Origin of the sequence: Gilliamella sp. B2923, assembly GCF_026536565.1 — a bacterium.
Taxonomy (GTDB): Bacteria; Pseudomonadota; Gammaproteobacteria; order Enterobacterales; family Orbaceae; genus Gilliamella.
Window position 1 is genome coordinate 57,672 of the sequence record NZ_JAFNNZ010000008.1, and the last position, 96,129, is coordinate 153,800.

Annotated in this window: 82 protein-coding genes, 2 pseudogenes and 1 CRISPR repeat array (1 of these 85 cut by a window edge); of the genes and pseudogenes, 47 read left to right on the forward strand and 37 right to left on the reverse strand. The window is 37.7% G+C overall.

The genetic code is table 11. From position 1 onward, the window contains the following. Positions 1–1,260 carry the 5' portion of a TonB-dependent receptor gene (locus J3U42_RS09325; protein WP_267336292.1) on the reverse strand. The gene continues 888 nt to the left of window position 1, outside the view, so the window shows 1,260 of its 2,148 coding nt (coding positions 1–1,260); the start codon lies at positions 1,258–1,260; its stop codon lies beyond the left edge, outside the window. A 281-nt stretch (positions 1,261–1,541) separates the two neighbouring features. Between J3U42_RS09325 and alr the strand changes: the two genes are divergently transcribed. Further along, on the forward strand, positions 1,542–2,627 hold the full coding sequence (alr, locus tag J3U42_RS09330) for an alanine racemase (RefSeq protein WP_267336293.1): 1,086 nt from the start codon (positions 1,542–1,544) through the stop codon (positions 2,625–2,627). 8 nt (positions 2,628–2,635) lie between these two features. Continuing rightward, entirely contained in the window at positions 2,636–3,646 is a 1,011-nt protein-coding gene (gene mltG / locus J3U42_RS09335) for an endolytic transglycosylase MltG (RefSeq protein WP_370634061.1), read from the forward strand. A gap of 139 nt (positions 3,647–3,785) precedes the next feature. Here the strand turns inward: mltG and J3U42_RS12435 are convergent, their stop codons facing one another. Both J3U42_RS12435 and ampD read right to left on the reverse strand, forming a co-directional pair. After that, positions 3,786–4,094: a YqcC family protein gene (locus J3U42_RS12435; RefSeq protein ID WP_416380455.1), complete on the reverse strand. Its 309-nt coding sequence runs from the start codon at positions 4,092–4,094 to the stop codon at positions 3,786–3,788. 12 nt (positions 4,095–4,106) lie between these two features. Then, positions 4,107–4,655: pseudogene (gene ampD / locus J3U42_RS12440) on the reverse strand (1,6-anhydro-N-acetylmuramyl-L-alanine amidase AmpD); the annotation flags it as partial. A gap of 192 nt (positions 4,656–4,847) precedes the next feature. On the opposite strand from ampD, the gene ppdD reads away from it, so the two are divergent. The 5 genes from ppdD to J3U42_RS09365 all read left to right on the forward strand — a co-directional run bounded on the left by ppdD (position 4,848) and on the right by J3U42_RS09365 (position 9,658). Next, positions 4,848–5,279, forward strand: coding sequence for a prepilin peptidase-dependent pilin (gene ppdD, locus J3U42_RS09345; RefSeq protein WP_220217594.1), 432 nt, complete (start codon positions 4,848–4,850; stop codon positions 5,277–5,279). A 30-nt stretch (positions 5,280–5,309) separates the two neighbouring features. After that, positions 5,310–6,419 carry an ATPase, T2SS/T4P/T4SS family gene (locus J3U42_RS09350; protein ID WP_267336295.1) on the forward strand — a complete coding sequence of 370 codons (1,110 nt, stop codon included), beginning with the start codon at positions 5,310–5,312 and terminating at the stop codon, positions 6,417–6,419. After that, positions 6,416–7,591, forward strand: coding sequence for a protein transport protein HofC (gene hofC / locus J3U42_RS09355; protein ID WP_267336296.1), 1,176 nt, complete (start codon positions 6,416–6,418; stop codon positions 7,589–7,591). Before J3U42_RS09350 ends, hofC begins: the two co-directional genes overlap by 4 nt. After that, complete coding sequence (locus J3U42_RS09360) at positions 7,591–8,370, forward strand: prepilin peptidase (RefSeq protein ID WP_267336297.1); 780 nt, start codon at positions 7,591–7,593, stop codon at positions 8,368–8,370. The genes hofC and J3U42_RS09360 overlap by 1 nt, the downstream gene beginning before the upstream one ends. A gap of 136 nt (positions 8,371–8,506) precedes the next feature. After that, positions 8,507–9,658: a M20 aminoacylase family protein gene (locus J3U42_RS09365; RefSeq protein WP_267336298.1), complete on the forward strand. Its 1,152-nt coding sequence runs from the start codon at positions 8,507–8,509 to the stop codon at positions 9,656–9,658. Between the two features lie 133 nt (positions 9,659–9,791). Here the strand turns inward: J3U42_RS09365 and ygfZ are convergent, their stop codons facing one another. Further along, positions 9,792–10,685, reverse strand: coding sequence for a tRNA-modifying protein YgfZ (gene ygfZ / locus J3U42_RS09370; RefSeq protein WP_267336299.1), 894 nt, complete (start codon positions 10,683–10,685; stop codon positions 9,792–9,794). A 286-nt stretch (positions 10,686–10,971) separates the two neighbouring features. Here ygfZ and ilvI point away from each other — a divergent pair, with 286 nt between their 5' ends. The 11 genes and pseudogenes from ilvI to J3U42_RS09425 all read left to right on the forward strand — a co-directional run bounded on the left by ilvI (position 10,972) and on the right by J3U42_RS09425 (position 26,689). Continuing rightward, a complete protein-coding gene (gene ilvI, locus J3U42_RS09375; protein WP_267336300.1) occupies positions 10,972–12,690 on the forward strand; it encodes an acetolactate synthase 3 large subunit in 1,719 nt (572 codons plus the stop codon). Then, entirely contained in the window at positions 12,690–13,187 is a 498-nt protein-coding gene (gene ilvN / locus J3U42_RS09380; protein WP_220217587.1) for an acetolactate synthase small subunit, read from the forward strand. The genes ilvI and ilvN overlap by 1 nt, the downstream gene beginning before the upstream one ends. A 70-nt stretch (positions 13,188–13,257) precedes the next feature. Continuing rightward, positions 13,258–14,982 (forward strand): IgaA/UmoB family intracellular growth attenuator, encoded by a 1,725-nt coding sequence (locus J3U42_RS09385; RefSeq protein WP_267336301.1) that lies wholly within the window; start codon positions 13,258–13,260, stop codon positions 14,980–14,982. A gap of 329 nt (positions 14,983–15,311) precedes the next feature. After that, complete coding sequence (locus J3U42_RS09390) at positions 15,312–17,513, forward strand: IgaA/UmoB family intracellular growth attenuator (protein ID WP_267336302.1); 2,202 nt, start codon at positions 15,312–15,314, stop codon at positions 17,511–17,513. A 230-nt stretch (positions 17,514–17,743) separates the two neighbouring features. Beyond that, a pseudogene (gene deoD / locus J3U42_RS09395) lies at positions 17,744–17,878 on the forward strand (purine-nucleoside phosphorylase); the annotation flags it as partial. Between the two features lie 354 nt (positions 17,879–18,232). Then, complete coding sequence (locus J3U42_RS09400; RefSeq protein WP_416380456.1) at positions 18,233–18,925, forward strand: Crp/Fnr family transcriptional regulator; 693 nt, start codon at positions 18,233–18,235, stop codon at positions 18,923–18,925. A gap of 78 nt (positions 18,926–19,003) precedes the next feature. Beyond that, positions 19,004–21,298 carry an IgaA/UmoB family intracellular growth attenuator gene (locus J3U42_RS09405; RefSeq protein ID WP_267336304.1) on the forward strand — a complete coding sequence of 765 codons (2,295 nt, stop codon included), beginning with the start codon at positions 19,004–19,006 and terminating at the stop codon, positions 21,296–21,298. A gap of 165 nt (positions 21,299–21,463) precedes the next feature. Continuing rightward, positions 21,464–23,101 (forward strand): glutamine hydrolyzing CTP synthase, encoded by a 1,638-nt coding sequence (pyrG, locus tag J3U42_RS09410; protein WP_267336305.1) that lies wholly within the window; start codon positions 21,464–21,466, stop codon positions 23,099–23,101. A gap of 47 nt (positions 23,102–23,148) precedes the next feature. Then, positions 23,149–24,450 carry a phosphopyruvate hydratase gene (gene eno / locus J3U42_RS09415; RefSeq protein ID WP_220217580.1) on the forward strand — a complete coding sequence of 434 codons (1,302 nt, stop codon included), beginning with the start codon at positions 23,149–23,151 and terminating at the stop codon, positions 24,448–24,450. Positions 24,451–24,697: 247 nt separating this feature from the next. Further along, positions 24,698–25,624: a VirK/YbjX family protein gene (locus J3U42_RS09420; RefSeq protein ID WP_267336306.1), complete on the forward strand. Its 927-nt coding sequence runs from the start codon at positions 24,698–24,700 to the stop codon at positions 25,622–25,624. A 159-nt stretch (positions 25,625–25,783) separates the two neighbouring features. Beyond that, on the forward strand, positions 25,784–26,689 hold the full coding sequence (locus J3U42_RS09425; protein ID WP_267329107.1) for a lysine exporter LysO family protein: 906 nt from the start codon (positions 25,784–25,786) through the stop codon (positions 26,687–26,689). Between the two features lie 2,532 nt (positions 26,690–29,221). On the opposite strand, the gene J3U42_RS09430 is transcribed toward J3U42_RS09425, so the two are convergent. From J3U42_RS09430 to J3U42_RS09475, 10 genes are all read right to left on the reverse strand, one after another. Then, on the reverse strand, positions 29,222–29,761 hold the full coding sequence (locus J3U42_RS09430) for a methylated-DNA--[protein]-cysteine S-methyltransferase (RefSeq protein WP_267336307.1): 540 nt from the start codon (positions 29,759–29,761) through the stop codon (positions 29,222–29,224). 312 nt (positions 29,762–30,073) lie between these two features. Continuing rightward, positions 30,074–30,838 (reverse strand): histidine phosphatase family protein, encoded by a 765-nt coding sequence (locus J3U42_RS09435; protein ID WP_220217576.1) that lies wholly within the window; start codon positions 30,836–30,838, stop codon positions 30,074–30,076. 15 nt (positions 30,839–30,853) lie between these two features. Further along, positions 30,854–32,191: an OprD family outer membrane porin gene (locus J3U42_RS09440; RefSeq protein WP_267336308.1), complete on the reverse strand. Its 1,338-nt coding sequence runs from the start codon at positions 32,189–32,191 to the stop codon at positions 30,854–30,856. A gap of 189 nt (positions 32,192–32,380) precedes the next feature. Continuing rightward, complete coding sequence (locus J3U42_RS09445; RefSeq protein ID WP_267336309.1) at positions 32,381–32,575, reverse strand: hypothetical protein; 195 nt, start codon at positions 32,573–32,575, stop codon at positions 32,381–32,383. A gap of 98 nt (positions 32,576–32,673) precedes the next feature. Beyond that, on the reverse strand, positions 32,674–34,065 hold the full coding sequence (locus tag J3U42_RS09450) for a glycoside hydrolase family 1 protein (protein ID WP_267328998.1): 1,392 nt from the start codon (positions 34,063–34,065) through the stop codon (positions 32,674–32,676). A 3-nt stretch (positions 34,066–34,068) separates the two neighbouring features. Then, positions 34,069–35,994 (reverse strand): beta-glucoside-specific PTS transporter subunit IIABC, encoded by a 1,926-nt coding sequence (locus J3U42_RS09455; protein WP_267336310.1) that lies wholly within the window; start codon positions 35,992–35,994, stop codon positions 34,069–34,071. Positions 35,995–36,186: 192 nt separating this feature from the next. Further along, complete coding sequence (licT, locus tag J3U42_RS09460; protein WP_267336311.1) at positions 36,187–37,029, reverse strand: BglG family transcription antiterminator LicT; 843 nt, start codon at positions 37,027–37,029, stop codon at positions 36,187–36,189. Positions 37,030–37,207: 178 nt separating this feature from the next. Then, the gene (htpG, locus tag J3U42_RS09465) at positions 37,208–39,082 is read right to left on the reverse strand and encodes a molecular chaperone HtpG (protein WP_267336312.1); all 1,875 of its coding nucleotides are present in this window, start codon (positions 39,080–39,082) and stop codon (positions 37,208–37,210) included. A gap of 278 nt (positions 39,083–39,360) precedes the next feature. Next, a complete protein-coding gene (locus tag J3U42_RS09470; RefSeq protein ID WP_267329001.1) occupies positions 39,361–40,725 on the reverse strand; it encodes a sodium-dependent transporter in 1,365 nt (454 codons plus the stop codon). A gap of 181 nt (positions 40,726–40,906) precedes the next feature. Then, positions 40,907–41,206, reverse strand: a complete 300-nt coding sequence (locus J3U42_RS09475) for a hypothetical protein (RefSeq protein WP_267336313.1) — start codon at positions 41,204–41,206, stop codon at positions 40,907–40,909. 196 nt (positions 41,207–41,402) lie between these two features. On the opposite strand from J3U42_RS09475, the gene ubiG reads away from it, so the two are divergent. From ubiG to guaB, 3 genes are all read left to right on the forward strand, one after another. After that, positions 41,403–42,107 carry a bifunctional 2-polyprenyl-6-hydroxyphenol methylase/3-demethylubiquinol 3-O-methyltransferase UbiG gene (gene ubiG / locus J3U42_RS09480; RefSeq protein WP_267336314.1) on the forward strand — a complete coding sequence of 235 codons (705 nt, stop codon included), beginning with the start codon at positions 41,403–41,405 and terminating at the stop codon, positions 42,105–42,107. A gap of 247 nt (positions 42,108–42,354) precedes the next feature. Next, complete coding sequence (gene gntT / locus J3U42_RS09485) at positions 42,355–43,677, forward strand: gluconate transporter (protein WP_267329003.1); 1,323 nt, start codon at positions 42,355–42,357, stop codon at positions 43,675–43,677. 500 nt (positions 43,678–44,177) lie between these two features. Beyond that, a CRISPR array of direct repeats spans positions 44,178–44,686; the repeat unit is 28 nt; unit sequence CTTCACGGCTGCATAAGCTGTTTAGAAA. 1,252 nt (positions 44,687–45,938) lie between these two features. Continuing rightward, positions 45,939–47,405, forward strand: a complete 1,467-nt coding sequence (gene guaB / locus J3U42_RS09490; protein ID WP_267336315.1) for an IMP dehydrogenase — start codon at positions 45,939–45,941, stop codon at positions 47,403–47,405. Between the two features lie 413 nt (positions 47,406–47,818). Here guaB and pgm read toward each other — a convergent pair whose 3' ends face one another. From pgm to J3U42_RS09505, 3 genes are all read right to left on the reverse strand, one after another. Continuing rightward, positions 47,819–49,456, reverse strand: a complete 1,638-nt coding sequence (pgm, locus tag J3U42_RS09495; RefSeq protein WP_267336316.1) for a phosphoglucomutase (alpha-D-glucose-1,6-bisphosphate-dependent) — start codon at positions 49,454–49,456, stop codon at positions 47,819–47,821. A 91-nt stretch (positions 49,457–49,547) separates the two neighbouring features. Further along, a complete protein-coding gene (locus tag J3U42_RS09500) occupies positions 49,548–50,051 on the reverse strand; it encodes a hypothetical protein (protein WP_220217564.1) in 504 nt (167 codons plus the stop codon). A 21-nt stretch (positions 50,052–50,072) separates the two neighbouring features. Beyond that, positions 50,073–50,258: a hypothetical protein gene (locus J3U42_RS09505; protein ID WP_220217563.1), complete on the reverse strand. Its 186-nt coding sequence runs from the start codon at positions 50,256–50,258 to the stop codon at positions 50,073–50,075. A gap of 167 nt (positions 50,259–50,425) precedes the next feature. Between J3U42_RS09505 and J3U42_RS09510 the strand changes: the two genes are divergently transcribed. Together J3U42_RS09510 and gloA are read left to right on the forward strand one after the other, a co-directional pair. Next, complete coding sequence (locus J3U42_RS09510; protein ID WP_220217562.1) at positions 50,426–50,908, forward strand: glycine zipper 2TM domain-containing protein; 483 nt, start codon at positions 50,426–50,428, stop codon at positions 50,906–50,908. Between the two features lie 1,323 nt (positions 50,909–52,231). Then, positions 52,232–52,639: a lactoylglutathione lyase gene (gene gloA / locus J3U42_RS09515; RefSeq protein WP_255556104.1), complete on the forward strand. Its 408-nt coding sequence runs from the start codon at positions 52,232–52,234 to the stop codon at positions 52,637–52,639. A 104-nt stretch (positions 52,640–52,743) separates the two neighbouring features. On the opposite strand, the gene gmk is transcribed toward gloA, so the two are convergent. Continuing rightward, positions 52,744–53,373: a guanylate kinase gene (gene gmk, locus J3U42_RS09520; RefSeq protein WP_267336317.1), complete on the reverse strand. Its 630-nt coding sequence runs from the start codon at positions 53,371–53,373 to the stop codon at positions 52,744–52,746. Positions 53,374–53,677: 304 nt separating this feature from the next. Between gmk and J3U42_RS09525 the strand changes: the two genes are divergently transcribed. Both J3U42_RS09525 and J3U42_RS09530 read left to right on the forward strand, forming a co-directional pair. Beyond that, entirely contained in the window at positions 53,678–54,373 is a 696-nt protein-coding gene (locus tag J3U42_RS09525) for an AzlC family ABC transporter permease (protein ID WP_220217559.1), read from the forward strand. Continuing rightward, complete coding sequence (locus J3U42_RS09530; protein WP_267336318.1) at positions 54,370–54,693, forward strand: AzlD domain-containing protein; 324 nt, start codon at positions 54,370–54,372, stop codon at positions 54,691–54,693. The genes J3U42_RS09525 and J3U42_RS09530 overlap by 4 nt, the downstream gene beginning before the upstream one ends. Before the next feature lie 54 nt (positions 54,694–54,747). Here the strand turns inward: J3U42_RS09530 and J3U42_RS09535 are convergent, their stop codons facing one another. From J3U42_RS09535 to J3U42_RS09570, 8 genes are all read right to left on the reverse strand, one after another. Further along, complete coding sequence (locus J3U42_RS09535; protein ID WP_267336319.1) at positions 54,748–55,647, reverse strand: heme biosynthesis HemY N-terminal domain-containing protein; 900 nt, start codon at positions 55,645–55,647, stop codon at positions 54,748–54,750. 10 nt (positions 55,648–55,657) lie between these two features. Then, on the reverse strand, positions 55,658–57,103 hold the full coding sequence (locus J3U42_RS09540; RefSeq protein ID WP_267336320.1) for a uroporphyrinogen-III C-methyltransferase: 1,446 nt from the start codon (positions 57,101–57,103) through the stop codon (positions 55,658–55,660). Positions 57,104–57,111: 8 nt separating this feature from the next. After that, the gene (locus tag J3U42_RS09545) at positions 57,112–57,861 is read right to left on the reverse strand and encodes a uroporphyrinogen-III synthase (protein WP_267336321.1); all 750 of its coding nucleotides are present in this window, start codon (positions 57,859–57,861) and stop codon (positions 57,112–57,114) included. Further along, positions 57,858–58,778, reverse strand: a complete 921-nt coding sequence (hemC, locus tag J3U42_RS09550) for a hydroxymethylbilane synthase (protein ID WP_267336322.1) — start codon at positions 58,776–58,778, stop codon at positions 57,858–57,860. The genes J3U42_RS09545 and hemC overlap by 4 nt, the downstream gene beginning before the upstream one ends. Before the next feature lie 136 nt (positions 58,779–58,914). Then, entirely contained in the window at positions 58,915–60,285 is a 1,371-nt protein-coding gene (gene purB, locus J3U42_RS09555) for an adenylosuccinate lyase (protein ID WP_220217553.1), read from the reverse strand. Between the two features lie 51 nt (positions 60,286–60,336). Then, positions 60,337–60,987, reverse strand: coding sequence for a high frequency lysogenization protein HflD (gene hflD / locus J3U42_RS09560; RefSeq protein ID WP_220217552.1), 651 nt, complete (start codon positions 60,985–60,987; stop codon positions 60,337–60,339). A gap of 1 nt (position 60,988) precedes the next feature. After that, entirely contained in the window at positions 60,989–62,107 is a 1,119-nt protein-coding gene (gene mnmA, locus J3U42_RS09565; protein WP_267336323.1) for a tRNA 2-thiouridine(34) synthase MnmA, read from the reverse strand. A gap of 245 nt (positions 62,108–62,352) precedes the next feature. Further along, complete coding sequence (locus tag J3U42_RS09570) at positions 62,353–63,039, reverse strand: LexA family transcriptional regulator (RefSeq protein ID WP_220217550.1); 687 nt, start codon at positions 63,037–63,039, stop codon at positions 62,353–62,355. 156 nt (positions 63,040–63,195) lie between these two features. Between J3U42_RS09570 and J3U42_RS09575 the strand changes: the two genes are divergently transcribed. After that, positions 63,196–63,423, forward strand: coding sequence for a helix-turn-helix domain-containing protein (locus tag J3U42_RS09575; RefSeq protein ID WP_220217549.1), 228 nt, complete (start codon positions 63,196–63,198; stop codon positions 63,421–63,423). 94 nt (positions 63,424–63,517) lie between these two features. On the opposite strand, the gene tpiA is transcribed toward J3U42_RS09575, so the two are convergent. Beyond that, on the reverse strand, positions 63,518–64,282 hold the full coding sequence (gene tpiA, locus J3U42_RS09580; RefSeq protein WP_267336324.1) for a triose-phosphate isomerase: 765 nt from the start codon (positions 64,280–64,282) through the stop codon (positions 63,518–63,520). 100 nt (positions 64,283–64,382) lie between these two features. Between tpiA and zapB the strand changes: the two genes are divergently transcribed. From zapB to J3U42_RS09600, 4 genes are all read left to right on the forward strand, one after another. Continuing rightward, positions 64,383–64,628 carry a cell division protein ZapB gene (gene zapB / locus J3U42_RS09585; protein ID WP_220217547.1) on the forward strand — a complete coding sequence of 82 codons (246 nt, stop codon included), beginning with the start codon at positions 64,383–64,385 and terminating at the stop codon, positions 64,626–64,628. A gap of 76 nt (positions 64,629–64,704) precedes the next feature. Next, entirely contained in the window at positions 64,705–66,003 is a 1,299-nt protein-coding gene (locus tag J3U42_RS09590; RefSeq protein WP_267336325.1) for a DUF2868 domain-containing protein, read from the forward strand. Positions 66,004–66,007: 4 nt separating this feature from the next. Beyond that, positions 66,008–67,366 (forward strand): DUF3482 domain-containing protein, encoded by a 1,359-nt coding sequence (locus J3U42_RS09595; protein WP_220217545.1) that lies wholly within the window; start codon positions 66,008–66,010, stop codon positions 67,364–67,366. 1 nt (position 67,367) lies between these two features. Continuing rightward, the gene (locus J3U42_RS09600; protein ID WP_220217544.1) at positions 67,368–67,847 is read left to right on the forward strand and encodes a C40 family peptidase; all 480 of its coding nucleotides are present in this window, start codon (positions 67,368–67,370) and stop codon (positions 67,845–67,847) included. Between the two features lie 511 nt (positions 67,848–68,358). On the opposite strand, the gene nifJ is transcribed toward J3U42_RS09600, so the two are convergent. From nifJ to rsmE, 7 genes are all read right to left on the reverse strand, one after another. Beyond that, entirely contained in the window at positions 68,359–71,901 is a 3,543-nt protein-coding gene (gene nifJ / locus J3U42_RS09605; RefSeq protein ID WP_267336326.1) for a pyruvate:ferredoxin (flavodoxin) oxidoreductase, read from the reverse strand. A 334-nt stretch (positions 71,902–72,235) separates the two neighbouring features. Beyond that, the gene (gene purM / locus J3U42_RS09610; protein ID WP_267336327.1) at positions 72,236–73,273 is read right to left on the reverse strand and encodes a phosphoribosylformylglycinamidine cyclo-ligase; all 1,038 of its coding nucleotides are present in this window, start codon (positions 73,271–73,273) and stop codon (positions 72,236–72,238) included. Positions 73,274–73,373: 100 nt separating this feature from the next. Further along, a complete protein-coding gene (gene ruvX / locus J3U42_RS09615) occupies positions 73,374–73,784 on the reverse strand; it encodes a Holliday junction resolvase RuvX (protein ID WP_267329074.1) in 411 nt (136 codons plus the stop codon). A 3-nt stretch (positions 73,785–73,787) separates the two neighbouring features. Continuing rightward, the gene (locus J3U42_RS09620; RefSeq protein WP_220217540.1) at positions 73,788–74,345 is read right to left on the reverse strand and encodes a YqgE/AlgH family protein; all 558 of its coding nucleotides are present in this window, start codon (positions 74,343–74,345) and stop codon (positions 73,788–73,790) included. A 19-nt stretch (positions 74,346–74,364) separates the two neighbouring features. Beyond that, positions 74,365–74,817 carry a GNAT family N-acetyltransferase gene (locus J3U42_RS09625; RefSeq protein WP_267336328.1) on the reverse strand — a complete coding sequence of 151 codons (453 nt, stop codon included), beginning with the start codon at positions 74,815–74,817 and terminating at the stop codon, positions 74,365–74,367. A 3-nt stretch (positions 74,818–74,820) separates the two neighbouring features. Beyond that, positions 74,821–75,777, reverse strand: a complete 957-nt coding sequence (gene gshB, locus J3U42_RS09630) for a glutathione synthase (protein ID WP_267329076.1) — start codon at positions 75,775–75,777, stop codon at positions 74,821–74,823. A gap of 203 nt (positions 75,778–75,980) precedes the next feature. Next, entirely contained in the window at positions 75,981–76,706 is a 726-nt protein-coding gene (gene rsmE / locus J3U42_RS09635) for a 16S rRNA (uracil(1498)-N(3))-methyltransferase (RefSeq protein ID WP_267336329.1), read from the reverse strand. 96 nt (positions 76,707–76,802) lie between these two features. Between rsmE and folB the strand changes: the two genes are divergently transcribed. From folB to J3U42_RS09655, 4 genes are read left to right on the forward strand one after another with little or no spacing between them, the layout of a single operon-like run. Continuing rightward, positions 76,803–77,171: a dihydroneopterin aldolase gene (gene folB / locus J3U42_RS09640; RefSeq protein WP_267336330.1), complete on the forward strand. Its 369-nt coding sequence runs from the start codon at positions 76,803–76,805 to the stop codon at positions 77,169–77,171. 30 nt (positions 77,172–77,201) lie between these two features. Continuing rightward, entirely contained in the window at positions 77,202–78,194 is a 993-nt protein-coding gene (locus J3U42_RS09645; protein WP_267336331.1) for an MBL fold metallo-hydrolase, read from the forward strand. Positions 78,195–78,253: 59 nt separating this feature from the next. Beyond that, positions 78,254–78,460 (forward strand): hypothetical protein, encoded by a 207-nt coding sequence (locus J3U42_RS09650; protein ID WP_220217534.1) that lies wholly within the window; start codon positions 78,254–78,256, stop codon positions 78,458–78,460. Position 78,461: 1 nt separating this feature from the next. Further along, on the forward strand, positions 78,462–78,890 hold the full coding sequence (locus tag J3U42_RS09655) for an EamA family transporter (RefSeq protein WP_267336332.1): 429 nt from the start codon (positions 78,462–78,464) through the stop codon (positions 78,888–78,890). Here J3U42_RS09655 and moeA read toward each other — a convergent pair. The 3 genes from moeA to rsmI form a co-directional block, all read right to left on the reverse strand. Next, the gene (gene moeA / locus J3U42_RS09660) at positions 78,882–80,108 is read right to left on the reverse strand and encodes a molybdopterin molybdotransferase MoeA (RefSeq protein ID WP_267336333.1); all 1,227 of its coding nucleotides are present in this window, start codon (positions 80,106–80,108) and stop codon (positions 78,882–78,884) included. The two genes, J3U42_RS09655 and moeA, sit on opposite strands and share 9 nt — an antisense overlap. Positions 80,109–80,264: 156 nt before the next feature. Continuing rightward, positions 80,265–81,356, reverse strand: a complete 1,092-nt coding sequence (gene ychF, locus J3U42_RS09665; RefSeq protein WP_220217531.1) for a redox-regulated ATPase YchF — start codon at positions 81,354–81,356, stop codon at positions 80,265–80,267. 140 nt (positions 81,357–81,496) lie between these two features. Further along, positions 81,497–82,330 (reverse strand): 16S rRNA (cytidine(1402)-2'-O)-methyltransferase, encoded by an 834-nt coding sequence (gene rsmI / locus J3U42_RS09670; RefSeq protein WP_267336334.1) that lies wholly within the window; start codon positions 82,328–82,330, stop codon positions 81,497–81,499. Positions 82,331–82,699: 369 nt separating this feature from the next. On the opposite strand from rsmI, the gene nlpD reads away from it, so the two are divergent. From nlpD to J3U42_RS09735, 13 genes are all read left to right on the forward strand, one after another. Further along, positions 82,700–83,740, forward strand: a complete 1,041-nt coding sequence (gene nlpD / locus J3U42_RS09675) for a murein hydrolase activator NlpD (RefSeq protein ID WP_267336335.1) — start codon at positions 82,700–82,702, stop codon at positions 83,738–83,740. Positions 83,741–83,857: 117 nt separating this feature from the next. Then, positions 83,858–84,610: a 2,3-diphosphoglycerate-dependent phosphoglycerate mutase gene (gene gpmA / locus J3U42_RS09680; protein WP_267336336.1), complete on the forward strand. Its 753-nt coding sequence runs from the start codon at positions 83,858–83,860 to the stop codon at positions 84,608–84,610. Positions 84,611–84,711: 101 nt separating this feature from the next. Beyond that, positions 84,712–85,290 (forward strand): thymidine kinase, encoded by a 579-nt coding sequence (locus J3U42_RS09685; protein WP_220217527.1) that lies wholly within the window; start codon positions 84,712–84,714, stop codon positions 85,288–85,290. 121 nt (positions 85,291–85,411) lie between these two features. After that, the gene (locus J3U42_RS09690) at positions 85,412–86,620 is read left to right on the forward strand and encodes an aldose 1-epimerase family protein (RefSeq protein ID WP_220217526.1); all 1,209 of its coding nucleotides are present in this window, start codon (positions 85,412–85,414) and stop codon (positions 86,618–86,620) included. 295 nt (positions 86,621–86,915) lie between these two features. Continuing rightward, positions 86,916–87,509 (forward strand): UbiX family flavin prenyltransferase, encoded by a 594-nt coding sequence (locus J3U42_RS09695; RefSeq protein WP_220217525.1) that lies wholly within the window; start codon positions 86,916–86,918, stop codon positions 87,507–87,509. Between the two features lie 21 nt (positions 87,510–87,530). Further along, the gene (locus J3U42_RS09700; RefSeq protein WP_267336337.1) at positions 87,531–87,965 is read left to right on the forward strand and encodes a pyridoxamine 5'-phosphate oxidase family protein; all 435 of its coding nucleotides are present in this window, start codon (positions 87,531–87,533) and stop codon (positions 87,963–87,965) included. Between the two features lie 572 nt (positions 87,966–88,537). Continuing rightward, positions 88,538–89,263, forward strand: a complete 726-nt coding sequence (locus tag J3U42_RS09705; RefSeq protein ID WP_267336338.1) for a PoNe immunity protein domain-containing protein — start codon at positions 88,538–88,540, stop codon at positions 89,261–89,263. A gap of 4 nt (positions 89,264–89,267) precedes the next feature. Further along, the gene (locus J3U42_RS09710; RefSeq protein WP_267336339.1) at positions 89,268–90,062 is read left to right on the forward strand and encodes a PoNi-like cognate immunity protein; all 795 of its coding nucleotides are present in this window, start codon (positions 89,268–89,270) and stop codon (positions 90,060–90,062) included. Between the two features lie 302 nt (positions 90,063–90,364). After that, a complete protein-coding gene (locus tag J3U42_RS09715; protein WP_267336340.1) occupies positions 90,365–90,613 on the forward strand; it encodes a hypothetical protein in 249 nt (82 codons plus the stop codon). Beyond that, a complete protein-coding gene (locus tag J3U42_RS09720) occupies positions 90,613–90,939 on the forward strand; it encodes a DUF6156 family protein (protein WP_267336341.1) in 327 nt (108 codons plus the stop codon). Before J3U42_RS09715 ends, J3U42_RS09720 begins: the two co-directional genes overlap by 1 nt. Before the next feature lie 806 nt (positions 90,940–91,745). Continuing rightward, positions 91,746–94,583, forward strand: a complete 2,838-nt coding sequence (locus tag J3U42_RS09725; RefSeq protein WP_267336343.1) for a type VI secretion system Vgr family protein — start codon at positions 91,746–91,748, stop codon at positions 94,581–94,583. Continuing rightward, entirely contained in the window at positions 94,555–95,337 is a 783-nt protein-coding gene (locus J3U42_RS09730; protein WP_267329254.1) for a hypothetical protein, read from the forward strand. The genes J3U42_RS09725 and J3U42_RS09730 overlap by 29 nt, the downstream gene beginning before the upstream one ends. After that, positions 95,300–95,905: a hypothetical protein gene (locus J3U42_RS09735; protein ID WP_267336342.1), complete on the forward strand. Its 606-nt coding sequence runs from the start codon at positions 95,300–95,302 to the stop codon at positions 95,903–95,905. Before J3U42_RS09730 ends, J3U42_RS09735 begins: the two co-directional genes overlap by 38 nt. The last annotated feature ends 224 nt before the right edge of the window (positions 95,906–96,129 follow it).

Consider the following 96,129-nt stretch of genomic DNA (forward strand, 5'->3'; position numbering starts at 1 on the left):
TAAATTCCATGAAATATCCTCGGTGATATCCCAATCATTTTGCCCAAATAAAGCAATGCTCGATTGTTGCCATTTGTTCGAGGAGAATTTATTTTGAGTATAGCTTTTAATTGGTACCGGCATTTTTGACACAACGACATTATGCGAATTTTGATCGACATTATCTTGCTGATATTGAAGCCCGGCAATCAAATTCATGTTTTTAGCCGGCACAAAGTCAGCTTGAAACGTCATACCATAAGTTTTTTGTTCATCATCGGTTGCCGTGCGGGTATCAACGTTTATTCTGGCATTCGGCGCTACGTTAATATGGTTACGAAATTGTCGATTTAGTTTTTGCGCATAGGCATCATAATGCAGTTTTTTAAGAAAAGAGCCGTCAGCTTGATAGTCATAAAACAGGCCGATTTTTTCACGTTGTAATTTAGGAATTTCAACCGAGAACTCTTTAATAGCAGGATTATTTTTTGATTTATCATAGTAGGTTTTGGTATCTAATTGATAACGATCTAAAGATAGCCCCAATTTATGTTGATCAAGATTAAAACCAAACCATGAACTTAAACTATTATTACCAAAGTCGGTGTTGTGAAGTTTGCCTTGATACGCTTTACGGTCATTGTTTTTCGCATTGCTACCACTGATGCGATAATCAAAAATATTGTCGATTGAACCATTAATAGTGCCCATTTCGGTAAAGCCGTCGGTTGCGCCATTGTAGATCACTTTAGCGTCACCGCTTAACGGCGAACCGTCTTGGCTACCTTTACGCGTAATAAAATTAACTACGCCACCAATCGCTTGCGAGCCATAAAGCACAGAGTGAGGACCTTTAATCACTTCGATGCGTTCCACCGATTCCATATCAATTAATACTCCAGCGCTTGAGCCATGCCCGGAACGATGATAGGTGACTTCTTGCCCGTCAATTAACATCAAAATACGTGAGGGCGCTTCACCTCGTATCATAATTTGTTTTCGGCCTGCTAAGGCATTATCCATAATTTCAACGCCGGGAATATCGCGTAATGCTTCAACAACTGAATCGCCATTTTGATTTTCAATTTCATCTCGATTAACTGCCGTCACCGAAACCGAACTATCCCAGACGGTTTTTTCGTTTCGATCAGCGGTCACAACAATGGTATCTTGCGGGGTGGATTTTTTGGTATCGGCAAAAGTTTGATCAATGAAAAGCAAATTGGTTAATGAAATGCAAATCGCTGTTGCGATATGAGTTTTGGTAATGTTTAAATCCATTATTAACTTAATCCTATTCTTCTCTTTTTTTATAGGTTTTGAATAAAGATTGAATGATAACCATTATCATTTAAGCTGTAAATAGCATTATGCAAATTAATCGATATTGATCACACTCTTTGCCTCAATTTTGCTCACAAATACTGCTCTAAAAAGGAAAATGGCAGTTGTTATCGATTAATAAAACAGCGTGAATTGACTAATTTATTAAAATAAATATTTGTGATTATCCATAACAAAACTTACAATAGCCATTTGATATATAAGTTAGGTTAAATACAATGTCTGTGGCAGTAGTTGAAGTTAATCGCAAATCACTTTTACATAATATTGACTATTTTAGAAATAAATCACCTAATAGCGCCTTAATGGCAATTGTCAAAGCCAATGCTTATGGGCATGGTATGTTAGGGGTGGCGAAGTTATTACAAGATAAAGTCGATTACTTTGGTGTAGCACGGGTGGGTGAAGCGTTATTATTACGGCAAGAGGGCATTAATACCCCAATTGTTTTATTAGAAGGTTTTTTCCCGCATGATGATGTTAATGATTTAATCGATTTTAATTTACAACCGGTTATTCACGCAAGCTGGCAAATTGATGCATTAAATGCGATTGATGTTGAAAATCAAATTACCGCCTGGTTTAAATTAGATACCGGTATGCATCGCTTAGGTTTTCACCCCGATGAGGCTGAGCAACAATTTATTAAGCTAGCAAATTGCCGGGTAGTGCGACCTTCTATCAATATTATCAGCCATTTTAGTTCGGCCGATGATTTAACCTCACAGCAAACGGCTAAACAAACTGCGTTGTTAGATCAGTTTATTTTATCCATGAATCATCACCCAGCTATCAATAAACAATCTATTGCGGCATCCGGTGGCATTCTTGCTTGGCCTAAGTCGCATCGTGATGTTATTCGGGTTGGCATTGCTTTATATGGTGTGTCACCGTTTGATGAGGCGATTTCAGCGCTTAAACCGGTGATGACACTTAAATCAGAGTTGATAGCTGTTAGAAAGCATAAAAAAGGCGAAGCTGTGGGATATGGTCAAACTTGGGTCAGTCCAAACGATACCACCTTAGGTGTGGTGGCAATGGGATATGGCGACGGTTATCCTCGGGGTATTAGTCCAAATACGCCGGTGATGATCAATGGTCGTCAAGTGCCGATTGTTGGGCGGGTCTCAATGGATATGATTGTGGTTGATTTAGGACTTCATTGCCATGAAAAACCTGGCGATGAAGTTATCTTCTGGGGGCATCAGCTACCGGTTGAACACATTGCTAAGCACACAGGTATTAGTGCTTATGAATTATTAACGCGCCTGACGTCACGGGCTAAAATTCACTATGTAGATTGAGAGTTATGATTAAGAAAATCGTTTTATGTACTTTACTTACTTTGATATTAATTGTGGGTGGTTCAATTGGTATTGGCTACTACTTTTTGCATCAGTTTTCCAAACAATATCTAAATGTCACTGATGATAATAAAGTCTTCGTGCTAAAAAAAGGCACAACATCACATCAGTTAGCTCAGCAAGTTAAAGAGAGTAATTTACTTGAGCAATCACATTTATTGCCTTATCTATCTAAACTCAATCCTTCGTTAAGATCGATTAAAGCCGGCACCTATCAACTGCATCCGCATATGACGGTTGAGGAGTTTTTAGCGTTATTGGTTTCGGGCAAAGAGAGTAATTTTTCGATCCAATTTGTCGAAGGAAAACGAGCGAAAGATTGGCTTAATGTGATTAAAAATTCACCTTATATTGAACAGACACTTGACGGCAAAACCGATGAAGAGATCGCCAAATTATTAGGGATTGAAGGATCGATCGAAGGTTGGTTATCGCCAGATACTTATCTTTATACAGCTAACACGGTCGATATTAATCTATTAAAACGTGCGCATATGACCATGAAAAATAATTTACAAAAAGTCTGGGAAAATCGAGATAGTGATCTTCCTTACAAATCGTCTTATGAGCTGTTAATTATTGCTTCAATTATTGAAAAAGAGACCGGACTAAGTTCGGAGCGAGCTAATGTGGCATCAGTTTTTGTTAATCGCTTGAAAGCCAAAATGAAATTACAAACCGATCCGACCATTATTTATGGTTTAGGTGACAAATATACCGGCACCATTCGTCGAGTAGATTTAAATGATACTGAAAATCCTTATAATACTTATGTGATTGAAGGATTACCACCAACACCAATTGCAATGCCTAGCCTTGCCTCGTTGGAAGCGGCTGCGCATCCGGCTAAAACTAACTATCTGTTTTTTGTTGCTAATGGAACAGGCGGTCATACCTTTTCAAGCAACTACAACAGTCATCAACAAGCCGTTAATCAGTATCGACAGTTAAATCGGTAACATCACAGATTGAAAAAACCGTACAGATGAAGTGACCCCCAATAGTTGGACAACCAATTACTTGGGGGTTTTTTTATATCAAATCTTTTCGCAGAGCCTTTTCGCAGAACTTTTTCTTAGAACATTTTCACAGAATCTTTTACTCAGAATCTTTTATTGCAGATAATTGATCAAGCTGCTTAATCAGCTCTAATAGCTGTGTTAGGTCTTGTTCCTGCTGTTTAAAAGCCTCTTCAAAATAGGGATGAAGGGCAAATTGTGGGATATCGGCATTAGCATCAATAAGGGCATAAATTCGAGGAATAAAAATCCATTGTAGCCACTCATGCGCTTGCATGGTATCGAGCGCAAACGGTTCTTGACTTAAAAAAGCATCGGGATGCGGTGGCGCTGATTGCCATAATTGAGTGTCTTGCAGTGCCTGTTTTATCAAATCCAGTTGCTTAATTAACGACTGTGTCTGCGATTGCTGGCTTAATAAATCCCGGTAATATTGCCAGTCAAAACAAGGACCCGGATCGGTTTTACGCGTCGGGGCGATGTCGCTATGCCCGGTAATATTTTTAATGGCATAAGTTTGTTGGAGGATCAAGGTTACTGCGGCTAACTGCTCATATTGCACTGGAGTGAAATTTTCACTGTCGCAGCCTTCTAATTCAATGCCAATTGAGAAATCATTACAATTTTCTTGCCCTTCGAACTGTGATTGTCCGGCATGCCAGGCACGTTTATCAAACGGGACAAACTGGATAATTTCACCATTACGACGAATAAAAAGATGTGCAGAAACTTGCAATTGGTAAATTTTAGCAAAATAGGGATCAGCATTCGGATCAAGTTTGCCGGTAAATAATTGTTCCACATAAGGACCACCATACTGATTTGGCGGCAAACTAATATTATGAATGACCAATAATGAAATAGGTTTATTCGCCGGGCGATCATTATAAAAAGGCGATAAAACTTGCTTAACACCTTGTAACCAACCATTAATGATGTTTAAGGGCATATTAACTCCAACAATTGTTTAGGTAATGCGAATGAAGTTTGTGAACTATTGCACAACGATTTTGACATGACCGAAATAATTAACGTGACGATTGTATTTCAAATCCCAAAATACTAATTGGCTTATTATTTCATTTTTTTGTTTCGCTATAAAGACATCACTCAAATCATTTCTATCAAGGAGTGTAACAAAATGTCTAATCAATCGGGATTTACCTTATTCGAACTTATGATTGCTATTGTGGTGATCGCTATTTTAACCGCAATCGGTCTACCAGCTTATCAAGGTTATGTCAAAAAAGCGGCTTTAACCGATATGCTTCAATCGATGAGTGCCTATAAGTCAGCCGTTGAAATTTGTGCCATTGAAAAAGGGGCATTAAATGGATGTAACAATGGCAGTAATGGTATTGCGGTGACCAAATCGAGTAACTATGTTGCTTCTATTACGGTAAGTAATGGGGTTATCACTTTAGTGGGATCAAACGCTTTAGCTGGCTTAACCACTACGCTAACGCCGACAATCAATACCACCCATGGTCATTTGGATTGGAGCCGAACTTGCATAACAACGCCGCCGGATGCCGGTTTAACTTCCGCTTGTGAAGATATTTTTAAATTTTGATTATGATAAAGCCAACATTAGAGAGCGATTATGCAAGAAGATAAATTGGTTAAACGTATTAACGACATATTATTATCAGCGCTTGAAAAGCGAGCTTCAGATATTCACTTTGAACCTTATCAAACCTATTACCGTATCCGAATGCGTATTGACGGCGTTTTACAAAACAAGGCAAGTGCACCTTTGTCTTTAGCTAAGCAGATAACGGCCAGACTCAAAATTATGTCCAATTTAAACATAGCCGAACAGCGATTGCCGCAGGACGGTCAATTGGTGATTGACCATTTTGCCATGCGCATTGCCACTTTACCGGTAATCAATGGCGAAAAAATCGTATTGCGGGTTATGGATAACGAGCAGTTAGACTTAAGCATTTATGATTTGGGATTGTCAGCGCAGGATCTAATAACTTTCGAAAAAATCCTAAGTTATCCGCAAGGCTTGATTTTGGTCACCGGCCCCACAGGTAGCGGTAAAACCGTCACCTTATACAGTGCGCTAAAACGACTAAATAAAGAAGATTGTAATATTTGCAGTGTCGAAGATCCGATCGAAATTCCACTCGACGGCATTAATCAAACCGCAATTAATCCAAAAGCAGGGTTAACTTTTTCAGTTATCTTACGTGCTTTGCTCAGACAAGACCCTGACGTGATGATGATTGGTGAAATTCGTGACCAGCAAACCGCTGAAATTGCCATTCAAGCATCACAAACAGGGCATTTAGTTCTATCAACCTTACACACCAATTCAAGCATTGAAGCTATCACTCGCCTTAATCAAATGGGCATTGAAAATTATCTGCTTGCATCAAGTTTAAAACTGGTGATTGCCCAACGGTTAGTGCGTAAACTTTGTATTGAATGCAAAACCGCAGCCAGTGAATACATATTATTAGGCAATGAGTTCGTACCACATTATTTAGCCATTGGTTGCCAACATTGTGTTGGCGGGTATTCGGGGCGAATTGGTTTATACGAATTATTAGTTATCACGCCGGAAATTCAACAGCAAATTTTAGCGAAGCAAACAATCACGCCAACCAATATGACTAGCTTGAAAAAAGCGGGTGAAGAGCTGGTAAAAAATGGCATCACAAGTCTTGCTGAAATAGATCGGGTGTTAGGGGATAGCGAGTGAAACGGCTCTATTATTGGTATGATCTCAACTTTGAGCAAAACAACATTATTGCCCGTTCAAGGCAAGAAGCTCAAAAACAGTTGTTAATACAAGGCAAGGTAGCAATAAAATTTAAAGCAGGGCGATTTATCAGCAGCAAAAGTTTTAGTCGCAACGAATTATTGCTGATAACAAAACAGATAGCCACGCTATTAAAAGCCGGTTTATCACTGATTGATGCGCTCGAACTGCTGATTGAAGATCAGACCAAAGCGCATTGGCAATATTTGCTTAACGATGTGAAAAGCCAAATTACACAGGGTGAATCATTATCGCAAGCGCTAGCCAATCATCATTTGGTTTTCCCTTCGCTTTACTGTCAAATCATTGCCACTGGCGAGCTAACCGGTCAGCTCGATACTAGTTTTGAACAGTTATCCCTACAACTTGAAAGATCGATTGAACTCCACAAACGAATTAAAAAGGCGGTGCGTTATCCGCTCTTTCTTTTAGTGGTATCACTTGTTGTGGCATTGGTGATGTTACTTGTTGTTTTACCTAAATTTAATGAGATATACCAAAGTTTTGATGCCCAGCTCCCTTATTTTACCCAATGCATGATTGAACTTTCAATTTCTCTGGAAAGAAACTGGATCATACTGAGTTTTATTGTGCTATTAAGTTATCTCACTTATCAACACTATGTGAAAGCTCGTTTTCAAGCTGAAATCGATAGGTGGATATTGCGTTTGCCGTTAATTGGCCAGCTAATTACCAGTAGCCATTTAACCCAAATATTCCAAACGCTTGCTATTACCCAACAAGCCGGCATTCCTTTATTAATCGGTTTAAATTCAGCCGTTAATACGGCAAGTAACGCTTTTTATCAAGACAGTATTAATCTGATTATCGAGCAAATCAAGCAGGGGCAGTCGTTCAGTTATGCTTTGCGTCAGCAAGCCGGTTACCCCAATATTTGTCGGCAATTAGTTCATGCCGGCGAAGAGTCGGGAACGCTGGATCTGATGTTAGATAATTTAGCCTACTATTTTCAGCAACAACATCAAAGGTTAACCGATAATTTATCTTCGACCTTAGAACCGTTATTAATGCTGTTGTTATCGTTGATAGTCGGCAGTTTGATTATGGCTATCTATTTGCCAATATTTCAACTCGGCGATGTGATACATTGATGTTAGTGTTCATTATCTGTTTAGGATTATCCGTAGGTAGCTTTATTAATGTTGCTTATCGCCGGTTTTCACCTTCATTGAGCCATGTAGCATATTTGCAGGCAATAAGTGTAAAACGGTCAAAGTGCTTAAATTGCGGTAGTACACTGGCACTGTGGCAGTTAATTCCGGTGATTTCTTGGTTGATATTAAAAGGTCGTTGCTACTATTGCCACTGTAAAATTTCGCTGCATTATCCGGTATTAGAGTTATTGCTTGCGACTTTGTTTACCTTAATTTATATCGATCGAGGATTAAACAGCCACAGTTTGCTAATGATGATGCTGAGTGGTTTTTTTATTCTGCTTGCATTGATTGATTTTAAGTATTATCTGCTTCCCGATTTTTTTACTCAACCGTTTATGTGGTTGGGATTGCTCGCTAGCTATTTTGAGCTGACCAGTGTTACCCTTAACGATGCCTTTTTAGGGATTTTGGTCGGTTATTGTTTACTTAAAATTCCGGCAATATTATTCTTCTGCATTTTTAAAAAAGCAGGTTTGGGTGGTGGGGATATTAAATTACTGGCTGCATTTGGCGCTTGGTTACCGTATTATCTTCTGCCTTGGTTAGTGGTAATTGCTTGCCTACTTGGTATTATCTATTATCTTTGTTTGCGATATCGGCTGGCAAAACATCAAGTGCGGTTAATTCCTTTTGCACCTTTCTTATCGCTTTCGGGTTATTGCTTAAGCTATTTTTGTCAAGAACTTTCAGAAATACCCTACGTTTTAGTATAAAACCTTAAATTAATCTTGTGATATAACTAAAATCGATAACGATATTAAAAAGAGTTATTTTTATCAAAGTAAAAATAGCAGTATAGTAAACCCCTATTTACTGACACTAACATAATAATAAATGAAGGAATTAACCATGAGTACTATCCCTGAGTTGAAACAAGATATGATCGCTTGGCGTCATCACATCCATGCGCATCCCGAAACCGCCTTTGAAGAAAAAAACACAACTCAATTTATTATTGAAAAACTTCAATCTTTTGGTATTACCGAGTTATTTACTGATTTTGCCCCAACCGGAGTAGTTGGTCTTATTCATGGTAAAAAGCCGGGGCGCTATATTGCATTGCGTGCCGATATTGATGCGTTGGATATTATTGAAGAAAATAACATCGAATATTGCTCAACGATCCGCGGCAAAATGCATGCCTGCGGTCATGACGGACACACTGCGACTTTATTGGGTGTTGCCAAATACCTGAGTGAGCATCGGGATTTTACCGGCACGGTTGTAGTCATTTTTCAGCCCGCTGAAGAAAACGAAGGTGGCGCCCGAGTAATGGTTGAAAACGGATTGTTTGACAAATTGCCTATTGAAGCTGTTTATGGGATACATAACCAGCCGAATATGAATTTAAACCATTTTTATATCAACCATGGACCAATGATGGCATCTTACGATGTCTTTGAAATTAAAGTGACCGGACAAGGCGCCCATGCAGCCGCTCCTCATTTAGGCAAAGATACCATTTTAACTGCCACCCAAATTGTCAATGCTTTACAAAGTATTGTTAGTCGAAATCTTGATCCGATCAGCTCATTAGTCATCAGTGTGACGCAGATTCATAGTGGTGATACTTGGAATGTTTTACCGCAACAAGCGGTAATTCGGGGTACCGTACGTTCGTTTAGTGCGCAAGTGCAAGACCTTGCCGAAAATCGCATTAAGCAGATCGCCAGTGGTATTGCTGCAACATTTGACGCTAAAGCAGAGGTGGATTATCAGCGCCGTTATCCGGCCACGATCAATTATCCAACGCAAGCGGATATTGCTATTGAAGCGGCTAAAAAAGTGGTTGGGCATGATAACATTGTGGTTGATCCTCAGCCGTCTATGGGCTCAGAAGATTTTGCCTTTATGTTACAAAAAATACCGGGTGTTTATGTTTGGCTAGGTGCCGGCAAAGGGGCTAATTTACATAATCCGGCATACAATTTTAATGATGAAGTGTTAACAACCGGCGCCCAATATTTTGTTGAGATTGTGAATCAAGAATTGGGACAATAAACTACTTGTGTTGGAATAGATCGGAAGATCATTCCAGCATTTTAAAAAAATGGTATGGTAATCTTGCGTTTTAATTTAAATACGTGATAGCAATTAACCGCTAGTAACTAACGGTTAATTGTGTTTTTTAAGTTTAATTGAAAGTAAGTTGACTATCTGGTTGGTCTTTGACTCTAAATTGGGTATTAATATCGATACCATTAGCGAGAACAACTTGTACATAAATAGCGTTGTCTTGGTTGAGTTTTACCGCCGCCAACACTTGACCGCTTTCTCGCCAGTTACCGTCAATCTCATACTCAAGCTTATCGCCAATTTTTGGTAATGTTGCGCTTTTTCCCGATAACAGATAGAGCCCTCGATTATTCGCACCACGATACTCTGCTCTGGCGACCATTTCTTGCCCACAATAACAACCTTTATCAAAGCTAATGGCATCGATATGTTGTAAATTACATGCTTGCGGTAATAAGCTTTCAATATTCGGCGCATCGATAATAGCATAGCCTGCTTCTAAATCAAGTTTCACCCAATCATCACATGGTTGCAAATCATCAGGAAGGGCATTTGGTGTAACCATAATAAAGCGCATTTGCGGTAACGGTAATTTGATATAAGTGATGTTATCGACAGTCACGCAGTTGTTAACTGCCAGTGGTGAAATTATCGATTCTAAAGCCGGTTGTCCGGAAATCGCTTCTGGCGGTATACCGACGATATTGAGATCGTTAACGATTTCAATAGTAAGATTGGCAAAGACTGCATATTTTTTTAATTCAGCGATTTGTCGCTCAACAACGCTTTTGCGGACAATGTAGTAAATATCTTGCCCACGTTGGAAAATTAATAAATTACTCCACATTTTACCTTTGGCATCACAATGTGCACCGAAAAGCGCACGTTGTTCAGTCAATTTATTGATATCGATGGTGACTTGTCCTTGCAAATATGAGTGATTATCTTCACCGGAAATTTTGACTAGTTGCCAATCAGCAAGGGAGGTTAGTTTACTAAAAATATTGCTCATGATAGTACCTTTGGGAAATGGATAATTCTAAAACCATATTGGCTAGAATCATTAACTTTTGGAAAAGTGTATATAAAAAATAACAAGATAACAATAACATCAATGGCTAATATTGCACTTTTTAAAGAATTAATGATTTTTATGGAAGATATCTCACAAAAATGAATTTTTTATTCGGATTAAAGTCAGAGAATCATCTTAGCTTATTGACTTTATTGATTTTGTGTAAAAGTTAATGCACAATGAATAAAAAATGACAAATATGTAATACTGGAGGCAATAACTTATGGCAAAGCTGTCAGGTGCGGAAATGGTCATTCAATCTTTGATTGATCAAGGTGTGAAACAGATATTTGGTTATCCCGGTGGTAGCGTTCTTGATATCTATGATGCCATTCATACGTTAGGTGGAATTGAACATATTTTAGTTCGTCATGAGCAAGCGGCTGTACATATGGCCGACGGTTATGCAAGGGCGACAGGAGATGTTGGGGTGGTTTTAGTGACATCCGGACCCGGTGCGACCAATACCATTACTGGTATTGCAACCGCTTATATGGATTCGGTACCACTGGTTATTTTGTCGGGGCAAGTGGCAAGTAATTTAATCGGTAATGATGCCTTTCAAGAGTGTGATATGGTGGGGATTTCACGCCCAATTGTGAAACATAGTTTTTTAATTAAAGATAGTCAGGATATTCCCGAAACGATCAAAAAGGCATTTTATATCGCCTCGACTGGTCGACCAGGCCCGGTTGTGATTGACTTACCAAAAGATGTCGTTAATCCTGCGAATAAGTATAACTATCATTATCCTAAATCGGTTTCAATGCGGTCTTATAATCCGACCATTCAAGGCCATAAAGGGCAGATCAAAAAAGCATTAACCACGTTAATGGCGGCTAAAAAGCCAGTCCTTTTTATTGGAGGTGGGGTTATTAGCGCCGGCGCAAGTGAGGCGATTAAAACTTTAGCGGATAAATTAAATCTGCCGGTAGCTTCAACTTTAATGGGAATTAGCGCTTTTCCCGGCACGGATAAAAAGTATTTAGGCATGATTGGCATGCATGGGGTTTATGAAGCCAATATGTCGATGCATAATGCGGATGTCATTTTTGCTGTTGGTGCACGCTTTGATGATAGAACCACCAATAATGTGGAAAAATATTGTCCAAAAGCGAAGATAATTCATATTGATATCGACCCAACTTCGATTTCAAAAACCGTTCCGGCTGCTATTCCGGTGGTGGGCGATGCCAAAGTCGTTGTTGAAACGATGTTATCACAAATAGATGAAATCAAGGCTGAGCGAGATCTTGATGCATTAGTCGATTGGTGGAAACAAATTGATCATTGGCGTGCTCGTTACTGTTTAGCTTATAGCCATGAAGGTGAAAGCATTAAACCACAAGAGGCTATTGAAGTACTGTATAAGTTAACTAAGGGTGATGCTTATATTACTACCGATGTGGGACAGCATCAGATGTTTACTGCGCTTTATTATCCGTTTGATAAACCTCGTCATTTTATCACTTCTGGCGGACTTGGTACCATGGGCTTTGGCTTGCCGGCAGCGTTAGGGGTTAAATTGGCTTTCCCGAAAAAACATGTGGTTTGTGTCACCGGCGATGGCAGTATTCAAATGAACATACAAGAGCTTTCAACGGCTTTACAATATGGCTTACCAGTACTGGTATTAAATCTCAATAACCGCTTTTTAGGAATGGTGAAACAGTGGCAAGATATGATTTATGCCGGTCGACATTCAAGTTCCTATATGGAATCACTGCCGGATTTTGCCAAAATTGCCGAAGCTTACGGCCATGTCGGTATCAGTATCACTAAACGAGAAGAACTTGAATCTAAACTTAAAAAAGCGTTGTCAATTAAGGATCGTCTGGTATTTGTCGATGTGATGACTGATGCCACAGAGCATGTTTACCCAATGCAGATTCGTGGCGGTGCAATGAACGAAATGTGGCTTAGTAAAACGGAGAGAACATAATGCGTTATATTTTATCAATTCTAACTGAAAATGAGCCGGGCGCTTTGTCACGAATTATTGGTTTATTTTCTCAACGTGGATTTAATATTGAAACGATTACCACAGCGCCAACCGAAGATCCAACCATGCACCGCATGACCATTCAAACAACCGGGGATGAGCATGTGATTGAGCAGATCCAAAAACAACTGCATAAACTGGTCAATGTTTATCGGGTGAATGATTTAACCGAAGGTCCTCACGTTGAACGTGAAATCATGCTGGTTAAAGTGGCGGCGAAAGGTTCCGATGCTCGTGATGAAGTTAAGCGCTGTGCTGATATTTTTCGCGGCTCGATAGTTGATGTGACTGCGACCCATTACATTGTACAGTTATCGGGAACGAGCGAAAAATTAGACTCGTTTTTAGCCTCAATTCGTGAAACGTGTAATATTGTTGAAATTGTGCGTTCCGGAATTATCGGTCTATCCCGGAGTGAAAAAACCGTCAATCATTAATTTTGTAGTAAAAAATTAACAGTTAACTTTTTACATTATAATAAAACAAGATTTATAAGGAATAAGTTTCATGCCGTTTTTTGCTTTTTTCACCATAATTCACTTATTTATTACATTGATTCGTTCTATTATTTTTTATCCAATAAAAAAGTTTAGAAATAATAAATATAAAAATAAGCTAATAGCAGGTAGTTCGGTTACAGACCTCAAAGCTTTTAGAATGTTAACTGAAGAGGAAAGAAAAGGTGTAGAAACTTATTTATCGATGGCTTGTGACCAATCTTCAGGGAAAAAAAAGTCATCTTTAGTTTCCCGAGAAGTGATGTCAATCTCCGGTAGTTGTGTCAAACAAACTGAATTTTTGCCTTCCGAAAACACGTGTTCCTATATAATCCATAATATTGATATTGTATTTCCTTTCAACATGGATCGTTACCTCAGTGATTATAACGAAGTTGAAATTGCGCTTACGCAAAATTTTGCTATTGCGGTTAAGTTAAATGATCACAAAATTGGTTCAGCATTATATGCGACCTATTTGGCCGATGAAAAAAAAGATAAACAAAGTTCGGCATATTGGCAAAGCGGCGTTTCAAAATTCTCTCAAGGTGAAAACGTCGATGACGATGCTATTCATAAAGTAAGTCCACACGATAAACTGAGTGAAAAATTGGGTTACGAAATTTTATCAGTTCGAAAAGAAACATCGCAAGAATCAGCTTCCCGAAATAAATTAAATCGAGGGATACTCACGGCATTTTTTTGTTTTTTTGTCGTAAGCTATTTTAATCGTTTTTGGAATACAAAAGAGTTAAACGATCTGTTTTGGTTTGGAGTGAATTTTCTGGCTGCTACTTACTTTTATTTTCGAAAACCAAAATATAAAGCTAAAGTGCGATTTATTAATCAAGTAAAAGGAAGAATAACGAGAAAAATTGTTAAATCCAATGAGATTATCATTGGTCATGGTTTGAAATTAAAGTATCCCAAAAATTGGCAATCATTTATCCCTGAAAGTAGCACTTTTGATGTTGATTTAGATGTTGATGTTGACAGTAAAAAAATTGTTCGTTATGGCTACGACTTGTCAGTTAGTAAAGAGGTTGAACAATTCGGGCCACCAAAATTTTGGGGACGAAATTTATGGCTTTTTTTAGTTGGCGCGTTTTATGTTTATGGTGTTAATTATCAAGCAGATGTGAGTGACAATTTCTCATTTGTTTATCATCAATACAATCACGATTCTAAACGTTGGTTTTTTGATGATCCCTCAAAATTAGTCACCAGCGACATTAAGCCGGGTGATGTAGTGAAATTAGATTTTTTAGATGTGTCATTAACATGTGAAGTACCTGTTAAAAATCAAGATGATAAATGTATTGAATCATTAATTCACAGTGCAACTACCGATACCTCTTTTCATTTAGCCAGTTCCACAAGATATTTTCTTCTAGCTGGTTTAAAAGATAAGACAAGTTCTCAATCGGGTGAAAGTGTTGATCCACAATCTGACAAAAACTTTCATATAGATCATATCGTGGTCACGATGTCGGGATTCGTTTCAAATGTTGATCATGATCCTAATCATACCATTTCAACATTAACCATAAATACGCAAGAGTTATACCAAAAAGATATAAGTGAAAATCTATTGCCAATTTGTGTAAACCTGCTGTTATTTTTGCTTTTAGCTTCAGCGACCATTATTAATGGTATGATGTTCTTGTTGAAACCAATTTTGAATATAATTCGTAACGTTAAAATTAAAAATTACAATACGTATCGTATACATTAGGTTGGTTGTTACCATTATTGATATTATTTAATAAAAAAAATGGCAGATTAAAGATTGAATTAGTCGGTTGAATCGAATTATTCAATATGATAAAGATAGAACTTTTTAGGCTTAATTTAAACACTCAACGTGAAAAGCCGCAAATTTAAAGGTAATCTAAGCTAAAGGCGCATTAAGCGCCTTTTGTCTCAGTATTAAAGCGATTCAATAAAGTTTTCATAAACTGAAGAGAGAAAATAAAATAATCTATTTATCAGTTTCAAATTGTTTTTAGTTGTTTTTAGTAATAAATGAAAAGGAAATAAAGGAAATAAAGGAAATAAAGGAATATGTTTGAACTGTACATAATTTTACAGATTGGGATATTGTTATTTGGGACTTGTGTTTGGCTATCTTATCGAAGTGATCGTAGTAATAATAAGCAAAGATTAAGAAGATTTATTCAAAGTCGAGAGTCATCGCGAGAGCTAACGCAAGAAGAGTTAACACTCTTAGAACCTTATTTAACGAAAAAAAAAGCTGTTCGGCCTTATAAACTCAAACCATTAATTGATTATAAAGTATCACAGATTGAAGGTAGCTGTACCCACCATGGATTGTTATATAATGGAAAAGTTAACGACTATTATTATGAAATCGACAATATTGAGGTTTTCTTTCCCTATCAAATGTCTATGTTTATTAAAAAGTTCAATAAAGTCGATGTGGTTTTGACTAAGAATTACGCCATAGTAGTCAATATTAATACTTGTGATCTTGAATTTGCGTTCAATAATTATGATCCAAATTTTACCAGTGGTATAAAAACGATCGAGATGCCTGAATCTTTTTACGCTGACGATGCGTTAATCGATGATAAAGATGATCATGCTATTAATTACAATATTGAAGAAGATGAAGAAGAAAAAATTGAATACGAAACCTTGTCCACAAGAGATGAAACACCTTTAGAGGCGCTTACCCGTAATCAACATAACAATGGTATTCTAACTGCTATCTCCCTAGTCGTTGCCACTCTTTTGTTTATTGTCTTATGGGCAAATCAAATGGAGCTTAGCTATGGTTTAAGCGCAATTATTACTATAAGCCTTATACTAGCGGTTGTCTGTTTGTTCGTTAAACCTAAACGTTTAACAAATTTGAAGCAGGTCAACATTATTAAAGCCAATATATTTGATAAAGATACTATAAATAATACTGTGGTTGTAAGTGAAACAACTAATTTAAGTTATCCTAAATATTGGTCAAAATTTTTACCGAGTTCTACTCCAACGCCGATCGAGATGGAAATGGTAGAAGAGAGTAAAAAATTGCTTCGTTATGGCCATACGTTGTCAATTAATCGCGAAGTAGAAGAATTTGGACCACCTAAAATCGTCGAACGAAATATACTTTTAGTTATTATTGCGGGGATTTTATCGCTTGCGCTTATTTGCTTTTCAGAGCCTATTAACAATACTATTTCGGCATATCGCTATTACAATAACCAATTAAAAAATTGGCAGATTAACGATTTAACTAGCTTAAATCAAAGTGATATCAAACGTGGTGATTTGATCAATATGACTATCAAAGGCACATCATGTGATGTTGAGAATATAAATCAAGAGAATAAATGTAATCACTTTTTTATCAATACCAAACCATTCGATGCTAAAGATAATAAAATTATGCTCAATGCGCAAATTATTAAAAGAGTATTTAATAAAGATTCGGTTAAAACTGTGCGTGATGATGAGATGTTGCTTTTTGAAAAATACCAAAAGGAATTGGTTGATGAACTTAATAAACAAAGCAATATGTTCTCTTTTGATCGCTATGAAATTAATCCTTTTGTCAAATTAAAAGATATTGGACCGATGATAATTGATATTAATGATGTTTGTAATATTTTTGATTACGAATGTAAATTTATTAAAATGAGCTTACTCAATCTACATGATACAAGAGATTATGAAGAAGAATATTGGGATGATATTGTTAAAGAGGCTAAATCAGATCCAACGTATTCGCTTATTTTAGAAGAAAAGAGGTTCGATTCATTTATCAATGATCTTCACAGATTGAAAGAAGAGTTAATGTTTAAAATCAAAAGAACGGTTTTACGTTATCAACTTGATCAGTCCGATGTTGAGATTACCTTAGCCAATGTTAGCTATATTGAAATACCTCAATCATATAATATTGATCATCTACAAACGGATAACGATTTGAACGAATCTCGAAATTATTATTACAATCTTCTAACTAATAATGATGAAGGTAATATTAATTTGATTGGAATGATCGACGATATTAGCTATCGACAAGATAACACCATTTCAGCGCTCAAAATTAACTCTAAAGAATATTATCGAGCAGAACCGCAAAAAATCTATTCGTTAACTTCGCCAGTTATTGTCAATATTTTTATGTTTGCGATTTTGATATTTGTGTTTGTACTTAATGGCATCTTACTAATTAGAAAAGTGATATTTAATCGGAAACGGTTAAATCAAATTACTCAATATTATAAAGATAGAATTTTTTAGGCTTAATTTAACTGCTTAACGTTAACGGCGAGCAAATTTAAAGTCGATAAAATTTAAAGACAATCAAAGCTAAAGGCGCATTAAGCGCCTTTTTTTTATCAATAGTCATTCATTTCCAAATTAATTTCTAAAAATGTGGCATCGAACATTGGCTACGGACTTATGTCCTAGTCAAATGAAAAATATCCTTATTATAATTGAGGCAACTCACTCATTATTCAGGAAATATTATGACCGCACATATCAATGCTAACCCCAACGACTTTGCACAAACCGTTATCATGCCAGGTGATCCTTTAAGAGCAAAATTTATTGCCGAAAATTATTTAACCGATGCCAAAGAGGTTTGTAATGTACGTAACCTTTGTAAAAAAAGCATCAAGCAAAAATGTTTCATTTATTTTAATCAGTGGCAGTGCCGGGGCGATGTTTAGCCCAGCTATTAGCTCAATATTGTATAACTATTTAGGTATTTATATTATTATGAAAACCATACCAATATATTATGCCGTTATTATCGTTATGCTGGCTATATCGATGTTCTTAAAGAAAAAAGCCCAAAAAAATAATGAATGAAATTAACTTAGGTTATCGCTTTTATGACAATGGTTGACTATAATGACGCCTCTTCAGAATAAGGTAACGCGATAGATAATTAAGTATCAATACGTTATCGATTCTGATGTGGTATATAGTTTGTGGTTAAAAACTTCGTTGATATGCAATTAAAATCATTAAATAAAGGTCGATTTAGCCGTTATTGGCAGGAAAACAATAAGTTATTCGAATCAATTATAGAACAATGCATTATAGAAAAGAAAATCGTTGATGAAAAAACCACTCTTTTTCATCAAGGATGTAAAGTCGATAATTTAGTTGTTGTTTATAATGGTACGATTTCGATACGTTATCAAGCCAATAATGGGCGTCGATTTCATCTTGGTACAGTAGATTGTGATGAGCATATTTTCGGTGAAATGGAGTTTTTTACCGACTATTTATGTCAATTTGATATCATAGCCGAAGAAGCCCTTACTGTCGCTATCGTCAGCATTAATAAATTATATCAATCATTACTCAAATACCCTCAATTAGCACTGTTTTTTGCGAGTGCTATTGCTTTTGATTATCAAGAAACATTAGATATCTTCTTAAAAAGAAATTTATATTCAATCTGTTATAACATTGCTTTTGATATGTATCAGCATCATCTAAATATTCAACCCGTTAATCATTTTCAAAAAAACTACTTGGAAGCAGAACGTTTTGGCACTACCGATCGTGTCTATCGTCGAGCGGTTAATGAATTGATTAATTTAGATATCATCCATAAAGTTGCTGGTAAATTGGCAATTAAGGATATCGATAATTTAAAAGATTTTATCGAATTTAAAGGAAAATTCGCTAAATAGAGTAGGTATTGATTAACAATAAAGTTGTTTTAAAAACGCATTTTTTCAATAAAGGAATAATTGGATTAAGGAATTACTATGGAATGGTTTACACTTGTTAAAATAGGTCTTTTAATTTTTGGATTAACTAGCTGGATTCTTTTTAAAGGTGAGCGCAGTATAAAAAAGGATAATTTAGACGACTACTTAAGTCTACGTGAACCAATACGAGATCTCACGGATGAAGAGCTAGCACTATTACAACCGTTTTTAACCAGTAAATGGGCGGTTTATCCCTATAAATTTCAATCCTCATTAGTTGATAACAAAGTATCGCAACTACAAGGGATTTGTAGTCGTCATAGTCTTAACTACAATACTGAAGAAATAAACTATTATTATGAAATAGGCGATATAGAGATATTTTTTCCATATAATATGAATAAGCATATTGATCAATTCAATATCATAGAAGTTGTATTTACCAAACAGTATGCGATTGTTGTTAACATTAATGACAACGACCTCAAGACCGCACAGGAAAACTATGATCCAAACGAGGAATATGAATTTGAAGATTTTGGGGATTTAAAAGACAACACTTACATTGACAAGTATTATGAAAAACGCAACGATAATAGAGATGCTTTTGATATTGAGTCACTCACTCTTTATGATGATGATGAGCGCGATTATACGCAAATTGATCAAGAAGATGATTTGAAAAGCATCGACGGCGATAAGGTAAATTCAGGCGTATCAATTAATAATAACCTCTACCAACGAGAAGAAACAGCATTCGAAGCCACCATTCGAAGTAACTTGAGCAACTGTTTATCCATTTCGATATGTTTATTATTAGCCACCTTTTTATTGACATTATCATGGCATAGTCGTGATGATAATATATCTTTTTTAATTTTAATGTTTCTTGGTGGCGTTGCCTTTTTGGCATGGCGTAAACCTAAATTTGAATCAACCCTACAGCAAGTGAAAGTCATTGAAGCTACAATTCATGATAAATATTCTAATATCGTGGAGGTAGGCGAAAACACGGTATTAAAATACCCTAAGTATTGGTCAAATTTTATCCCTAAAAGTTCAGATTCTTCTACCGAAATGGTGATTAGTGAGGATGGTAAAAAATTACTTCGCTATGGTCACACGTTATCTATTCATGACGAAGTAGAGCAATTTGGATCGCCTAAATCAGTTGGGCAAAATAAAATTTTATTGGGGGTTGGGATCATCTTATCTTTTACACTCTTATATTATACTGATCCAATTAATAATGGATATTTTGCTTATCGATATTACTCGCAACAATCTAAAAATCTACAAATTAACGATCTCACTACTTTACATAATAGTGATATCAAGCATGGTGATATTGTGAATATCTCGATTAAAAACACATCGTGCGATGTTAATGATTTAACTGAAGATTTTCAATGCCATAACTTCTTTATCAATAGCCAACCAATAGTGGTGAAAGAAAGGGATGTTATGAGCATCGAAACCTCATTAAAACATATATTTTCGCCCGATTTTATTCAATATAAACATGATGAAGAATTTAAACATTTTGAAAAATTGCAACAAGTAGCTGTTGCGAGAGCTAACTATGAGTTAGGTTATGAGGCTTTTACCAAAAAACCTTTTTCTAAAATAAAAAGTCTTGGTCAAATGGTAATTGATATCGACAATAGCTGTAATATTTTACCTGTTGAACAATGTGATCAAGTTAAATTCCGAATTACTGATTTATTTTATACGGGTGATATCTTTAGGCGTGTTGGATGGGATAAATTGCTTGAGCGATCTAAAAAAAATCCTGATCTAGATATCATCGCTGAATCTATGGAAATATTGGAACTTTCAAGTACATTAGATTCATTTAACCCCGCATTGCAAAAAGAGATAAAAAAAATTGTTTCTCAATATCAGTCTGGAATAGAAATTACTTTAACCAATCAAAGCTATATTGACATGAGACCATTAATCAAAATTGACATAGAATCACCATACAATTCGATGAAATTGTACGAATATAAAACGGTGAATTATTATTTTGATATCTTAAATAGCACTATCTCGCCTAATGTTAATATTGTTGGTGTAGTAAGTGATATTCGTTATGGTAAAGATCAAAATTCTGAAACGATTTCTGCTTTAAAAGTTAATGCAAATCATCGCTATAATTTGGATGAAAATCAAACAATATCATTTTTTTCTTTAATTAATATTAATGTTATCGTGTTTATTGTCATGATATTAACCGCAGTGATTAATGGCGTTAAACTAGTTAAAAACACTAAAGTTAACCAACGTCGAATTGATGAAATTAAAAAATATTATGAAAATAGATTAGGTACTATCGTTAATCTTGAATAAATAGACAAAGTGATTAACTAAACAATTAAACCTAATTATTCAATTGTGAGGGAAGGCATATTCTGTTATACTAACTTCCCGTCTGATTCATCATATATTGCATAAGTTTTTATGGTTTAAATTTCTGCAATATTATTCTATTAAATTAATAATGGTCTGGTATTAATGGTCACGAATTATATTTTTGTTACAGGCGGTGTCGTTTCTTCCTTAGGTAAAGGCATTGCCGCAGCATCGTTAGCTGCAATTTTAGAAGCCCGCAATTTAAAAGTCACCATGCTAAAACTTGATCCCTATATTAATGTTGATCCCGGCACAATGAGCCCGATTCAACATGGTGAAGTTTTTGTGACAGAAGACGGTGCTGAAACCGATCTTGATTTGGGGCATTATGAGCGTTTTATACGCACAAAAATGACGCGTAAAAATAATTTTACAACTGGACGTATTTATTCTGATGTATTACGTAAAGAGCGCCGTGGTGATTATTTAGGGGCTACGGTTCAAGTTATTCCTCATATCACTAATGAAATAAAATCACGGGTAATTGAAGGCGCAAAAGGTTTTGATGTTGCCATTGTTGAAGTCGGTGGCACCGTTGGTGATATTGAATCACTACCATTCTTAGAAGCAATTCGCCAATTGGCGGTTGATGTTGGTCGTGAACATACCTTATTTATGCACTTAACATTAGTGCCTTATCTTGCATCGTCAGGTGAAGTTAAAACCAAACCAACACAGCACTCAGTAAAAGAGTTATTATCAATTGGTATTCAACCTGATGTACTAATTTGTCGTTCAGATCGCGCAATTCCTGCTAACGAAAGAGCTAAAATTGCACTATTTTGTAATGTTCCTGAACGTGCAGTGATTTCACTTAAAGATGTTGATTCGATTTATAAAATCCCAGCATTATTGAAATCACAAAATTTAGATACCTACGTGTGCAATCGTTTCCATCTTGAATGTAAGGAAGCCGATCTATCTGAATGGGAACAAGTCATCTATGAAGAAGCTAATCCTGTCGGTGAAGTTACAATTGGTATGGTAGGTAAATACATTGAATTACCTGATGCGTATAAATCAGTAAACGAAGCATTAAAACATGGCGGTTTAAAAAATCGGTTAACTGTTCATATTCGCTATATTGATTCAGAAGATCTTGAATCACGTGGTACTGATATATTAAAAGATTTAGACGCTATATTGATACCGGGTGGGTTTGGTTATCGTGGCGTGGAAGGCAAAATCATGGCAGCACGTTATGCCCGTGAGAATAAGATCCCTTATTTAGGTATCTGCCTTGGATTACAAGTTGCTTTAATTGAGTATGCACGTAATGTTGCAGGTATTAAAGATGCAAATTCAACTGAATTTGTCAAAGATTGTGCAAGTCCGGTTATTGCGCTTATTACCGAATGGAGCGATGAGTCGGGTAATGTTGTGCAACGTAATGAAAACAGTGATTTAGGCGGCACCATGCGTTTAGGTTCACAAATCTGTCATCTTGAGCCAAATTCGTTGGTATCTGAGATGTATCAGAAGGAATCTATCACCGAACGTCACCGTCATCGTTATGAAGTGAACAATAATTTATTACCGGAAGTTGTAAAAGCAGGATTAAAAGTCACCGGTCTTTCAACCGATAAAAAATTAGTCGAAATTATTGAAATTCCTGATCACCCATGGTTTGTTGCATGTCAGTTCCACCCGGAATTTACCTCAACACCACGTGACGGTCATCCACTGTTTAGTAGTTTCGTGAAAGCTGCCAAAATTTATCAAGCGCAGCAACAAAAATAGTTTTGGATTAAATTTAGTAATATATCTGTCATATAGAGGAAAATAACATGGCAAAAATCGTTAAAGTACATGGTCGTGAAGTCATCGACTCTCGTGGTAACCCAACTGTTGAAGCCGAAGTTCATTTAGAAGGTGGTTTTGTTGGTCTAGCAATCGTTCCATCAGGTGCGTCAACAGGTTCACGTGAAGCGTTAGAACTTCGTGATGGTGACAAATCTCGCTTTTTAGGTAAAGGTGTATTAAAAGCGGTTGAAAACGTAAATGGCCCAATTGCTAAAGCAGTTGTAGGTAAAGATGCGTTAGATCAAGCAGCTATCGACCAAATCATGATTGATTTAGACGGTACTGATTTCAAATCTAACTTAGGTGCAAACTCAATTCTTGCTGTTTCTTTAGCAACGGCTAAAGCTGCTGCTGCGGCGAAAGGTGTGCCACTTTATCAACATATCGCTGATCTTAACGGAACTTCAGGTCAATACTCTATGCCTTTACCAATGATGAACATCATCAATGGTGGTGAGCATGCTGATAACAACATCGATCTACAAGAATTTATGATTCAACCAGTCGGTGCTAAAACAGTACGTGAAGCGATCCGTATGGGTTCTGAAGTATTCCATAACTTAGCTAAAGTGTTACACGCTAAAGGCATGAATACCGCAGTTGGTGACGAAGGTGGTTTTGCTCCTAACTTAGGTTCAAATGCTGAAGCATTAGCTTGTATCAAAGAAGCGGTTGAAAAAGCAGGTTATGTACTAGGTAAAGACATTACTTTAGCGATGGACTGTGCTGCATCTGAATTCTATAACAAAGAAACCGGTAAATATGTATTAAAAGGTGAAGGAAATAAAGAGTTCACTGCTCAAGAATTTACTCACTATTTAGAAGGTTTAACTGAACAATATCCGATTGTTTCAATCGAAGACGGTTTAGATGAAAGCGATTGGGAAGGTTGGGCATACCAAACTAAAGCATTAGGTCACAAAATCCAATTAGTTGGCGATGATCTATTTGTGACTAATACCAAAATCTTCAAACAAGGTATTGAAAAAGGTATTGCTAACTCTATCTTAGTTAAAGTTAACCAAATCGGTACATTAACTGAATCTATCGCAGCGGTTAAAATGGCTAAAGATGCTGGTTATACAGCAGTAATTTCACACCGCAGTGGTGAAACTGAAGATTCAACAATTGCTGATTTAGCTGTTGGTTTAGCTGCGGGTCAAATCAAAACTGGTTCTATGAGCCGTTCTGACCGTGTTGCTAAATATAACCAATTAATCCGTATTGAAGAAGCTTTAGGCGCTAAAGCTCCATTCAACGGACTTAAAGAAGTTAAAGGTCAATAATAAGTTTTTAACAACTTAATTTATTGTCTTGATAAGAAACGGTGACAAGTTCACCGTTTTTTATTTTGTTTCCAAATACATAAATGACAAAGGTTGCGTTGCGCTAGGTTGTGTTGTACTCTTAATGCTTTGTATTTATGACTAATCATTGATATCTATTGATATTTTATAATTTAGCCACATATAAATTTTTTAATCAATTAACTAACTCGATTTAAATTTTCTGCTTATGAATAATATTACGAATATGTCCCAGCCTAAAAGCAAATGGCAACTTTTTAACTGGCTTTGCAGCGGTAAACTACCGTTAAATGAATTATGGCGTAATCGGACTTATCGTTATAAATTTTTCTTAAGAACTTTGTTCTTAAGCCCAATTACCCTTAAATGGCTGGATAAGCTAAGACAGTATCCACGGCTTGGCGACTATTTTTCTTGCCAAACTAATTTACCGTGTAAATTGCAAAGACCTTATTTATCATCTTGCTTATCCCAGCAAGAACGATTTGATGCGTTAGTTTATCATTATGATTTTTTAGCTAAGCATAGCGATAAGATGACCAAAGCATTTTACGATCCTAATTCGCCATTTGTGTTGGCTGATGTCACAGTCAAAAATGATGCAAATATTCAGATCGCCATACAAGCGCGTAATAAATTTGCTCGAGAAGGGGAGATCAGCCTTTATTTTTATGATCAAGACGGCATCGATTTAGCCACCTTAACTTTTTCGATTATCCAGTATCAACAAAAGCCGACGTTATTTATTGCTGGTTTACAAGGTACCGGTCATCAAGAGGCTCGCATGCGGGTGCAAAAGGCGACAAAACAGTGTTACGGTCTGTTTCCTAAACGGGTTGCGGTTGAAGCGGCTTTAATTATTGCCAACTATTTTCAGCTACCGCAAATAGTTGCTGTTGGTAACAAAACTCATGTGTATAACAACTGGCGTTACAATAGCCGACAAGAGCGAATTTTATCGGATTATGATGATTTTTGGTTAACTATTGACGGTAAACAAGATGAACGTGAATTATTTATCTTACCGAACGAAATCAACCGTAAATCGATTGAAGAGATAGCCAGTAAAAAACGTTCAGAGTATCGCAATCGTTATGCATTATTGGATCAATTAAAAGTGGCGATACAAGCGCAGTTAGCCTCTTTAAACTAACAGTCAACTCATCTTGGCATTTAGCGTGCCATATTTGTTACATAGTGCCCGGTTAACTACCGCAATGAAAGCGGCAAGCAAATTCGAGATTATTGGATTTGCTTGAAGCGCTGAATTAACAGGATAATAATATAAAAAAATAAGAGTAGGGAATAAAATATGTATTTTGGTATTTTAATTGCATTGGTGCCATTGTGTATTGGTTATTTGATTAAATTCAAACAAGAAAAATGGCTAGCCAAAATTAACCAAATCCTAAGTTGGATGGTCTATTTTATTCTCTTTATAATGGGTTCTGAGCTGGCGCAGTTAGATGATCTAACCACGAATTTACAACATATCTTATTTTATACTGCCATTATTTTTGTCTGCACATTCGGTAGTAATTTTATTTTCTTAATGTTATTCGATCTCTTCCTGCCTTGGAGAACTTCGCACACTAAGCAAAGCTATGATTCTCGTTTTAAAATGATATTGGAGTCGCTACGGGTCTGTATTGCTTTAATCTTAGGTTTTATTGTCGGTCTTTTTCCATTATTTATATGGCAATACAGTGAAAACATTATTCAAGTTGTGTTAGTGTTTCTGTTGTTGCTGATTGGTATTTCATTGCGCAGTAACAATATTTCACTCAAGCAAATTTTACTTAACAAGGTGGGTATTGCAACAACCTTAATTGTTATTATCAGTACCTTTTTAGGTGGAATTATTGCGGCATTAATTTTACATCTACCATTGCCAGTTGGATTGGGGATGTCGTCCGGATTTGGTTGGTATTCCTTGTCTGTTATTTTGATGACTAAAGCACAAGGCCCAATTATCGGCAGTGCCACTTTCTTAAACGATATTTTACGTGAACTTTGTGCCATTATTGTTATTCCAACCTTAATCGGACGCTATAAATTGACCGCACTTGGGTTGTGTGGCGCCACCTCAATGGATTTTACTTTGCCCATTTTGCAAAAAGGGGCAGGGATAACCATTGTGCCTCCGGCGATTGTACAAGGTTTTTTACTGACGTTGTTGATGCCGATTTTTATGACTTTGTTTAATTATGGGTTTTAAAGTTGAGGTTTTTAGAATTACGGTTTTTAAAACGGTGGTTTTATACTGAAACGTGGGTGTTTTCTGAAAGTTCTTGTCAAGGTTTTTACTTTTATTGAAAGTTTTTTAATCCGCAGGTTTCGGACGCTGTTAATTGGTTGATATTTTCAGTTCAGTGCCTGCGTCCGAATTAGGGGGATTTTGTGCGAAATCCCCCTAATAACCCCCTCGCAGCACCACCCAAAGCGGTCTTCGACTGCCCTCCGCCTTCGTTCGGTTTTAACGCACCGGCGCTGATTTGTTCCGGACAAAGCAGCGCCTCGCCAAACATCCTTGTTTGGCGTGCTAACCTCTCTCAGTTGTCGGCGCTTTGTGAAGGTGGGGGTTGGTGCACTTGTTTGTTTTTGTGGAAGGTCATGGTAAGCCGTTTGAAAAAAGTAATGGAGTTCAAAATACAAACTTTTTAAACCCTTTTTTTTAGCTAAAAATAAAACCATTAAAAATCAATATATTGCAAAATCGTTAGAAAAAAGGGTTTTTAAACTTAAAATTGCTCTTTGTGTTTTTATAAACGATGTTTATAGTATGTAAGATTCTACTTCACGGCTGCATAAGCCGTTTAGAAAAGTCCTGCTGCACGTCAATAGCCAATGTTAGACTTCACGGCTGCATAAGCCGTTTAGAAAACCAACGGTGTGCCCGACGGACATATAGCTGGCTTCACGGCTGCATAAGCCGTTTAGAAATATAACACCCGATCTACCGTCTGGAGTGTATTCTTCACGGCTGCATAAGGGGGTTTAGAATATTTTTGAAATATCTAAAACTTTTGTTTTTATACTGAAACATAGGTGTTTTCTGAAAGTTCTTGACAGTGGTTTGTGTTTTTTGCTTAAACACCTATATTTTCTGAAACTTCTTTACAAGGTTTTATACTTTAATTGAAAGTTTCGGGTTTTTGGTTTGTAGGTTTCGGACGCTGTTGATTAGTCGATAATTTCAATACGATGTCAGCGTCCGAATTAGGGGGATTTTGTGCGAAATCCCCCTAATGACCCCCTCGCAGCGCCACCCAAAGCGGTCTTCGACTGCCCTCCGCCTTCGTTCGGTCTTAACGCACCGGCGCTGATTTGTTCCGGACAAAGCAGCGCCTCGCCAAACATCCTTGTTTGGCGTGCTAACCTCGCTCAGTTGTCGGCGCTTTGTGAAGGTGCGGGTTGGTGCATTTGTTTGCTTTTGGGAAAGGTCATGGTAAGCCGTTTGAAAAAAGTAATGGAGTTCAAAATACAAACTTTTTAACCCCTTTTTTTTAGCTAAAAGTAAAAACATTAAAAATCAATATATTGCAAAAGCGTTAGAAAAAAGGGTTTTTAAACTTAAAATTGCTCTTTGTGTTTTTATAAACGATGTTTATAGTATGTAAGATTCTACTTCACGGCTGCATAAGCTGTTTAGAAACCAAAAATAAAAAATGTTCGCATGCGAACAAACTTCATGGTTGCATAAGGGGGTTTAGAATATTTTTGAAATATCTAAAACTTTTGTTTTTATACTGAAACGCGGGTGTTTTCTGAAGGTTCTTGACAGTGGTTTGTGTTTTTGCTTAAACACCTATATTTTCTGAAAGTTTTTGACAAGGTTTTACTTTTTTTGTAAGTTGCACGTTTTTTGTACGCAAGCTTCGGACGCTGTTGATTGGTCGATATTTTCATTTCAGTGTCTGCGTCCGAATTAGGGGGATTTTGTGCGAAATCCCCCTAATAACCCCCTCGCAGCACCACCCAAAGCGGTCTTCGACTGCCCTCCGCTTTCGTTCGGTCTTAACGCACCGGCGCTGATTTGTTCCGGACAAAGCAGCGCCTCGCCAAACATCCTTGTTTGGCGTGCTAACCTCGCTCAGTTGTCGGCGCTTTGTGAAGGTGCGGGTTGGTGCACTTGTTTGCTTTTGTGGAAGCTAATGGTAAGCGGTTTAAAAATAGTAGTGGAGTTTAAAGTACTAACTTTATAAACCCTTTTTTTTAACTAAAAATAAAACCATTAAAAATCAATATATTGCAAAATCGTTAGAAAAAAGGGTTTTTAAGCCTAAAATTGACCTTTATGTTTTTATAAACGATGTTTATAGTATGTGAGATTCTACTTCACGGCTGCATAAGCCGTTTAGAAAGTTGACTCGGCAACTTCTTCAGCAAATGCTGCCTTCACGGCTGCATAAGCTGTTTAGAAACCAAAAATAAAAAATGTTCGCATGCGAACAAACTTCATGGCTGCATAAGGGGGTTTAGAATATTTTTGAAATATTTAAAACTTTTGTTTTTATACTGAAACGTGGGTGTTTTCTGAAAGTTTTTGTCAAGGGTTTGTGTTTTTTGCTTAAACACCTATGATTTCTGAAAGTTTTTGACAAGGTTTTATACTTTAATTGAAAGTTGCGATTTTTTGGTATTGTGGTTGTTTTGGTGATTTTGGGTTGGTTAACTTTATCGCTGGTTGTGGCTTTGCGATAAAGTTTTGGTTTTGGTGTTGTGCCGGTTAGTTTGTGTGGTTTTATTTTTATGGGGTGTTTGGTTGTCGGGGTAGGGTTAGGTTGCTGGTGTCTACGCCTTCAATTTGCAGTAATTTTATTTTTTTATCGATGCCGCCTGCATAGCCGGTTAGGTTGCCGTTTGTTCCTATCACTCGGTGGCAGGGGATGATGATTGAGATTGGGTTGTGTCCGACTGCGCCACCAACCGCTTGGCTGGACATCTGTTGTTTATTTAGCGCTGTTGCGATTTGTTTGGCTATGTCGCCATAGGTGATAAGTTGTCCATAAGGGATTTTACACAAGATATCCCAAACTAAATAGCGAAACGGGGTGCCTTTTGGGGCTAGTGGTAATTGGTTGATAGCGGGGTTTTTGCCGGCAAAATAGTCATCTAACCAATGTTTGGTTTGATTAAAGATCGCTAAATTTGCTTGTTCTTGCCACTTTTTTACTGCCATATCGCCAAAATATTTTTGTCCTTCAATCCATACACCTACTAATTTATTTTGATGACTAGCTAGGGTGATGTTGCCCATTGGTGAGGCGTAGTTGGTCGAGTAGTACATGATCTTTCCTTGTTATATAGATTAGCTGTTGGCAAGCTATTATAGCCTGATCTTAAGATTAAGGTGGTTTGTTTTTTATTTTTTATGAAAGAAGATTATTGGTGTTTGATATCTTTTTATTTTGATTATTTGATTAACGCTATCGCTATAACTGCCAGCAGAACAATAACCAATAAACGCTTTTATTATCCAGCATAATATGAGTGCTATAAGAAAAGTATGCGGTCTGCGATTTTATTGGTGGTGATAGTTCGGCGGTTTTGGCTGATAAGTCAATGACTCACTGGTGTGAGCCATTGGTTATTGTACTTTTTACTTGCTTAAGGTTTTGCCTTTTTCTACGTAGCTCATGTCGCCTAAACTTTCTACGATAAATTTACCGTCGTCGGTGTAGCGAATTTTGGTCACACTGGCGTTACCTAATCCGGCGGTAATCGGTTGGTCTTGCATCTCTTCGACCATTGCCATGATCGCCATGCCATGAGTCACAACTAATACGTTACCACCGCCTTGCGCTTGTGCTTGTTTTGCAATGGCTTTTAAGGCGGTTTGCATACGTGTTTTGACTTTATTGTAATTTTCCGCTTCGCCGGATTTTTCAACTGCTGCAATGGCATCCATCATTTTGTTTAAGGTGATTTTTCCTTTACCAAAATCTTCCATTAACGCTTTATCCGATTCGTAGCCTAAATGCTGAGCAGCGGGCGTCCACATATTGGGATCGAGATCGCCTTCGAAGTCACCAAAACAGGTTTCTCGTAGTGCTTCCATTTCGTTTATGTTTATCGGATCGCCTTTGGTTTCTAATATGATGCGGGCAGTTTGTCTTGCTCGTCCTAGATCGCTTGAGTAAACTGCAATAAATTTCATATCGCCTAATCCGCGTCCAAGTTGCTGTGCTACTTCAATGCCCGGTTTGGTTAATGGTGTGTCAGACCATCCTTGAGCACGATGTACGTTGTTAAACATTGTTTTACCATGGCGAGTAAAATATAAGTTGACCTCTTGCGCAAAGGCTTGCGATGCTAATGAGGCTGCCACAACGACAATACTGATAAGTTTGATAATTTTTTTCATACTTTCATCCTTTTCTTAAAATAAATTAAATCGATAATCAATCACGGTTTCAGCCGATAGCGTTGGTGAGCGTTGTGCTTTGCCGTCTCTGAGTTTTGGGGTGACATCAGAACTGCTGATTGTTTTGTATGACCAGCCATAACCTGCTTTAGCTAAAATCGATAAGTTTTTGAAAGTGCCACTGGTCGGTTTAAAGATATTAAAGACGTTAATTTCACCGTTTTTTAGGGTTTGGTGTTTATAGTTAAATCTGCCGTAGTTCATATACAAACCGGTAGTATTATCTTGCACAAAGTCGTAACCTAATACCGCTGATAATACCAGTTCGCCATCTCGCATATAATCAGCCCCGGCGGCGGCAAGTCCGTTAAAGCGTCCACGGGTATTTTTGCCTAGATGTCGACCGTAAAAGCCAATTGCATTATGTTTGTTGGCATCGGTATAAGCCAGACCGAGTTTAACGCTCCAATCATCTTCTTTCCATTGGGCATCGGCGGCATAGTGCCATGCGTGATCTTCAAACTCTTTTTTGCTTTTTGACATGGCATCATAATTTTTTAAAGCATAACTACCGTATAACTGCGAGCCTAAGGTTAATTTGTTGGTTGGCTTGTAAGTTAACTCAATAGCATGACGTCTTAAATAGTCTTTAGCGACACCATATGAGTAGTCGATTTTTGTGGTGCTATCTTGATAAGCGATTTCAGCCGTTGAGATATGGTCGATGACGCTTTTGCGATCATTACTCATAAAATGCACTTTTTTGGCTGATTCACGAGGATAGGCACTATCAATGCGAGCAAATGAGAAAGCGAGCTTGTCAACGTTAAAAATCCCACTGTAACCGAGGTAGCTGTTGCGAGTTAAATGTTGGGATGAGCTGATAATGCCCAGATCTTTTAAACTTTGCCAGCCAACTTTACCGTTGAATTTGATGTTGTCATTTCCCAGTTTGATTTTGATATAGCGCTGGGTGAATTTATTAAATCCGTGGGCGTTATGTTTGCTGTAGCCTTTGCCGTCGTTATACAGTAAATTACGGGTGGCAAAGTAGTCACTTGCACCAAGTTTTATCACATTGTCATAAGTAACATCAAAACCTAGGGTATCAAATAGGTATCCCGATTTATAATTGAGGGTAAATGCTTGCCCCCAAGCGCTGTGAACTTCTTTGGGCTGGGATGCGTTCTCTTTTAAGTATTTCCAATGATTACGGGTGGAAAAATCGAGCTTGCTATCGTTAAAAAAGTGATTATCGAACATACCGGCTGATGAACTTACGTCATTGGCCAGTACTGAACAACTCAGTAGGCTTAGAAGTGCCAGTGGTAGGTATTTCAGTTTTGTCGTCATATCCTTTGTCCTTGTTTCCTAAAATAAACCTAAATGCCAACTTGTGAGAGGGCTAACTCCTTAAGTTAGGATTAAGGTGTTATCTGCTAAGTGCAGTCATCATTCAAGATAAAATTGATTTGTGCGATGTGTTTACCTGTTTTTTGTCTGTTCTTGCCTTATGTTAACGAGTGTTTAATGCAACGTTTTTTAGTCGCTATGATCGATTGAGATCATCGGCGCTAAACTTGCTGCATTTGCCCATTGCTGGTAAATAACCGGATGATGCGACTTCCTAATCTTTGTCTGTACTTTCAAGCTTTCGATAATCTGCAAGTCGCTGGTATTTCGCCTTTTGGCGTTATTTAAAGCAGCTATCGATCGGCTTTCGGTTTGTTGTTCCATAACAATTTATTCATCCGGTTTAATTTTTCGATCCTTTGCGTTTGATGCGAAAAAGATTGATAAGCCGATAGCCCATAACTTAGGCTATCGGGCTAGTGTTATTTTAGTACCGCTCCTTTTGATGCAATGACCGATTTGTACCAGTAAAAACTTCTTTTCTTATATCGTTTTAAAGATCCGGTGCCGTCTTGGTTAAGATCCACATAAATAAAGCCGTAACGTTTTGTCACTTCGGCTTTAGATGCACTAATTAGATCAATTGGTCCCCAACTGGTGTAACCCATGACCTCGACACCGTCTTCAATAGCTTCACGGATTTGAACTAAATGATCATTCATATAGTTAATACGATAATCATCGTTTATAGTGCCGTCGGTTTCTAATTTGTCTTTTGCGCCTAATCCGTTTTCCACAATAAAGAGCGGTTTTTGATAACGTTCATAGAGCATATTTAATAGATAGCGAATGCCGACAGGATCGATCTGCCAACCCCATTCAGATGCTTTTAGATAAGGATTCGGTACCATATCTAAAATATTACCTTTGGTTTTAAGCGACGGATCCGCCGTTGCACAGCAACTCATGTAATAGCTAAATGAGACAAAATCGACAGTGTTTTTGAGATCTTGAGCATCTTGCTCAGTAATGGTTAACTCAATACTGTTTTGTTTAAAGTAACGATGCATGTAGGTTGGATAGTAACCACGGACTTGAACATCACCAAAAAATAGCCAGCCGTGGTTTTCTTGATGAGCTGCCCATACATCTTCAGGTTTCGGGGTAAGAGGGTAGGCAACAGCGCCTAATAACATGTTACCGATTTTGGCATCCGGTATGATTTGATGACACAATTTTACCGCCCGTCCACTGGCCACCAGTTGATGATGAATGGCTTGATAGATTTGCTGTTTACTGCTGTTACGATCTAAGCCCACGCCGGTAAATGGTTCGTGCAATGACATGTTGATTTCATTGAAGGTTAACCAGTATTTGACTTTCTCTTTATAGCGTTCAAATACAACTTTGGCATAATGGGTGAAAAATTCAATCACTTGCCGATTACCCCAACCACCATATTGCGTGACTAAGTGATAAGGCATTTCATAATGCGATAGTGTGACTAATGGTTGGATGTTGTGTTTAGCCATTTCGTCAAATAATTTGTCATAAAAAGCTAAACCTTGTTCATTTGGCTGTTGTTCATCCCCGTTAGGAAATATCCGCGTCCATGCAATAGATACACGTAAGCAGCTAAAGCCCATTTCAGCAAATAGCGCTATATCTTCCGGATAGCGATGATAAAAATCAATCGCTGTATCTTTTATGCTGTTGATCTGATGCTGATTGCGATCGATTATTTCGCCAAATAAGCCGTTTGGTGTACAGTCGGACGTTGATAGACCTTTACCGTCTTGACGATAAGCACCTTCCACTTGATTGGCGGCAATTGCGCCCCCCCAAAGAAAATCGTTAGGAAACGTTGTTGACATGTTTTACTCCTTATTTGCGATTAATGCTAGTAATGCGTCACCACTTTCAATATTGCTTTGCTCTGTCATGCAAAAGATATCTTGATAATTATCTGTGTTGGTAATAATGATTGGTGTAGTCATGGCAAATCCGGCTTTTTTTATGGCCTCAATATCGAAGCTGACTAATAGATCACCTTTTTTGACTTTATCACCTGCTTGGACATGCGATTGAAAATGTTGACCGTCTAATTTAACGGTATCAATACCAATATGAATCAATATTTCAGCGCCACTTTGGGTTTGTAAACCTATAGCGTGTTTAGTTCTAAATAGCGAAACGACTTCACCATCGTCCGGGGCAAGCGCTTGTCCAACTGTTGGCTCTATTGCGATACCTTTACCCATTAATTCGCCGGCAAAGGTTGGATCGTTCACTTCGCTTAAAGGCAAAATGTTGCCGGTTAACGGGCTAAAAATGGTGGTTGCATTGGCGCTCGCTTGTGCATGGCTGTGTTGACTGGTGTTATTAGCGTGCGCATTATCTGTGTTTTCATTCTCACTATTTGCATCTTGTAAGATCGATTTATCTTTAGGAATACCAAATAGATAGGTCACAATTAAGGCTAAAGTAAATGACAGCACACAACCAATGACCACGGCATAAAATTGCTCATTAATGCCAGTTTTAGGGATCAGTTGTAAGAATGAAAAGATATTAATAAAGCTAAAGGAGTAAATCACACTGTGGTAGTAACCGACAATGCCACCACCGACAACGGCGCATAAACAACCGATGATAAATGGTCTTTTTAACGGCAGGTTAACCCCGTAAATAGCCGGCTCAGTCACACCAAAGATGCCCGATAAGACCGAAGAGCTGGCTAATGCTTTAAATTGTTTGTCTTTGGCACGTAACATCACCGCTAACACAGCGCCGACTTGGGCAAACACCGCCGGAAATAAGATCGGTAACATAAAATCTTCTTGATAAACCGCAAGGTTATTTAAGGCAAATGGAACCAGTCCCCAATGAATGCCGAATATAACCATAACTTGCCATATTGCCGCTAAAATCATTGAGGCTATAATCGAGTTCAGTCCATAAACAAAGATAATGCCGTCGGCAATAAGATTACTGACGTAAGTCACCAAAGGTCCAATGACTGCAAAGGTGAGTGGCACAGTGATGATAATGCCCAGTAGTGGCGCAATAAACTTTTTAAACGAGTCATGCATAATTTTATTAAAATTGCGTTCTAAGAGTGAATAGAACCATGCAGCTAAAATTATTGGAAAGACAGATGAGGCATACGGAATAAGTTCAATTGGAATTGAAAATAATTCGGTACTAAGGGAAAATTCCCCTGCCGGCATCATGCTGGCTATGGTTGGGTGGATAAGTGCGCCACCAATTGCCATACCCACGTAAGGGTTACCACCAAATTTTTTCACCGCCGAAAATCCTAAAATAATCGGTAGGTAATATAAAGGGGCGTCACTTATTGCAAATAAAAATTGATACGTTGAGGTATTTTCCTGCACGATATTGCTGATAAGCAAAACCGATAATAGACCTTTTAATATCCCGCCGGCAACTAGTACTACCAGCACCGGAATAAAGATCCCCGATACTAAATCGATTAGTTTAGAAAATAGACCTGTTTTTTGTTTTGAGGAAGCTTGCTCATTATTTTTGTCGTTTAAGTTGGTCAGTTGCATAATGTCATTAAATACATCTGCAACGTTATTGCCAATCACAACTTGAAATTGTCCGCCACTTTGAACAACCGTTATAATGCCGTTTTGTTTTTTTAATGTATCGGCATCGGCCAGGCTTTCATCTTTTAAGACAAATCTTAGTCGGGTAGCGCAGTGTACCAGACTGATAATATTGTCTTTGCCACCGATTTGGTTAATGATTGATTCGGCAAGTGCTCTGTTTTTCATACCTTATCCTTATTTTTATGCAAAAAAAAACCTAGCTCCCTTTTATTCAAGGAAGCTAGGTTTTGCTTGCAAAGTAGAATCATTCTATTTTGCAATAACAATCCAAAAACTGATGTATTTAGGCTAACATAAATTTTGCGACCTAGGTATTAATTCCGATATTGTGTTTTGGAAATTGTGATTTATATCACATTATGTTTTTTTTAATTCGTTGCGCAGTCTTTCGATATGAATGGTTAGATATAAACTTTCGTCATCGCTAAGGGGATGTGAATAGTGTTGGATTAAATGCAGATCAATTTGTTTAGTGCATTGGTAAGCTTGTTCGTATTTTTTTCGAATTAATTCATATAGCGAGGCGTCTTGTTCGGGGTGTTCGGTTTGGCTCAGTATGCGATGTGAAAAGAATTTCAAATGAGTGATAAACCGCTGATAGGACAGACAATCTTCATCATACTCAAACTGAAAGTGATATTTTACAATGTTTAAAATTTCACGCATGATTTTGGTCATTTTAACAATGTTGGGCATGGTGTCATTGAGCTGCGCATTGATAATATGAAAGGTGATAAAGCCGGCTTCGTCTTCCGGTAAATCGACATTTAATCGTTGTTTTATCACTGATAATGCATATAAACCGATTTGAAACTCTTTAGGGTAGAGTTTTTTGGTTTCCCATAAAAAACTATTTGGAATATCAAACCCTTGTTTATGTCGTTCTATGGCAAAATGGATATGATCGGTGAGTGAAATATAGATACTATCTTGCAGTTTGCCTTCTAATAACAGCTTTGCATGATTAATAATCACTTCTGTTGTTGTTAATATTTCAATGGGAATTTCAGAGAGTAATTCAGCAAATCGGGGGAGGGTTTCGTTATTGGTTAATGAGAACTGTTTTTCAATCAAATCACTATCAATTAAGTCGCCTTCTCGCTTTTTAAAACCCACGCCACGACCGGTAACGATGAGTTCATTACCCTTCGCATCTAACGTAACAACGACATTATTATTAAGAATTTTATGAACTTTCATACACTGCTGCTTGTTTTTTCTATATCGGTATTATGTATAGTGAGCAAAAAATAGGAAGTAAAAAATTGAAAAAATGTGATAGGTGTCATATTTTTAGTGAAATTTTGTTGCTTATTTCAAAAAAAAGCTAACAAAAAACCCGATACCGTTAACGGCATCGGGCTGATATTTGCAAAGATTATTGCGCAAGGAGTTTATTCATCGTTTGAATAAATTTACTTGGATCATTTAGTGAGCCTTTTTCGGCCAGTAGTGCTTGATCTAACAATAGTTCGATCCAATCATTAAACGCTGTTTCATCTTGCGTGTCGGCAATTCGTTTCACCAATTTATGATCAGGATTAATTTCAAACGTGTAGTTGATCTCAGGTGCTTTTTGGCCGGCTGAGGCTAGTAATTTTGCCATTTGAGTCGACATTTCATCAGCACTTGTGGTCACAATGGCTGGGGTATTGGTTAAGCGGTGGGTTAATTTCACCTCTTTAACTTTATTACCTAAAACGTTTTTAACCCGTTCAATAAATGGCGCTAACTCTTTTTCAACTTCTTTTTGATCTTCACTATTTTGATCAGCAAGTTTTTCGATAGATTCGTCTGATTTACTGATTGATTGGAATTGTTTTCCGTCAAATTCAGTTAAATGACTCATCATCCACTCATCAACACGATCAGAAAGCAGTAATACTTCAATGCCTTTTTTGTTGAATAATTCAAGATGAGGACTATTTTTTGCTGCGCCGTAGCTGTCAGCGGTAATATAGTAAATCTTGTCTTGACCGTCTTGCATGCGGCTGATGTAGTTCTCTAAACTGACTGTTTGCGCATCGCTGTCGTTATGGGTTGAGGCAAAACGTAATAATTTAGCAATTGCTTCACGGTTGGTGAAGTCTTCACCGGTACCTTCTTTTAACACTAAGCCAAATTCACCCCAGAATTTTTGATATTGTTCCTGGTCGTCTTTAGCTAATTTTTCTAGCATTTGTAATACACGTTTGGTACAGGCATTACGTAAACTTTGCGTAACTTTGTTATCTTGCAATATTTCACGTGACACGTTTAACGGTAGATCATTTGAATCAATTAAGCCTTTCACAAAACGTAAGTAATTAGGCATAAATTGTTCAGCATCATCCATAATGAAAACACGTTGCACATAAAGTTTTAATCCGTGTTTATTATCTCGATTCCACATGTCCCATGGTGCATTTGCCGGGATATAAAGTAAGCTGGTATATTCTTGTTTACCTTCTACACGGTTGTGGCTCCAACTGATTGGATCGGCAAAATCGTGTGACAAGTGCTTATAAAACTCTTTATATTCATCATCGGTAATTTCTGATTTGCTACGTGTCCAAAGCGCTTGTGCTTTATTGACTTTTTCCCATTTTACTTCTTTGCTCTCTTCATCGGTCGTTTGAACTTCGACAGATAATGAGATGTGATCAGAATATTTACTGATAATTGAGCGTAAACGCCAATCTTCTAAAAACTCTTTTTCATCAGCTTTTAAATGTAAGGTGATCTCTGTACCACGAGTGTCTTTAGTGGTATCAGATAGGGTATATTCGCCTTCACCGGTAGACTCCCACATCACTGCTTCATCAGCTTGTGCGGTTGCTGCGCGGGTTTTTACGGTCACTTTATCAGCTACAATAAAGGCGGAGTAAAAGCCAACCCCAAATTGACCGATTAATTGGCTGTCTTTGGCTTGATCACTGCCGATAGATTCTAAAAATGCTTTGGTGCCTGATTTAGCAATGGTGCCTAGATTTTCGATGACTTCATCACGGGTCATCCCGATACCATTGTCAGAAATGGTTAAGGTGCCGGCCTCTTGATTTGTCCAAATTCGAACACCGAGATCAGCATCACCGGCATAAAGATTTGGGTTTTCCAGCGCTTTAAAACGTAGTTTGTCAGCCGCATCCGATGCATTAGATATTAATTCTCTTAAAAAAATCTCTTTATTGGAATATAAAGAGTGAATCATTAAATGGAGAATCTGTTTAACTTCGGATTGAAAGCCTCGTGTTTCTGTTCCTTGCTTACTCATTAACTAGTACCTCAATTAAAATTAATAGTCTCAAATAACAATTAGGCGAAAACTGATTGTGACAACAAAAAGACAATCTTACTCGCCGTAAGCTATGTTAAATGATTAACATTGATATAATGATTTGATTTATTGTTGTATTGTTATATGGGAATAAAATGAATGTTTTCAATAGCGGTAAATCAATATTGTTAACTGGTTGATGTTTTTTTGTTAAATCACCGGCATAAAAAAAGCCTTGTAAAGTACAAGGCTTTTAATATTGTGTTTAGATCTGATTAATGTTGTAATCCAAAAACAAGAATAGCAACAATTGCGATAGGGATAACAATTGAGGTTAACACTCGCCAAATTTTAAACCAGAAATTATTTAAGTTTAACTCTTCTTGGATGCGTTTTTGTTTCATCATATAAGCACCAAAAATCACCGTACCTAAACCGGTAATAGGTAACATGATTTTACTGGTGAGGTAATCAAGTGAATCAAAAATGTTTTTATCAAAGAATTTCACATCAGCCCATTTATTAAATGATAGGATACAAGCAATACCCAGCGCCCAAATAAGGATACTGATGACAATGGTTGCCGTTTTGCGTCCCATATGGGTTTTTTCTTCCAATAATTCGACCGTTGGTTCAAGTAGTGAAATCGAAGAGGTTAACGCCGCAAAGGTTAAAAAGATGAAGAATAAAATACCTAAAACGGTGCCGCCAATCATATTACCAAAGGCGATCGGTAGTGTAACGAAGATAAGACCTGGTCCAGCGGCAGGCTCTAAACCGTTGGCAAAAACCAATGGGAAGATTGCTATTCCGGATAATACCGCAACAACGACATCGAGTATCACCACTGTTCGGGCTGTTGATAATAAATCGACATCTTTACCAAGATAAGAACCATACGCCATCATAATGCCCATACCTAGTGATAAGCTGAAAAATGCATGGCCTAAGGCCGCTAAAATTGCGGTGCCGTTTAAGGCCGACCAGTTAGGGGTAAACAGGAAGTCACACGCTTTATAAAATGCAGGACCACTAGCATAAATAGCATAACCCACGAGTACTAACAGTAAAATACCTAAGCCTGGCATCATTAGTTTACAGCCACGTTCTAAGCCGGCACCAACGCCTAAGGCGACGATAAAGGCGGTGGCAAACATAAATACTGTATGCCATGTTAAAAGGCTACCGACATCAGCTTTGAAATTATCGAATATCAGCGCTGTTGTTTTGCCATTGACGCCTTCAAAAGTGCCTTTTGCTGCTAACACAATATAGTCAGTCGCCCAACCACCAATTACACTGTAGAATGATAAAATTAAAAATGAACCGAGAACGCCAATTATACCAACCCAACGCCAAGATTTTGAATGACCTTCAGAAACCGCAACATCTTCCATAGTATGGATTGGGTTTTTTTGCCCTCGACGACCGATTAGCCATTCTAAAACTAAAATAGGCATGCCAATAATAAACATGAAAAGTAAATAGGTGAGTACAAAAGCTGAACCACCCATTTGACCTGCCATATAGGGAAATTTCCAAATATTACCTAACCCCACCGCAGAGCCTGCCGCTGCAAGCATGAATCCCATGCGTGAGCTCCACTGTGAGTGACTTTTCTTCATAGTACCTGTACTCATGAATTTTCCTTTGATTCTTATTAAATAGTTTAATTTGCGTTTAGTTAAATTATGTATTAATTAAAAACTTTTAATCATGCCATGAAATTAGGCTATTCACAAGAAATCATTATAGCGATGAATTTTAGTTGTTTAAAAATTTAGCTGAAATGTAACTCAATATTAAAATGTAGCAGATGATCTATTGGAGCGTTTTGAGAATATTTAATAAACCGTAAAAGGTAAAAAAGAACCAGCATGGGCAAAAGAAAATGCTGATTCTGATTTTAAAAAAGAAAGTCAAAATGATGTTATAAATACCGAATACCACGTACATTTTACTCTTTTCAAGATTTTCATAACCGAGCGCTAAAAATGCATTGACTACCATTAAAACAAAGAATGGAAATGTCGCAATTGACATCAAAACAGCGTCCCCTAAAAATGGTATTTTCGCTATTTTCATTAACATACGTCGATCGGATTTTAGCGTGATAAACATTCTTCCAATTCCTTTTATTGATACCCGCTTTATCAATTATTGTTTATTTTTTAATGCTAAATTGTACACCATTTAACCTATAAGATTAAGAAGATTTTTTTGTCGATAAAACGATGTCAATGTTTGCGATTTTATTGATAATCAATCGTAGTTAGCATATAGTAAAATCCAGTTTTAAACTTTATTAACGCCAAACATGTCACAAAATATCGATATAAACGAAATCAATAAATTTTCACAATTAGCCGCACAATGGTGGGATCCAAATGGGCAATGTAAACCGTTGCATATCATTAATCCATTACGTGTTGATTATTTACTGCAACAATGCCAGTCACTCAATGGTAAAAAGGTATTAGATGTGGGGTGTGGCGGTGGCATCTTATCGGAAAGCCTAGCTAAGTTGGGCGCACAGGTCACCGCTATCGATCTGGCTGATGAGTCTTTAAATGTTGCCAAAGTGCATGCTGAGCAAAATGGATTAACTATTGATTATTTAAAACAGACGGTTGAAGCGCATGCTGAGCACTACAGCGCAAGCTATGACATTATCACTTGTATGGAGATGCTTGAACATGTGCCCGATCCTGCATCAATTATCGATGCCTGCGCCAAATTACTTAAACCGCATGGCAAACTCTTTTTATCCACCATTAATCGTAACAATAAAGCTAAATTGCTGATGATTTATGGTGCTGAATATTTAGCCCGATTAGTGCCGAAAGGTACCCATGATTTTAATCGATTTATTCGTCCTTCTGAATTAATGCTTTGGGTTGAGCAGGCGGGATTAACGGTTAAAGATATCATCGGTATGGAGTACCATTTACTGAGCAACCAATTTAAGTTGGGAGCGAATGTTGATGTAAATTACATCTTAATGGCGCAAAAATCAGAATAATATTAAAAGTGTGATCTAATTCTCATTTTAATGTTTTTTTCTAAAATTTTTCTTAATTTCCTCTATAATCGCCAAAGTTACCGATAACATGCGTTTTTTAACTGTTCAATCACAATAGCGCAAGTTAAAAACGCATTAATGATATGCAAAAGGTTAATTAAACGGTTAAATATCGCTTAACTAAACGCTATCTTAATCATAACGCTGTTACCTGAAACATAGCATTGTTTTTTTAGAGGAATAAAATATGCCGTTAATTATTATTGCCATTGGAGTGGCACTATTACTTATTTTAATGCTCCCACTTCGCCTTAATGGTTTTATTGCATTAATTTTGGTTGCACTGAGTGTTGGTGTGCTCGAAGGGATGCCGGTAATGGAAGTGGTCAAATCCATAAAAAATGGCGTAGGGGGAACGTTAGGTAGCCTGGCGTTGATTATGGGATTTGGCGCCATGCTCGGTAAACTTTTGGCCGATTGTGGTGGTGCACAACGAATCGCAACCACGCTTATTGCAACCTTTGGCGACAAAAAGATTCAATGGGCAGTCACCCTTACTGGCTTTATCGTGGGCTTTGCGCTTTTTTACGAAGTCGGTTTTGTCTTATTATTACCTTTAGTGTTAACCATTGCCGCTACGCTGCGCATTTCACCGCTTTATATTGGTATTCCAATGGCGGCTGCGTTATCGGTCACCCATGGATTTTTACCGCCACATCCGGGGCCAACGGCGATCGCTGAAATCTTCAAAGCCGACATGGGGCGCACCTTACTTTATGGCACAATTATTGGTATTCCAACGGTTATCTTAGCTGGCCCGATGTTGGCAAAATTGCCGTTTATTCGAGCCATTAATCATCCTATTGAAGAAGGGTTATACAATTCTCGTCAATTTACCGACGAGCAAATGCCAAGTTTTAGTGTCAGCGTGTTTACGGCATTAATTCCGGTGATATTGATGTCGATCCGGGCAGTTTGTGAAATGACGCTTGCTAAAGGAAACGTCATTTTACCTTATGTTGAGTTTTTTGGTGATCCGGTGATTGCCACGCTGATATCGGTGTTAGTTGCGGTATTCACATTTGGTCTTTGGCGTGGACGCTCCATGGCTGAGATCAATACAACAATTGTCGATTCGATTAAAATTATCGCCATGATGCTGTTAATTATTGGCGGTGGCGGTGCTTTTAAACAAGTATTGGTCGATAGTGGTGTTAAAGTTTATATCGAGCAAATGATGCACTCATCGACTGTTTCACCGCTAATTATGGCATGGTTAATTGCGGCATTACTGCGTTTAGCGTTGGGATCGGCAACGGTTGCAGCGTTAACTGCTGGCGGGATTGTGTTTCCGTTAATTGCGACTAGCGGCGTCAGCCCTGAACTTATGGTAATTGCCACCGGCGCCGGTAGTGTGGTGTTTTCACATGTTAATGATCCGGGTTTTTGGCTGTTTAAAGAGTATTTTAATTTAAGCATTACCGAAACGATGAAGTCATGGTCTTTATTAGAAACGGTGATTTCGGTTTGCGGATTAGTTGGGTGTTTAATTATTGAGATGTTTATTTAATAATTTAGATCTTCAATAGTGTAGGTTTTTAGTCCGCAGGTTTCGGACGCTATTTATTGGGCGATATTTTCATTTCGGTGTCTGCGTCCGAATTAGGGGGATTTGGTGCGAAATCCCCCTAATGACCCCCTCGCAGCACCACCCAAAGCGGTCTTCGACTGCTCTCCGCCTTCGTTCGGTCTTAACGCACCGGCGCTGATTTGTTCCAGACAAAGCAGCGCCTCGCCAAACATCCTTGTTTGGCGTGCTAACCTCGCTCAGTTGTCGGCGCTTTGTGAAGGTGCGGTCTGGGGCATTTGTTTGTTTTTGTGAAAGGTAATAGTAAGCCGTTCAAAAAAAGTAGTGGAGTTCAAAATACAAACTTTATAAACCCTTTTTTTTAGCTAAAAATAAAACCCTTAAAAATCAATATATTGTAAAAGCGTTAGAAAAAAGGGTTTTTAAACCTAAAATTGCTCTTTGTGTTTTTATCAACGATGTTTATAGTATGTGAGATTCTACTTCACGGCTGCATAAGCTGTTTAGAAACTTCCGCTTTAACAACAGTCTTTTTATATCCCCTTCACGGCTGCATAAGCTGTTTAGAAAAATTGACTCTTTAATGTTCATGAATTGCGCATCTTCACGGCTGCATAAGCTGTTTAGAAACTTTTTTGCGCATCTGTTGCCATTAAAACTCCCTTCACGGCTGCATAAGCTGTTTAGAAAGATTCGGCTTGGCAGTTATCCGAGCGGGGCAACTTCACGGCTGCATAAGCTGTTTAGAAAATTCACCGTGCTTACGTTTTAGATCTGATGGACTTCACGGCTGCATAAGCTGTTTAGAAAAAACAAAAAATATCAGTCGTTAACCATTAACACTTCACGGCTGCATAAGCTGTTTAGAAACTTTATTTTGTGTGACTATTAACCCGTCTTGTCTTCACGGCTGCATAAGCTGTTTAGAAATATGCTCGATAGGACGAACTAACTTTATTTTACTTGAAAGCTGCATAAGCTGTTTAGAAAAAAGTCGTATGTTTCTGCCGTAAGATAGAGCGCTTTAAGGCTTAATAAGGGGGTTAGGATATTTTTGAAATATCTAAAACTTTTACTTTATACTAAAACGTAGGTGTTTTCTGAAAGTTTTTGGCAATGTTTTGTATTTTTGCTTAAACACCTATATTTTCTGAAACTTTTTGACAAGGTTTTTACTTTTATAAAAGTTGCATGTTTTTGATCTGCAAGTTTCGGACGCTGTTAATTGGTTGATATTTTCATTACGGTGTCAGCGTCCGAATTAGGGGGATTTAGTGCGAAATCCCCCCTAATGACCCCCTCGCAGCACCGCCCAAAGCGGTCTTCGACTGCCCTCCGCCTTCGTTCGGTCTTAACGCACCGGCGCTGATTTGTTCCGGACAAAGCAGCGCCTCGCCAAACATCCCTGTTTGGCGTGCTGACCTCTCTCAGTTGTCGGCGCTTTGTGAAGGTGCAATCTGGTGCACTTGTTTGCTTTTGTGAAAGGTAATGGTAAGCCGTTTAAAAAAGTAGTGGAGTTCAAAATACAAAGTTTATAACCCCTTTTTTTTAACTAAAAATAAAACCATTAAAAATCAATATATTGCAAAAGCGTTAGAAAAAAGGGTTTTTAAACCTAAAATTGCCCTTTGTGTTTTTATCAACGATGTTTATAGTATGTGAGGTTCTACTTCACGGCTGCATAAGCCGTTTAGAAAGTTATACCATTTGACAAAAACGTTATGCAGGTCTTCACGGCTGCATAAGCCGTTTAGAAATGTTCTATGAGCCTGTCCTCGCGATGTACAACCTTCACGGCTGCATAAGCCGTTTAGAAATGCCCACGCTTTCCCCCCACGCTGGAGCAACTCTTTTACGCTGCATAAAAGGTTTAGGATATATATTTGAAAATATCTAAAACTTTTGTTTTTATACTTAAACGTAGGTGTTTTCTGAAACTTCTTGTCAATGTTTTGAGTTTTTTTCTTAATCAATTATATTTTCTGAAGCTTCTTGACGAGTTTTTATGATTTTATGCTTAAACATCTTGTTTACTTAATGCCTTATTGGTTTTTTATCGATGTGGTGATTCGTCTTTTTAATAGCGATTATTTGTTCTGTTTTTCGATAAATAGCTGCTTTATTCAGTTGAATGGTGATGAGTCAATCATTATTACTAAATTTTGCTAGTCTTTTAATGGAAAGATAGGTAGAATGCTTCGGCAATATTTTATCAACAATTCAACTCAATGGTGAATATTGTCATGTCTCGTATAGTAAAAGAAGCCCTCACGTTCGATGATGTTTTATTAGTTCCTGCTCATTCAACTGTTTTACCCAATACTGCTGATATCAGCACTGAGCTTACCCAAACCATTAGATTAAATATTCCGATGCTGTCAGCAGCGATGGATACGGTTACTGAATCTGATTTAGCCATTGCTTTAGCGCAAGAAGGTGGTATTGGTTTTATTCATAAAAATATGCCGATCGAGGCGCAAGCTAATCATGTTAGGCGAGTTAAAAAACATGAAAGCGGGATTGTGCAAGATCCGGTCTCAGTTCTCCCAACTGCAACCATTAAGCAAGTTATCGATCTGGCAAAAGAGTATGGTTTTGCCGGTTTTCCTGTAATTACGCAGTCGCAAGAGTTAGTCGGGATTATTACTGCTCGTGATGTGCGATTTGCTACCGATCTCTCTTTACCAGTAACCGCAGTTATGACGCCAAAAGAGCGTTTAGTTACGGTTACAGAGGGTGAAAAACGTGAAATCGTGCTTAAAAAAATGCATGAACATCGGGTTGAAAAAGTACTGGTGGTGGATGATAAATTCCATTTAAAAGGTATGATCACGGTTAAAGACTATAATAAAGCTGAACAAAAACCAAATGCTTGTAAAGACGAGAAAGGTCGTTTACGTGTTGGCGCAGCGGTTGGTGCTGGTGCCGGTAATGAAGAGCGAATTGCGGCATTAGTTGAAGCAGGGGTTGATGTGTTGTTGATTGATTCCTCACACGGGCATTCAGAAGGGGTCTTAGAGCGTATCCGTCAAACTCGACAAGCTTACCCTGATTTACAAATTATCGGGGGCAATGTGGCAACTGCTGAAGGGGCTAAAGCATTAATTGAAGCTGGCGTAAGTGCGGTTAAAGTGGGTATTGGTCCCGGCTCAATTTGTACTACCCGTATCGTCACAGGTGTTGGGGTGCCTCAAATAAGTGCCATTATGGATGCGGTAGAAATGGCTCTAAAATATAATATTCCTGTGATTGCCGATGGCGGTATCCGTTTTTCCGGTGATATTGCAAAAGCCATTGCCGCCGGCGCATCGTGCGTTATGGTTGGCTCAATGTTTGCCGGCACTGAAGAAGCACCGGGCGAAATCGAACTATTTCAAGGTCGTGCTTATAAATCTTATCGAGGTATGGGATCGCTTGGTGCAATGGCAAAAGGCTCATCTGACCGCTATTTCCAATCCGACAATGCAGCCGATAAATTAGTACCGGAAGGGATAGAAGGGCGCATTGCTTATAAAGGCATGTTAAAAGAGATCATACATCAACAAATGGGCGGCTTACGTTCTTGCATGGGCTTAACCGGTTGTGCAACGATAAAAGATCTACGCACTCAATCAAAATTCTATCGTATCACAGGCGCTGGTATGAAAGAGAGCCATGTACATGATGTTCTCATCACCAAAGAGCCACCTAATTACCGTGCTGGTGCTTAATAAGCACACTTTAAATCACAAAAGCAAATCCAAATGGATTTGCTTTTTGTTAAGAAGTTTCAGAAAATACCCGCGTTCTAGTAAAAAATCAGTTTCTAATCTTATTAAATAGATCCCAACAGCATTCCCAAAATACTAAATCATCTAACTTACCCAAAACTCCCCAAACAGAAGAATAATAGTCAAGTTAGTATTAACGAAAATCCTTGTCAAAAACTTTCAGAAAATATAGGTGTTTAAGTAAAAACACAAAACATTGTCAAAAAGTTTCAGAAAACATAGGTGTTTAAGTAAAAAACACAACCAAAACAAGGATGTTTGGCGTGGCGCTGCTTTGTCTGGAACAAATCAGCGCCGGTGCGTTAAGACTGAACGAAGGCGGAGGGCGGTCGCTAAGACCGCTTTAGGCGGTGCTACTTAATCGCTTTAGCGACAATTTCCTGTGCTTCTTCCTGCAACGTTGCTAAGTGCTCATTACTGATAAAGCTTTCAGCATAAATTTTATAAGCATCTTCGGTGCCAGACGGGCGAGCGGCAAACCAGCCGTTTTCTGTCATCACTTTCAGTCCGCCAATCGGTGCATTGTTAGCTGGCGCAGTTGTTAAACATTGCGTGATTTTTTCACCAGCTAAAGTATCGGTGGTTAATTGGCTTGCATCAAGTTTAGATAACTTTTGTTTTTCGCTAAAGGTTGCCGGAGCTTGAATTCGACCGTAATAAGAGACACCAAATTTATCTTCCAGAGTTTGGTATTGTTCTTGCGGATTTTTACCGGTTTTAGCTGTCATTTCTGCTGCTAGTAAGCATAAAATAATACCGTCTTTATCGGTCGCCCAAACTTTACCATTAGTGCGTAAAAATGATGCGCCCGCACTTTCTTCACCGGCAAAGCCTAACTGACCGTTATACAGTCCGTCAGCATACCATTTAAAACCAACCGGATACTCTAAATAGGTTTTATGTAAGCTATTTGCCACCCGATCAATCATTGAGCTGGTGACTAAGGTTTTACCGATAGCGATATCTTTATGCCATTGCGGACGGTTTTGAAATAGATAATTCACACACGCTGAAAGGTAGGCATTTGGATTCATCAAGCCTTTTGGCGTAACAATGCCATGGCGATCGGAATCGGTATCATTACCAAAGGCGAGGTCAAATTGATCTTTTAACTTCAGTAAGCCAGCCATTGCCCAACGGCTTGAACAATCCATTCTGATGACTTCGTCATGATCAAGATGCATAAAGCTAAAGGTTGGATCGACTTTATCATTAACGATATCCAGATTGATGCCATATTTTTCAGCAATGCGTGGCCAGTAAGTGACGCTTGCGCCACCTAGCGGGTCAACACCAATACGTAGCGAAGAGGATTGAATTAATGACATATCAACGATATTTTCCAGATCATTAATATAATCGGTCTCGTACTCTTTGGTGTGAATATAATCTGAATTCAGCGCCTTTTCTAAGCTAACACGTTTAACGCCGTTTAATTGGCTTTTGAGTAATTCATTCGCTCGATTTTCGATCTGTTTGGTGATGTCGGTATCGGCTGGTCCACCATTGGTTGGATTATATTTTATTCCGCCGTCTTCCGGTGGATTGTGGGAAGGCGTAATGACAATACCGTCAGCAAGTTGCGCTGTTCGGCCTTGATTGTAAGTTAAAATTGCGTGTGAAATAACCGGCGTTGGGGTATAACCCCAATCACGAGCCATAACCACTGTTTGTTCATTGGCAACAAATACTTCAAGTACACTTTTTAAAGCAAGTTCAGACAAAGCATGGCTATCTTGACCAATAAAGCAAGGCCCCGTGATATTATTGGCTTTGCGATATTCGGCAATCGCTTGGGCAACGGCTAAAATGTGGGCTTCGTTAAACGTCCCTTTATTAGAACTACCACGATGACCAGATGTTCCAAAAATAACTAATTGGCTAGCATCATCCGTATCCGGTTTGATCTGATAATAGTTATTTTTTAAAGTTTCAACATTAATAAGGTCAGAAGCTTCAGCTAGTAATCCCGCGCGGCTTTGCTTTGCCATTTTATACTCCTTTTTCATATATAGTATTTTTATATTTTGCTAAACCTGTTAAACAGTGAACAACTCGATAGAGTGCTTTTAGCCTTTCATTTTAGGGTAAAAAAACATTAATAACTTGATTAATCATGTTTTCTGATATGCCCATATCACTCATGATTGATTCAATAATATAAATTTTTCTAGCCGTATTGGTATTACTGATAACCCAATAAGGAGTACCGACGATTTCTCGTGGTTTGGTATTTTTTCCCGATGTTTCTAATGACTCTTTGTCTTTAGCCAAATATTGTCTTTTGCTGCCGTGTAAAGAGGTTGCCGCAATTGCAAAGAGTGCGGGGTTGTAGTTATAAAGCGCACCTAATAATAATAAAAAGCGACTAATAATTGATTTTTCGTTGGTAAACGTTTCACTAGTCAATAAATTATTGAATATAGGATAGTGATTATCTGAATTCGATAGTTGATTTTGTTTAGCCGGTGAGGTTTGATTGATATTCAATAAACGCCGTAAAATACTCGATGCATCTTCGCCAATATGTTTAGTTTGACCTGCAATAAATTGGTATAGTTCTTCGTCGATTTCGATAGTCTTCATTAGTTACATATGCCTATTAAATTAGTTAACCGGACAACTTTCTACTGGAAGGTTGTTCAGATCTAAATGGTTTGCTGGTTTATCATTTAAACAATCTGAGCTGGGTGGCTCAGCAATTGTTGCCTCTTTATTTGTCTGCTTTTCATTAACTTCGTGACAGGCGGTTATCATAACCGATAATACTATTTGAAAAAATAACCGTTTCATATACTTATTGTATGGTAGATAAACTATTAAACGAGTATAACTCAAGTTAGCCATAAATTGTATTGTCGAATGCTAAAATAATGAAAATCATGTTGTTGTTTTGATAAAACAATATTATCCTTATGATGTTATAAAAAAATAATCTCAATCTATATGAGGAATTCAATATGAAAAAGATCATCGCGCTAACTATTTTAGCTACAATAATTACAGGATGTAGCAATAGTGATATCTATTCTGGCGATGTTTACACAGCAGATCAAGCCAAACAAGTTCAACATGTCAGTTATGGTACAGTTGTTTCGGTAAGAGCGGTTAAAATTCAAGCAAATTCAAACGGTAACAATCAAAATGTAATCGGTGCGCTTGGTGGTGCTGTGCTTGGTGGTGTTTTAGGTAATACTGTTGGTGGTGGTACAGGTCGTGTTTTAGCAACAGCAACCGGTGCTATCGGCGGCGCGGTAGTGGGTAATGCCATTGAAAATAAAGCAAATCAAGCAAATGCAGTTGAATTAGAGATTAGACCTAAAAATAGTGATTCCAATATTGTTATTATACAAAAAGGCTCGGTTAAAAATTTCTACGTCGGGCAACCTGTTCGTTTAGTTACTAACGGTAAACGTATTAGCGCCTCTCCGCGTTACGATTAATCTATTTTTAAACATCATGTAAAATAGCTTTCGCTCTTTTATCCTCGAGCGAAAGCTTCTCAGCCAGTCACACGCTATTCTATCTAATCACCGCAAGGCTTACAAAGCCGTTTAGACACTATCCGTTGATGCGCTGGAGTGGAATTATCCTTTACAGCTGCATAAGCTTTTTAGAAAAGCCCTAAATTTAATCAATTTAATTCTGTTCTCTTTACAGCTACATAAGCCGTTTAGAAAACTAAAGCTGGCTCAATCAGCTGTAAAATATTCCTTCACGGCTGTATAAGCCGCTTAGAAAAAAATCGTATGTATCTGTCGTAAGATAGAGCCTTTTATGGCTGCATAAGGGGTTTAGGATATTTTTGAAATATCTAAAACTTTTGTTTTTATACTTAAACGTGGGTGTTTTCTGGAAGTTCTTGTCAACGCTTTGTTTTTTGCTTAAACACCTATATTTTTTGAAAGTTTTTGACAAGGTTTTTACTTTCTTTGTAAGTTGCGGGTTTTTAATCCGCAGGTTTCGGACGCTGTTAATTGGTTGATATTTTCATTTCGGTATCTGCGTCCGAATTAGGGGGATTTGGTGCGAAATCCCCCTAATAACCCCCTCGCAGCACCATCCAAAGCGGTCTTCGACAGCCCTCCGCCTTTGTTCGGTCTTAACGCACCGGCGCTGATTTGTTCCGGACAAAGCAGCGCCTCGCCAAACATCCTTGTTTGGCGTGCTAACCTCTCTTAGTTGTCAGCGCTTTGTGAAGGTGCGGGTGGGTGCATTTGTTTGTTTTTGTGGAAGGTAATGGTAAGTCGTTTAGAAATAGTAGTGGAGTTTAAAATACAAACTTTTTAAACCTTTTTTTTTAGCTAAAAATAAAACCATTAAAAATCAATATATTGCAAAAGCATTAGAAAAAAAGGTTTTTAAACCTAAAATTGTCCTTTATGTTTTTATAAACGGTGTTTATAGTATGTGAGATTCTACTTTAAAGCTGCATAAGCTGTTTAAAAACGACCCACAACCGTGATTGTGTGCTCGGTATCCTTTAAAGCTGCATAAGCTGTTTAAAAATAATGAAATAGTATCTAAAAAAGCTATATCAACTTTAAAGCTGCATAAGCTGTTTAGAAAATTACTATAAACTTTTGAGCCGGAGAAATATTCTTTACAGCTGCATAAGCCGTTTTACTCTGGCATTGAAACACCTTCAATATTCACTCAGTTAGGCTTAATTTAAAGGCAATTTTCTGAAAAAAATTTGCCTGCCTATAAGCTTAAGTATAAACTCAATAAAAAATGTAAAATTAGCAAAAAAGGAACATTAAGCAATGCGTATATTACATACAATGATTCGAGTAGGGGATTTACAACGTTCAATTGATTTTTATACTCGTGTAATGGGTATGCGGGTGTTAAGAACGAGCGAAAATACCCAATATCAATACTCGTTAGCTTTTTTAGGTTATGGTGATGAATCAACTAGTTCGGTGATTGAATTAACCTATAACTGGGGAACAGATAAATATGACCACGGTACCGCTTTTGGGCATATCGCAATTGGCGTTGATGATGTGGCAAAAATGTGTGAAGAGGTTAAGCAAGCCGGCGGTAAGGTAACCCGTGAAGCGGGACCAGTCAAAGGTGGCAGTACCATTATCGCTTTTGTTGAAGACCCGGACGGTTATAAATTAGAGTTAATCCAAAATGATCAGGCCGATAAAGCGCTTGGTCACTAAAATCCTATCTGATGAGATATCGCCGAAGTTCGGCGATATTCCCTTTTTATTTGATCTAACAATGTGTAAGCAGTGCAATCGGCACGAGACTGACTAGTAGTTACTTATTTTTTCTCAGCTAACAGGTCAGATAACAATGTTTTATGAACGATAGCTTGCTTTGATTGTTCTAAGCTGGATGCTGTAATAATGGCATTTAAAGCTTGCAGTGATACATCAAAATCATCATTGATAATGACATAATCATATTCATTATAGTGAGATATCTCAGCTTGGGCTTTTGCCATTCTTTTATCGATGACACTGGCGTCGTCTTGTCCCCGTTTGATTAAGCGATTTTTAAGCTCTTTAAGTGAAGGGGGCAAAATAAAGATACTTTTTGCTTGGGGGAGCTGCTCTCTGACTTGCTGAGCGCCTTGCCAATCGATATCTAAAAAAACGTTAACGCCTTGTAGTAAACTTTGTTCTATTTCCGCTTTAGATGTACCGTAATAGTGATCAAATACCTTGGCATATTCGACAAAAGCATTTTCGTTAATCAGTGACTGAAAATGTTTAGGATCGACAAAATAGTAATGTTCACCATGCGTTTCACCAGGTCTAGGATCACGGGTGGTGTGTGAAATAGAAACTTTGGCCGGATAGTGATTTTTTTGCGCTAAATAAGCACGAATTAAACTCGATTTACCTGCACCACTTGGCGCAGAGATTATAAATAGGGTTCCAATATACATAGGTGTTTGCCACTTTTAATTTTGATAATCAGTTATTTAGATTGTCATTGAGACAGATTAAACGCTATTATAGCAAAGTTTAATCATAGATTGTGTCATATTATAGTTAAGCATCGCTGTTTATCGTATTGATAGGTGACTGAAATTTTACTTTAACGTAGGGTATTTCTGAAACTTCTTGACAAAAAGTGACCCGGTTTAAATCTCAGAATGGAAAATCAATAATTACAAAACCTGTAATTATAAAAACAATAATCACAAGAACAATCAATTACAATAACAATGTTATATTTGAGGGAGAATTATGTCATTGTCATTTAAAGATGGCGTTTATGCCTGTATTCCAACGCTATTAGGCTATATTGGGATTGGTATTGCTGCCGGTGTGGTCGGAAAATCGTCGCATTTATCGGTACTGGAAGTGACGTTACTGGCGGTAATTGTTTATGCCGGCGCGGCACAATTTATTATTGCCGGATTAATGCTGGTCGCAACGCCAATTACTGCCATTATTTTTACTGTTTTTTTAGTTAATTCTCGCCACTTTTTAATGAGCATGGCAACGGCGCCTGCTTTTCGTCAATATTCATTACTGAATAATATCGGAATCGGCACGTTATTGACCGATGAGAGTTTTGCAGTGGCGATGAATGCATTAAGTAATAAAGAGCCGATAAATGCCTCGTGGATGCATGGGCTTAATCTTACTGCTTATATTGCCTGGATTTTGTCTTGTCTGATTGGGGCGTTAATTGGTGAATGGTTGCCAAATCCGATGCAATTTGGTTTAGATTATGCGCTGGTCGCTATGTTTATTGGTTTACTCTATTTACAGTTGATCAGTGATAAAACTAAAAGCCTCAAAAATCGGTTGATTGTCATGTTAACCGTTGCGGTTATGTTAGTTTTATTGATGCGTTTTGTGTCACCAGAAATGGCGATTTTAATCAGTACTTTTGCTGGATGTTTTATGGGAATAGCAATGGAGCGTAACGCATGACAATTTATAGTTTACTTATTATTTTAGGATGCGGCATTGTTACTTGGCTACCGAGGGTGATTCCGTTTATGTTGGTGCGCAAATTACAATTACCGGATATGGTTATTCGGTTTTTATCCTACGTTCCTTTATGTATTTTAACGGCACTGTTTGTGCAAAATCTGTTTGTTGCAAAACAAGGGCAATTTCCTGATCTAAATATTGAATACTGCTTAGCAACAATTCCCACAGTTATTGTGGCGATTGTAACTAAAAATTTAATGTGCATTGTGGTTTGCGGTGTGGTGGCTATGGCACTGATTCGTTATTTTATGGTTTAAACGTTTATTGAAGATAAAAAAACAGGGCTATTGCCCTGTTTATCTGATTTGTGTTTATGTTCTTTCTTTATATTCAAGCTTTTCAATCGATTTTAGCATCTTAGCTGATTCGGCTGTTTGACCTAATTCGTTAAGATAGAAAGACATCGCTTTTTGATAAGCCACATTATTCAAGATTGCTTTTGGTTGCGACTTCCACCATTTGATTAACGCAAGTGGATCACTATTTTTAGACAACTGTTTAATGCGGCCAATGTAAGCGGCTTGTTTTAGCTGGTCTAAGTGAGCGTCACTATAGGCGTTGGTTTTATACATAGTCGGTAGTAAGTCGATTATGGCTTGATAATCACCAACTGAGTAATAGAGCTGATCGGCCAATCTTAACACTTCGTTGTTACGTGGTTTTTCATTTAACAGTTTATCGATTAACACTCTGGCTGAACCATATTCATGATTTTTAAGTTGTAGTCTGACTTGCACTAATTGGAAAGCAAATAACTCTTTATCATCAACTACTTTGGCGGCTTTTTCTAATAACTGATTGGCGGAAATGATTTGATTGCTGTCAATTTGTGCTTGCGCTGCAAGTAGATAAGACAGTGCACTATTATTGGCGCCTTTGGCACTTTTGGTAAAGAGTTTAGCGGCTTGTTGATAATCTCCTTCAAGTAAGGCAATCTGCGCTTGTTCTAATTGCTTTCTTGATTTTTTAGGCGATTTAAAACGTAACCAATTACCTAATGCGGTTTTTGAATTGAGGATCTTTTTAAAAAGATAATTTAATATGTAGAGAATCAGCATGGCAAATAATACGAGTATCACAAATGTATTAAAAGACATGCTGATTTTGTATCCCGCCACTTCAAATATGGCAGAGCCTTGATGTCCCTGTAATAGTGGTCCGAGGAAAAATCCGCCGACTAATACTAAGAAAATAATCAATATTTTTATCATTATTATTCTCCTATTTGCTCAGCATCGCACGTACACGAGTTTGCATTAATTTTTCCAGCTCGCCGATACTGGTCAGTTGATTAGGAACATCTTGATTACTTATCGATTGATTTTGTAATTTTGTTAAGCTATCTGTGAAGGCCTTAACACTTGATGCATTGCTGTCAAAGTAGGCATTGACCCATGTCGCAGTGTCACTTAATGCTCGCTGATAAATAACATCTTGATGTCTTGGCACTGCTTGGGCAGCAATTAATAATCGGAAACGAATATTCTCACGCAGATTAAGCGACTGATCTAATGTTAACGGTGTTTGTAAGATTTGGCATTTCACAATCTTTTTTTCATCGCCGTCGGCTTTATCTAAACAAGTAGCAAAATTGTTCTCGGTTGAATCTATTTTTTCAATTGTAATAAATTTACTCATAAATGATTCGGCATTACTGGTTAAATTGTTCGACCAATCTTTCACAGATGAGCTTACTTGGTTATCTTCGCTTGTTTGATCCGCTGATTGGGTAACTGATTGTAATTCTGTCATATTTTCACCAGTAGCAGATTGTTGCGGCTCTTGAGTTGACTCTGTTTTGCTTTTATCATCCTGCGTATTGTTTCCCACTAACGGCAGATCAGTAATTGACTCAGATAAACTCAGGAGATTTAAAATAATGCCGTCAGTGTCAATAAAGCTGACGTGAGAGAGGGCATTTATATCATTAGTGATCGCTTGTCGGGCAGGCAATAAATTGGAATCGTCAATTTGTGCTAAGCTTTCATCGGCACTTTTTAGCAGTAATCGGGCGGAAGTGTAATCTTGATCATTCCATATCTTTCTACCGGCTAAATGGACTAGGTAGTTAGCTTGAGAAATCAGCCAAACATGATGATCGGTTGTGGACATTGCCGCTAATCGTTCATTGAGATTATGAAAGCTTTGTTCGTATAACTTGGTTGAGTCGTTAACTTGATTAACCAATAATTGTTGCGTTTGTTGTTGTTCGTTGAGTTTACGATCAACACGCTGTTCAAGTGAGGTTATTTTTTGATTCTGAGTATTTTGTGCTGTGGTGAGGGTATTTTGCAAATCATTTAAAATACTCTCTTTGGTGTTTTGTTTATAGTTAGCTAATTGGGCTTTAAGTGCTGAAATCGTTTTTTTCTGTTCTTTTAACTGATCATATCCGTAATAACCCATGGCACCGGCAAGGCAGACAGTTAACGCAATAGCTACTAAAGAGAGTTTTGATACAGGCACTTTAGCTTTATTGCTTTGCGCTGATGCTGAAGTGTTTTGTTCCATTTTAGCGTTGGGTTGCGTATCATCTACTGGATTTTTTTTATTCTCTTTCATAGTCGGTTTCGCTTTGTTGTTGTTAGACATTTTGGGCGGTTGGTTAAATGAAGTTGTACTAATATTGGAAAGTGTTGCATTAGCGCTGTAATGTCTCAATGGCATAACTTACCTCATTTAACATTTTTAGTTTCATTTATGACATTATGGCATAGAGTTAATACTGTTTTAAACAAAATTTGATTATTTGCGCAGTCAATAGGCAAAACTTTTTGCCATTTTAGTTGTTTGGCTCGATGATAAATTCGCTCACTGCTTACAATTAATTGAGCGTGGTTTTTATGCGCTGTTTGGCAATATCTTTCCAGTTGCATCAAATGTTCAATACTGGTAATGACGATAAGTTGTTGGCTGATATCTTTTGCTAAGATAGTAGCCGGGTAGTGAATTGCTTGTCGATGATAACATGCTAAACGTGTAACGTCCATGTTGTGTTTACATAGCTGTTGGGCTAATAATTCCCGCCCGCCATTACCACAAAGTATCAATGCTTTGCGACCTGCTAATGGTTGTTTTTCAAGTAAAGCTAGAAGTCCTTCGCTGTTTTCGCAATTCGGGTAGTGGACAGTTGTTTGGCTTAATTGACGAAATAAAGTCGCCGATCTTTTGCCGACAGCATAATAGTTAATATGCTTAGGAAAGTTAATCGACACCGCTTGCTGTTTAAGGATATGGCTAACTTGCGGTGATACCACAATTACTATGGCTGAGCTGTCTAATTGCGCAAGTTGAGCCGGTAATTTATCTAAATCTTGACCGGCTGAAATAGCAAAAAAAGGCAGATGTATTGCCGCTAAATTGGCTTGGTTAAGTTGCCTTGTTAACAACTCGCCTTCAGGTGAAGGTCTGGTGATGTAAATCATCCGCCATTTAATTCCGCTAATATTGCTTTAGCACCTTGCGCTAATAAGTTATCGGCTAATTGGCGTCCTAATGCTTCAGCTTGAGTGGAATGACCGGTAATTTCGGCTTTGATCATTTCGCTGCCGTCTATTCGGCCTACCAGACCACGGAGGGTTAAACTATCATTCTCTAATTGGCTCAAACAGGCAATCGGCACTTGGCAACCACCTTGAAGTGCAAGATTCATGGCTCGTTCTGCCTCAATACAAATTCGGCTATTTTTATCCTCCAGTGGCGCCAGCAGTTCGGATAACGTTTTATCATCGGCTCGGCTCTCAATACCAATTGCTCCTTGCCCAACTGCCGGTAAGATAAGATTGGTATCAATATATTGTTTGATTCGATTTTGCAATCCTAACCGTTTCAACCCGACTGCCGCTAAAATAATGGCATCATACTCTTGATTATCCAATTTAGTTAATCGTGTACCGACATTGCCTCGCAGATCTTTAATTTGTAAATGCGGATATCTCGCCCGCAATTGACATTGGCGACGTAAGCTAGAGGTGCCGACAACTGCGCCATGAGGGAGTTCATCAAGATGTTGATACTGGTTAGAAATCAAAGCATCGCGCATCTCATCACGTTGACAAACAGTCGATAGGGTTAAACCCTGCGGAAATACAGCCGGAATATCTTTGATTGAATGCACGGCAATATCTGCTTGGCCATTCATAATGGCTTGTTCAAGTTGTTTCACAAATAGCCCTTTACCGCCAATTTTTGACAGTGGGCTTTCTAACAATACATCACCTTGAGTGACCATTGGTACCAATTCGACAACCAAAGAGGGGTGAAATGTTTCAAGTTGTTGTTTAACAAAATTGGCTTGCCATAGCGCTAAAGGGCTTTTACGGGTTGCAATACGAATTTTCAATTGATTTCCCTATTTTATCGATAATGTTATTGTCATTTCTTACAAATTAGCCTGCTATTTTCTAATTTGATTATTTTTTTATTGGTCATGATGACGCTAGCAGGCGATATTGTTTCCCGCTAGCGCCCGGGAATGGTTATGATAAGTTATCAACAAAATTAACGGCATAACCAATATAGTTAGCCGGTGTTAACTGCTTAAGACGGGCTTTTTCTGCTTCCGGTATATCTAACGATTCGATAAATTGTTGCATGCCTTGCGCATCAACTCGTTTACCTCGAGTGAGCTCTTTTAATTTTTCGTAAGGTTTTTCGATACCATAACGGCGCATAACAGTTTGAATCGGCTCAGCTAATACTTCCCAGTTACGATTAAGCTCTTCAAGCAGAAATTCGTGATTGACTTCAAGCTTATTTAAGCCTTTTAAGGTCGATTGATAAGCAATAATGGCATAGCCAATGCCCACGCCTAAATTACGTAATACGGTTGAATCGGTCAAATCTCGTTGCCAACGAGAGATCGGTAATTTGCTTCCTAAATGGCTCATTATTGCATTAGCAATACCTAAATTACCTTCTGAGTTTTCAAAATCAATCGGATTCACTTTATGAGGCATGGTAGAAGAGCCAATTTCGCCGGCTACGGTTTTTTGTTTAAAATGGTTGAGTGAGATATAACCCCAAACATCCCGATCGAAGTCAATTAAAATCGTATTAAAGCGAGCAACACAATCAAAAAACTCCGCGATATAATCATGCGGTTCGATTTGGGTGGTGTAAGGATTCCACTTTAATCCTAAAGAATTGACAAATGATTCACTTAATTGATGCCAATTAACTTGCGGATAAGCAACCATGTGCGCATTGTAGTTACCGGTTGCGCCGTTTATTTTGCCCAGGATATCAACTGATTCAAGTTGTTTTAGTTGGCGTTGCAAACGGTACGCTACATTGGCAAACTCTTTGCCAATTGTTGACGGGGTGGCCGGTTGACCGTGAGTGCGTGATAGTAGCGGTAAATCACGGTAAGCTTTCGCTTGCGCGGTTATGCTATCAATCAGTTTTTTCCAATAGGGGATTAATACTGTTTCTCTGGCTGTTTTTAGCATCAATGCATAAGATAAGTTATTAATATCTTCTGAGGTACAAGCAAAATGGATAAACTCATTAATGGCATGTAGCTCTTCATTGGTCATGACTTTTTCTTTTAAGAAATACTCAACGGCTTTTACATCGTGATTGGTGGTTTTTTCAATTTCTTTAATTCGCTGCGCATCTTGTAAGTTGAACTGTTCAACAATTTGATTTAGATGCGTCATGGCTAGTTGACTTAAGGCCGGAACCTCGGCGATATCTGCTTGTGAGGCTAACATTTGTAACCAACGAACTTCGACTTGTACACGGTACTTTAATAATCCGTATTCACTAAAAATGGTGCGTAATTCGGTTGTTTTATCACCATATCGCCCGTCTATTGGTGAAAGGGCAGTAAGTGCAGATAATTCCATCGGTTTAACTCCGTTACGATTTTTAAAATATGATTTATAAAATTTAGATAATTAATCGTTTTGATTAATCTGTTGTAATAATTCCTGAGCCGCAACACAAATTCGTTTTCGACAAAAAAGAATTTGCAGACGACTGCCACCAACTTGATACCATAAAATAGCTGAACGCACGCAGCCTAGCAGTGAAGTTCTTACTTTAGCCTGAACCAGTGAATTTTGTAAAAATTCAGCTTTACCGACTACTTTTATTTTGGTTGATAAAGGGCTGATAATGTCTGAATAGATTCCGGCTAATGAGTAAGACAAATCATCAATGTGGCTTTCAATGGTTTCAAAGTCCATATTGTTTTGGTAAAGCCCTGAAATGCGTGTTAAACGCTGATCAATTTTATTTAGCGCTTCACTATTTTTTAGTAATTTATTGGTTACACTCAACGAGCCAAATAGATAACGAATAATTTCTACTTGCTCTTTTTGTCCGGACGTCAAAAGTTGTACCAGAGTGTGTAAACCTGTTCGAATATTTTTTATACCATCATAAACATCATCGGTGGTTAAAGGCGAAGTATTAAATATGCTTTTAATTGATCGTTGATAAAGTTCATTACTACAAATACCTGTATTAGCTAACTGTGGAATTAAAATTGCACTTTGGGTAACCCCGGCTAAAGCCATTGCGATATGATGATACTTGTTATTCACACTAACACTCCTTACTACTGACTATTCTTTGCTCGATAATGCCACCGCCAAGGCAGACTTCTCCTTGATAAAACACCGCTGATTGTCCGGGTGTGACCGCTGCAACTGGTTGATCAAATAACACTTCTATGGTGTCTTCGCCTAATGGGGTGACTTGACAAGCAATATCTTGCTGGCGGTAACGTGTTTTTACGGTGCAACGAAACGGTTGGGTAACCACTTGCCGATCAACCCAATGTAATTGCTGAGCTATCAAGCCGTCGGAAAATAGAGCAGGGTGATTGTGACCTTGCGCAACGATCAGTTCGTTATTTTCGATATCTTTATCGACCACATACCATGGAGTATCATCGGCTTGTTTTAGCCCACCGATACCCAGCCCTTTACGTTGTCCTAAGGTGTGATACATAAGCCCTTGATGCTTACCAATCACTTCACCGTCAACGGTGCGAATAACGCCCGATTGAGCCGGTAAATAGCGTGCTAAAAAGTCACTAAATTTTCGCTCACCAATAAAACAGATACCGGTAGAATCTTTTTTCGCTGCTGTTGCTAATCCTAACTGCTTAGCGATTTCTCGCACTTGCGGTTTTTCCAGTTCTCCTACCGGGAATAAACTTTGACGAACTTGATCTTTACTAAGTGTATATAAAAAATAACTTTGATCTTTGTTGTTGTCGATTCCTCGTAACAATTGAACTTGATCACCGTTTTCCCGTTTGCGAACATAGTGCCCGGTTGCAATATAATCGGCGCCAAGATCTTCGGCCGCATATTCCAGAAAGGCTTTAAATTTAATCTCTTTGTTACACAAAATGTCGGGGTTTGGTGTTCGACCCGCTTTATATTCTGATAAAAAATGTTCAAACACATTATCCCAATACTCGGCAGCAAAGTTGATAGTGTGTAATTTTATGTTCAATTTATCGCAAACAGCTTGAGCATCGGCTAAATCAACCGCTGCTGAGCAATATTCTTCCGTGTCGTCTTCTTCCCAGTTTTTCATAAATAATCCAACAACATCATATCCCTGTTGTTGTAATAGATATGCTGAGACCGATGAATCGACGCCACCAGACATGCCGACCACGACTTTTTTTCGAGAATTTATATTAGACATAATAACAAAATTAATAGGCAAAAAATTTTGCTAAATTTTATCATAATTACGGTAAAAAGTATAAAGTTATGCTGGTAGTGGTTTATCCAGTGTCAAATTTTTATACTCAAACCTTTGATAAATCAGCGCAATCTTAGCCAAATTTCAATCGTCAAAGTTCGCATAAAAAAACGAAAATCAGTCAAACCAACAATTGCCATTTATTTTATCAATCAAATTGTTGGTTTGTGTTAATGCGTTTTGTACTAAATTAAATCTTTTAACAAGTACACGACATGACCAACAATTTCATACTCTTTCGATTTATATTTATTACCAACAATCGTTGGATATTTAGGATTATCATGTATAAATACTAAATTCGAACCATGATTTTGAATTCGTTTAATACTAATCTGATCTTCATACTGTATCGCATAAAGATAACCGTCAATTGGTTTACAGTTTGCTTGATTAACAATCAAAATATCATGATTAGATATCGTTGGCTCCATACTATCGCCTTTCGCCCAAACGGCGGTAAGGTCTTCTATATTACATCCTTGTCGCTTAATTAAGCTTATATCAAATGGGATTGATTCGATATGTGAGAAAGCGCTACTACTTTCATTTAAGTGGTGCAGAGGTATATGAACTGAGTTACGACCTTTACTTTCTGGCACTAAGCGACATTCGCCTTTACCGGTGGCTAACCATTCTATAGGAACATCACATTTCACAGCAATGATTGCTAATCGATTTAAAGAGGGATATGTTTTTCCGCATAAATAATCTCTTATTACTGCTTCTGACATGCCGACTTTTTTAGCGAAAGCGTTGCCGGATAAACCTTCTAAAACAAGCATTAATCTATTTTTAAAGTTAATTACTCCTGTATTAGTTAGAGCTCGTGTTTTTTCCTGTTCGTCTTGTGTTTTTAATTTGTTTTCCATTGTTTTTCATTCCGTTTTCTGTTGCTTTTTTTATTTTTATTGTTTTAATTCGTTTTTTTATGTGTTATTCTTTGTTGGTAACTTATTAACAATTTGATATTGTAATACCGATAATCTCTACAATAGCAAAAAAATTAACCAATAGAGGATCTCATAATGAGAGAACAAGATCAAGACTGGTCACCATCAAGAGTCGTTGGTGAAATCAAAATTAGAGGTGGAAATTTAAGAGCTTTATCACGTTCAAGTGGTTTACAAGCCGATACATTAAGAAATGCGTTATATCGCCATTGCCCTAAGTATGAACGGATTATTGCGGATTATTTACAAGTGCCAGTTGAGAAAATTTGGCCAACAAGATATGAAAACAAAAGAAAAAAATAATTTTTTTGATTTAAATAAAAAAAGACACAATTTAAGTGTCTTTTTTTTTAAATATCGTTTTATCGATAAAAATTTGCAGATAAAACTTTATTGACTACTTTTTAGCTTGTTCAGCGGCCGTAACAATCACTGCAAAAGCATCGGCTTTTAATGATGCTCCACCAACTAACGCACCGTCGATGTCTGGTTGAGTAAACAATTCTGCTGCATTTTTATCGTTGACTGAGCCACCATATTGAATAATCACTTGCTCAGCGACTTTGGCATCTTGTTTAGCAATATGATCACGAATGAATTTATGTACAGCTTGTGCTTGCGCAGGAGTGGCTGATTTGCCTGTACCAATTGCCCAAACCGGTTCGTAAGCAATAACTGCACCATTGAAAGCTTGAACGCCTAATGCGTTAATCACTGCATCAATTTGACGTGCACAAACTGCTTGAGTTTGACCCGCTTCGTTTTCTGCTTCAGTTTCACCGATACAAAGTACAGGCACTAAACCGGCTTCTTTCAACACGCCAAATTTTTGTGCGATAAATTCGTCTGATTCTTTGTGATAAGTACGACGCTCAGAGTGACCAATAATCACATGCGTAACGCCAACTTCTTTTAACATGGTTGCAGATACTTCACCAGTGTAAGCGCCGGAAAGATGAATACCGACATCTTGCGCACCTAAAATAATATTAGAACCGCCTAATTGGTGCTTAACAAAGTCTAAATAGACAACCGGTGGGGCAATTGCAACATCACAATCGACATCAGTCGATAGCTCGTTTCTTAGTCCTTCTACTAAGCTTTTAGCCATTTCGATACTACCATTGAGTTTCCAGTTACCCATAACGAGTGGTTTTCGCATAATTTTCTCCAACTTATATTTTAAAAAGGTGTTGATTTCAGAATGAATTCGTTATAATACTACCTATTATATACCAAATAAATTGAGTTTGAGGAAAAATATGTCATTAGAAATATTGAATCAATTGGAAAGTAAAGTCCAACATACCGTTAATACTATCAATACATTACAACATGAAATTGCGACGTTAAAGCAAGGTAATCAAGAGTTGGAGCAACTGATCAATGATAGTTCTGATGAGATTAAAACCTTACGCGCTGAAAACGAAAAACTTAAGCAAGATCAACAAGTGTGGCAACAACGTATTCAAACTCTGTTAAGTAAAATTGGCGAAATAACACAATAGTTGTTGTGACTTACTCTCGAACGCGACTTATGTCGCGTTTCTTTTATCGATTCATTAAACGTGAAGATCAAATATAATGCGAGATAAACTTGAGTCATTATGGCTGACCGAAACCATTCATTTAATTGAAAGCGAATCCGGGCGATTTGCTGACCAAGATATTAATCGTCAAGTGAGATCGCTACAAACTTCGCCGATTGATCGTATTGTAATGCGAGCAGAAATGTTAGCTAAGCAAAATGGCTTATATACCATTGTAAAACGGTTATTACGTTCGGCTAAAATTTCCTTTTTTTTGTTATTAATTGTTTCGGTTTTTCTAGGCGCATCGCTTGCTTTTAGCGCATTAAGTCAAAATCCTGTCAATCTGTACTGGGCGCTATTTAGTTTGTTGGGTGTGCACCTTATTACTCTGTTTATTTGGCTTTGCTCGTTTTTTTTCCTTTCAAATTTTGGTGGCAGTTTATTAATTCACTGTTGGTTATGGTTAGCCAAAAAGCTTTATCAAAAAAAGACCGTTGAACAGCTTATTCCCGCATTTGTTAAGCTATTTGGTGCTCGCATTCGTTGGCTTATCGGTTTTGTTCTCAACTTGTTTTGGACGGTGATTTTAACCAGTGCTTTATTGCTGCTTTTGGTACTGTTTTCAACCCAGCATTACAGTTTTGAGTGGAAAACGACCTTATTAAGTTCGGATACCATTATCCATTTAACTCATTATTTAGGCTTCTTACCGTCATTACTCGGATTTGATATTCCAAATGCTGATGTGATTAAAATGAGTGAACACGCTTTAAGTGCCGGTGAAATTCGTTCCGCATGGGCTGTTTGGCTGTTAGGGGTGTTTATTGTTTATGGGTTAGCTGTTCGCTTTTTGTGTATGGTTTTTTGTGGTATTAACTGGCTGATAAGTCGCCGTAAAATTGAGCTGGATATGGATGATCCCGATTACCAAATCCTTGCCAATCAACTGCAACCTTTAGATACCCAGATTGAGGATGAAGACCAAAAAGGGCATAGTCAATGGCGCTTGGCAAATAAGCAAATAGAACAAGGCAATGGGGCATTTTTAGTTGCAGTAGATATTCAAGACAATTGGCATCCGCCGGAAAATGTACACTTTTCAGGTTTTCTTAATACCCGTGATAGTCGCACGCAAATGTTAGATTATCTTCAGTTATCACCGGCTAAAAAATTGTTAATAGCCATTGATACTGACCGATCGCCCGATAGAGGTTTATTAAACTTTATTAATCAATTGATGAATAAGTCACAGCAGTGTCGAATTTGGTTTATTAATCAAGGTAAGCAGTATCATAATTGGCAGTCACTTTCTTTGATGCAGGCGGATCCTGTCTGGTTAACTGAGGATTGATAATATGCTGACAACTTTAAAATTAGCCGTGGTGGGGCATGCAAACGTTGGCAAAACGTCACTATTACGGGCATTAAGTCGCAACAGTCATTTTGGCGATGTTTCCGATAAACCCGGTACAACCCGACATGTAGAATCAATTAAATTACCTTTAGCGCACGATCAATCTATTATTTTTTATGATACACCCGGTTTAGAAGATAGTTTGGCACTTTATGAATATATTAATCAGATAGTGCCGGCTAATGCTAAGCTTGACGGCGTCGACAAATTAACGTTTTTTTTACAAAGCCCGGAGGCAGAAAATCTCTTTAATCAAGAAGCTAAAGTGATTCGACAAGTGTTAAATAGCGATGCGGCGATTTACGTGATAGACGTGCGTGAGCCTATATTAGACAAGTATCATGACGAGCTGGCAATTTTAGCCAATAGCGATAAACCTATTTTAGCAGTGCTTAACTTTACTGCCGAAGAAAAACAAAATGAAAAGGATTGGAAAAGATTGCTATCTCGAATAGGGATTCATGCTATCATACGTTTTGATGCTATTTTCCCACCACTCGATGGTGAGGAGCGTTTATACCAAAGTTTAGCACTTTTGGTTGAACCAGCAAAAGAGATTTTAAACCATTGGTTAGCTAAGATTGCTCAAATGCGTCAATCTCGTAATCAAACCGCTAATCGGATTATTGCTGAAGCCTTAGTTGATGTGACAGCTTTTTATGAAATGGCTAAAGTTGATGATAAACAAGCCATTACCGATATGCAAAATAAGGTTAGACAACGAGAGCAAACAGCAATCAACCAATTGTTAAAGCTGTATCAATTCGATTCATCGCAAGAGAGTGAAGAGAATTTGCCTTTAATCAAAGGTCGTTACAAAGCCGATCTTTTTAATGTTGATGCTTTAAAAACTGTCGGTATGCATTTGACTAAAGGTTTTGTATCAGGTGCTACTATCGGCGCCAGTATTGATTTGGCAACAGGTGGTATTACCTTTGGCTCTGCTGCTTTAATTGGTGGAGCGGTTGGTAGTTTGATGCAAACAGCTAAACATTATGGTGCCAGAATGCGCTATCAGCTTTCTGGATATAGTAAATTAAGCGTCGATGATGTGATTATTTGTTTTCTTTCTTTACGTCTTATACGACTGAAAGAAAGCCTAAATCATCGAAGCCATGCGAATTTATCGCCGATTATGTTGTCTAAATTAGACCAGAGTGAATGGGAAAAAGGACAGTTACCTAAATCTCTTAAGGTAGCAAGACGATATTCACAGTGGTCGACTTTAAACAAGGGAACAAAAAGAAATGATAAGAAGAGACAATCAACAATTAGGAGTGTTGCCGAGCAGCTCTTTTAATTTGAATAAGCGTTTTTTAATCACTGCATTACTTTTTTGCCTTTTTACTTTATTTGGTTGTAGCACTAGTCAAGGGCAAGTGTCGACAAAAAACTCTAAATCCGATCCACAAATGTTGGCTAAAATTGAGTCACACTACAAAAAGTGGAAAAAAACACCTTACCGCTATGGTGGAACAACCTTAGCAGGAAGTGATTGTTCCGGTTTAGTGATGAATTTTTTCAAAAACCGACTTTCTAAAAACTTACCAAGAAGCGCGGCGGAGCAGGCTAAATTGGGCTATAAAGTTACCCAACCTAAAGCAGGGGATTTAGTATTTTTTAAAACAGGACGAAGCCGTAGTGGTTTACATGTCGGTATCTATTATGACAATGGTAAATTCTTACATGCTTCAACTTCCAAAGGGGTTATCTACTCAAATCTGAATGAAGATTATTGGAAAAAACACTATTGGATGACTCGCCGAATAACCGATAAATAATTATTATTTATTTTCGCAAGATTTGTTAAAAGCGCTTTAATTGCTGTCAGTTAAAGCGCTTTTTTCTATTCTAACCTAACCATTTGTCAATCAAACCTTCTTAATCATATCTTATCGTTTATCTATTCTTATTTTTTAACCATACTAATTGTTTACCAATAGTTATATTTTGATCATAGTTATCGTTCATCTATATCATCTGAATTGTAGAGCATAGTAATGGTGGTTTTAGCAGTCCTGTCAGTGGTGTAAAACGAAAAGAATAAGACCTTCACTTTGTTAATTGATAAGTAAGGGGCTTGTAGATTGTTAATCAGATATTATCTTAAGCTAGCTATCTGCCGGCGTTTTGATATCTGAATAGTTGCTAAGTTTTGTGATATTTAGAGCATGGTAACGGTGGTTTTAGCAGTCCTGTCAGCGCTGTAGAACGAAAAGAATAAGCCCTGTACTTACTTTATTAATTGATAAGTACAGGGCTTATAGATTGTAATTCAGATATTATCTCAAGCTAGCTATCTGCCGGCGTTTCGATATCTGAATAAGTTGCTAACATTTGTAGGAATTTATATTTAGACTCTACCATTTTGGTCGAGCGTTCATGTAAAGTATCAGCAACTTGCGGCTCTAATGTTTCTAAGCGACGGAAGCGTTGCTCTTTCAGCAAGATGTTGGTTAATGCTTCACTGTTTGGCGTTTTAGAATCTAACACCAGTCCCGGTTTACCTTCTGCCATGCGGCGAGGATCGTATCGGTAGAGTGTCCAGAAGCCCGATTTGACGAGATCTTTCATTTGTTCGTGTGATTTAGACAGATCATAGCCGTGCTCTTCACAAGGGCTGTAAGCGATAACCAGTGAAGGTCCATTATAAGCTTCGGCTTCTTGTAAGGCTTTTAGTGTTTGGTTGAGTTGTGAACCTAATGCGACTTGTGCCACATACACATGGCCATACATCATCACGCTAACACCTAAATCTTTACGCGCTTTATGCTTACCTAAATCAGCAAATTTAGATACAGCTCCCATTGGCGTTGCTTTGGATTGTTGACCACCGGTATTAGAGTAACATTGTGTATCTAACACTAAGATATTCACATTTTCAGTTAAGCTCATCACATGGTCAAGCCCACCAAATCCGATATCATATGCCCAACCGTCGCCACCAATTGCCCAGACTGATTTGTCAATTAAATAATCGGCGTTTTGTATCAGCTCTTTTGCTTCATTGGATTCGATATGGGCAAGTTGTTCACGTAATATCTTAACTTGCTGACGTTTTTCGTCAATTGAGGTTTCGGCTGATTGTAGCGCTAAGACAATTTCAGGTGATATTTCGCCAGCGACATGTTCTAACAAACGCAAACTACGTTTTTTGTGTTGATCGTAGCTAATACGATAGCCTAAAGCAAATTCAGCGTTATCTTCAAACAATGAGTTTGCCCAAGCTGGTCCTCGCCCATTACGATCGGTGGTATACGGGGATGCCGGTAAGTTACCGCCGTAGATAGATGAACAACCCGTTGCATTAGCGATTGCCAGATGATCACCGTACAGCTGAGTTAATAGTTTAATGTAAGGCGTCTCACCACAGCCAGCACAAGCGCCGGAATATTCAAATAGTGGCGTAAGCAGTTGCGAAGTTCGAATATCGATCCGTTCGAGTGTTTTCATTTCACGATCAGGTAACGCGGTAAAGTAATTATAGTTAGTACGCTGGGTTTGCAGGTTATCGATTCGTGATTGCATGTTAATTGCTTTTATCTCGAAGTTATTTCTGTCTCTTGCCGGGCAAACTTCAACACATAAGTTACAGCCTGTGCAGTCTTCCGGAGCGACTTGCAATACATAGCGTTGTCCTTTCATATCTCTTGCTTTAACTTCAAGCGACTGTAAGGTGCCAGGTGCATTTAACATCTCATCGGGTTGAACAACTTTGGCACGGATTGCCGCATGCGGACAGGCAACAGCACAATGGTTACATTGGGTACAAAGTTCCGGTTGCCAAATTGGGATTGCTTCGGCAATATTGCGTTTTTCCCATTTTGTTGTGCCAACCGGCCAAGTGCCGTCAGGCGGAAATGCCGATACCGGTAAAGTGTCCCCTAAGCCAGCTAACATTGCTGCTGTGACCGTTTTAACAAAATCAGGTGCATTATCCGGTACGACCGGCGGCATTGATTGACTGCTTTGATCGACACAACTTAATGGAATTTGTTCAAGCGAAGCAATGGCTAAATCAAGCGCTTTCCAGTTGTTTTCGACTAAATCTTGTCCTTTGCTACTGTAGCTTTTTGCTATCACCTCTTTTAATTGAGCAATGCTAAAATCATTTTTGAAGATTTCAGACAGGTGAAAGAAGGCCGCTTGCATTACGGTATTAATTCTGGCACCTAAGTTGCATTCGCGGGCAATTTTTGCCGCATTAACGATATAAAAGTGTGCCCGTTTTTTAATTAATTGTACTTGTACCTCTTTGGGTAAGCGGTGCCAAACTTCCTCTTTACTGTAAGGGGTGTTAAGTAAGAAGATACCGTCATCTTTTAATTTATCAACGATCTGATATTTATCGATAAACTGATCTTGATGACAGCCAATAAAGTGAGCACTGGTGATCAAGTAAGGCGAATCAATCGGTTCTAAACTGACTCGCAAATGCGAGGTTGTTAACCCGCCAGCCTTTTTAGAGTCATATACAAAGTAACCTTGAACATAAAACGGTGAACTATCGCCAATAATTTTAATATTATTTTTGGTTGCCGAAACCGTGCCGTCACTACCGAGTCCATAAAATAGCGCTTCAAGTGCCGATTTTTGGGCGATGGATTCGGTCGGTAATGGTAAAGATAAGCCGGTGATATCATCATAAATACCCACGGTAAAACGTGGTTTTGGATTGTCCGATACTAGTTCAGCAAAAATAGCCAATACGCAACGTGGATCAAACTCTTTTGAGGATAAACCATAACGTCCGCCGATAATTTTCGGTAGTGTTTGCCGTTCTCCTTGAGAAAAACTTTCAGCAAAGGCCGTCATAATATCTAAATAGAGTGGTTCGGCTTGTGCTCCTGGCTCTTTGGTGCGATCTAATACAGCAATTTTTTGTACCGTTTCGGGGATAACTGCCAGTAGATGTTTAGCTGAAAAAGGGCGGAACAATCTAACAATCACAACCCCAACTTTTTCGTTATTTTGCAACAGATGATCGACTACTTCTTTTGTGGTGCTGGCACCGGAGCCCATAATCACGATAATACGTTCAGCATCATTTGCGCCGTAGTATTCAAAAGGTTGATATTTGCGGCCGGTTTGTTTTGCAAAAGCCTGCATCGCATCAACAACATGTTGATAAGTTTGATGATAATAAGGATTAATTGCCTCTCGACATTGAAAGAAGGTATCGGGATTGGCTGATGTGCCTCGAGTAACCGGTTTATCAGGCGTTAAGGCACGAGCACGAAATGCGTCAATGGCATCAGTTGGTAATAATTGGCGGATATCATCATCGCTAATAGGGTGAATTTTATTCACTTCATGAGAAGTTCGAAAGCCGTCAAAAAAGTGTACAAACGGTACACGACTGTTTAAGGTGGCAATTTGTGAAATTAACGCCATATCCTGCGCTTCTTGAACAGAGCTTGAGCAGAGCATAGCAAAACCAGTTTGTCGTACTGCCATGACATCGGAGTGATCACCAAATATCGATAAAGCATGCGTGGCAATGCTACGTGCAGCCACATGCAGTACAAATGGTGTGAGTTCCCCAGCTATTTTGTATAGCGAAGGAATCATTAATAATAAACCTTGAGATGAGGTGAAAGATGTCGATAATGCACCGGTCATTAACGCACCGTGTACGGTCGAAATTGCGCCCGCTTCAGATTGCATTTCAACCACTTTAGGGATATCACCAAATACGTTTGGTTTATCAAATTCTGCCCATGTGCTAGCTTGCTCAGCCATAGATGAGCTCGGGGTTATTGGATAAATGGCAATGACTTCGTTTGCCCGATAAGCGACGGATGATACCGCACTATTAGCATCTGATATGATCATTAAAAAACCTTGTGTTTTATAGTGTTACGACATTACTTAGTTATTATAATTTTTCGCTATTGTACCAGAAAGTAAGATAGCTTTTAGTTATTTTTATGTTAAATTTTTTGGATAACTTGTTGAATTTGCCTATTACAAAAAGCGTATGAGTTAGGATCAGGAAGCCAATGGCTATTACTAAAAAGATTGCTTGTTTGTTGAGTATTTTGCTTGTTATCGCTGCTGATTTATTGGCATTGTTTAATTAATAAGCCAGCAGTTTTTGACACTTATTAATGACATGGTTCAATATTACTCAATCTTTGGCAGATTGAATAATATTGAATGAATAAAACTATTTGATAACGACTCGTTGGCTATCGGATGATTGGATAATCTCGCCTATCACCCACGCTTTTTCGCCGTGGCTGCTGAGTAAATTAATCGCTTTTTCAGCAAGCTGTTTCGGTAAAGCGATGATTAAACCAACGCCACAATTAAAAGTACGATACATTTCGTGGCGCTCAACATTACCGGTTTTTTGAAGCCAATTAAATACGCTTGGCCATTGCCAACTACTTTCATTGATGACTGCCTGGGTGTTATCCGGTAATACTCGTGGGATGTTTTCCCAAAAACCACCACCGGTAATATGGGCAATGGCGTGGACATCGATTTGTGCGATTAAATCCAACACCGATTTTACATAGATTTTAGTTGGGGCTAATAGATGATCGGCAAGCGGCTTGCCGTCGAGTTGTTCAGTCGCCGGATTGACACCACTGACTTGAAGAATTTTACGAATCAAAGAGTAGCCATTAGAGTGGGCGCCCGAAGAGGCTAGGGCGATGAGTGCATCACCGTGTTGAACTTTGCTTCCGTCAATCATTTCGGCTTTTTCAACGACGCCGACACAAAAACCGGCTAAATCATAATCATTGCCATGATACATACCGGGCATTTCAGCCGTTTCACCACCAACTAGCGCACAGCCCGACTGTTTACAGCCTTCGGCTATACCTGTTACAACCGTTGTTGCCACATCGACATTAAGCTTGCCTGTTGCATAATAGTCTAAGAAGAATAGCGGCTCAGCGCCTTGAACAATCAAATCATTAACACACATTGCCACCAAATCGATACCAATTGATTCATGACGGTTTAAATCCATTGCAAGGCGTAATTTGGTGCCGACGCCGTCAGTACCGGACACTAAAATCGGCTCTTTATATTTTTGTGGAATGGCGCAAAGGGCGCCAAAACCACCCAGACCGCCCATAACTTCAGGCCGTTTGGTCTCTTTTACGACAGATTTAATGCGATTAACCAGTTCATTACCGGCATCGATATCGACGCCGGCATCTTTATAACTTAAAGTATTGTTGTTTGACACGGGGAGCAATCCTTACAATAGAAAAATTGGTCATTATTTTAGCAAGGAAGATATTGATTAGCGAACAAATATTTGTAAAATAACTTTTTAATTCTTAGGATTAATTGTTGTCAAACCAACTTTCTAAAATAATGATTGCCGAAGTGGCATCGACTCGACCTTTCTCCAGCGCTCTATATCCACCGGAAGCAAAAATATGCGATTTGGCTTCGACTGTTGATAATCGTTCATCTTGCAAATGAACTTGATAACCAAACATGCCATGTAGTCGGTTAGCAAATTTACGAGCACGGGCAGTTAAGGGTTGTTCTGTTCCGTCCATGTTAAGCGGTAGCCCGACAACTAAATAATCGGGTTTCCACTCATTTAATAATTTTTCGATAGCTTGCCAATTGGGGATACCGTCCCGTGCTTTAAAGGCACAAAGCGGACTGGCTGTTTTAGTCACATCTTGACCAATAGCGGCGCCAATGCTCGCCGTTCCGAAATCAAATGCAATAATGGTTGCCATTGGTTAAGCATTTCCCATTAGGTGTGAAATCGTATTAATATTAACACCTAATGATTCTGCCGCTTTTTGCCAGCGATCGTCGATCGCTACTTCAAAAATAATTTGCGGATCAGCTTTGGTGACCAGCCAATCGTTACTGGCGACTTCATCTTCCAGTTGTAAAGAGCGCCAACTTGAATAACCCAATGTTAGCAGGAGATCTTTAGGTTGTTCAGGCGAGCCAATCGATTTTAGTGCATCAAGCGAGGTGGTGATCATCACATCATCAGAAATTTGAATACTTGATGCAAACCCTTTTTGTGGGGTATGCAAAATAAATCCTTGCTCTTCTGCAAGTGGTCCGCCGCAAAAAACCGGATGCTCTAACTCAGCACAATTTTTGCTTGCGGTGATTTCTAAACGTGACAAGACTGTTTCAACGTTCAGATCTAAAATAGGTTTGTTAATAATAATACCCATGGCACCATCACGGTTATGCTCACAGATATAGACAACTGAACGACTGAAAAACGAGTCTTCAATCGTTGGCATGGCGATAATAAAATGATTTTTTAAGTTCATATGCTCACATTTTTTTAGTTTATAAGGCGCATTGACCAATTTTAACTTTGTGCTCAACCACACAGCGCATTAATAATTCAGCTTCTTGGGTTTCTTCATTGAGAGATTTTGAAACAATTTCAAAATTTTGCGCTAGATAAAAATCAATAGCGGCTGTGTTTTTTTCATAGACGTGAACCAGTAATTCATTAAAACGTTGCTTTGCTTTATTCACTAGCGCTTTTCCTGTGCCTTGTCGTTGATAAGCCTGCTCAACAAATAGGCCAGAAATATAGTTTTCGGTAAGCCCAATAAATCCTTTTACACCATTAAGGTCTTGCACATAGACCGTTGACATCGGGATGAGCATCTTAACTAATTGGAAATTTTGTTTAAAAAATTCAGGATCGATAAAATCATGTGCTTGTAGATTTCCTTCAAGCCATATTGACATTACTTTATCTAAATCAGTACCTTGGAATTCTCTTATCATTATTTAACTCTTTTTATTTAAACGGTGTTCGATTGCATCCATTAACATTCCGGTAATTGAAAGACCGGGATTTGCCGCTTCAATTTCGCGAACACAAGTTGGGCTGGTGACATTGATTTCAGTTAATTTATCACCAATAATATCAAGCCCTACAAATAGTAGGCCTTTTTGTTTTAATGTTGGCGCAACACTGCGGGCAATATGCCAATCGCTCTCACTTAATGCTCTAACTTCGCCATGTCCACCAGCGGCAAGATTACCCCGGGTTTCGCCTTTTTGTGGAATGCGAGCCAAACAATAAGGCACCGGTTCACCGTCAACAACTAATACACGTTTATCACCGTCTTTTATTGCGGGTATAAAGTTTTGTGCCATACAGTAACGGCTGTTGTGTTCAGTTAAGGTTTCAATGATCACCGACACATTAGGATCATCTTGTTTAATACGAAAAATGGAAGATCCCCCCATACCGTCGAGCGGTTTTAGAATGATATCGCCATGCTGTTGGTGGAATTCCTTGATCTGTTTGGTTTGACGTGTCACCAGAGTTTCCGGCGTAAATTGAGCAAACCAAGCTGTAAAGAGCTTTTCATTGCAATCACGTAAACTTTGAGGCTTATTGACCACCAGTACGCCTTTGTCTTCTGCTCGTTCTAAAATATAGGTTGCATAGATAAACTCAGTATCAAAAGGTGGATCTTTTCGCATTAAAATAACATCAAGTTCACTAAGTGCGATTGTTTGTTCATCACTGGTATCAAACCAATGTTCGTCATTATTGTAAACAGTTAATTTGCGTGTTGTTGCACAAGCTTCACCATTGCGTAAAAAAAGATCATTCATCTCCATATAAAAAATTTGGTAATCTCGTTTTTGTGCCTCAAGTAACATGGCAAAACTGGTATCTTTTTTAATTTTGATATGACTAATACGATCCATAACAATACCAAGCTTAATCATGGTCTCTCCTTACTGATTTTTTTGTTTTTTACTGAAATTATGGTGGTGACTTGTACTATCTTGTTCTTGCGTTTAGATTTGACTGAAACATTAGGATAGATAGTGGTTTATCACTATTTATAAAGTGTGATATCCACTATCATACCTGTTACAGATTAAGATGCAAATATTAAACATCTATTATCTTGTCTAATTAGCTTAAATTACCCTAAATCACCAAAACAGACTTGTAAGGCGGTAATTGCGGTAAGGGCAGCGGTTTCGGTACGTAATACACGAGGTCCAAGTAAGATATCGGTGAAATGATGTTGATGAGTCATGTCGATTTCTTCATCTGAAAGCCCGCCTTCAGGCCCGATGAGTAAGTTAATGGTTTTATTATCGCACGGTAATTGGTTTATTGTTTGCTGAGCTTTAGGATGAAGGTTGAGTTTTAAGCCTTCGGTTAAACTGGCGCACCAATGGGATAATTTCATAACTGGTTTGATTTCCGGGATGATGTTTCGTCCGCACTGTTCACAAGCTGAGATAACAATTTTTTGCCATTGCTGAACTTTTTTTTCAAGTCTGTCTTGATCGAGCTTTACGCCACATCGTTCTGAAAGTAGCGGGGTAATGGTGTTAACCCCAAGTTCAACCGATTTTTGGATAGTAAATTCCATTTTCTCACCCCGGGATATGACTTGCCCGAGATGAATATTTAATGGCGATTCTCGATTATCCAACACGGTGCTGGCCGTTTTGACCGTCACGGTTTTTTTGGTGATTTCGCTAATCGTTGCCGGGGTTATCTGATTAGAGCCGTCAAACAAGATAATATTTTCACCGACTTTCATTCTTAGAACACGGATCAAGTGATTAAAGGCATTATCATCAAGGGTAATAGAGCTGTTTTGAACAATGGTATAGGGCTGAAAAATTCGAGTCATAGTTGTGAATAATTTGCTTAATTTAAAATAAATTATAGCGTAATTTAATAAGATTCGGTAATCTCTATTCAATACTAATTAGTCAGTGGAATAAGTATGAATACAAATTGTAAAGATCGAGTGTTAATTGAAGGATTAACGCTATTTACCACTATCGGTGTTTATCAATGGGAAAAGACCATTAAACAAAAGTTAATTCTCGACCTTGAAATGGCTTGGGACAATCAGCCGGCAGGCAAAACTGATGATGTGTCACTGTGTTTAGACTATTTTGCGGTTAGCCAAACAATTACCACCTTTATACAGTCAAACCAATTTGAACTAATCGAGTGTGTTGCTGAGCGTATTGCGGAACTGGTGATAGAAAAATTTGGTGTGAATTGGTTAAGAATTAAAGTTTCAAAACCCGATGCCATTGCAAATGCGGGTAATGTAGCCGTTGTGATCGAGCGCACAGCCAATTGATTGACTAATTAAGAGCAGAATAATCTGATTATGAATAAAAAAACACCGTCGATTGCCAATCATCATAAGGGCAAGGGCTTTGAAAATCAGGAACCGTTTAAAATTAAATTAGCCGATACGTGGCGTTGGCGTCGTCAGCGCAAGGTGTTACCGCCTAAAGGGGGATATCAAGTATTTAATCAAACTTGGTGTGAACCGATTGATGTGACGTTAACGGATGATCGAGTTTGGTGGATAGGTCACTCAACTACCCTAATTCAACTTGACGGTAAAAGGATTTTAACCGATCCGGTGTTTTCAAAACGCGTCTCTCCCTCCCAGTTTATCGGCCCTAAGCGCCGTACCTTGCCGGCAATCACGGCGGATCAATTGCCAACTATCGATGTAATCGTTATTTCGCATAATCATTATGACCATATGGATTATCATAGCATCCGCCAGTTGTTGGCTCGTTTTCCGAATGTTGTGATGTTAGTTCCTTTAGGTTTAAAAAAGAAATTATCTAAGTGGGGCGCAAAGCAAGTCATCGAATTAGATTGGTGGCAGTCGGTAAACGTGACAGGGTTAACGTTTACTGCAACGCCTGCCAAACATTGGAGTAATCGTGGGCTTTTTGATGTGAACAAAGCATTATGGTGTGGCTGGATGATTCAATCAAATGTGGATGATAAACAACAATGTAAAACTGTCTATTTTATGGGGGATACCGGCTATAGTCCGATTTTAAAACAGATCGGCGAGCGTTTTGCACACATCGATTTAGCATTAATCCCGATAGGGGCTTATGCGCCACGTTGGTTTATGCAATCTCAACATATCGATCCCAATCAGGCGATTTTATTGTTTGATCAGCTTCATTGTCAGGCCGCAGTAGCTATTCATTGGGGAGCATTTGAATTGGCTGATGAACCGTTAGATGAACCGCCAGCGTTATTAAATGAGTTAAAAGGTGATCGTGCGTTTTATCTTTTAAAAATAGGTGGTAGTCATACTATCAATCGCTTAGGTTATGGATTAAAATAGTTTATCTGTTTACAGCAAATAGACGTTATCTAACCACATTTTTAACAAAGGAGAAAAGGATGAAATCAGCATTACTTGCGTTATCTTGTATCGCTTTGAGTGTCGTTTTAGTTGGTTGTGGTGGTAAAAACGATCAGGGTAAAAAATATCATTGGTCTAAAGCTCATGGCGTTTTGGAAGATTGCCGTGGTGTAATGAATAAATCACAACAGTGCGAAAGCAACTCAAATAATCAGCAATACTTGTTTCAAATAGACAGGTATTAGTATGAGTGCTTGGTTGATATATGCATTGCTTTCGGCAATTTCGGCTGCTTTTGTTGCAATTTTAGGTAAAATAGGCTTACAGCATTTTGATGCAAACACGGCCACTGCAATACGTGCGATTGTGATGGCTGTTTTTTTGGTTGGCGTGGTTATTGTTCAAGGTAAGATAAATCTCATTAATACCTTTTTTAACGATAAAAAAGCGTTACTTATTATTGCGTTAAGTGGGATTGCCGGGGCGTTATCTTGGTTGTTCTATTTTATGGCAATCAAAGAAGGTAAAGTTTCACAAGTTGCCCCGATTGATAAACTCAGTGTCGTTTTTGCCGTTGTTTTTGCGGTGATCTTATTTGGCGAAAAGATTTCATTTCTCGCCGGTATCGGCGTTGCTATGATAGCCGCAGGCGCTATTTTAGTGGCACTATTTTAATAGTGCATCAAACAGTGCCACTGTTACCCACTCACCTTGACTGACATTGCCACGCTGCTGTTCAAGTAAAATAAAACAGTTTGCTTGGTTAAATGATTGGGTCAAGTGTGAACCTTGTTGCCCGGTTGAACTTACTTCTAACTCACCGCTTGAATTGATTTGCAATATGCCACGTTGAAAATCTAATCGACCCACACTTTTTTTAAAATTAGTTGCCGTTTTAACTTTAAAAGTAAGATCATTATTTGTAATTTTTTGACCACAAAGCGCAAAAATAAGCGGTCTGACTAATTGGTAAAAGGTGACCAGTGTAGAGACCGGATTTCCGGGCAGACCACAGAAAAGGGCTTTATTAATGTTTCCGAAAGCAAAAGGTTTACCGGGTTTGATTGCCAGTTTCCAAAAATCTACCTGTCCCAGCGCTTCAAGAGCCTGTTTGGTATAATCTGCATCACCCACCGAAACCCCACCACTGGTGATAATTAAATCAGCATGCTGCGCTGCGCAATCAAGCGCTTGTTTGATTTTGATTGGATCATCGGCAATGATGCCTAAATCGATAATCTCGCAATGTAATTTGCCTAGCAGTAACTTTAGAGTGAAACGGTTACTATCATAAATTGCGCTATGACTGGCTAACGGCTGATCCATTGCAGTAAGCTCATTACCTGTTGAAAACAGTGCAACTTTTAATTTTCTATAAACGATAATTTCACTTAAGCCTAAGGTGGCAAGTGTCGAGAGGGTTGGAATGGTTAATCGTGTACCTTTATCAACAATAATGCTACCTTGTTTAACATCTTCACCGGCAAGGCGAATATTATCACCGGATTTAATATCATTTAAAAATCTGATGCCTGTTGTGGATTTTTCAGTATGTTCTTGCATGACAACCGCATCGGCCTGAGCTGGTAACGGAGCGCCAGTCATAATTCGTAAACATGTTCCTTCTGGCCACTGTAAATTGGCGATATCATCACCGGCAAAAATTGTGCCCGCTAAAGGTAGTGTTGTGGACTGAGTTATATCTGATAATCTGACAGCATAACCATCCATTGCAGAATTATTGAAGCTTGGTACGTTCATTGGCGAAACAATTGGCTCAGCCGTAATTCGATCCAGGGCGCTTTCTAAACTCACTTTCTCGCAACTAAGTGGCGAAGTCATTGCAGCGGTTTGAAGTATGGTTTTTGTGGCTTGTTCAAAAGTCAGTAACATTGATGTCCTACCTTAATTAAATTGTCCTTAGGTGATTTTTGTCAAGAAGTTTCAGAAAATTACTACGTTTCAGTATAAAAGAGAGGATAAAGAACTTGGAAACTTAGGTTTAATCGCTTGAAGTTTGCGCCACCTTAAAGCGGCGCAATTTAATTGCTAAACGTTAAATAAAAAGTTCATTATATCGCCGTCTTGTACGACATAGTCTTTGCCTTCTGAACGCATTTTACCGGCCTCTTTTGCGCCTTGTTCACCGCCATATTTAATAAAATCATCAAAAGCGATAGTTTGCGCCCGAATAAAACCTTTCTCAAAATCAGTATGAATTTTACCTGCAGCTTGTGGCGCAGTATCACCAACTGAAATTGTCCATGCTCTCACTTCTTTTACGCCAGCTGTAAAATAGGTTTGTAAATTCAATAGGCTATAGCCTGCACGAATTACCCGATTTAATCCCGGTTCGGTTAAGCCTAAATCTTGCATAAACTCATCACGGTCAGCATCGTCAAGCTCTGCTAGCTCAGCTTCAATTGCGGCACAAACTGGCACAACAACCGATTTTTCTTCAGCTGCAATCGCTTTCACTTTTTCTAAAAACGGATTATTTTCAAAACCGTCTTCGTTTACATTGGCAATGTACATGGTTGGTTTTAAGGTTAAAAAGCTTAGGTATTTAATGGCATCAAGCTCTTCTTTACTTAAATCAAGTAGCAAGAGTTTTTTACCTTGCTCTAAATGGGGTAAACATTTTTCTAAAATTTCTAACTCAAATTTGGCATCTTTATCGCCACCTTTTGCCCGTTTTTGTAAACGAGTGATCGCTCGTTCACACGCTTCAAGATCGGATAGCGCGAGTTCAGTATTGATAATTTCAATATCTTCAGCCGGATCAATTTTGCCCGCTACATGGACAATATTTTCATTTTCAAAGCAACGAACTACATGCCCAATGGCTTCGGTTTCACGAATATTGGCTAGGAATTGATTACCTAAGCCTTCGCCTTTTGATGCGCCTTTTACTAAACCTGCAATATCGACAAATTCCATAGTGGTTGGCAATGTGCGCTGTGGTTTGACAATTTCAGCAAGCTGATCTAAACGCGGATCCGGCATTGGCACAACACCTGTATTTGGCTCAATTGTACAAAACGGAAAGTTAGCCGCCTCGATACCTGCTTTGGTTAGTGCATTAAAAAGAGTTGATTTACCAACATTTGGTAATCCGACAATCCCACATTTAAATCCCATACTGTATGTTACCTTTTATCATTAAATATCTTAAAAAATTAAGGGCTAATTATATACTAAATCACGCTAAATGTGCCAATGTTCTTATTTATGATGAAATCTAATTAAAAATCAATCGTTAAGCTATTTGGCGGGTAGGCTTAATTTGTCTTTTCAAAGGTCAAACCAAGCTGATAAAGTTGATTTTTTTTCAGTCCATAAATTTCAGCCGTTAATGCTGCTGCTTGTTTTAATGGTAAGGATTTAAGTAATAATTTAAGGGTGCTAATAGCTTTGGCATCGATTTCATTATCGGTTTTAGCTTTTCCTTCCACAATTAAAACAAATTCCCCTTTCTGGCGTGCTGTATCCGTTTGCAGCCATTGAATCAACTCACTTACTGGATAGCTCACAATAGTTTCCCATGTTTTGGTTAACTCTTTTGCCAGCACTACTTGTCTATCTGCACCAAAGATAGTTTGCATATCTTGCAATGTATCGATTAATCGATGTGTCGATTCATAAAAAATCATGGTATGTGTCTGGTCAATGAGACTGGTTAAGTAATCTTGCCGGGCTTTTGCTTTTGCGGGTAAAAAACCTTCATAGCTAAATTTATCTGAAGGTAATCCTGCTACGCACAGCGCAGCAATAGCCGCGCAAGCACCGGGTATTGGTACAACTTTGATATCATTTTCACGGCACGCTTTCACTAAGTGATAGCCCGGGTCGTTGATTAATGGTGTGCCGGCATCAGATATCAGTGCTATAGACAAGCCGGATTTTAGCTTATCTATCAATTGTTGTGCTCTGTCTTGTTCATTATGGTCATGGAGCGCAAACAGTTTAGCTTTAATGCCAAAATGCTGTAAAAGCAAACCACTATGGCGGGTATCTTCAGCAGCGATAAGATCAACTTTTTTGAGTGTTTCAATTGCTCGAAGTGTGATATCGTCTAAATTTCCAATAGGTGTTGCAACAATATATAAAGTCATTATTTTAAATCACATTAAATTTTCGTAGAAAATACGTTAAAGAGACTGTACGAATGCCTATTTTATTGTATATACTCATGGCTTTCAAAATTAATTCAATTTAAGTCTTTTTTAAAACTTAAAGTAAGATTTTTAATCATTTGTTGTCTGTAACAAATATTCACTTAACAAATGATATAATTATGTTAAATCGTCGCAAAAGCGATGCTTTGTAACTTGCTAAAAAAGTGCGCTATATTAGGTGATAAATAGCTTAATGCTCAGTGACTTGCTCAATTTAGCATAACATGGAATCAATATAATAGCTTTTTACAACAAAAGCGATAAAATATATTCATAAAACAATATTAAAAAATGAAAGGTGTTGCTGTGAAAAAAATTCTAACATTAAGTTGTTTAAGTTTGATGATTGCTGCTTGTACTCAAACTGATCAAGCCGAAATCGAAGATATTTCCGGTTCTTCTGGCGGATCAATTTCATCTGTATATACTAAACCGCCGTCAAATATTTCTACAGGTTCTCGCGTTTATTCAACGCCAACATCTTATAACCAACCGACTCAAACAACATCTTCGATTCGAAATACATCAACAACCACCAGTAGCAATGGTACGGTGACGACTAATGAACGAATCACTTATAATCGTAATTATGAGGATATTCCCAAAGGCGGATATCAAGGCAATACTTATACCGTTAAACGTGGGGATACTCTGTTTTACATTGCTTGGGTAACCGGTAATGATTATCGTTCGTTAGCAGCGAAAAATAATATCAAAGAGCCTTATGCTGTCAATGTTGGGCAAGTTTTAGATGTGAGCGGCGGAACAACTATTGTGACGCAACAGACAACTACTTCTCAAACTGCAAGCACAAATAGTGGTAGTAGTAATTATGGTGGAGGCCAATTAGATAATCAACCAGCTTCTACCACCACAACAACCACCACAACAACAACGATTGATGAGGGTAAACCACCTAAAACAACGCAAACAACCAATACGGTCACCACAACGCCACCACCAGCAACAGGCACTGTGTCAAATAATAATATTGCATGGCAATGGCCAGCCAGAGGTAAGATCATTGAAAAATTCTCAAATGCAAGTAAAGGGATCGATATTTCAGGTTCGTTAGGTGATAAAATTGTTGCGGCAGCTGACGGTCGAGTTGTTTACTCAGGTAATGCATTACCGGGATATGGTAATTTAATTATTGTCAAACATAATGATGATTTTTTAACCGCTTATGCGCACAATCAAACTATTTTAGTGAAAGAGCAACAAGCTGTTCGCGCGGGTGAGCAAATTGCTACAATGGGGGCGACAGGTACCTCATCAGTGAGATTACATTTTGAAATTCGTTATCAAGCTAAATCTGTTGATCCTTTAAAATACCTTTCAAATTAATTTAAATTTGAAAATATTAGATTATTTAAAACCAAAATGCACAGTTAACTCTGTGCATTTTGATAGAACAGAATTCATTTAACCGTTTTTATTTTAAGCAACAAAGGAGTTAAATTCATGGCAGTAAAAAAATTAGTTCTTATTCGACATGGAGAAAGTGTTTGGAATCAAGAAAATCGTTTTTGTGGTTGGACTGATGTAGATTTATCTGACAAAGGTAATAAAGAAGCAGCAGAAGCAGGGCAATTACTTAAACAAGAAGGTTTCCAATTTGACTATGCTTTCACTTCAGTTTTAAAACGTGCAATTCACACTTTATGGCACGTGCTTGATGAAGTTGATCAAGCATGGTTACCTGTTGAAAAAAGCTGGAAATTAAACGAACGTCACTATGGCGCATTACAAGGTTTAAATAAAGCTGAAACTGCAGCAAAATATGGTGATGAACAAGTTAAATTATGGCGTCGTGGTTTTGCCATTACTCCTCCTGCGCTTGAAAAATCGGATGAACGTTTTCCGGGACACGATTCACGTTACCGTAATTTACCAGAATCTGAATTACCATTAACTGAAAGCTTAGCGTTAACTATCAAACGTGTACTTCCATACTGGGAATCAACTATCGCACCACGTGTTGCTAAAGGTGAACGTGTTATTATCGCCGCTCACGGTAACTCTCTACGTGCATTAGTTAAACATTTAGATAACATCAGCGATGATGATATTATCGATTTAAATATTCCAACTGGCGTACCATTAGTTTATGAATTTGATGACAATATGAAAGTTATCAAACATTACTATTTAGGTAATGCCGATGAAATTGCCGCTAAACAAGCAGCAGTAGCAAACCAAGGTAAAGCGAAATAATTTCGTTTTTAACTATTTAAAAACGAACTATTAAAAAAGGTAAGTGATGATTGCTTACCTTTTAAATCAAGATTGTTTATTTTATTTTCGAGAGTATTATTTTGTCTAAAATTTATTATATTTATGCTGTAATGAATGCGGGAAAGTCTACTGAGTTATTACAGATTGATCATAATTATTTAAGTAACAATATGAAGACATTACTGTTAAAGTCATCGGTAGATACTCGTGATTCAGCAGTAGAAATTGTGTCTCGATTAGGGCTGCGAAAAAAAGCATTACAACTTGATGATAACAGTGTTGATGAGATTATTGAACACATAAAACAAAGTAATTATGCTTGTATTTTGATTGATGAGAGTCAATTTTTATCATCCAAAACGATTTGGAAGTTATCCGATGTTTGTGATGAATATGGCGTTCCTATGATGTTTTTTGGATTAAAGACCGATTATATGGGACAGTTATTTGAAGGGTCCAAAACATTATTAGAGATTGCAGATAATTTTAGAGAGCTTAAAACAGTTTGCTGGTGTGGCAAAAAAGCCATTATGAATTTATTAGAAGGCCAAGACGGCCAGATTGTTAAATTTGGTAATTCTATTCATTTAGGTGATACGGAGTTTCATTCTGTATGCCGTAAGCATTGGAAAACCGGTCAAGTAAGGCCAAATTGTTAATTTAGTTGCTATTTTTTAGTAAGGTATAAATTAGTTGGGTTTAGAAATGCGTTTTAAATTTGTTAAAAGAAGATAGTTATTTCCATATTGAGTACAATTTCATTAATTATAAGGAATCGTTATGAAAACCAAAATCAGTTCACTAGCATTAGCGCTAACTTTCATCACTGCTACCGCCCAAGCTCAAGAATATGTTCTTATCGACAAGGAAAAAGATATCGATAAAGGATTTTGGGTTGTTCACAATACCGATATTGGATTAAAAGATACCAATTTTAGAATACAAAATAGAGTGTTAACTGGTGGTAAAGAAGAGGGGTCTCAACTGCTTTCAATTACAAGTGGTAATTTCAACATCTATTTAAGCCCAACCCGTGGAATGGGCATTCTCTCTGTGGAAGGTGACGGCATTCGTTTGGGGTGGGATGCTCCTGTTAAAGGCGTTATTAATCCTAAATTTATCGATCTTGAAAGTCGTGATGGCTTAGGCTGGTTAGATGGTTTTGATGAGATGCTAGTACGTTGTGGTTTTGAATGGAGTGGTCACCCTGTCAAAGCAGACGGTAAAATATACTCACTTCATGGACGTGTTCAAAATATTCCGGTGTCAAAATTACTTGTCAATATAGAAGATAAACCGCCATATACCCTAACAATCAAAGGGCTTATTGAGGAAAAATCAGATAATGATAAAAATTTAGAAACTTGGACGTCATTAACTTATGTTCCGGGCACCAAAGAATTCACTATTCACGATGTTGTGACGAATAAAGGTAAGGCGACCAGTGATTATCAAATCATCTATCATAGTAACTTTGGTACGCCAATTTTAGAAGAAGGGGCTAAGTTTGTTGCACCTGTGAAAGAAATTTCTCCGTTTAACGATTATGCTAAAGGTGGTTTAAAAACTTGGGAAACCTATTCCGGTCCAATCAATGATGCCAGCGAAATGGTATTTAACATCTATCCTTATGCAAAAAATGACGGGCAAACTCAAGTCATGTTAACGGACAAAAATGGCGACAAAGCTGTTGGTATTGCTTATAACATCAAACAATTACCGGTATTTTCATTGTGGAAAAGCTTCGATCCAATTAAACAAGGTTATGTTACCGGTTTAGAGCCAGGAACTAGCTTCGCTTATCCTGTTACAATTGAACGTGAGCAAAAACGAGTCCGTCAATTAGAACCCGGACAAAGCACTGAATTCACTTTAACTTATAGCTTATTGTCAAATAAAGAAGCTGTAAGCAAATATGCAGATCAAATTAAGGCTATTCAAGATAACAGAAAAACTGATATCGTTGAAACGCCAATGGCGCAAGAATAATCACTCACTACCATTGCCTACTTTCTTAGTAGGCAATGTTTCAATAGAATGCTTGTTATAATCTTTAACTCAAAACACCGTTTCCCTTATGCTTTTCGATAAAATTCCATATTAAACTGTGTATTTTATGCCTTCTACTACTAAATAGTTAACTACTACAAAAGGAAAAGCTGTTGAGCACACTTATGTTTGATAATATAACGAGATATTTTTACAATAGTCTTTAAAACCCGTTCAATTTTCTGTTTTAAGATAAAGTACCTTTTACCCAAGACAAATAACAATAGGAAACAAAATGACAGCAAGGCGGATAATTATTGGTATCAGTGGCGCAACCGGATTTGCTTATGGCATCAAAGCGCTAGAATTATTAAAACCAATGGATGTTGAAACGCATCTGGTTATTTCAAAAGCCGCCCAGATAACCCAATCTTATGAAGCACCCGACTACAGCATAAAACAGATCGAATCGCTTGCTGATAAGGTTTACAGTGTCAACAACATTGGTGCAGCAATTGCCAGTGGCTCATTTAAAACTATGGGAATGTTGGTTGCGCCTTGTTCGATGCGCTCTTTGTCGGCTATTGCCAATAGTTTTAGTGATAATTTACTCACTCGGGCGGCAGATGTGGTCTTAAAAGAGCGACGACGGTTAGTGTTAATGGTAAGAGAATCTCCTCTGAACTTAGCACATATCAAAAATATGGAAGCGGTCACCTTAATGGGCGGAGTAATTTTCCCTCCGGTACCGGCACTTTATCAACACATTGAAAGTATTGATGATGTCATAACTCATAGTGTTGCAAGAGCATTGGATCTTTTTGATCTTGATATTCCTGCTTTACCACGTTGGGGAGAAGATATGCACTTAAACCGTCATCCCAAATAACGCAGTAATAAATGTTAGCCAATGAAAATAGATAACAATATCATTGAATTTATTAAAAACCAGCATGTGCTTTCGCTCAGTGTGCTTTTGCCTGACAATCAGCTATCGGCGTGCAATGTGTTTTATGTGTTTGATGACCAACAGATGTGCCTTTATTTTCTTACCGAATTGAAAACGCAGCATGCTGAAGCGATGTTAACTCACCCCCAAGTCGCTGGTACTATTAACGTGACGCCAAAAAATATACTACACATACAAGGTATACAGTTTAAAGCAGTAGCAACGCAGCTCACCGATCAGCCAGCAAAGCAGGCTTATTCTCACTATTATCGAGCCTTTCCCTTTGCTCGGATAATGCGAGCGCCAATTTGGTCGTTAACGTTACAACAAATCAAAATGACTAATAATCTACTTGGCTTTGCGCATAAAACCTATTGGCAACGTCAAAGCAGTTAGTTTTTAGCATTGATAAAATAGTTTTGGGAAACTTACTATTTTGAAACACTACCAACCCCAATAAAAGGAACAGACCGATATTGGGAAAAGAGCAAACAGTTGTTTCATAGCTTAAATGATGAGCAAAGAAATCAACTAAAAGTTTTTACACAATTGATTATGATAGATACAATATCTTCAATCTTTAGCAAATTGGACAATTTATCTTCCTACGCTAATCAAGAAAGTTTTTTTGAAGTTACACTCAATGGAAATGTTATAAGTGGCGATTTACAGGAAATGTTTTTAATGAGTATTGAAGAAGATAATGCTTAAATTTTTATAATAATCTTAAATTAAAATCCGCTCCTCACAAGAGCGGATTTTTTAATTCCTTTCCGCTTCAAAGCAGAATAAAAAAGGGGGCAAAAAAGATGTGGCAAAGCCACGCATTTATAAAAATTGGAACCTATCCTAAAATTAGATGATTACGGAAATATAATATATAGAAAAGTAGATGCCAATGGTTACATTATTAGAGGTAAAGCAGGAAATTGGTCATAAAATATTATTTTTACATAAAAAGGATGAAAATGAGAACAAATTTAAAAACACAGGATTATTTTAATAATTTTATTAATAGCGAAAATCAAAGAATACTTAAATTTGATAATTGGTTAGAAATTGCCAAAGTGGTTGAAAATAGAATTCCTTCAATAAAAAGACAACTTTTCACTATTTCTTTAAATATTTTAATTGCAAAATACACTTCAGGATATGCTATTGAAGAACTAAGGAGAGAATTTCCCTTAGTGATAAAAAGATTTGTAGTAGGCTGGAATGATAATGACAGCACACCAGAAGATGACGTTCATTTTGATGAATACCTATTAATGTTAAGAATGTTATCACTTGGCGTCTTATTAGAAACAGATAATGATGATTTCAATAAAATAATAGAAGTACTCTATAAAAGTAACCGTAAAGATGACTTATTTTCTTTTATCATCTCTTATAAAACAGGTTACCCGTCCATGGTAAATAAGTTAACTTATGAGCAATTTAGACCGCTATGTGAAACAACTAAAGAAATAGATAAAAACAAAGCGATAACGATTCTAAAAAATTATCTGGAAAAAGATTGGTATAAGAGTATGAAATTAACCTACTGGTACGATAATCACAAAAGCAAAGCAGATACATTTTTTGGCTATTGGAGCTTTGAAAGCGGAGCATTGGTCAAAATACTTGGCTTAGACGATACCACCTTAAAAAAACAACCATACTACCCTTACGATATGGTGCATTGGGAAAAATAACATTATGGAACTAAGAGATAAATTAAACTCCTTGGAAGGGTATCAAGAAATTATAGATTTAAATATACAGTTCATTAAAGAACGTTTTGAAAAAATTGAAAATTTAAAACAAGATGAAAAGGAAGGAATACAAAAATATCCCAGACCAAATAATGAAATTATAAAATCGACAAAAGATAGTATCATAAATTATTATATTGACCTGATCAAAGCAAAATATTCAATAGGTTTGGGAAAACAAGAAGTAAGTGATCTTTATCAAGATTATTTGAACTTTTTTATCTTAACGGGGAAAGCTAAATCATCAAAAGATTTTCTTTATGGAGAAAATCCCACTCCCTATTACAGCACAGACCAATATGATATTTTACTTTTCAGTTTTAGCCTAGCAATATTACTGAACATTAATAATGAAGACTTTAAAAAATTGGTCTCAGTAAGAAATATTGTTCACGAACCCGATAAGCTACTAGACTTTATGATAAATTATAAACTAGGCGGAAGAACCACCTCAGTAGAAATGAAGGCAAATGAATACAAAAGTTATTCTTCAATTATAGATATAGCCATAACTAATAGAGAAAAAGGAATACAAGCCTTAAAACAATACCTATCAAAACAATGGTTTAAAAATTATAGAAAAATGGGTTGGAGCGAATCGCATAAAAGTAAACATAATATCCACAGCGGCTATTGGAGCTTTGAAAGCGGTGCGTTAGTCAAAATACTCGGCCTAGACGACACCCCCCTAAAAGACCAACCATACTACCCTTACGATATGGTGCATTGGAAAGAGTAACAATATGGAATGTTCAAAATTAAAAATACATTTCAAAAAACAGTAGCAAAAGCAGAAAAAAGAAAAAATTGTGTGGCAAAGCTAGATTGTATCGAATTATTTGGGCAGACCGATTCAGGTCTATGATGATAAAGGTGAGCTGGTTTGGCAGGTGGAGTTTGATATATAGAAAAGATATAGACTTGTTTGCTGATGATAATTATGGGCATTGATGGATAGAAATAGATGGTAAAGAGAGTTATGGTCGGTGGCTGCCTAAAGGAGTTGGACTAAAAGAAACTATTTTTGGCGTACCAAGAGATTTGAATGGACAAACAAGATTTGGAGGCTCACCTACTTTAGATCCTCTTCATGGAGATAGAGGTAAGGGTGTTAATGTATTTCAAGTATATTCTAAAGATGGACGTACTAAGGATGAGATTACAGATCAGATTAGCGATTATGCTAAAAAATATCGTGGTGATTGGCGTTGGCCCGTAGGACAAAATTGTCATTATTTTCAAGAGAAAATGCTAAAAGATTTGAAGTTAGAAATAAGGAAATGTAAATAATGAAAAAAATATTTCTTTTAATCCCAGTTTTATTTTTCTCTTTCTACACGCAAAACGGATTAGGTATGGAAGAAGTGAAATATTATGAAAGTTTTTCTGGATATGATCATCCAATAAAATTAAACAATGAGATCGATTTAAATAGTTTAAAAGATAAAAATAATTATTTAAAAGCTATTTATATAAATAATAAACTTAAAGTAGTTGAAAAATATATAAACAATAATCTTTTTTTTAGTTATGTCTATGTTTATGAGAAAAATAAACTAATAAAAATAGAAACTACTAATATTAATGGAGAAAAGAAAACAATATTAAATGATTAATAATTCTTAAAAATAAAAGCTAACTTATATAAGTTGGCTTTCTTTATTTCCAAAACCATGGACACTTGATGGAGTAAAAGTTTTAGAAGAATTCCTAATATTAAAGATAAATTAATATTTAGTAAGTTATGATAAAATATTAAAACAAATAATGTCATTATTAGATGAAGTTGAAGAATATGATTGGAAAAATCTTTTTAGCCACTTAATAAAAAATTTTTCTAATGATGATAAACAATTTAGTAGAAAAATTATTAAAAAATAAATAGTCTTACTTTAATTGAATAAAGTACTATATCAATTTAAAAATATAAATTTCATAGTTTCACAATAAATTATATGCCAATCTGAGTTTAATCATCTATTTAATAGATATCTACCGATACATATAGAATGTATCGACTAACGGTAAATCCTGATTTATTCACCCCGTCGAAATGGTGGATTATTTTTGGGAAATTAGATATTAAGGCTTATCATATTCATCATGATGTAAATATCGAAAACATAAACAAAACAGTTTCAAAATATATCGAAACCACGTAAGTTATTAGTGGTATAACAATAATATTATTTGTTGTTTTAAACACTTAGGACAGACATAGCATCAAGGATAGTTTGCTAATCGTTTTTACACACTTAATATCAAGTGTGCTTTTCCCATGCTTCCCTTATTGTTGGTTCCTATATTGTTAAAATAACTGAAAGGAACACACATGGCGAAGGACCCGACCAACTTTATTTTAAACGACCCCGTCAAACAGGTACAGCAATTTGGTTAACAGTTACTCCATGGACTCCATGAACTGACCGGCTTAGCTGTCAGTCATAATCGTTATACCTTAACGGTTGACGGGTTAAATGCACCTGTTTCAGTATTAAAGGTTAATGGTGAAGAGCAGTTAAACCAGCCGTGGCAATACACAATAGAGTTTACCTGCACGGATAAACAACTATCGATTGAAACCCTGCTGAATCAAAAAGCTTCGTTCTGCTTTAATCCGTTTAGCGGCAATTTGCTTAATACAGCGATACGCTCCTTAACGGACTTACCCACGGCAGGACAAGCCCGCACCCTTTATGGGATAATTACTGCATTTAGTCTGCTGTCGGTCAGCCGGGATGAAGCGCATTATCGGGTGGTGTTATCGCCAAGATTAGCCCGACTGTCACTGAGCCGTAACAGCGCTATCTTTCAAAACCAAAGTGTCATTAGTGTGGTTGAAACAGTGTTACGCAGCCATGAATTTACCGGCGTTGATTACCGTTTGGAATTAAAAGCGGCCTATCCGGAAAGAGAATTTATCACCCAATGGCAGGAGAGTGATTTAGCCTTTATTCAGCGACTGTTAGCCGATATCGGTGTCTGGTTTCGTTTTGAAACGCATGCCGAGCATCATTGTGATGTCATTGTTATCAGTGATGATGAACAAGGTTATCATCAGGCGGCCGATATTGAGTACAAACAGCCGAGCGGTATGACCGATGACGGTGTTGAAAGCGTATGGGATATCCGGTTAGACAGTCAGGTGGTCGAGTCCTCAGTCAAGGTGCAGGATTACAACTACCGGGATGCCAAAGCCAGTTTACTCAGTGATGTTAACAGTCAACCGAAAGAGGCCACCACCTACGGAACGGATTACCGCTATGCTGAGCACTATAAAGGCTTAAATACAAATGGCATAAAAACCGCGCAGGGTGATGATGAAAGCCAAGCAAGTGACAATGATGACAGCGCTGATGAAAAAGAAAATAGCCGCCATATTGAAAGCGGACAATGGTATGCACGTATTCGTCATGAACACGCAATCAGTGAAAAAATCATCATCAGCGGCGCCAGCAACCACTACAATCTGGCACCGGGGCAACGGATTCACATAAAAGGCAGCCCGCTGGCTGATATCGATGACGGCGTGATTATTTTAAGTGTGGAAGGACAAGGTAACCGCACCGATGCTTATGAGCTACGCTTTACGGCGATACCGTATCAAGCCTTCAAACCTTACCGGCCAAAACCGATAGCCTGGCCGACAGTCGGCGGAACATTACCGGCACGGGTCACCAGTCCGGATAATGACACTTACGGTTATATCGATACGCAAGGTCGCTATCGGGTCAAATTCAACTTTGACTTAAAAAACTGGAAAAACGGTGAAGAGAGCCTGTGGGTCAGATTAGCCAAACCATATGCCGGCAACACCTATGGCTTTCACTTTCCGTTAATTGACGGCACAGAAGTGGCGATAGCCTTTACCGACAGTAATCCCGACAGGCCGTATATCGCCCATGCCATGCACGACAGTGCCCACCCTGACCATGTCACCACGATAAACAAACACCGTAATGTGATACGTACTCCGGCCAATAATAAATTGCGCATGGATGACAAACGGGGGCAGGAGCATATCAAACTGGCAACCGAATACGGTAAAACGCAACTTAATCTGGGTCACTTAGTTGACCAAAACAAAACACCACGGGGTGAAGGGTTTGAACTTCGCACGGATGACTGGGGTGCCATTGCGGCTGAAAAAGGCTTATACCTGACCAGCCAAACCGAGCCAAAAGCGCAAGGCAAACAACTGGATATGCAAGGTGCGATTACCCAGCTGGAAAATGCCTTATCGATAGCCAAATCACTCCAGCAAGCCGCTCAACAATCGGAAGCCCACGATGCCGACACCGACAGTCAGGACCAGCTCAAGGCCAACTTAACTGAACTGGCCCAAAGTGGCATCTTAGCTTATGCGCAAGAAGGTATTGCATTAACCAGTCCGGAAAACATCCAGCTATCAACCGGTAACAGCGTGAGTATCACGGCGGAAAACCAAACCGACATCACGGCATTAAAAAACATCACGGTATCTTCGGGAGAAGCGATAGGGCTATTTGCCCACAAATCGGGGATGAAGGTCTTTGCCAATCAAGGGGATATTGACATACAAGCCCAAAATGCCAACCTGAATATGGCCGCAAAACAAGATATCAACATAGACAGTGTTGACGGCAAACTGACCATTACCGCCAGCAAAGAGCTAACCTTAATCTGTGGCGGCTCGTATATCAAAATCAGCAGTAAAGGCATAGAGCTTGGTACACAAGATAACGTTAAGCTTAAATGTAATGTGATGCAGAAGATGGGGCCGAAAACAAAGCTTGTACCTGAAATTATTTTACCTGGTATTTTTAATTTTATCGGCGTAAGTCAATATAGCATGAGGTTTTTGTTGACTGACAATGATGATAATCCCATTGTATTCATGCCATATAAAATTTGGCATGGTGAAAGCGTTTATGCTAGAGGAACGACAGATTCAAATGGTTATACCAGTACTGTATATTCTGAAGCAGAAATACCATTACATGTGGAAATAGATATAGATAGATTAGGAGAAAATAATGTCAGTAGCAGTAGTGAAGGTCAATATAACATGAAGTTTTTGTTGACTGACAATGATGATAATCCCGTTGTATTTATGCCATATAAAATTTGGCATGGTGAAAGTGTTTATGCTAGAGGAACGACTGATTCAAATGGTTATACCAGTACTGTTTATTCTGAAGCAGAAATACCATTACATGTGGAAATAGATATAGATAGATTAGGAGAAAATGATGTCAGCAGTAGTCATGAATTGGGTTAATAAGCAAAAAGAGCGGAAAACAACAACAACTTTACAAGGAAATAATAATATTACTTCAATAGGAGTAACGATGACTGCTTATGTTAATAAAGTAGCGGATGATGGGTATGTAACCGTACTTCTTGATGGTGAAGGAGAAGTGAGATTTGGTCTTTATATGTATACCAAATTAACTTTATTTGGAATCAATAATAATGGTGATAGAGTTAGATTTAAAATAGAAGATGGTGAATATAAAGGTCGTATAGGTTCTATGGTAATTAAAAAAGGTGTTGATACCCATCTTGGTGTAATCTCACCAGATAATAGCATACCAACAATTAAAGTAAAATATGGTAAATTTGTTACTAATTGGTATTCTAAACCTAGAGATGAAATATTAGATCAACAATTTGCTACGTTAACTGTAGGAAATATATCGGTACAGGTTACGTTAAATTCAGATTGGAACACGCCAAATAGAACACCACTACCTGAAGGAATTTATGAAATTTCTGTTCCTGATGGCGGTCATAATCCTAAACAAACCGATTTTTATACGGTTGGTAATCGTCCTGTGAAAAATTATAAAATTTGGTTTCCTATTTTGCCTTTATCTGAAGAACGATTTATTCATGTTGGTCATCTATCTCATGGTTGTGTATCTATTGTTGATTATGAAAAATATCCAGAAATACATGATTATTTAGTTAAACATAGAGGAAAAGGAAAAAATAATGATGATATTGTCGCACTTTTGGAAGTTATTAAGTAAATTTTTATTTATTTGTTTTTTTAGCTGCATTGCAAGTCAAGCTATTGCTAAGAGTTTTCATGACTGTGATTTGAATTGGATGGTAGAGCATCCTATTGAAGAATGCACAGATTTATATGAAAAGAAAATTTCATCATTGACGGCAACGCAAAAGCAATATTTTGAAGATGAGTTTAAAAGAATTGTAGATGACAAAAGGACAGTACCTGTATGGGTTATAGCTGAGGAGCTTTCTTATCTTTTTAAGGATTATCCAACATCAAAAGTACTGTTTACTAAATTAAAAATAGATGAAAAAGTTAGCAGGACAAATGAATATGATAGTAAACAAATAAATTGGGATGATCCAACATGTTCGGATTGTTTATATTACTTCTTTATGCTTAAACAATTTAAAATTTTATCTTCTATGCTAGAAAAAAAAGGTATATTAGATACCAAAGAAAAAAACATGTTGCTTATTAGTAATCAACGTATTGAGTGCTTAACTGATATTATTGATTATCTGAGTAATAATCTGGACAAATCAATTGAACGAAAAACCATTATCGATAAATGCTATAATTAACAGTTTTTCTTTACACACCTAACAGTAAGTAACCTGATAAATATATTATGCTAAATGGAGATATATTTTAAATCAGGTTTGTTACTAAAGGGTGTATTGTCACAAAATCTCAATTAAAAAATGAAAACACTAACAAAAAAAAGACGGTAATTATATAGAGATGGCGACTTTACCGCTAAAAACAGGTTTAACAGCAAGTCAATATAAACCAAGTTTACACGTGG

Bases quoted from the DNA above. Each gene is read 5' to 3' on its own strand.
- J3U42_RS09510 (WP_220217562.1), top strand. From the start codon at position 50,426: ATGAAAAAGATCATCGCGCTAACTATTTTAGCTACAATAATTACAGGA.
- moeA (WP_267336333.1), bottom strand. From the start codon at position 80,108: ATGTTACTGACTTTTGAACAAGCCACAAAAACCATACTTCAAACCGCT.
- J3U42_RS09570 (WP_220217550.1), bottom strand. From the start codon at position 63,039: ATGGAAAACAAATTAAAAACACAAGACGAACAGGAAAAAACACGAGCT.
- J3U42_RS09405 (WP_267336304.1), top strand. From the start codon at position 19,004: ATGGAATGGTTTACACTTGTTAAAATAGGTCTTTTAATTTTTGGATTA.
- rsmE (WP_267336329.1), bottom strand. From the start codon at position 76,706: ATGACTCGAATTTTTCAGCCCTATACCATTGTTCAAAACAGCTCTATT.
- ilvI (WP_267336300.1), top strand. From the start codon at position 10,972: ATGGCAAAGCTGTCAGGTGCGGAAATGGTCATTCAATCTTTGATTGAT.
- J3U42_RS09430 (WP_267336307.1), bottom strand. From the start codon at position 29,761: ATGTACTACTCGACCAACTACGCCTCACCAATGGGCAACATCACCCTA.
- ilvN (WP_220217587.1), top strand. From the start codon at position 12,690: ATGCGTTATATTTTATCAATTCTAACTGAAAATGAGCCGGGCGCTTTG.
- J3U42_RS09700 (WP_267336337.1), top strand. From the start codon at position 87,531: ATGAAAATAGATAACAATATCATTGAATTTATTAAAAACCAGCATGTG.
- J3U42_RS09735 (WP_267336342.1), top strand. From the start codon at position 95,300: ATGATGATATTGTCGCACTTTTGGAAGTTATTAAGTAAATTTTTATTT.
- J3U42_RS09650 (WP_220217534.1), top strand. From the start codon at position 78,254: ATGAAATCAGCATTACTTGCGTTATCTTGTATCGCTTTGAGTGTCGTT.
- J3U42_RS09730 (WP_267329254.1), top strand. From the start codon at position 94,555: ATGTCAGCAGTAGTCATGAATTGGGTTAATAAGCAAAAAGAGCGGAAA.
- J3U42_RS09435 (WP_220217576.1), bottom strand. From the start codon at position 30,838: ATGAAAAAAATTATCAAACTTATCAGTATTGTCGTTGTGGCAGCCTCA.
- licT (WP_267336311.1), bottom strand. From the start codon at position 37,029: ATGAAAGTTCATAAAATTCTTAATAATAATGTCGTTGTTACGTTAGAT.
- J3U42_RS09390 (WP_267336302.1), top strand. From the start codon at position 15,312: ATGTTTGAACTGTACATAATTTTACAGATTGGGATATTGTTATTTGGG.
- J3U42_RS09425 (WP_267329107.1), top strand. From the start codon at position 25,784: ATGTATTTTGGTATTTTAATTGCATTGGTGCCATTGTGTATTGGTTAT.
- zapB (WP_220217547.1), top strand. From the start codon at position 64,383: ATGTCATTAGAAATATTGAATCAATTGGAAAGTAAAGTCCAACATACC.
- guaB (WP_267336315.1), top strand. From the start codon at position 45,939: ATGTCTCGTATAGTAAAAGAAGCCCTCACGTTCGATGATGTTTTATTA.
- J3U42_RS09440 (WP_267336308.1), bottom strand. From the start codon at position 32,191: ATGACGACAAAACTGAAATACCTACCACTGGCACTTCTAAGCCTACTG.
- J3U42_RS09540 (WP_267336320.1), bottom strand. From the start codon at position 57,103: ATGCCATTGAGACATTACAGCGCTAATGCAACACTTTCCAATATTAGT.
- pyrG (WP_267336305.1), top strand. From the start codon at position 21,464: ATGGTCACGAATTATATTTTTGTTACAGGCGGTGTCGTTTCTTCCTTA.
- J3U42_RS09720 (WP_267336341.1), top strand. From the start codon at position 90,613: ATGAAAAAAATATTTCTTTTAATCCCAGTTTTATTTTTCTCTTTCTAC.
- J3U42_RS09475 (WP_267336313.1), bottom strand. From the start codon at position 41,206: ATGTTTATCACGCTAAAATCCGATCGACGTATGTTAATGAAAATAGCG.
- J3U42_RS09645 (WP_267336331.1), top strand. From the start codon at position 77,202: ATGAATAAAAAAACACCGTCGATTGCCAATCATCATAAGGGCAAGGGC.
- J3U42_RS09575 (WP_220217549.1), top strand. From the start codon at position 63,196: ATGAGAGAACAAGATCAAGACTGGTCACCATCAAGAGTCGTTGGTGAA.
- J3U42_RS09470 (WP_267329001.1), bottom strand. From the start codon at position 40,725: ATGAGTACAGGTACTATGAAGAAAAGTCACTCACAGTGGAGCTCACGC.
- J3U42_RS09445 (WP_267336309.1), bottom strand. From the start codon at position 32,575: ATGGAACAACAAACCGAAAGCCGATCGATAGCTGCTTTAAATAACGCC.
- J3U42_RS09500 (WP_220217564.1), bottom strand. From the start codon at position 50,051: ATGAAGACTATCGAAATCGACGAAGAACTATACCAATTTATTGCAGGT.
- J3U42_RS09385 (WP_267336301.1), top strand. From the start codon at position 13,258: ATGCCGTTTTTTGCTTTTTTCACCATAATTCACTTATTTATTACATTG.
- gntT (WP_267329003.1), top strand. From the start codon at position 42,355: ATGCCGTTAATTATTATTGCCATTGGAGTGGCACTATTACTTATTTTA.
- J3U42_RS09705 (WP_267336338.1), top strand. From the start codon at position 88,538: ATGAGAACAAATTTAAAAACACAGGATTATTTTAATAATTTTATTAAT.
- J3U42_RS09530 (WP_267336318.1), top strand. From the start codon at position 54,370: ATGACAATTTATAGTTTACTTATTATTTTAGGATGCGGCATTGTTACT.
- gloA (WP_255556104.1), top strand. From the start codon at position 52,232: ATGCGTATATTACATACAATGATTCGAGTAGGGGATTTACAACGTTCA.
- J3U42_RS09350 (WP_267336295.1), top strand. From the start codon at position 5,310: ATGCAAGAAGATAAATTGGTTAAACGTATTAACGACATATTATTATCA.
- ygfZ (WP_267336299.1), bottom strand. From the start codon at position 10,685: ATGAGCAATATTTTTAGTAAACTAACCTCCCTTGCTGATTGGCAACTA.
- gmk (WP_267336317.1), bottom strand. From the start codon at position 53,373: ATGTATATTGGAACCCTATTTATAATCTCTGCGCCAAGTGGTGCAGGT.
- J3U42_RS09420 (WP_267336306.1), top strand. From the start codon at position 24,698: ATGTCCCAGCCTAAAAGCAAATGGCAACTTTTTAACTGGCTTTGCAGC.
- J3U42_RS09625 (WP_267336328.1), bottom strand. From the start codon at position 74,817: ATGATAAGAGAATTCCAAGGTACTGATTTAGATAAAGTAATGTCAATA.
- alr (WP_267336293.1), top strand. From the start codon at position 1,542: ATGTCTGTGGCAGTAGTTGAAGTTAATCGCAAATCACTTTTACATAAT.
- J3U42_RS09655 (WP_267336332.1), top strand. From the start codon at position 78,462: ATGAGTGCTTGGTTGATATATGCATTGCTTTCGGCAATTTCGGCTGCT.
- J3U42_RS09455 (WP_267336310.1), bottom strand. From the start codon at position 35,994: ATGAAAAACAGAGCACTTGCCGAATCAATCATTAACCAAATCGGTGGC.
- J3U42_RS09690 (WP_220217526.1), top strand. From the start codon at position 85,412: ATGAAAACCAAAATCAGTTCACTAGCATTAGCGCTAACTTTCATCACT.
- J3U42_RS09400 (WP_416380456.1), top strand. From the start codon at position 18,233: ATGCAATTAAAATCATTAAATAAAGGTCGATTTAGCCGTTATTGGCAG.
- gshB (WP_267329076.1), bottom strand. From the start codon at position 75,777: ATGATTAAGCTTGGTATTGTTATGGATCGTATTAGTCATATCAAAATT.
- ychF (WP_220217531.1), bottom strand. From the start codon at position 81,356: ATGGGATTTAAATGTGGGATTGTCGGATTACCAAATGTTGGTAAATCA.
- nifJ (WP_267336326.1), bottom strand. From the start codon at position 71,901: ATGATCATATCAGATGCTAATAGTGCGGTATCATCCGTCGCTTATCGG.
- J3U42_RS09450 (WP_267328998.1), bottom strand. From the start codon at position 34,065: ATGTCAACAACGTTTCCTAACGATTTTCTTTGGGGGGGCGCAATTGCC.
- purB (WP_220217553.1), bottom strand. From the start codon at position 60,285: ATGGAATTATCTGCACTTACTGCCCTTTCACCAATAGACGGGCGATAT.
- ubiG (WP_267336314.1), top strand. From the start codon at position 41,403: ATGTCACAAAATATCGATATAAACGAAATCAATAAATTTTCACAATTA.
- ppdD (WP_220217594.1), top strand. From the start codon at position 4,848: ATGTCTAATCAATCGGGATTTACCTTATTCGAACTTATGATTGCTATT.
- pgm (WP_267336316.1), bottom strand. From the start codon at position 49,456: ATGGCAAAGCAAAGCCGCGCGGGATTACTAGCTGAAGCTTCTGACCTT.
- mnmA (WP_267336323.1), bottom strand. From the start codon at position 62,107: ATGTCTAATATAAATTCTCGAAAAAAAGTCGTGGTCGGCATGTCTGGT.
- tpiA (WP_267336324.1), bottom strand. From the start codon at position 64,282: ATGCGAAAACCACTCGTTATGGGTAACTGGAAACTCAATGGTAGTATC.
- htpG (WP_267336312.1), bottom strand. From the start codon at position 39,082: ATGAGTAAGCAAGGAACAGAAACACGAGGCTTTCAATCCGAAGTTAAA.
- J3U42_RS09620 (WP_220217540.1), bottom strand. From the start codon at position 74,345: ATGAACTTAAAAAATCATTTTATTATCGCCATGCCAACGATTGAAGAC.
- J3U42_RS09595 (WP_220217545.1), top strand. From the start codon at position 66,008: ATGCTGACAACTTTAAAATTAGCCGTGGTGGGGCATGCAAACGTTGGC.
- eno (WP_220217580.1), top strand. From the start codon at position 23,149: ATGGCAAAAATCGTTAAAGTACATGGTCGTGAAGTCATCGACTCTCGT.
- J3U42_RS09360 (WP_267336297.1), top strand. From the start codon at position 7,591: ATGTTAGTGTTCATTATCTGTTTAGGATTATCCGTAGGTAGCTTTATT.
- J3U42_RS09710 (WP_267336339.1), top strand. From the start codon at position 89,268: ATGGAACTAAGAGATAAATTAAACTCCTTGGAAGGGTATCAAGAAATT.
- J3U42_RS09365 (WP_267336298.1), top strand. From the start codon at position 8,507: ATGAGTACTATCCCTGAGTTGAAACAAGATATGATCGCTTGGCGTCAT.
- J3U42_RS09535 (WP_267336319.1), bottom strand. From the start codon at position 55,647: ATGATAAAAATATTGATTATTTTCTTAGTATTAGTCGGCGGATTTTTC.
- gpmA (WP_267336336.1), top strand. From the start codon at position 83,858: ATGGCAGTAAAAAAATTAGTTCTTATTCGACATGGAGAAAGTGTTTGG.
- rsmI (WP_267336334.1), bottom strand. From the start codon at position 82,330: ATGACTTTATATATTGTTGCAACACCTATTGGAAATTTAGACGATATC.
- J3U42_RS09695 (WP_220217525.1), top strand. From the start codon at position 86,916: ATGACAGCAAGGCGGATAATTATTGGTATCAGTGGCGCAACCGGATTT.
- J3U42_RS09590 (WP_267336325.1), top strand. From the start codon at position 64,705: ATGCGAGATAAACTTGAGTCATTATGGCTGACCGAAACCATTCATTTA.
- ruvX (WP_267329074.1), bottom strand. From the start codon at position 73,784: ATGGCAACCATTATTGCATTTGATTTCGGAACGGCGAGCATTGGCGCC.
- J3U42_RS09505 (WP_220217563.1), bottom strand. From the start codon at position 50,258: ATGAAACGGTTATTTTTTCAAATAGTATTATCGGTTATGATAACCGCC.
- folB (WP_267336330.1), top strand. From the start codon at position 76,803: ATGAATACAAATTGTAAAGATCGAGTGTTAATTGAAGGATTAACGCTA.
- J3U42_RS09545 (WP_267336321.1), bottom strand. From the start codon at position 57,861: ATGATTTACATCACCAGACCTTCACCTGAAGGCGAGTTGTTAACAAGG.
- J3U42_RS09525 (WP_220217559.1), top strand. From the start codon at position 53,678: ATGTCATTGTCATTTAAAGATGGCGTTTATGCCTGTATTCCAACGCTA.